Source organism: Ruegeria sp. YTSC002 (genome assembly GCF_059609845.1).
This window is the reverse complement of record NZ_JBXWML010000004.1, coordinates 1-112,621: the sequence shown is the minus strand read 5'-3', so window position 1 is coordinate 112,621 and position 112,621 is coordinate 1. Positions and strand designations below refer to the sequence as shown.

At 57.6% G+C, this 112,621-nt stretch carries 105 protein-coding genes and 4 tRNA genes (1 of these 109 cut by a window edge); 54 read left to right on the top strand and 55 right to left on the bottom strand.

From position 1 onward, the window contains the following. The 3 genes in view from AC2FFD_RS10140 to AC2FFD_RS10130 are tightly spaced (at most 3 nt apart) and all read left to right on the top strand, a layout consistent with a single transcriptional unit that may run on beyond the window. Positions 1-1,112: the 3' portion of a CHAD domain-containing protein gene (locus AC2FFD_RS10140; protein WP_496872987.1), read on the top strand. 409 nt of this gene lie to the left of the window's left edge; the window shows 1,112 of its 1,521 coding nt (coding positions 410-1,521); the start codon falls outside the window, past its left edge; its stop codon occupies positions 1,110-1,112. A 3-nt stretch (positions 1,113-1,115) separates the two neighbouring features. After that, complete coding sequence (locus AC2FFD_RS10135) at positions 1,116-1,871, top strand: ParA family protein (protein ID WP_496872986.1); 756 nt, start codon at positions 1,116-1,118, stop codon at positions 1,869-1,871. Next, positions 1,868-2,335 (top strand): CYTH domain-containing protein, encoded by a 468-nt coding sequence (locus AC2FFD_RS10130; protein ID WP_257600581.1) that lies wholly within the window; start codon positions 1,868-1,870, stop codon positions 2,333-2,335. Before AC2FFD_RS10135 ends, AC2FFD_RS10130 begins: the two co-directional genes overlap by 4 nt. On the opposite strand, the gene AC2FFD_RS10125 is transcribed toward AC2FFD_RS10130, so the two are convergent. From AC2FFD_RS10125 to AC2FFD_RS10085, 9 genes are all read right to left on the bottom strand, one after another. Beyond that, positions 2,332-3,645: an ATP-binding protein gene (locus AC2FFD_RS10125; protein ID WP_496872985.1), complete on the bottom strand. Its 1,314-nt coding sequence runs from the start codon at positions 3,643-3,645 to the stop codon at positions 2,332-2,334. The genes AC2FFD_RS10130 and AC2FFD_RS10125 overlap by 4 nt on opposite strands. A gap of 49 nt (positions 3,646-3,694) precedes the next feature. Next, a complete protein-coding gene (locus AC2FFD_RS10120; protein ID WP_152457754.1) occupies positions 3,695-4,375 on the bottom strand; it encodes a response regulator transcription factor in 681 nt (226 codons plus the stop codon). Between the two features lie 180 nt (positions 4,376-4,555). After that, complete coding sequence (locus tag AC2FFD_RS10115) at positions 4,556-5,992, bottom strand: DegQ family serine endoprotease (RefSeq protein ID WP_496872984.1); 1,437 nt, start codon at positions 5,990-5,992, stop codon at positions 4,556-4,558. Positions 5,993-6,741: 749 nt separating this feature from the next. Continuing rightward, positions 6,742-7,341, bottom strand: coding sequence for a nucleotidyltransferase family protein (locus AC2FFD_RS10110; protein WP_496872983.1), 600 nt, complete (start codon positions 7,339-7,341; stop codon positions 6,742-6,744). A 31-nt stretch (positions 7,342-7,372) separates the two neighbouring features. Beyond that, positions 7,373-9,790, bottom strand: coding sequence for a GcvT family protein (locus tag AC2FFD_RS10105; protein ID WP_496872982.1), 2,418 nt, complete (start codon positions 9,788-9,790; stop codon positions 7,373-7,375). Positions 9,791-10,202: 412 nt separating this feature from the next. Next, positions 10,203-11,510, bottom strand: coding sequence for an HlyC/CorC family transporter (locus AC2FFD_RS10100; RefSeq protein WP_170344609.1), 1,308 nt, complete (start codon positions 11,508-11,510; stop codon positions 10,203-10,205). 63 nt (positions 11,511-11,573) lie between these two features. Beyond that, positions 11,574-12,530, bottom strand: coding sequence for a site-specific tyrosine recombinase XerD (locus AC2FFD_RS10095; protein ID WP_496872981.1), 957 nt, complete (start codon positions 12,528-12,530; stop codon positions 11,574-11,576). A gap of 2 nt (positions 12,531-12,532) precedes the next feature. Beyond that, entirely contained in the window at positions 12,533-14,053 is a 1,521-nt protein-coding gene (locus AC2FFD_RS10090; protein WP_496872980.1) for a hypothetical protein, read from the bottom strand. Beyond that, the gene (locus AC2FFD_RS10085; protein ID WP_257600588.1) at positions 14,043-14,192 is read right to left on the bottom strand and encodes a hypothetical protein; all 150 of its coding nucleotides are present in this window, start codon (positions 14,190-14,192) and stop codon (positions 14,043-14,045) included. The genes AC2FFD_RS10090 and AC2FFD_RS10085 overlap by 11 nt, the downstream gene beginning before the upstream one ends. 79 nt (positions 14,193-14,271) lie before the next feature. Between AC2FFD_RS10085 and AC2FFD_RS10080 the strand changes: the two genes are divergently transcribed. Together AC2FFD_RS10080 and aroB are read left to right on the top strand one after the other, a co-directional pair. Beyond that, on the top strand, positions 14,272-14,859 hold the full coding sequence (locus tag AC2FFD_RS10080) for a shikimate kinase (protein ID WP_170344605.1): 588 nt from the start codon (positions 14,272-14,274) through the stop codon (positions 14,857-14,859). Beyond that, complete coding sequence (gene aroB, locus AC2FFD_RS10075; protein WP_480684466.1) at positions 14,860-15,972, top strand: 3-dehydroquinate synthase; 1,113 nt, start codon at positions 14,860-14,862, stop codon at positions 15,970-15,972. Between the two features lie 9 nt (positions 15,973-15,981). Here the strand turns inward: aroB and AC2FFD_RS10070 are convergent, their stop codons facing one another. Beyond that, positions 15,982-17,052 (bottom strand): site-2 protease family protein, encoded by a 1,071-nt coding sequence (locus AC2FFD_RS10070; protein ID WP_480684465.1) that lies wholly within the window; start codon positions 17,050-17,052, stop codon positions 15,982-15,984. An 18-nt stretch (positions 17,053-17,070) separates the two neighbouring features. Beyond that, positions 17,071-17,565, bottom strand: a complete 495-nt coding sequence (gene ssb / locus AC2FFD_RS10065; RefSeq protein WP_496872979.1) for a single-stranded DNA-binding protein — start codon at positions 17,563-17,565, stop codon at positions 17,071-17,073. A 203-nt stretch (positions 17,566-17,768) separates the two neighbouring features. Here ssb and AC2FFD_RS10060 point away from each other — a divergent pair, with 203 nt between their 5' ends. From AC2FFD_RS10060 to AC2FFD_RS10050, 3 genes are all read left to right on the top strand, one after another. Continuing rightward, on the top strand, positions 17,769-18,347 hold the full coding sequence (locus AC2FFD_RS10060) for a lytic transglycosylase domain-containing protein (protein WP_257600591.1): 579 nt from the start codon (positions 17,769-17,771) through the stop codon (positions 18,345-18,347). Between the two features lie 97 nt (positions 18,348-18,444). Continuing rightward, positions 18,445-19,407, top strand: a complete 963-nt coding sequence (locus AC2FFD_RS10055; protein ID WP_496872978.1) for a LuxR C-terminal-related transcriptional regulator — start codon at positions 18,445-18,447, stop codon at positions 19,405-19,407. Positions 19,408-19,537: 130 nt separating this feature from the next. Continuing rightward, entirely contained in the window at positions 19,538-20,524 is a 987-nt protein-coding gene (locus AC2FFD_RS10050; RefSeq protein ID WP_496872977.1) for an MBL fold metallo-hydrolase, read from the top strand. 115 nt (positions 20,525-20,639) lie between these two features. Here AC2FFD_RS10050 and AC2FFD_RS10045 read toward each other — a convergent pair whose 3' ends face one another. The 5 genes from AC2FFD_RS10045 to miaA form a co-directional block, all read right to left on the bottom strand. Beyond that, on the bottom strand, positions 20,640-22,727 hold the full coding sequence (locus AC2FFD_RS10045) for a dipeptide ABC transporter ATP-binding protein (protein ID WP_425078147.1): 2,088 nt from the start codon (positions 22,725-22,727) through the stop codon (positions 20,640-20,642). Between the two features lie 93 nt (positions 22,728-22,820). Then, complete coding sequence (locus AC2FFD_RS10040) at positions 22,821-24,284, bottom strand: ABC transporter permease (protein ID WP_496872976.1); 1,464 nt, start codon at positions 24,282-24,284, stop codon at positions 22,821-22,823. A gap of 13 nt (positions 24,285-24,297) precedes the next feature. Further along, the gene (locus tag AC2FFD_RS10035; protein ID WP_480684460.1) at positions 24,298-25,344 is read right to left on the bottom strand and encodes an ABC transporter permease; all 1,047 of its coding nucleotides are present in this window, start codon (positions 25,342-25,344) and stop codon (positions 24,298-24,300) included. 136 nt (positions 25,345-25,480) lie between these two features. After that, positions 25,481-27,145, bottom strand: a complete 1,665-nt coding sequence (locus AC2FFD_RS10030) for an ABC transporter substrate-binding protein (protein ID WP_496872975.1) — start codon at positions 27,143-27,145, stop codon at positions 25,481-25,483. Between the two features lie 354 nt (positions 27,146-27,499). Further along, entirely contained in the window at positions 27,500-28,393 is an 894-nt protein-coding gene (gene miaA, locus AC2FFD_RS10025) for a tRNA (adenosine(37)-N6)-dimethylallyltransferase MiaA (protein ID WP_496872974.1), read from the bottom strand. 97 nt (positions 28,394-28,490) lie between these two features. Here miaA and pyrH point away from each other — a divergent pair, with 97 nt between their 5' ends. From pyrH to AC2FFD_RS09980, 9 genes are all read left to right on the top strand, one after another. Beyond that, positions 28,491-29,243, top strand: a complete 753-nt coding sequence (pyrH, locus tag AC2FFD_RS10020) for a UMP kinase (protein WP_496872973.1) — start codon at positions 28,491-28,493, stop codon at positions 29,241-29,243. A gap of 264 nt (positions 29,244-29,507) precedes the next feature. Then, positions 29,508-30,734 carry an aminotransferase class V-fold PLP-dependent enzyme gene (locus AC2FFD_RS10015; RefSeq protein WP_496872972.1) on the top strand — a complete coding sequence of 409 codons (1,227 nt, stop codon included), beginning with the start codon at positions 29,508-29,510 and terminating at the stop codon, positions 30,732-30,734. 52 nt (positions 30,735-30,786) lie between these two features. Next, complete coding sequence (locus AC2FFD_RS10010; protein ID WP_496872971.1) at positions 30,787-32,208, top strand: cryptochrome/photolyase family protein; 1,422 nt, start codon at positions 30,787-30,789, stop codon at positions 32,206-32,208. Positions 32,209-32,277: 69 nt separating this feature from the next. Next, positions 32,278-33,486, top strand: a complete 1,209-nt coding sequence (locus AC2FFD_RS10005) for a class I SAM-dependent methyltransferase (protein WP_496872970.1) — start codon at positions 32,278-32,280, stop codon at positions 33,484-33,486. Between the two features lie 15 nt (positions 33,487-33,501). Continuing rightward, entirely contained in the window at positions 33,502-33,942 is a 441-nt protein-coding gene (locus tag AC2FFD_RS10000) for a TrgA family protein (RefSeq protein ID WP_257600602.1), read from the top strand. Between the two features lie 27 nt (positions 33,943-33,969). Further along, the gene (locus tag AC2FFD_RS09995; protein ID WP_496872969.1) at positions 33,970-35,085 is read left to right on the top strand and encodes an NUDIX domain-containing protein; all 1,116 of its coding nucleotides are present in this window, start codon (positions 33,970-33,972) and stop codon (positions 35,083-35,085) included. A gap of 68 nt (positions 35,086-35,153) precedes the next feature. Next, positions 35,154-36,188 (top strand): cysteine synthase A, encoded by a 1,035-nt coding sequence (locus AC2FFD_RS09990; protein WP_171632905.1) that lies wholly within the window; start codon positions 35,154-35,156, stop codon positions 36,186-36,188. Then, positions 36,188-38,614 (top strand): DUF3772 domain-containing protein, encoded by a 2,427-nt coding sequence (locus tag AC2FFD_RS09985; RefSeq protein ID WP_496872968.1) that lies wholly within the window; start codon positions 36,188-36,190, stop codon positions 38,612-38,614. The genes AC2FFD_RS09990 and AC2FFD_RS09985 overlap by 1 nt, the downstream gene beginning before the upstream one ends. Before the next feature lie 134 nt (positions 38,615-38,748). Next, positions 38,749-38,838: transfer RNA gene (locus AC2FFD_RS09980), tRNA-Ser, on the top strand. Positions 38,839-39,207: 369 nt separating this feature from the next. Here the strand turns inward: AC2FFD_RS09980 and AC2FFD_RS09975 are convergent. From AC2FFD_RS09975 to AC2FFD_RS09955, 5 genes are read right to left on the bottom strand one after another with little or no spacing between them, the layout of a single operon-like run. Further along, positions 39,208-40,686, bottom strand: a complete 1,479-nt coding sequence (locus tag AC2FFD_RS09975) for an aldehyde dehydrogenase (protein WP_496873097.1) — start codon at positions 40,684-40,686, stop codon at positions 39,208-39,210. 9 nt (positions 40,687-40,695) lie between these two features. After that, complete coding sequence (locus AC2FFD_RS09970; RefSeq protein WP_496872967.1) at positions 40,696-41,730, bottom strand: LLM class flavin-dependent oxidoreductase; 1,035 nt, start codon at positions 41,728-41,730, stop codon at positions 40,696-40,698. A gap of 3 nt (positions 41,731-41,733) precedes the next feature. Next, the gene (locus AC2FFD_RS09965) at positions 41,734-42,651 is read right to left on the bottom strand and encodes a flavin reductase family protein (RefSeq protein WP_496872966.1); all 918 of its coding nucleotides are present in this window, start codon (positions 42,649-42,651) and stop codon (positions 41,734-41,736) included. Continuing rightward, the gene (locus tag AC2FFD_RS09960; protein ID WP_496872965.1) at positions 42,648-43,436 is read right to left on the bottom strand and encodes an alpha/beta fold hydrolase; all 789 of its coding nucleotides are present in this window, start codon (positions 43,434-43,436) and stop codon (positions 42,648-42,650) included. The genes AC2FFD_RS09965 and AC2FFD_RS09960 overlap by 4 nt, the downstream gene beginning before the upstream one ends. Beyond that, positions 43,408-44,007, bottom strand: coding sequence for an amino acid synthesis family protein (locus AC2FFD_RS09955; RefSeq protein ID WP_496872964.1), 600 nt, complete (start codon positions 44,005-44,007; stop codon positions 43,408-43,410). Before AC2FFD_RS09955 ends, AC2FFD_RS09960 begins: the two co-directional genes overlap by 29 nt. A gap of 106 nt (positions 44,008-44,113) precedes the next feature. On the opposite strand from AC2FFD_RS09955, the gene AC2FFD_RS09950 reads away from it, so the two are divergent. Continuing rightward, the gene (locus tag AC2FFD_RS09950; protein ID WP_425078160.1) at positions 44,114-44,956 is read left to right on the top strand and encodes a LysR family transcriptional regulator; all 843 of its coding nucleotides are present in this window, start codon (positions 44,114-44,116) and stop codon (positions 44,954-44,956) included. Between the two features lie 33 nt (positions 44,957-44,989). Here AC2FFD_RS09950 and AC2FFD_RS09945 read toward each other — a convergent pair whose 3' ends face one another. Next, positions 44,990-46,174: a M24 family metallopeptidase gene (locus AC2FFD_RS09945; RefSeq protein WP_425078161.1), complete on the bottom strand. Its 1,185-nt coding sequence runs from the start codon at positions 46,172-46,174 to the stop codon at positions 44,990-44,992. A 194-nt stretch (positions 46,175-46,368) separates the two neighbouring features. Between AC2FFD_RS09945 and AC2FFD_RS09940 the strand changes: the two genes are divergently transcribed. The 7 genes from AC2FFD_RS09940 to AC2FFD_RS09910 all read left to right on the top strand — a co-directional run bounded on the left by AC2FFD_RS09940 (position 46,369) and on the right by AC2FFD_RS09910 (position 54,599). Beyond that, positions 46,369-47,514, top strand: a complete 1,146-nt coding sequence (locus AC2FFD_RS09940) for a M24 family metallopeptidase (protein ID WP_496872963.1) — start codon at positions 46,369-46,371, stop codon at positions 47,512-47,514. Continuing rightward, positions 47,511-48,221, top strand: a complete 711-nt coding sequence (locus AC2FFD_RS09935) for a maleate cis-trans isomerase family protein (protein ID WP_480684439.1) — start codon at positions 47,511-47,513, stop codon at positions 48,219-48,221. The genes AC2FFD_RS09940 and AC2FFD_RS09935 overlap by 4 nt, the downstream gene beginning before the upstream one ends. 137 nt (positions 48,222-48,358) lie before the next feature. Next, complete coding sequence (locus tag AC2FFD_RS09930; protein ID WP_171204650.1) at positions 48,359-49,459, top strand: ABC transporter ATP-binding protein; 1,101 nt, start codon at positions 48,359-48,361, stop codon at positions 49,457-49,459. 103 nt (positions 49,460-49,562) lie between these two features. Beyond that, complete coding sequence (locus AC2FFD_RS09925; RefSeq protein WP_171204651.1) at positions 49,563-50,654, top strand: extracellular solute-binding protein; 1,092 nt, start codon at positions 49,563-49,565, stop codon at positions 50,652-50,654. A gap of 70 nt (positions 50,655-50,724) precedes the next feature. Next, positions 50,725-51,999, top strand: coding sequence for an ABC transporter permease (locus AC2FFD_RS09920; RefSeq protein ID WP_171204652.1), 1,275 nt, complete (start codon positions 50,725-50,727; stop codon positions 51,997-51,999). A 5-nt stretch (positions 52,000-52,004) separates the two neighbouring features. Continuing rightward, the gene (locus AC2FFD_RS09915) at positions 52,005-53,216 is read left to right on the top strand and encodes an ABC transporter permease (protein ID WP_257600611.1); all 1,212 of its coding nucleotides are present in this window, start codon (positions 52,005-52,007) and stop codon (positions 53,214-53,216) included. 162 nt (positions 53,217-53,378) lie between these two features. Continuing rightward, a complete protein-coding gene (locus AC2FFD_RS09910) occupies positions 53,379-54,599 on the top strand; it encodes an aminopeptidase P family protein (protein WP_496872962.1) in 1,221 nt (406 codons plus the stop codon). A gap of 34 nt (positions 54,600-54,633) precedes the next feature. Here AC2FFD_RS09910 and speB read toward each other — a convergent pair whose 3' ends face one another. After that, a complete protein-coding gene (speB, locus tag AC2FFD_RS09905) occupies positions 54,634-55,608 on the bottom strand; it encodes an agmatinase (RefSeq protein WP_170344750.1) in 975 nt (324 codons plus the stop codon). Positions 55,609-56,011: 403 nt separating this feature from the next. Between speB and AC2FFD_RS09900 the strand changes: the two genes are divergently transcribed. Both AC2FFD_RS09900 and AC2FFD_RS09895 read left to right on the top strand, forming a co-directional pair. After that, positions 56,012-56,380: a group I truncated hemoglobin gene (locus AC2FFD_RS09900; RefSeq protein WP_170344571.1), complete on the top strand. Its 369-nt coding sequence runs from the start codon at positions 56,012-56,014 to the stop codon at positions 56,378-56,380. Beyond that, on the top strand, positions 56,377-57,435 hold the full coding sequence (locus tag AC2FFD_RS09895) for an adenylate/guanylate cyclase domain-containing protein (protein ID WP_257600613.1): 1,059 nt from the start codon (positions 56,377-56,379) through the stop codon (positions 57,433-57,435). The genes AC2FFD_RS09900 and AC2FFD_RS09895 overlap by 4 nt, the downstream gene beginning before the upstream one ends. A gap of 5 nt (positions 57,436-57,440) precedes the next feature. Here the strand turns inward: AC2FFD_RS09895 and AC2FFD_RS09890 are convergent, their stop codons facing one another. From AC2FFD_RS09890 to guaA, 9 genes are all read right to left on the bottom strand, one after another. Continuing rightward, the gene (locus AC2FFD_RS09890; protein WP_170344749.1) at positions 57,441-58,055 is read right to left on the bottom strand and encodes a TetR/AcrR family transcriptional regulator; all 615 of its coding nucleotides are present in this window, start codon (positions 58,053-58,055) and stop codon (positions 57,441-57,443) included. Positions 58,056-58,168: 113 nt separating this feature from the next. Further along, positions 58,169-59,038: a polyphosphate kinase 2 gene (gene ppk2 / locus AC2FFD_RS09885; protein WP_496872961.1), complete on the bottom strand. Its 870-nt coding sequence runs from the start codon at positions 59,036-59,038 to the stop codon at positions 58,169-58,171. 49 nt (positions 59,039-59,087) lie between these two features. Further along, a complete protein-coding gene (locus AC2FFD_RS09880; RefSeq protein ID WP_496872960.1) occupies positions 59,088-60,041 on the bottom strand; it encodes an alpha/beta fold hydrolase in 954 nt (317 codons plus the stop codon). Continuing rightward, on the bottom strand, positions 60,031-60,948 hold the full coding sequence (metA, locus tag AC2FFD_RS09875; protein ID WP_496872959.1) for a homoserine O-acetyltransferase MetA: 918 nt from the start codon (positions 60,946-60,948) through the stop codon (positions 60,031-60,033). Before metA ends, AC2FFD_RS09880 begins: the two co-directional genes overlap by 11 nt. Positions 60,949-60,984: 36 nt before the next feature. Further along, positions 60,985-61,857, bottom strand: a complete 873-nt coding sequence (locus AC2FFD_RS09870; RefSeq protein ID WP_496872958.1) for an ATPase — start codon at positions 61,855-61,857, stop codon at positions 60,985-60,987. Positions 61,858-61,905: 48 nt separating this feature from the next. After that, positions 61,906-62,802, bottom strand: coding sequence for a DMT family transporter (locus AC2FFD_RS09865; protein ID WP_496872957.1), 897 nt, complete (start codon positions 62,800-62,802; stop codon positions 61,906-61,908). 101 nt (positions 62,803-62,903) lie between these two features. Then, a complete protein-coding gene (locus AC2FFD_RS09860; RefSeq protein WP_170344558.1) occupies positions 62,904-64,067 on the bottom strand; it encodes an OmpP1/FadL family transporter in 1,164 nt (387 codons plus the stop codon). Positions 64,068-64,193: 126 nt separating this feature from the next. Continuing rightward, positions 64,194-65,099, bottom strand: a complete 906-nt coding sequence (locus AC2FFD_RS09855; protein WP_368040341.1) for a DMT family transporter — start codon at positions 65,097-65,099, stop codon at positions 64,194-64,196. A 204-nt stretch (positions 65,100-65,303) separates the two neighbouring features. Continuing rightward, positions 65,304-66,863 (bottom strand): glutamine-hydrolyzing GMP synthase, encoded by a 1,560-nt coding sequence (gene guaA / locus AC2FFD_RS09850; RefSeq protein WP_496872956.1) that lies wholly within the window; start codon positions 66,861-66,863, stop codon positions 65,304-65,306. A gap of 93 nt (positions 66,864-66,956) precedes the next feature. Between guaA and AC2FFD_RS09845 the strand changes: the two genes are divergently transcribed. Continuing rightward, positions 66,957-67,406, top strand: a complete 450-nt coding sequence (locus AC2FFD_RS09845) for a GNAT family N-acetyltransferase (RefSeq protein WP_496872955.1) — start codon at positions 66,957-66,959, stop codon at positions 67,404-67,406. Positions 67,407-67,529: 123 nt separating this feature from the next. Next, complete coding sequence (locus AC2FFD_RS09840; RefSeq protein ID WP_496872954.1) at positions 67,530-69,074, top strand: trimethylamine methyltransferase family protein; 1,545 nt, start codon at positions 67,530-67,532, stop codon at positions 69,072-69,074. Here the strand turns inward: AC2FFD_RS09840 and AC2FFD_RS09835 are convergent, their stop codons facing one another. Beyond that, positions 69,075-69,374, bottom strand: a complete 300-nt coding sequence (locus tag AC2FFD_RS09835; protein WP_224855542.1) for a DUF6477 family protein — start codon at positions 69,372-69,374, stop codon at positions 69,075-69,077. 240 nt (positions 69,375-69,614) lie between these two features. On the opposite strand from AC2FFD_RS09835, the gene AC2FFD_RS09830 reads away from it, so the two are divergent. Then, complete coding sequence (locus AC2FFD_RS09830; RefSeq protein ID WP_170344552.1) at positions 69,615-70,694, top strand: DUF6456 domain-containing protein; 1,080 nt, start codon at positions 69,615-69,617, stop codon at positions 70,692-70,694. Positions 70,695-70,742: 48 nt separating this feature from the next. Here the strand turns inward: AC2FFD_RS09830 and AC2FFD_RS09825 are convergent, their stop codons facing one another. Next, positions 70,743-71,291 (bottom strand): peroxiredoxin, encoded by a 549-nt coding sequence (locus AC2FFD_RS09825; RefSeq protein ID WP_171116196.1) that lies wholly within the window; start codon positions 71,289-71,291, stop codon positions 70,743-70,745. Between the two features lie 263 nt (positions 71,292-71,554). Here AC2FFD_RS09825 and lipA point away from each other — a divergent pair, with 263 nt between their 5' ends. Both lipA and AC2FFD_RS09815 read left to right on the top strand, forming a co-directional pair. Beyond that, positions 71,555-72,505, top strand: a complete 951-nt coding sequence (lipA, locus tag AC2FFD_RS09820; RefSeq protein ID WP_496872953.1) for a lipoyl synthase — start codon at positions 71,555-71,557, stop codon at positions 72,503-72,505. Further along, entirely contained in the window at positions 72,502-73,653 is a 1,152-nt protein-coding gene (locus AC2FFD_RS09815) for an amidohydrolase (RefSeq protein WP_496872952.1), read from the top strand. Before lipA ends, AC2FFD_RS09815 begins: the two co-directional genes overlap by 4 nt. A gap of 11 nt (positions 73,654-73,664) precedes the next feature. Here AC2FFD_RS09815 and AC2FFD_RS09810 read toward each other — a convergent pair whose 3' ends face one another. Together AC2FFD_RS09810 and hpt are read right to left on the bottom strand one after the other, a co-directional pair. Further along, a complete protein-coding gene (locus tag AC2FFD_RS09810; protein ID WP_496872951.1) occupies positions 73,665-74,021 on the bottom strand; it encodes a hypothetical protein in 357 nt (118 codons plus the stop codon). Positions 74,022-74,140: 119 nt separating this feature from the next. Further along, positions 74,141-74,683: a hypoxanthine phosphoribosyltransferase gene (hpt, locus tag AC2FFD_RS09805; protein ID WP_170344548.1), complete on the bottom strand. Its 543-nt coding sequence runs from the start codon at positions 74,681-74,683 to the stop codon at positions 74,141-74,143. A gap of 72 nt (positions 74,684-74,755) precedes the next feature. Here hpt and AC2FFD_RS09800 point away from each other — a divergent pair, with 72 nt between their 5' ends. Continuing rightward, positions 74,756-75,202: a type II toxin-antitoxin system RatA family toxin gene (locus tag AC2FFD_RS09800; protein WP_496873096.1), complete on the top strand. Its 447-nt coding sequence runs from the start codon at positions 74,756-74,758 to the stop codon at positions 75,200-75,202. Between the two features lie 37 nt (positions 75,203-75,239). Then, positions 75,240-76,532 (top strand): MmgE/PrpD family protein, encoded by a 1,293-nt coding sequence (locus AC2FFD_RS09795; RefSeq protein WP_496872950.1) that lies wholly within the window; start codon positions 75,240-75,242, stop codon positions 76,530-76,532. Here AC2FFD_RS09795 and pyrC read toward each other — a convergent pair. After that, a complete protein-coding gene (pyrC, locus tag AC2FFD_RS09790) occupies positions 76,529-77,566 on the bottom strand; it encodes a dihydroorotase (protein WP_496872949.1) in 1,038 nt (345 codons plus the stop codon). The two genes, AC2FFD_RS09795 and pyrC, sit on opposite strands and share 4 nt — an antisense overlap. A 162-nt stretch (positions 77,567-77,728) precedes the next feature. Here pyrC and AC2FFD_RS09785 point away from each other — a divergent pair, with 162 nt between their 5' ends. Together AC2FFD_RS09785 and AC2FFD_RS09780 are read left to right on the top strand one after the other, a co-directional pair. Next, a complete protein-coding gene (locus tag AC2FFD_RS09785) occupies positions 77,729-78,637 on the top strand; it encodes an AAA family ATPase (RefSeq protein ID WP_496872948.1) in 909 nt (302 codons plus the stop codon). A gap of 58 nt (positions 78,638-78,695) precedes the next feature. After that, a complete protein-coding gene (locus AC2FFD_RS09780) occupies positions 78,696-79,955 on the top strand; it encodes a vWA domain-containing protein (RefSeq protein WP_496873095.1) in 1,260 nt (419 codons plus the stop codon). Between the two features lie 4 nt (positions 79,956-79,959). Here AC2FFD_RS09780 and AC2FFD_RS09775 read toward each other — a convergent pair whose 3' ends face one another. Beyond that, on the bottom strand, positions 79,960-80,460 hold the full coding sequence (locus AC2FFD_RS09775) for a hypothetical protein (RefSeq protein ID WP_171613864.1): 501 nt from the start codon (positions 80,458-80,460) through the stop codon (positions 79,960-79,962). Positions 80,461-80,689: 229 nt separating this feature from the next. Here AC2FFD_RS09775 and AC2FFD_RS09770 point away from each other — a divergent pair, with 229 nt between their 5' ends. Both AC2FFD_RS09770 and AC2FFD_RS09765 read left to right on the top strand, forming a co-directional pair. After that, on the top strand, positions 80,690-81,658 hold the full coding sequence (locus AC2FFD_RS09770) for an XdhC family protein (protein WP_171613866.1): 969 nt from the start codon (positions 80,690-80,692) through the stop codon (positions 81,656-81,658). Next, on the top strand, positions 81,655-82,656 hold the full coding sequence (locus AC2FFD_RS09765) for a molybdopterin-binding protein (protein ID WP_257600631.1): 1,002 nt from the start codon (positions 81,655-81,657) through the stop codon (positions 82,654-82,656). The genes AC2FFD_RS09770 and AC2FFD_RS09765 overlap by 4 nt, the downstream gene beginning before the upstream one ends. A gap of 65 nt (positions 82,657-82,721) precedes the next feature. Here AC2FFD_RS09765 and AC2FFD_RS09760 read toward each other — a convergent pair whose 3' ends face one another. After that, positions 82,722-83,621: a MurR/RpiR family transcriptional regulator gene (locus AC2FFD_RS09760; protein ID WP_496872947.1), complete on the bottom strand. Its 900-nt coding sequence runs from the start codon at positions 83,619-83,621 to the stop codon at positions 82,722-82,724. Between the two features lie 88 nt (positions 83,622-83,709). Here AC2FFD_RS09760 and AC2FFD_RS09755 point away from each other — a divergent pair, with 88 nt between their 5' ends. Genes AC2FFD_RS09755 through AC2FFD_RS09745 form a run of 3 tightly spaced genes read left to right on the top strand, consistent with a single transcriptional unit; the run spans position 83,710 to position 86,264 of the window. Beyond that, complete coding sequence (locus AC2FFD_RS09755) at positions 83,710-84,483, top strand: beta-keto acid cleavage family enzyme (protein ID WP_257600633.1); 774 nt, start codon at positions 83,710-83,712, stop codon at positions 84,481-84,483. Further along, complete coding sequence (locus AC2FFD_RS09750) at positions 84,480-85,796, top strand: aspartate aminotransferase family protein (RefSeq protein WP_496872946.1); 1,317 nt, start codon at positions 84,480-84,482, stop codon at positions 85,794-85,796. The genes AC2FFD_RS09755 and AC2FFD_RS09750 overlap by 4 nt, the downstream gene beginning before the upstream one ends. A gap of 54 nt (positions 85,797-85,850) precedes the next feature. After that, positions 85,851-86,264, top strand: coding sequence for a hypothetical protein (locus AC2FFD_RS09745; RefSeq protein ID WP_496872945.1), 414 nt, complete (start codon positions 85,851-85,853; stop codon positions 86,262-86,264). A 53-nt stretch (positions 86,265-86,317) separates the two neighbouring features. Here the strand turns inward: AC2FFD_RS09745 and infC are convergent, their stop codons facing one another. From infC to cobA, 7 genes are all read right to left on the bottom strand, one after another. Then, the gene (gene infC, locus AC2FFD_RS09740) at positions 86,318-86,779 is read right to left on the bottom strand and encodes a translation initiation factor IF-3 (protein ID WP_438826499.1); all 462 of its coding nucleotides are present in this window, start codon (positions 86,777-86,779) and stop codon (positions 86,318-86,320) included. A gap of 245 nt (positions 86,780-87,024) precedes the next feature. Continuing rightward, positions 87,025-87,858, bottom strand: coding sequence for a ferredoxin--NADP reductase (locus tag AC2FFD_RS09735; RefSeq protein ID WP_171639581.1), 834 nt, complete (start codon positions 87,856-87,858; stop codon positions 87,025-87,027). A gap of 109 nt (positions 87,859-87,967) precedes the next feature. Then, positions 87,968-88,375 carry a DUF934 domain-containing protein gene (locus AC2FFD_RS09730; protein WP_170344527.1) on the bottom strand — a complete coding sequence of 136 codons (408 nt, stop codon included), beginning with the start codon at positions 88,373-88,375 and terminating at the stop codon, positions 87,968-87,970. Beyond that, on the bottom strand, positions 88,372-89,133 hold the full coding sequence (locus tag AC2FFD_RS09725) for a phosphoadenylyl-sulfate reductase (protein ID WP_496872944.1): 762 nt from the start codon (positions 89,131-89,133) through the stop codon (positions 88,372-88,374). The genes AC2FFD_RS09730 and AC2FFD_RS09725 overlap by 4 nt, the downstream gene beginning before the upstream one ends. Then, positions 89,123-90,787 (bottom strand): nitrite/sulfite reductase, encoded by a 1,665-nt coding sequence (locus tag AC2FFD_RS09720; RefSeq protein ID WP_171168362.1) that lies wholly within the window; start codon positions 90,785-90,787, stop codon positions 89,123-89,125. The genes AC2FFD_RS09725 and AC2FFD_RS09720 overlap by 11 nt, the downstream gene beginning before the upstream one ends. A gap of 65 nt (positions 90,788-90,852) precedes the next feature. Further along, positions 90,853-91,167 (bottom strand): DUF2849 domain-containing protein, encoded by a 315-nt coding sequence (locus AC2FFD_RS09715; protein ID WP_171328572.1) that lies wholly within the window; start codon positions 91,165-91,167, stop codon positions 90,853-90,855. Then, complete coding sequence (cobA, locus tag AC2FFD_RS09710; protein WP_496872943.1) at positions 91,167-91,943, bottom strand: uroporphyrinogen-III C-methyltransferase; 777 nt, start codon at positions 91,941-91,943, stop codon at positions 91,167-91,169. The genes AC2FFD_RS09715 and cobA overlap by 1 nt, the downstream gene beginning before the upstream one ends. 144 nt (positions 91,944-92,087) lie before the next feature. On the opposite strand from cobA, the gene AC2FFD_RS09705 reads away from it, so the two are divergent. Beyond that, entirely contained in the window at positions 92,088-92,570 is a 483-nt protein-coding gene (locus tag AC2FFD_RS09705) for an Lrp/AsnC family transcriptional regulator (protein ID WP_170344518.1), read from the top strand. A gap of 135 nt (positions 92,571-92,705) precedes the next feature. Here the strand turns inward: AC2FFD_RS09705 and AC2FFD_RS09700 are convergent, their stop codons facing one another. Beyond that, on the bottom strand, positions 92,706-93,887 hold the full coding sequence (locus tag AC2FFD_RS09700; RefSeq protein ID WP_496872942.1) for a cytochrome P450: 1,182 nt from the start codon (positions 93,885-93,887) through the stop codon (positions 92,706-92,708). Here AC2FFD_RS09700 and AC2FFD_RS09695 point away from each other — a divergent pair. From AC2FFD_RS09695 to AC2FFD_RS09675, 5 genes are all read left to right on the top strand, one after another. Beyond that, positions 93,886-95,667, top strand: a complete 1,782-nt coding sequence (locus AC2FFD_RS09695; RefSeq protein WP_496872941.1) for a sensor histidine kinase — start codon at positions 93,886-93,888, stop codon at positions 95,665-95,667. The genes AC2FFD_RS09700 and AC2FFD_RS09695 overlap by 2 nt on opposite strands. After that, complete coding sequence (locus AC2FFD_RS09690) at positions 95,664-96,893, top strand: sigma-54-dependent transcriptional regulator (protein WP_425078187.1); 1,230 nt, start codon at positions 95,664-95,666, stop codon at positions 96,891-96,893. The genes AC2FFD_RS09695 and AC2FFD_RS09690 overlap by 4 nt, the downstream gene beginning before the upstream one ends. A 362-nt stretch (positions 96,894-97,255) precedes the next feature. Further along, a complete protein-coding gene (locus AC2FFD_RS09685; protein WP_496872940.1) occupies positions 97,256-98,257 on the top strand; it encodes a DctP family TRAP transporter solute-binding subunit in 1,002 nt (333 codons plus the stop codon). A gap of 111 nt (positions 98,258-98,368) precedes the next feature. Continuing rightward, entirely contained in the window at positions 98,369-99,046 is a 678-nt protein-coding gene (locus tag AC2FFD_RS09680) for a TRAP transporter small permease (RefSeq protein WP_152457843.1), read from the top strand. After that, on the top strand, positions 99,046-100,422 hold the full coding sequence (locus AC2FFD_RS09675; protein WP_170344513.1) for a TRAP transporter large permease: 1,377 nt from the start codon (positions 99,046-99,048) through the stop codon (positions 100,420-100,422). Before AC2FFD_RS09680 ends, AC2FFD_RS09675 begins: the two co-directional genes overlap by 1 nt. 42 nt (positions 100,423-100,464) lie before the next feature. Here the strand turns inward: AC2FFD_RS09675 and AC2FFD_RS09670 are convergent, their stop codons facing one another. From AC2FFD_RS09670 to AC2FFD_RS09660, 3 genes are all read right to left on the bottom strand, one after another. Beyond that, complete coding sequence (locus AC2FFD_RS09670; protein WP_170344512.1) at positions 100,465-101,271, bottom strand: hypothetical protein; 807 nt, start codon at positions 101,269-101,271, stop codon at positions 100,465-100,467. 64 nt (positions 101,272-101,335) lie between these two features. Then, positions 101,336-102,085 carry a triose-phosphate isomerase gene (tpiA, locus tag AC2FFD_RS09665; protein ID WP_496872939.1) on the bottom strand — a complete coding sequence of 250 codons (750 nt, stop codon included), beginning with the start codon at positions 102,083-102,085 and terminating at the stop codon, positions 101,336-101,338. A 148-nt stretch (positions 102,086-102,233) separates the two neighbouring features. Beyond that, positions 102,234-102,599, bottom strand: a complete 366-nt coding sequence (locus AC2FFD_RS09660) for a HesB/IscA family protein (RefSeq protein WP_170344510.1) — start codon at positions 102,597-102,599, stop codon at positions 102,234-102,236. Between the two features lie 172 nt (positions 102,600-102,771). Here AC2FFD_RS09660 and AC2FFD_RS09655 point away from each other — a divergent pair, with 172 nt between their 5' ends. Continuing rightward, complete coding sequence (locus AC2FFD_RS09655; protein ID WP_496872938.1) at positions 102,772-103,158, top strand: hypothetical protein; 387 nt, start codon at positions 102,772-102,774, stop codon at positions 103,156-103,158. Between the two features lie 227 nt (positions 103,159-103,385). Here AC2FFD_RS09655 and AC2FFD_RS09650 read toward each other — a convergent pair whose 3' ends face one another. The 3 genes from AC2FFD_RS09650 to AC2FFD_RS09640 all read right to left on the bottom strand — a co-directional run bounded on the left by AC2FFD_RS09650 (position 103,386) and on the right by AC2FFD_RS09640 (position 105,011). Further along, positions 103,386-103,748, bottom strand: a complete 363-nt coding sequence (locus tag AC2FFD_RS09650) for an SUF system Fe-S cluster assembly protein (RefSeq protein ID WP_152457849.1) — start codon at positions 103,746-103,748, stop codon at positions 103,386-103,388. A 94-nt stretch (positions 103,749-103,842) separates the two neighbouring features. Further along, positions 103,843-104,121 carry an NfeD family protein gene (locus AC2FFD_RS09645; RefSeq protein WP_170344509.1) on the bottom strand — a complete coding sequence of 93 codons (279 nt, stop codon included), beginning with the start codon at positions 104,119-104,121 and terminating at the stop codon, positions 103,843-103,845. Continuing rightward, positions 104,121-105,011, bottom strand: a complete 891-nt coding sequence (locus AC2FFD_RS09640) for an SPFH domain-containing protein (RefSeq protein WP_170344508.1) — start codon at positions 105,009-105,011, stop codon at positions 104,121-104,123. The genes AC2FFD_RS09645 and AC2FFD_RS09640 overlap by 1 nt, the downstream gene beginning before the upstream one ends. A 175-nt stretch (positions 105,012-105,186) precedes the next feature. Here AC2FFD_RS09640 and AC2FFD_RS09635 point away from each other — a divergent pair, with 175 nt between their 5' ends. The 4 genes from AC2FFD_RS09635 to lon all read left to right on the top strand — a co-directional run bounded on the left by AC2FFD_RS09635 (position 105,187) and on the right by lon (position 110,424). Next, entirely contained in the window at positions 105,187-106,098 is a 912-nt protein-coding gene (locus tag AC2FFD_RS09635; RefSeq protein ID WP_496872937.1) for a nucleoside hydrolase, read from the top strand. A 63-nt stretch (positions 106,099-106,161) separates the two neighbouring features. After that, positions 106,162-107,292 (top strand): tRNA guanosine(34) transglycosylase Tgt, encoded by a 1,131-nt coding sequence (gene tgt, locus AC2FFD_RS09630; protein ID WP_496872936.1) that lies wholly within the window; start codon positions 106,162-106,164, stop codon positions 107,290-107,292. A gap of 92 nt (positions 107,293-107,384) precedes the next feature. Then, positions 107,385-107,792 carry a DUF6636 domain-containing protein gene (locus tag AC2FFD_RS09625; RefSeq protein ID WP_496872935.1) on the top strand — a complete coding sequence of 136 codons (408 nt, stop codon included), beginning with the start codon at positions 107,385-107,387 and terminating at the stop codon, positions 107,790-107,792. A gap of 223 nt (positions 107,793-108,015) precedes the next feature. After that, entirely contained in the window at positions 108,016-110,424 is a 2,409-nt protein-coding gene (lon, locus tag AC2FFD_RS09620) for an endopeptidase La (protein ID WP_496872934.1), read from the top strand. 45 nt (positions 110,425-110,469) lie between these two features. On the opposite strand, the gene AC2FFD_RS09615 is transcribed toward lon, so the two are convergent. Together AC2FFD_RS09615 and AC2FFD_RS09610 are read right to left on the bottom strand one after the other, a co-directional pair. Further along, positions 110,470-112,056 (bottom strand): APC family permease, encoded by a 1,587-nt coding sequence (locus AC2FFD_RS09615; RefSeq protein ID WP_496872933.1) that lies wholly within the window; start codon positions 112,054-112,056, stop codon positions 110,470-110,472. A 112-nt stretch (positions 112,057-112,168) separates the two neighbouring features. Next, positions 112,169-112,243 (bottom strand) — tRNA-Val (locus tag AC2FFD_RS09610). A 180-nt stretch (positions 112,244-112,423) separates the two neighbouring features. Between AC2FFD_RS09610 and AC2FFD_RS09605 the strand changes: the two genes are divergently transcribed. Together AC2FFD_RS09605 and AC2FFD_RS09600 are read left to right on the top strand one after the other, a co-directional pair. Continuing rightward, positions 112,424-112,500, top strand: a tRNA-Asp gene (locus AC2FFD_RS09605). A gap of 44 nt (positions 112,501-112,544) precedes the next feature. Next, a tRNA-Asp gene (locus AC2FFD_RS09600) sits at positions 112,545-112,621 on the top strand.

Here is a 112,621-nt window from a genome sequence, read left to right as displayed (position 1 = left end):
TGTCTTCGCGGACGGGTCAGGCAGCAATCGTTCAGCTTCAGCGGCTGCGGGGGTATGAGAAAGAATTCCAAAAGGTGAACACCGCGATTTCCACCGCGTGCGAGGGGCAGGCGGGTGTCGAAGCGTTTTACGCCGGGCTTTTCCCGGGCATGGCTGCCTATCGCGCCAAGCCAGAAATCCAGTTGGGAAAAGCTGAGCCATCCATTCAGGTCGCGGCAGATATCATTCAAACCTATCTGAAAGTTGCCCGGCAAAACGAAGAAGGAATTATCGCCGATATCGACACGGAATTTCTGCATGATTACCGGGTGTCTCTGCGGAAGGTCCGATCCGTGATCAGCCTGTTCAATGGCGTTTTTTCAGACGCGCAGACAGTGCAATTGAAACGTGTCTTTTCCGATCTCATGGACGCCACCGGGCGCATGCGTGATCTGGATGTCTATCTTCTGGAAAAAGATAAATACTTCAGTCTGGTACCGCCCAGTCTTCACGCGGGCCTGCAAGAGATGTTCGACCTTTTCGAGGAGGAGCGCGCCAAGGAGCTGTCACGTTTGTCCCGCCGGTTGCGCAGTGACGAATACAACGCCCGTATGTCCGATCTGACGGCGATGTTCAACGGAACGGATCGCCTGACGCCCGGATCTAACGCGAAACGGGCAGCACATGAATATGCGTGCGCATTGATCTGGAAACGGTATCGAAAAGTCTGCAAAACCGCACGCGGTATCACCGACGAGACGCCGGACGAAACCGTGCATGACCTTCGTATTGATTGCAAGAAGCTGCGCTATCTGATGGAGATATTTGGGCCTCTGTTCGATGAAAAGAGCTTCAAGAACATCATCAAGCCATTGAAAAAGCTACAGGACAATCTGGGCGTGTTCAACGACTGCTCTGTTCAGCAAAAGTCCTTGTTGGCTTTTGTCGCGCAGCACAGCGACACGCGGGGTCATGTGGATGCGCGGATGGCTCTGGCCGTGGGGGGATTGATTGCGGTTCTGGATCAACGCCAAAAGGCCGAGCGGAGCCGCGTGATTGCCAGCTTTCAGAAATTCGACGGGCCGGAAACCCGGCACTTGTTCCGGACCTTGTTTCACCGACAAAAGGAGTGAGGAATGAAGATCATTGCCTGTTACAGCAACAAGGGCGGTGTCGGCAAGACCGCAACTTCGGTGAACCTTGCTTATTCCTATGCGCAGGCGGAGCAACAGGTGCTGTTGTGTGATCTCGACCCCCAGGGCGCATCGGGGTTCTACTTTCGGGTGAAGCCTTCGAAAAAGCTGACGGATGCGCGGTTTTTCGAAGATGTGGGACGGTTTACCAAGGCAATCCGGGCCAGCGATTTCGAAGGGCTGGACGTTCTTCCGGCGAACCTGACCTTCCGCGACTTCGACGTGTTCCTGTCGCGGATGCGAAACAAACGTTCGCGGCTGAAAAAAGCTTTGATTGCCGCGGGCAGCGACTATGGCGTGATCATTCTGGATTGCCCGCCCAATTTTTCGACCCTGTCCGAGAATATCTTCAAAGCTGCCGATGAAATCGTCGTGCCGGTCATTCCGACGCCCCTGTCCGAGCGGAGTTTCGATCAGCTGGTGAGTTTTTTTGAACAACACAAGCTGCGCAAGAAAAAACTGCGGGCCTTTTTTTCGATGGTGCAACACCGGAAGGTTTTGCATCAGGAAACCATGAAGGCGATGCGCAAGCTGTATCCAAAACGCTTTTTGCAGACGGTGGTTCCTTTCGCTGCGGATATCGAAAAGATGGGTCAGTATCGTGCCCCGGTCTGTACCTATGCCGGGCGCAGTGCGTCTTGTGCGTCTTACAGGGCGCTGTTTGAAGAGCTGGAAAACGGAGTGATTTCGAACCAATGAGCAAGGAAATCGAGCGCAAATTTCTGGTTTCAAACCTGCCGGACCTGAGCAAAGCGAAAAAAGCCGTTGTAAGACAGGGTTATCTGACCGCGCCCGACGATTCCACCGAGCTGCGGCTGAGGCAAAAAAACGATGCGTATTTCCTGACCTTGAAAGGGGTTGGTGGCCTGGTCCGGGTAGAGCGCGAGGCCGAGATCACCGCGGATCAGTTCGAAACCTTCTGGCCGGAAACGGAAGGGCGCAGGGTTGAAAAAGAGCGCTACACCGGCCATTTGCCCGATGGTCTGTTGTTCGAGCTGGACGTTTTTTCTGGCGATCTGGCGCCGTTGCGTCTGGTCGAGGTGGAGTTCACTTCGGAGGAGCAGGCCAAAGGATACGTGCCACCGGATTGGTTCGGCGCGGATGTCACCGCCGACACGCGTTACAAGAACAAGACCATGGCGATACACGGTGTTCCGGATTAACGCTGTTGTGCCAGATTGATCGTGGTTTCCAGCCCGGGATCGCAGTTCCGGGCGGCAAATTTTCCACCGTGCATATGTGAAATTGCGGCCACCAGAGCCAGGCCCAAACCCGCATTGCGTTCCGTCCGCGCGGGGTCAAGTGTCACGAAGGGAAGCTGAAGGCGATCCAGTTCTTCGGGCGGAACGCCGGGGCCACGATCCCTGACGCTCAGTTGGGTGAAACCGTCGCGAGAACCGATCGAGATCGTGATCGCAGTACGTTCCGGCGCGTAGCGCATTGCGTTTTCCAACAGATTGGAAAGAGCTTGCGACAGAAGCGGCCGGTGCCCCTGAATGACAGGGGCGGAACCCCTGACTTCAAGTTGCACACCTTGATCGGCGGCGACCGGCTCATAAAGCTCGACAACATCGCCAACAAGTTGCTGCAAATCTATGGTTTCGAATTGCTCGCGCCCCAGACCGGCCTCGGCCCGCGAGATTTCAGTGAGTTGCCCCAGCACGCGCAGGACGTGATCAATTTCACCCGTCGCCCGTGCAATGTCGATCTCGCGATCCAGATCGCTTTTGCCAGGTTCAGAGAGGGCCTCGACCCTTTGCCGCAGACGAGACAAAGGTGAACGAAGATCATGTGCAATCGAATTCGAGGTGGTACGAAGGTTGCTGATCAATTCCTCGATCCGGTCAAGCATGTTGTTCAATGTGCCCGAAACCTGATCGAATTCGTCCCCGGTTCCGCGCAGCGGCATCCGCTTTGACAGATCGCCTGAAACGATATTCTCAGCCGTGCTGGCAATATCCGAAAGGCGCGAGAATACCAACCGTGTGAACAACCATCCGGTGATGACGCTGAGAACCAATGCAATCCCAAGCGCCAGGGCAACCGAGCGAAACAGAACCCTGTCGAATTGCTGGCGTGACGTAGCATCCCGCCCAACCAGAAGGCGCTCACCGCCCGGCAGGCGGATCGATGCGGCTGAGACGGACACGAACTGATCATTGTCTGCCCGGCGCAATTCCAAGTCTACCCAACCGCTTCCGGCGGCAATGTTCACCGGCCAGGACTTGAGATTGCCCGCAAGTTTGAGGCCCAACCGATCTGTCAAAAGATAGAGCGCGTCCCGCTCTGGGGCACTTGGCAAACGGCGCTCAATTGCAGTGATCAACCCAATCAGCCCGCGTCTTTCGTATTCATCTGCAAGCCCCGTCAACTCTGCTGATACGACCGAGCGGGTCTCGGCCTCGATGCTTCGGTTGGCGGTCACATAGACGAACGCGAGCACCGATGCCGTCAGAATCGTGCTCAGAATCATGCTGGTCGCGACCAGCCTTGTTCTTGAATTGTTTAACGAAAGCCGCAGGTTATCCATCGGACATCATGTAACCTGCTCCGCGGACCGTTTCAATCAACGGGGCATCGCCGCCTTCGTCCAGCTGACGCCGCAACTTCGAGATATGCACGTCGACGACGTTGGTGTTCGGGTCAAAATGATAATCCCAAACGCCTTCAAGCAACATGGTGCGCGATACCACACGGTTTTTGCGGCGCAGGAAAAACTCGAGAATCTGAAACTCACGCGGTGTCAGGGTGATCTCGTGCCCATCGCGTGTGACCTTGCGGGTCAACAAATCCATCTGAAGGTCTTTGCAGGTCAAAGTCGGCGTCTCTTCGGATTCCTGAGGGCGACGCAACAGGGCTTCGATTCTGGCGTGCAGTTCCTGAAACGAAAAAGGCTTGACCAGGTAATCGTCAGCGCCCGAGCGCAGCCCTTTGACCCTTTCGTCCACGGCGCTCATCGCCGTCAGCATCAAAACCGGGGTTTTCAAACCGGCGGCCCGCATGGACTTGATCAGCGACAGCCCGTCCAGACCGGGCAGCATCCTGTCAAGAACAATGGCGTCGAACCCACCATCCGTGGCATGGTACAACCCCTCACGACCGTCAGCCGCGGTTTCGACCACATACCCTTCTTCGCCAAAACCTTTGGCGATGAAGTCCCTGGTGTCAGCATCATCTTCGACGATCAACAGACGGCGGCTCATGCTCGGGCTCCTTTCTTCTGATATCTAATCACAAATTTTAACTAAAGCATATGGTTAGAAGAAGTTCTTGCCGGGTGCTGGGCCGGCACCCGGCAAGCCCGGCGGATAGTGGACAACTCTGATCCGCCGGGTGAGGCGTGCGCCGAAAATCCCCATCAAGCGGCGCACGCATGTTCAGGGTCAGGCCAGTTCGACCGCGACGAAGATCTGGCTGCCGCCACGGTTGATCAGCACCAGGGCAGGATCGGTTTTCTCACTGTCCAGCGCCGCCTTCAGCGCGTCCGGAGTAACAGTGTCCTGATTGCCGAGCTTGACGATCACATCGCCGCGCTTCAGGCCGGCCTTTGCCGCGGGGCTGTCGGGCTTCAGGTCGGTGACGACGACGCCCTCGACAGTTTCAGCAACACCGGTTTCTGCCCGAACCGCTTCGGTCAGGGGGGCCACGGTCACACCCAGCGTCGTGCCTGCAACTTCTGCCTCGACCGGTTTGTCTGCCTCGGCCGATGCGGCCTGATGCTGGCCAACCGTCAAGGTCACCGTTTCCATCTTGCCGTCACGCAACACGGTCAGAGTGCTGTCGGTGCCGACCTTGGTCGTGCCCACAAGGATGGGAAGATCACCACTGGAGTCTACGGCATCGTCGTTGAAGGTCAGGATCACGTCTCCCTGCTTCAGGGCACCATCTGCCGGGCTGCCTGCAACCACGTCAGAGACCAGCGCGCCCGAGGAAGCCTCGATTCCCAACGCGGCCGCAAGTTGCGGGCTTACGTTCTGGATCGACACGCCCAGCCAACCGCGGCTCACCTGTCCGTCATCCCGCAGATCGGTTGCGATGTGTTCAACGATGTTCGACGTGACGGCAAATCCAAGCCCCACAGAACCACCGCTGGGTGAATAGATGGCCGAGTTCACGCCAACCACTTCGCCTTCCATGTTGAACAGGGGGCCGCCCGAGTTGCCCTTGTTGATTGCCGCATCCGTCTGGATGAACTCTGCATAGGGTCCTTCCGAGATGTTGCGGCCCTTTGCCGAAACGATGCCTGTGGTCACGGTCGAGCTCAGGCCGAAGGGATTGCCGATGGCGACCACGTCTTCGCCCACGCGGATTGCGTCACTGTCGCCAAGTTCCACGGCTTGCAGGTCAGTCCCCGCGTCGATTTTCAGAACCGCGATATCCGTCAGCGGATCCGTTCCGACCACTTCGGCGTCTAAGGTGCGATCATCGCTGAGGCGCACGGTCACGGTCGAGGCATTGTCGACGACATGGTGATTGGTGATGATGTATCCGGCCTCATCCAGAACAAATCCCGAGCCCAGGCCCTGGGACGGGCCACGTTGCGGCATGTTGAACCCTTCCGGGCCGCCGAAGCGTTTGAAGAATTCACCAAAAGGGTGCCCATCGAAGTCAAAGTTCTGACCCTGGGCCGGGGTCGGCGCTGCGTCGTGTTCGGCGATGATGGTCACGACCGACGGTGAAACGGTCTCAACCAGATCAGCCAATGCCTCGTCCGCCATCGACGGCATGGCCGTCGTTGCCAGAAGGGCCGCGCCGAGCGCGCTGGCACCTGCCCAGTTGGATGTGCGGGGAAGTAGAAGCGAGGATTTGCGGATGCTCATTTGTGTCTCCTGTTATCATCACGCAGTTGCGGCTGCGCGTTGAGACAACAGATGCCTGCTCAGAATTGGCGTTTCCTGACTGATCAATTAATAAATCTTAATTTTGCCACAAAGTCGGTGTTGTGTTGCGGTCGACGTTGATCGGGATTCGCGGATTTTCACCGATCCGAACCAGGGCGAATCGGAGGATTGTTGCTAAAAACGGCGTCAAACTTTCAAAAACATTGAATTTGTTTTGTTTTGTTGACAATCATCCCTCCGAATGATGGGAAAAAGGTCTGCTCTTCCAATGGTTGTGGGTGGGTTTGGTCGAGACATGGCTTGACACAAAAAAAATGTTGTTGATTGCGGATAATGGCAAATAAGTTTGCGCTTAATCCCGAATCGCTACCGCTTGTGAAAACAGTCGATCGCCTTAAGGTTGATTTCAGTTTGGCGCGATGTTGCGTAAAAGCCATTTGCAGAAGACCCAAATTAACCCTTCCTTCCAATTTTACGTTGTTTCAAACGATCGGATAGGTGAGGATGAAGGTGCCCAAGTGAGGGGAGCCAAAAGCGCTAGGGGGCGCTGGAGGCTAACTCGATCACCATAAGTGATAACGGCGTGTTAACGAGGGGGTCTTGTTTAGGTTTGGCTGTTTGAGAGCCGGGGTGTTTCTGAAAGCACACTGGCCGCGCTTTGGAGATTGAGCAAAGTGGTAGTCCTGTTTTGGGCACCGGCCCGGTCGACAAGACCGGGCCGTGTTTGTTCAGAGGGCATGTTTTCTGTGCCAGTCCTTCCAGTCATCCGGGGTATCCAGATCCAACAGCGCGTTTCGGCCGGGCAGGGGATGCAGATAAACACTGTCTTGATACTTTCGCACGATCTCCTGGGCACCGTCGTCCCCTTGCAACTGTGACAGTTGATCAAAAAGGGATCTGTCAAACACCACCGGATGACCGGGCTTTCCATCCTCGGTTGTGCCACGCCAGATCAGGTTGTCGGGATGGGTTTGTCGCGCTTTCAGGATTGTTGCCAGGTCAGCTTCCGTAAGATCGGGCAGATCGGCCAGCAAAACCATGGCGGCGGGTGCATCCGGCGGCAGTTTTTGGATCGCGGCGCGCAAACTGGCGTTCATGCCTTCTGCCGCATCCCGGACCGGAACGATTTGAACATCCATGCCATCAAGCGCGCCATATCTTGGATTTGGTTCAGGGGGCAGGGCGACGATCACAGGTCCCACGGCGCAGGCCACGCTTGCCGAGCGGGCGACCAATGGGATGCCGTTGATCGGCTGCATCAATTTGTCGATGTCGCCCATGCGGCTGGATTGGCCCGCCGCCAGAAGGATAATGGGTGTTTCAGTCATTTCAGTACAATGCCGTCGGCCCGCGCCCGAGTCATCCCCTCATTCGGGCGCCGTCTGCGTCAAACAAGGGTGTCGAGATGACCTTTGCCTTGCGCATCTGGCCCAATATTTCGATCTTTGCTTCAAGCCCATCTGTTGCGCGTTCGGGTGGCAGAAAACCGAAGGCGACGGATCTGCGGGCATAATGCGAATAACCGCCCGAGGTGCAAAAACCCACGACCTTGCCGTCGAGCCAGATCGGTTCATAGGCGTTCACGTCGGCATCGAGTGCGTCAACCTCGAAGACCACCAGCCTGCGCGAAGGGCCTGTCGCACGTTCGGCCTCGGCGGCGGGGCGGCCGATGAAGTCGGCGCTTTTGCCAAAAGCGATGAAGCGATCCAGCCCGGTTTCGGCCGCCGTGTAGTCGGGTGAGAATTCGCGCATCCACGAGCCGAAGAACTTGTCCAGCCGCAGGCTCATCATCGCGCGCATGCCGAAGGGTGTGATGCCATGCGGCTGGCCGGCCAGCCACAGGGTCCACCATAGCTGCCTCTGGGCCATCGGATCGCAGTAGATCTCGAACCCCAGATCGCCGGTATAGCTGACCCGCTGCACGATGCAGTCGGTCATGCCCACGACCATGCGCCGCACCTCCATGAAGCGCATGTCGCTGATATCGGCGCGGGTGCAGGCGGCCAGAACCTCGCGAGCCTTGGGGCCGGCAATCTGGAATCCGTTGCGTTTGTCGCTGATATTCTCGACGGTTACGCCGTCTTGCTGATGCTGCCGGAACCAGCGCATGTGGAAATTCTGCGCCCCGTATGAGGCGGTGAGCTGGAACTCGTCCTCGCCCAGACATGACACGGTGAAATCCCCGATCAGCTTGCCCTTGGGCGACAGCATCGGCGTCAGCGACAGGCGGCCCGGGGCGGGGATGCGCCCGGCCATGATCCGATCCAGCCAGTCGCGGGCGCGAGGACCGGTGATCAGGTATTTGCCGAAATTGTGCACCTCGTTGATGCCGACGCCCCCGCGCACGGCACGTACCTCGCGGCCCGTTGCCTCGAACGCGTCCGAGCGGCGGAAGGACGGGGTTTCATAGGTTGGCTCGCCATCCTGCGCGAAGTAATTGGCGACCTCGAGCCCGTATTGCTGGCCCCAGACCGCGCCCAGATCGGAAAAGATGTCATACATCGGCGTGGTGCGGTTGGGGCGTGCTGCGGGCAGCTCCTCGTTCGGGTAGGCGACGCTGAACCGTTTCTGATAGTTCTCGATCACTTTGGGGCGGGTATAGCCGGGGGTGATCCAGTCGCCGTAGCGGGCCACGTCCATGGCAAAGACGTCGCGTTCGGGCTCGCCCTCGATCATCCATTGCGCCAGCGTCAGGCCGACCCCGCCGCCCTGGCTGAACCCGGCCATCACGCCGCAGGCCGACCAGTAGTTGCGCACGCCCGGCACCGGCCCGACCAGCGGGTTGCCGTCAGGCGCAAAGGTGAAGGGGCCGTGGATCACCGACTTCACGCCCGCTTCGGCCAGAACCGGGAAGCGGCGATAGGCGAACTCGATACTGTCGGTGATCTTGTCGAAATCATCCGGCAACAGCTCGTGCCCGAACTCCCATGGCGTACCGTCCACGGCCCAGGGTTTGCAGGGCTGTTCGTAGAAGCCGATGCACAACCCGCGCCCCTCTTGCCGCAAATAGCTTTCGCCAGCCGGGTCCATTACATGCGGATGCTCGCCACCCGCATCGATGATCGCCTCGATCTGAGGGATATTGTCGGTGACGAGGTATTGATGCTCCATTGGGTGCAGAGGGAAGTAGATGCCTGCCATTGCGCCCACCTCGCGCGCCCAGAGGCCGCCGGCGTTGACGATATGCTCGGCGTGGATGGTGCCCTTGTCGGTGACCACGTCCCAGGTGCCGTCGGGGCGCTGGTTGGTTTCACGCACCATGCAGTGGGTTTCGATCGTGGCACCGCCCATCCGCGCGGCCTTGGCATAGGCGTGGGTCGTGCCCGAGGGGTCGAGGTGCCCGTCCAGCGGATCATACAGCGCGCCGATGATGCCGTCGGTGTTGGTGATGGGGGCGATCTTCCTGATCTCGTCGGGGCCGACGATCTCGGTCTCCAGCCCCATGAAGCGGTGCTTGGCGCGTTCGGCCAGCAGCATGTCGAACCGGTCCTGATTGTCGGCCAGGGTGATGCCGCCCACATGGTGCAGCCCGCAGGACATGCCGGTGATCTCTTCCAGCTCCTTGTAGAGCCGGATGGTGTAGCCTTGCAGCGCGGCCATGTTGGTGTCGCCGTTCAGCGTGTGAAACCCGCCCGCAGCATGCCAGGTCGATCCGCTGGTCAGTTCGGACCGTTCCAGCAGCATCACGTCCGACCAGCCCAGCTTGGTGAGGTGATAGAGCACCGAACAGCCGACGACGCCGCCTCCGATGACGGCAACCTGACAGGTGGTTTTCACAGTGTTCCTCCCTATGGTTTTGGAAAAACTGTCGAGCCGATGGGGATATTACTCGTCTGTTAGCGACAACAAGTGTCGCATGTCACGTATTGCACGAGCTTTGGATTTGCAGTGCCTTCTCGCACAGCCAAAGTGCGTCGAAACCTGTAATCGAGCGAAAGAAAACGGCGGCCTTCGTCTTGTTCAGTGCGGCATCGCCCAGTGGTTTTCGGCCTTGAAGGCCGCTTTTCCACTTTACTGCACAGCTGAAACAAAGCCGGGGTGATCAAACTGGCCCGTCACGCCCATCTCAGTGCTTGGGTCGAACTGTACGATGACCGGAAAATCCGCGCCCGGTTCAGCGCCATTGGGTCGTTCAGTTGACGGCAGGCGCTTTGGCAGTGCTCGGAACGTTTCGGAAAAATCGCAGGCGTTACAGGGGGCGCACTTTCAATCCGGTGATGCGGTTGCCTTCACGCGCCGTGACCTCGAACCGGAAACCGTGGAACGAAAACACCTGACCGACGTCAGGGATCATCTGTGCCTCGTGAATCACCAGGCCGGCAAGCGTGTTCGCCTCGTCATCCGGCAGAGACCAGTCCAGTGCCCTGTTGGCATCCCGGATCGTCATGGAACCTTCGACCAGATACTGGCCATCTTCGGTGCGTATTACAGGCACCTCTTCGTCTATGTCGAACTCATCGGCGATCTCGCCCACGATTTCTTCAAGAATATCTTCAAGCGTGATCAGGCCCCGCAGTGACCCGTATTCATCCACAACCAATGCAAAATGGCTGTGCATGCGCAGGAATTCCCGCATCTGGTCGTCCAAGGTCGTGGTCTCGGGCACAAAGTAAGGGGCGTTTGCCACCTTTCCGATGTCAAAGCTTGCCAAACGGTCGGTCCCGCCGTCGCTGCTGCCTGCCTGCGCATACATGGCGCGAAAGAGGTCCTTGGCGTGGACAACACCCACAATGTTTTCCGGCTCGTCCCGGAACACAGGCAGGCGGGTGTGCGGGCTTTGCAGACATTGTTTCAGGATCGCCTCGGGGGCAGCATTGGCGTCGATCATCTCGATATTCGAGCGGTGCAGCATGATCTCTTCCACCGTCCGGTCGCCCAGATCCAGCGCACCCAAGATGCGGTCGCGGTCTTCTTTTTCGACCACGCCTTCGGAATGACCAAGTTGCAGAGCGCCGGCAATCTCTTCGCGCACGGCCAGAATGTTGCTGTCGGGATCGATCTGCACGCCGAACAGACGCAACACACCGCGCACCAGCAGCCGCACCGCGGCCACAATGGGTGAAAACACCGTCACGACGACGCTGATAATCGGCGCGACAGCCGCCGCGGCCTTTTCGGAATTGGTGATGGCGTAGGTCTTTGGCAGCACTTCGGCAAAGATCAGCACCAGCAGAGTCATGACCAGTGTCGCCAATGCCACGCCGCTTTCGCCGAACAGCCGGGTGAACAAGGCCGTCGCCAGCGAGGCCGCCAGGATGTTGACAAGGTTGTTGCCCAGAAGAACCGATCCGATCAGGCGTTCATTGTCATCGGTGATTTCTAGCGCCTTTTTCGCCCCGCGTGATCCTTTGTCGGCCTGAGCCCTCAGTTTTCCGCGAGAAGAGGCTGTGAGCGCTGTTTCCGAACCCGAAAAAAAGCCGGACAAAACGAGCAACAAGAGGATCGCACCTGACGTAAACCAGAATGTGCTGTCGATCAGAGAAGGTGAGGGTTCCATTGGTCCTTGGTGGGTTAGGGTGATGCATCCGTTATGGGGATGCCGCCCCGCTGGATCAAGGGCTTAGCCCCGGTCTTCGTCAGGGTCTTTGCTCAGCGGGTGGTGTTGCAACACCAGTTCAGTCAGCCGTTCATCCAGAACATGAGTATAAATCTCGGTCGTTGCGACGTCGGCGTGGCCCAACAAAGTCTGGATCGAACGCAGGTCAGCGCCGTTGGCCAGCAGATGCGTGGCAAAGGCGTGACGCAGGGTATGCGGGGTGACTTTCTCGGGAGAAACACCACCCTGAACGGCCAGTTCCTTGACCAGCAGAAAGAACCTGTGCCGCGTCAGGTGGCCGGACTTGCCGCGCGACGGGAACAGAAAGCGGGATCTTTGACCGCCTTTCTCGACGGTCTGGTCTTCGGCTTCGTCCCGTACGGTCAACCAGGCGGCCAAAGCATCCCGCGCCGGTGGGGACAGGGGCACCATGCGTTCCTTGCCACCTTTACCCAGCACCAACAGCATGCGCGGATCGCCACGGGCCGAGGAAACGGGCAGGGACACAAGTTCGGTCACGCGCATCCCGGTGGCATAGAGAACTTCCATCAAACAGGTATTGCGAATGCGATCGGCCTTGCTGCGCCCGGTTTGTCGGGCGGCTTCAAGAAGACGGTCGACTTCGGGCACGTCCAGCGTTTTGGGCAATCGCTTCTGCCGTCCCGGACCTTTGATCTGGATGGCGGGGTTCGTCTCGTTCCAGCCTTCCTCGAACGCAAATCGGTAGAGCTGTTTGATGGCTGACAATCGCCGCGCGCGGGTAGAGCGCGACAAGCCCTCTGCCTCGCAGTCGATCAGGTAGGCTTCGATCTGATCACGATCTGCCTGATTGAATCCGGATCCCCTGTGCCCCAACCAGGACGCAAAGTCCTTAAGGTCGCGCCCATAGGCCAGCAACGTGTTTGTCGCCGCGCCAAGTTCCGCGGCCTGTGCCTGTAGAAAGGTCGAAATCCAAAGTTCGTTTGTCGCCGGGATAGCCATCTTCAACGCTCTTGCAGGATCAACAGGCTCAGCGCGGCGCGCCGCGCGGTGTCTTCCAGGCCCACGCGTCGGAAGGTTGCGATTGCTGCGGTCAGATCCACCAGATTGCCCCGTGCACCATGCGCAAACAGCTGCATGGCTTCCAGTATGGCTTCACCAAGCTGACCGTTGTCCAGCAAGGCGTCAATGTCGTTGGGTGCGGGCGCCGCCCATTCGAACCCCTGAGAAACCGCATCCGCCAACGGAGAAGGAGAAACCGCCCGCCCCGGATCGCCCTGTGCCAGCGCCGCAAGAAACAGGGTATCGATCGAGTTGTCCGGCGCGGATAGTGCTGCCTGTTCGTACAGGTCAGACAACATCAGAATGCGCCAGCGCAGGTTTTCAGTTGCCGGCACCGACAGCGAAACCTTCGACAGACGCTCGGCGAACAATTCGGCGAAGGGTACTTCAAGCCCAACGCTGCGCATCTGCTGCCAGACCGGAGGCAATGTTTTTCCAATGGCTTCAGCGTTTCGCGTATCCAATGCACTTTCAAATCGTTGGATGGCTGCGACCCGGTCCCAAACTGCGCCGGACGCAGCCGGGGACCGCTCGGTATAAAGTCCAAGCAATTGATTGGGCGTCAAAGCGCCAATGCGTGTAAGCCGTTCGGCGGCTTCGATCTGTGCTTTCCATCCGGCCACATCCCGAAGATCCGCGTTGGCGAAAGCTCGTGGCAACGAGGCGGACGGAAGCCGTTCTCCGATCGCTTCGAACAGTCGGAAACTCAATGGATCAGGGTTTTCAGGTTGGGGCAGATAAGCCGCGCCTTCATAGAGTTCAGGGCTTAGAAAACGATCCAGAACCGCCAGTTCTTCCGGTGGCAGGATGTCCAGGGCATGCGCGGCTTCAAGCGTCAGCGCGGCCGATGCCCAATCTCCGCGCCGGGCTTTGCAGAACACTTGCGCGGCGTAGTCCTTTGACAGGTGCGGTTCGGCGATAAGGGCGGTGCAGCTGCGATCCTCATCGCCGGTCAGCAGCGTTGCGTCAAACCAGCGCTGAAACCGATCCTGTGTATCGGTCGGCCCGGCCAGTTGAACCAGCGATTGCACGGGATCAGCCGCGCCCAGTTGCATCAGACGGTCCAGCCGCGCCAGCAGCATGACCTCTTGCGCATCAGGACCCGCCGGTGCGCGGGTTTCCGACAGAAGCAATGTAAACAACAGGCGTTGCATGGCCGGGTTGTCGCGAACGGGCGTCTTCGCGATCAGCTCCGCCAGCCGGTTCGCATCGCTGCCTTGCCACAAATCCACGGGCAACCCGGTGACGGATGATGCGACCAGGCCCAAAGGCTGCGACAACGCTTCAAGCGGCGTGACCTCAATTTCGGGCAATCCGCCGTTCTGTGCCACCGGCGGTTCCAGCAATACGGTTCCGGGCAGGTTTTGCGGCGGATCCGCAAGCCACTCGATCGCGGATAACGGGGTCTGCGCATGTGCCGATCCCGCCAGAAAGACCGCCAACAGCGCCTGTTTAGTCGACATCCAATACGACCGGTTCGCGGATTTCACTTTGAGGCGCAGAAAAATCCGCACCAAAGAATGGGCCAATATAGGCGTAGGCGACCAGCCCAATGAAGACCAGGCAAAGAACATATATCAGGAATTTGATCAGTCGGCCCATGGCGCCACGCTGCCTCAATTTTTGATTTTGGCCAAGTTATAACTGGCATTTTTCCCAAGATCACGTCATTCACGTTTAAATGAGCGAAATTAAGCATAACACACATTCGACAGACACACAGGGCGGCTTTGATCTGCACAAAACCGTGGTTCTGGTGGGTATGATGGGGGCTGGCAAGACCGCGGTGGGGCGCGCATTGGCTGCCCGGCTGGGTGTTCCGTTTCTGGACAGCGATGCCGAGATAGAATCAGCCGCCAACATGACGATTCCTGAAATCTTTGAACGTGACGGCGAACCTTTCTTTCGCGCCAAGGAATCGCAGGTCATCAGGCGCTTGCTGGATGAACAAAAAGGCATCCTCTCGACGGGGGGTGGGGCGTTTCTCCAGCCGGAAAACCGTCGCATCATCGCCGAAAAGGGCGCTGCCGTCTGGCTGCGCGCGGACCTGAATGTTCTGTGGAACCGTGTGCGCCACAAAGACACCCGTCCTCTGCTGCGCACGGCCGATCCGTATGCGACATTGAAAGCCCTCTATGAGGCCCGCGTGCCGGTTTATGCTCAGGCCGATCTGGCTGTGGATTCGGATGGTGAGACCTCGATCGAAAATATGGCAGGCCGCGTTGTCGACGCCCTGATGACACGCCCTGATGTTTTGGAACTCAAATAAATGCACCAAACAGTACATGTAGACCTGGATGACCGTTCGTATGATGTTGAAATCGGTCCGGATCTTCTGACGCGGGCGGGGGGCTGGATATCTCCACTTCTGGCCCGGCCAAAAGTCGCGGTTCTGACCGATGAAAACGTGGCCGGTCTGCATCTCGAGGCGCTGCGCGCCGGGCTGAATGCCGCGGGGATCGAGATGACCGCGCTGGCGCTGCCCGCCGGAGAGGCAACCAAAAGCTGGCCGCATTTCGAGCGCGCCGTCGAGTGGTTGCTCGCTGAAAAAGTCGAACGCCGGGATGTTGTCGTGGCCTTGGGCGGCGGCGTCATCGGAGACCTGGCAGGCTTTGCCGCGGCGGTTTTGCGGCGTGGTGTTCGTTTTGTGCAGATTCCAACGTCCTTGCTGGCGCAAGTGGACAGCTCGGTTGGTGGAAAGACCGGCATCAACGCGCCGCAGGGCAAAAACCTGATCGGCGCGTTTCATCAACCGTCTCTGGTTCTGGCCGACACCTCTGTCCTTGGGACCATGACCCAGCGAGATTTTTTGTCCGGGTATGGCGAAGTCGTGAAATACGGTTTGCTTGGCGACGCGAAATTCTTTGATTGGCTAGAGGCGAACGGGCCAAGCATTTCCTCGGGTGACATGGCGGCCCGCGTGCGCGCGGTAACGCGTTCAGTGCAAATGAAAGCCGATATCGTCGCGCGGGATGAAACCGAACAAGGCGACCGGGCTCTTCTCAATCTGGGACACACGTTCTGCCACGCTCTGGAGGCCGCAACAGGCTATTCCGACCGTCTTCTGCATGGTGAAGGTGTGGCAATAGGCTGTGCGCTGGCGTTTGAACTGTCGTCTCGGCTGGGTCTGTGTTCACAAGAGGATCCAAGCCGGGTGCGCGCGCATTTGCGTGCGATGGGGATGAAAACGGATCTGGCCGATATTCCGGGCGAATTGCCAAGTGCCGACACGCTGGTGGATCTGATGGGACAAGACAAGAAAGTCGTGGACGGTCAGCTTCGGTTTATTCTGGCGCGTGGGATCGGACAGGCGTTCGTGACGTCAGATGTGCCGAAAGATGCGGTTCTTTCGGTTCTGTCAGATGCGCTTGCCACGGCTTGACCTGAAAGCCTAGCGCCCCTGAATGACCATCAGTTCACCGATGTTCTCGCGCGTGATGTAACCGATCATGCGACCACCCCGAGTGACCACAGCGATGGCCGGAGCGCCGTTGTGCAGATGTTCCAACACGGTCTCGAGGCCGGTGGTAAGCGAAACTGCGGGGACATCGGCATTCATGATCGAGGTGGCAGGTGCCGATCTGGGCTGATCGCCTGCGAGCGCGGCAAACAGTCGATCTCGGGTCACAAAACCAAGCAGAGACTGATCCGTATCCAACACAGGGAACTCGTGCTGCGTGGTGTGAATTACGGCTTGTGCTGCCGTGCTCAACGTATCGTTGGGGGAGAGCGCGTGAAACTCGGTGATCATCGCATCCCGGGCCAGAACCCGGCGTGCCGCAGATCGCAGGGCGACGTCCTGGCTTTCGGCGTTGGCGGCGATGAACACGAACACGGCGATGAGCACCAGAAACGGGTTGCCTGAGCTCAGCCCCAAAAACCCCAGACCCACCGCAACGATCTGACCTCCGACCGCAGCCACACGTGTTGCTTTGACGCGATCCATGCGCAGGCACAGAAGGGCGCGGAACACGCGCCCTCCGTCCATGGGGAAGGCCGGGATCATGTTGAATACGGCCAGCAGAAGGTTGATGTAGGCCAACCTGTTCAGAAACCCGATGCCCGGTGAATCGATCTGGGAAAGCGTCTCGATCGGCAGTCCAGCACCAAAGGCGACCAGAATGACCCAGATCACGATGTTCACCGCCGGACCTGCAAGTGCCACCAAGACTTCTTGCAAAGGCTTTTCCGGCATCCTTTCAAGCCGGGCCAACCCACCGATCGGCAACAATGTTATGTCTGGGGTCTTGATTCCATACCGCCGCGCCATGAGGGCATGACCGAACTCATGGGCGACCACACAGGCAAACAAGGCCAGAACAAACAACAGGTTGTCTATGGCGGCCGGCAGGCCACCGGCGGAATAGGCCGCAAAGCCCACCCAGGCCAGAAGCAGAAAAAACGTGACATGGACTCTCAGTTCGGACCCGAGCAATCGGCCGAGAGAAAAGGACCATGTCATGTCGTGTCTCCGAATTGCCTAGAACGGAATCTCGTCGTCGTCGATTCCGCCCGATGCCGGTGCCGGTGCCGGGGAACTGGACGGACCACCGTAAGGGTCTCCGTACCCGCTGCCACCGGCCTGGCCGCCGCCGTAACCACCGCCGCTGCCGCCGCCTTCACCGCGGCTGTCGAGCAAGGTCAATTCACCGCGGTAGGGGCGCAGAACAACCTCGGTTGTATAGCGGTCTTGCCCGGACTGATCCTGCCATTTGCGGGTTTCCAGCTGACCTTCGATATAAACCTTGCTGCCTTTGCGCAGATATTGCTCTGCAATACGGGCCAGCGGTTCCGAGAAGATGGCGACCGAATGCCATTCCGTTCGTTCTCGGCGTTCGCCCGTGTTGCGGTCTTTCCAGGTCTCTGACGTGGCAATGCGCAGATTGCATACCTTTCCGCCGTTCTGGAACGACCGGACCTCGGGGTCGCGGCCAAGATTACCTACCAGAATGACCTTGTTGACTGAACCCGCCATGAAAATCCTCGTTCTGTTTTCGCGTATGTGCGCCGAATCTGGCGCGACTTGTTCCGTGAGACCCTATACGGCCTGCATCATGGTTGAAAACAGTAGATACAACAGTGTTGGACAAGAGTCTTACTTTGGTCTTTACCAAGCTTTCATTTTTTGTGGGAATACCTATAATCCGACTGGTTTCTTATCGAGCAGGATAGGCATTGATGCGTTCTTGGGTTGCTGGGTTTTCTGTAGTCTGCCTTGTGCTGGCCGTTTTGCCTGTGCAGGCGCAAACGCTGTCTACCAAAAGCCGCAAGGATATCTTCCTCAAGCAGTCCAAGATTCTGGATACCCGTGCGGCGACGCAGTATCGCGATTCCGCGCGGTTGAAACCCAAGACATCCCGTGCGCAGACCAGCAAGCGATATACAGGAAAGTATCGCGGCCAGTATCTGGACCTGGCGAAACAGGCTGCCCGCCTTCACAACATTCCCGAAGACTTGTTCCTGCGCCTTGTGCAGCAGGAAAGCGGATGGAACCCGCAGGCGAAGTCTCACAAAGGTGCTCTGGGATTGGCGCAATTGATGCCTCAGACCGCTGAGCTTTTGGGGGTCAACCCGCATGACCCCAAGCAGAACCTCGAGGGTGGGGCCAGATACCTGTCCTGGCAGTATCGCAAGTTCAAATCCTGGCCATTGGCCTTGGCCGCCTACAATGCCGGCCCAAAAGCGGTGGAAAAGCATGGCGGCATACCGCCGTACAAGGAAACCCAGAACTACGTGAAGGTCATCTGGGGCGGTTAAGCCCGATGCCGCGGCGCAGAACGTCCGGTTCTTGATCCGACGCAACCAGTCCAACTAACCTGCAAGGGTATCCTCCAGTAACTGGTGAGGCCGCCTCATGCCTGCTGACCACCCTGAGATCCCGCAAGAAACGCTGGCCAACTGGCAGCAACTGGTTGATCTGGTCGCAGAGCTGGCGGATGTGCCTGCAAGCCTGATCATGAAAACCGACGCGCCGGATCATGCGGTGCTGATCACCTCGGATCATCCCGAAAACCCATATCCGGTCGGCTTGAGTTTCCAGTTGAACCCCAAGCTGTATTGTCAGGGCGTCTTGCAGCGGGACGGAGAATTGGTGGTCAAAGATGCTGCATGCGATCCGGTTTGGGCCGACAATGACGATCTGGAACACGGGATGACATTTTACATCGGCCTGCCGCTGAAATGGCCCGATGGATCGGTATTCGGAACGATTTGTGTTCTGGATCGCAAGCAGAACCGCCGTGCCTTGTTGTTCCGCGAAGGGCTGGCGCAGTTCGCACGCATGGTCGAGTCGGATTTGGCTTTGTTGCAAGAGGTTTACCTGCGCCGCGCGCTGGAAGAAAAGCTCAACGAAACACTGGCGCAGCTTGAAACCCGTGTCGCGGATCGTACCCGCGAGTTGCAGGAAACCAACACGGCGCTGCGCGTCCTGCTGTCCAGTCTGGATGATGATCGCAAAAGCCGCGATCACGAAATAGTCGAACAGGTGCGCGGCCGGGTTTTGCCATATCTCGAAAAGGTCCGGGCGCAGCTTGCCGGGGACGAAGCGCAGTATGTCTATCTTGAACTGGCCGAGAAAAACCTGAACGAGCTCACGTCTGCACTGTCGGACAAACTGACAGATGCATTTGCAGTGATGACCCCGACCGAGATCGAGATTGCACAGATGGTCATGTTTGGAAAAACGACCAAGGACATTGCCAAGGCCCTGTCGCGGGAAACATCGACAATTGATTTTCACCGCAACAACATCCGCCGCAAGCTGGGGCTCGAAGGGCGCAGCCAGAACCTGCGCAGTCATTTGCTCTCGATTTCGTGAATGCGGAATATGGGGTTTTCCCCCACATTCCGCCCCCATTTTTTCGGTCTGAGCCAATATGATTTGGCTTGTTACCTTTGGCTGGGACGCGCGGAAAAACTGCGCGGGTCCAACAGAGAGGTACACGAAAATGGATCGCAAAGATCTGAAACCAACCATCCTGAACGGGGACAAGGATCATCTGGCGCCGGGTCTGTCGCGCCGGTCTTTCTTCATGGCGGCAGGCGCTGCCGGGGTCGGCGCGACCGCTTCTGTGCTGGGCGCAAGATCGGCCCAGGCGCAATCTCAGGCGTGGCTACAGCCGGGCAACAACAACCATGTGATCGATCTGCAAGGCGCAACGGGTCAGGCCAGCACCGGGACGGTTGGCATCGACTATTATGGTCATTGTGCGATCAAGATCACCTCGCCCAACGGGGCAACAGTGCTGTTTGATCCCTGGCGCGATGATCCGTCGGGCGCGTGGGGTCTTTGGTTCCGCAACGAATTCCCGCAAATCCCGGTGGACATCACCCTGTCGACCCATGCCCATTTCGATCACGATGCGATTGAACGCCCAAGCTCGACCATGGTGCTGGATCGGATGGTCGGCAATTTCGAGTTTGCTGACATCAAGATCACCGGCTTTGCCGACAAGCACGCCTGTGTCGCGCCGGGTTGGTATGACTGGACCAATGCGCTGGCCGAGTTCGGCGTGGAAGCCTGCCCGCCGAACAACGTGGGCCACATGGATATGGTCGTCTATCTGGTCGAGACCGGCGGCATTCGAACGCTGATCTGGGGCGACAACCGCCACAACCCGCCGCAGGAGTTCTGGGACGCAATCGGTCAGGTGGATGTTCTGACCCTGCCGGTGGATGGCTCGGAACATATTCTCAGCTTCGATCAGGGCAACGACATCGTGTCCAAGCTCCAGCCCAAGGTGATCATCCCCACACATTACCTGAATGAGATCACGTCCTACACGCTGACCACTCTGCAATCTGCCGATGACTGGGTGAAGGGGCAGCAGAGCTACAGGATGCTCGACAGCGCCAGCCTTCAGCTTGAAGCCGGTGACATTGCCGGCATGAACCAGGAGTTCATGCATTTCGGCAACAACGTTTTGACCGGCTGACGAATTACCGGGTCACCACTCACGCCACTCCCAAGCGCCGTCTGTCTCCCCACAAATCACGGCGCCAAAAAAGGGCCGGTTACTGACCGGCCCTTTCCAAGGTTCAGAAACGGGTTTACTCCGCCGCGACTTTTATCACCGGCTCCATCCGGGCCAGAATATCCTCGGCCAGGTGACATTTCACCTGATGCCCATCTGCCAGCGTCTGCACCGGCGGCACATGCGATTCACACCGTCCGTCAGGCACTTCGGACTTCCAGCGGCACCGCGTCTGGAACGGGCAACCCGGTGGCGGGTTCATCGCCGAAGGAATATCACCATCCAGAACGATGTGCTGTTTCTCGACCGAGGTATCCGCAATCGGAACCGCGCTCAGCAACGCTTCGGTGTAAGGGTGATAGGGCGGGGCAAAAACCTGATCCGTAGTGCCCAATTCCACAACATGGCCCAGATACATCACCATGACCCGGTCGCTCAGGTAACGCACGATAGACAGGTCGTGGCTGATGAACAGCAGCGTGGTTTTGTGCTCTCGCTGAATCTCCATCAACAGATCCGTCACGGCGGCCTGAACCGACACATCCAGCGCCGAGACGGGTTCGTCCGCCACAACGATACGTGCATCGCCGGCAAAGGCGCGTGCGATACCTACGCGCTGTTTCTGACCACCCGACAGCTGTCGCGGCATTCTGTCCGCAAAGGCGCGCGGCAGCTTCACCAGATCAAGCAGTTCCAGCATCCGCTTCTTGCGCTCGGCCTCAGAGTTTCCGACACCGAAGATTTCCAGCGCCCGTATGATCTGACGGCCAACGGTCATCGACGGGTTCAGCGTGTCGAACGGGTTCTGGAAAACCATCTGAACTTCGCCGATCGTCTTGGCATCGCGTTCTTCGATGGGCACCTGTTCGATGTTGCGGTTGTCCAGAAGGATCTGCCCGTCCGTGGCCGTCTCCAACCCCATGAGAACCTTGGCGAAGGTGGACTTGCCGCAGCCGGATTCCCCAACGATGGCCAGTGTCTCGGATTCGTGCGCCTCGAAGCTGAGCGTTTCGTTGGCCTTCACAACCTTCTTCTCACCACCGCCAAACAAGGCATTTGCCGCAACCTCGTAATACTTCTTGAGATTGTCTATTTTCAGAACCGTTCGGCCGATGTCGCCTTTTTCTTTCTGATCGGCCAGCGCAAGTGGGGCGTTCCAGTCGATTTCCTGGAATTTAAGGCACCGGGTGTGGTGCCGGTCATTGCCGGGCACCGCCTCCATCAGGATGTCTTTCGCGTCACACCGACCCTCTTCGAAATAGTCGCAGCGCGGTCCGAAGTTGCAGCCCGGAGGCCGCTCGTGGGGCAATGGGAAGTTCCCCGGAATGGCCACCAATGGACGCGAATTCTTGTCAGCGCCCGGCAGCGGGATCGAACGGAACAGCGCCTGTGTGTAAGGGTGCTGCATCTCGTCGAACACATCCTTGATCGAGCCGCGCTCGACCGCTTCACCCGAATACATCACGCACAGACGGTCGCAGGTTTCCAGAACCAGCCCGAGGTTGTGCGAGATAAACAACATCGAAGTGCCGTATTTCTTGCCCAGATCCTTGACCAGTTCGACCACAGCGGCCTCGACCGTCACGTCCAAAGCGGTTGTCGGCTCATCCAGGATCAACAGCGCCGGTTTCGACATCAGCGCCATCGCAATCACGATGCGCTGCTGCTGACCGCCCGACAACTGGTGCGGAAACGAATTCAACATGCGCTCGGGGTCCGGCAGGCGAACGTCCGTCACCACTTCCAGCGCGCGCGAATAAGCCTCTTCCTGACTTACACCCTCGTGGATCATCGGCACTTCCATCAACTGTTTGCCGATCTTCATCGCCGGGTTCAGCGAGGCCATGGGCTCCTGATAGATCATCGCGATTTCATTGCCGCGAATGTCGCGCAACTCCTCGCTCGACATCTTTGCCAGATCGCGGCCCTTGAACTTGATCGTGCCTCCGACGACGCGGCCGTTCTTGCCAAGATCCTGCATGACGCCCAGCGCCACGGTCGATTTACCGCAACCGGATTCACCAACCAGCCCCACTGCTTCGCCGGGCTCTACGCTGACCGAGAAATCCATCACGGCGGGGATTTCCCGCAGGCGGGTAAAGAACGAGATGGACAGCTTGTCGATCTCCAGGATCGGGCCGTCATAATCCGCCATTTTGCTCATTTTGCTTACTCCTCACCAAATGCGGGGGTCCCCTTCATCTGGCCAAAAATATCCCGGGGGGTCCGGGGGGCTGGCCCCCCGGCCTCGATCACATCAGTCCTTCAGGCTTTCCTCGCGAAGTCCGTCAGCCAGCAGGTTCAGACCAAGAACCAGCGACAGCAGGGCAAAGGCAGGAGGAAGGGCAGGGTGCAGGTAGATCGACAGCAGCTTGCGCCCCTCGTTGATCGTGGATCCCCAGTCCGGGCTTTCCGGCGGAAGGCCCAGTCCGAAGAAGCCCAAAGTCCCCAGAAGAATGGTGGTGTAACCGATGCGCAGACAGAAATCGACGATCAGAGGGCCACGGGCGTTTGGCAGGATTTCCCAAAGCATGATGTACCACGGCCCTTCGCCGCGTGTCTGGGCTGCAGCCACGTAATCGCGGGTTTTGATGTCCAGCGCCAGGCCGCGCACGATACGGAAGACCGTGGGCGAGTTGACGAAGACCACCGAGACGAACACCACCAGAATACCGCCGGGGATATCGAACAGGTCCAGATAGGTCGGCAGACCCCAGATCCGGTAGGCGTCGGTATTGATGATGTAGCCACCGGTCGAAATCAGCGACAGATACAGCCAGATCGCAACACCCAGAACACCGATAAGCAATGGCGTGCGGAAATTCGGGCGCGTGTAATAGCGCGAATTCAGCAATACGCCGATGAACAGGATCGGGAACACGAACAGCACGGCCGCCATGTAGTTCGGCACCCCGGTCGCCACGATTTCCGGCGTCACCAGCAGGTAGAACAGCAGGATCACCGGGAAGGCGAGGATCAGGTTGGCGAGGAAGGACAGGAACGTATCAAAACGGCCCCCATAGTAACCGGCGGGCAGCCCTAACGTAATGCCGACCATGAAGGCGAACATCGTTGCCAGCGGTGCAATCTGCACCACAACCCAGGCCCCCTTGACCATCCGGCTGAATACGTCGCGCGCCAGATTGTCGCCGCCCAGAAGATACCAGGCATACTCGCCGTCCTCCAGATTCGGCAGAGGCGTTCCCGGCACTTTGTTCTTCATGCCAGAGATCTGTGTCAGCGGGTCATGGGTCACGATCAGATCAAGGGCGCCGAAGATGCCGGTAAAGACCCAGAACATCACAAGGCCAAAGCCGATCATTCCGATGGGACTGTCATACAGTTTGCCGTACAACCCCAACCGTCTCTTGAAGGCGATCGACATGGCGAACATGATGATCAGCGCGACCCATACAGGCAGGAATTGCTGGGAAATGGCGCCGATGATCCCTGCACCTGTGCCCATCAGGATGCCCAGCACCAGATAAGCCACGGCCAGTCCCACGCTGGCAAGAAAACTGTAATACAGCGCAAGCTGGATCAATCCACGGACGCCGCCGCCGGAACTGACGGATCCATCCGGGTTCACGACAATCTGCTGTTCAGGCAAAAAGATACTGGCGATGATCCAGACCAGGATCGACAGGAAAAGTGCTGCCAGTGCGATCATCAGCAGCGGGTTCAGGAAGGCGATAGAGCCGGTCCAGGTTAGTGGTTCCATAATCTCACCCTCCTTATGAAATGCGAATGCGCGGGTTGAGGTAGACGTAGCCGATATCCGAGATCAGCTGCGTTATCAGAACCACAAAGACCGACACGACCGAAATCGCCAGCAGAAGCTGGATGTCGTTGTTGCCAGCGGCCTGAACCAGCGCCCAGCCGAAACCCTTGTAGTTGAACAGGGTTTCAACAATCACCACGCCGTTCAGCAGCCACGGGAACTGCAACATGATAACCGTGAACGGCGCGATCAACGCGTTGCGCAAGGCGTGTTTCATGACGATGTTCGGGAACGAGACACCCTTCAGCCGTGCGGTTCGGATGTATTGCGCCGTCATCACTTCGGTCATCGAAGCGCGGGTCATCCGGGCGATGTAACCCATACCGTACAGCGCAATGGTCAGAACCGGCAGGAAGAAGTTCTCGAATGTCGGGTTCTCCATCGCTTGCGTCGCGGTTCCTTTGAACCATTTCAGCCCCACGGTGGACGAGGTGAAGATCGCGATGAAGATAACGCCCGATACGTATTCCGGCGTTGCTGTCGTGATGATTGAGAAGGTCGACAACGATCGATCCAGGGCTGATCCCTCTCGCATACCGGCCAGAACACCAACGATCAGTGCAGAAGGAACCATCAGGACCAAAACCCAGAACATCAGGTAACCTGTGTTGCCCAGACGCTTGCCAACAATGGTTCCGACTTCGTCCTTGAATACGGTCGAATATCCCCAATCGCCCTGAAGAACACCGCAATATCTTGCCGTGTCCTCTGCCGTCGAACCGGGTCTCGTGCAGGTTCCCACAAACTGGCCGTCTTCAAGCGTTTTCTGAAAACCTGGCATCACGCCCAGCCATTGGCCGTATTTTACGAGTGTTGGCTGTAGGTAACCGCGGTTTTCCAACCAGGCTTCGACCTGCTCATCCGACATACGCTGGTTGCCCTGCGTTTTCGCCAGCTTTTCAAGGTTCGGGTATAGGTTGGTCAGGAAAAAGACGACGAATGTCAGACATAATGCCGTAAGCAGCATCACTCCGAACCGTCGTAGGATGAATAGTCCCATGGTGGCCCCTGTTGTTCAGGTATTCCGCAGATCATTGGACCATTTTCTGGCCTCGGACGTCCGACCCTGCGTCGGCAAGTCTGCGGCTGGAAAGGGGCGCCCGTGTCAGGCGCCCCTTGTGTGTCATTGGCAGTGCTTAGGCAGCCCAGCCCCACTTGTAGTGATGGTGTTCGAAGGTCACATGCATGTCGGTTCCAACAAGACCCTCTTTCATGTGACGATAGAGCGAGCGCCAATAGGGCTGAATGGTAACCCCGTCTTCCTGCAACAGGGCTTCGCCACGTGCCATGACCTCACGACGCTTGTCCGCATCGGCAATGGCCAGAGCCTCTTCCAGAAGAGCGTCGAACTCGGGGCTGGCATAGCCAAACTCGTTCCAGGCTTCGCCCGAACGATAGGCAAGCGCCCAGACCTGCACACCCAGCGGACGCGGGTTCCAGTTGGTCGAGCTGAACGGGTACTTGGCCCAGTCGTTCCAGAAGGTATTGCCCGGCAGAACGGTCCGCTTGACCTTGATTCCGGCATCGCGCAGCTGCGCGGCAACGGCATCTGTGGTGTTGCGACGCCAGTCATCGTCGATCGAGATGATCTCGTGCTCGAAATCTCCAAAACCGGCTTCGTCCATAAGCGCCTTGGCTGCCGCGGGATCAACTTTTTGCGGCGGAAGCTCGGCATATTCCGGATGCAGCGGCGCCACGTGGTGGTTTTCCGCCGGGGCTCCGCGACCGCCATAGCCCAGTTCCAGACAAACGGAATTGTCTACGGCCATCTGAAGGGCCTGCCGGACACGTTTGTCCGCATAAGGTTTCTGCCCGTCGATCTCGGCCAGCTGGTTGGGGCGAATAACGATGGTCGCGGCGGTTACCACTTCTGACTTCACATAGCCCAGCCCGTCCATCACGTCGATGAATTCACCCACCGATTCATACAGCATGTCGACTTCGTCGGATTCCAACGCTGCCAACCAGGCAGAAGGGTCGGTTCCGTAGTCGATGTACTCGATACGGTCCAAGGCAGGGCGGCCGTACACTTCTTCGCCCCACCAGGTGTGATCCGGGTTGCGAACCAGAACGGCTTTAACGCCAACCTCAAGTTCGTCCATCAGATATGGGCCGGTTCCCACATTGTTCAGCAGGTCAGTCTCGCTGAACGAGCTGTGAACAATCGCGCCGGGATAATCGGCCATGCCGGGAATAAGCGTGATATCCGGCTTTGGCAGGTTCAGTTTGACCGTGGTTGCGTCGACGACTTCGATGACACCCTCACCGGCCTGACCGGTATCCGCGTCAATCAGAGTTGCAAAGCGGCCCGCCATCGAGTTGGTTTCCGAGCTCTTGTCGCACCAGCGCGCAATGTTGCGGGCAACGTCGTCAGCCGTGAAATCGTCGCCGTTGTTCCACTTGACGCCCGGACGGACATTCAGAGTGTATTCGGTTGCGTCATCGTTGACTTCCCAGCTTTCCAGCAGCATGCCACGGAACGATCCGTCCGAGTTGTACTCGACCAGATATTCCAGCGTGCCGCGCGTCACGTTTGCGATCTGCGACCAGTCATAGGTTCTGGGATCTTTGAGGGCGCGGACTTCCTGCTGCACACGCAGCGTGCCGCCTTCCTGCTTTGCTGTTTCGGCCAAAGCAGGTGTCGGCAATCCGATCATGCCATAGGCCGCTGCGGCAGTAACCCCAAGACTGGTTGCGCGCGTCATGAATTCCCTTCGGCTTAGCTTGCCGTCGCGGTATTCCTGAGCGTGCATCGCTGCCGCCCAGTGCACCTTGTCTTCGGTGGATACGGTATTCGTCATGGATGTCTCCCTGTGACACTGATTTTGTTGATTGATTATGGCTCTACGCGACCCGGTTTCTTACGGTCGCCAGAGTGAAGGATTTTGTTTTTTGGACTCTGTTCATCCCCATGTCGTTATTCGGCACCAGATTTCTGATAAGGTCAATGTTCGAAATCGTCATAAGTAGTACAAAAACGACATTCGCGATCTGTTGAAGTCGTTGAGACGCATTTCTTCAGGCCGTCCAAAACGATGCCGACTTCTCCATTCTTTTCCCGGTTTGTTAAGGGAAACCGCAGCAAATCATTAAGTTCTCTTAAGCTTTGAGACTTGGCGGGCGCCTTGTTCGTGCAACGTCAGGCGTGCCGGGTATCACACAGAGGGATCGACGTGATTCCAGGCCTTCATACGGGCGCGGAACCAGGTGCGCTGACGCTTGGCGAATTGCCGTGTCGCAATGGTTGCGCGCTCTCGCGCCTGATCCAAAGTCATCGTGCCGTCCAGATATGCCCTGAGTTCCGGCACGCCTATGGCCTTGCAGGCCGGAAGGGTGGGATCGAACCGGTCCTGCATGGCGCGCACTTCCTCGATCGCGCCCTGTTCCAGCATCTGGTCAAAGCGGCGTTCTATCCTGTTCAGCAGCCACGTTTTATCAACGTCAAAAACGATCGGTAGGGTCTCGTTCAGCCGAAGTTCCGGTGGCGGCGTTTCGGCCTGCCAGGACAACAGGCTGCGACCTGTGGCGCGCTGCACTTCCCAGGCGCGTTGCACGCGGGCACGGTTCTGCGTGTCCAGCTTTGCAAGCGTCTCGCCATCGACCCCCTCCAGAAGGTCTGCCATGGGCATCTGATCCGCCTCGGCCCGAACCGCCTGTGGAGTCGCTGGAATTTGCGCCATGCCTTCGGTCAGGGCCGAAAAATACAGGCCCGTCCCACCGACAATGATCGGGCGCTGGTGCCCTTTCAGCAGAGGCAGGACCTCGCGCAGCCAATGGCCAGTGGAATAATCCTGATCATAGGCGACATGTCCGTACAGCAGATGTGGCGCGCGGGCTTCTTCCTGGGCGGATGGCCTGGCCGAGATGACGCGCCAGCAGTCATAAACCTGACTTGCATCCGCGTTGACGATAACCCCGCCGTGCCGTTCGGCGATCTCCAGCGCCAACGCTGATTTTCCCGATGCCGTCGGCCCCGCAATCAGAACCGGCCTGTCGTCCGGAACAGGAGGCAGTTGCCGAAAAAACAGGTCTGTTGATCGCCGGGTCATGCGCGGTTGCCTCTATCCTCACCAACCGCATTGAACCTGCGGAGCTTTTGCTTCATTTTGCGCCGGAAATTAACCCCGTGCCAGCCCGGAGCGCAACATGAGCCTTTCCCCTTCTTCTGAAACAGCCGAGACCCCGAAAACAACGTACAAACGGGTCATGTTGAAAATCTCAGGTGAGGCGTTGATGGGGGATCAGGGATTCGGTCTGCACCCGCCAACCGTTCAACGCATCGCGCAAGAAGTGAAATCGGTTCACGATCTGGGCGTCGAGATATGCATGGTCATCGGCGGCGGCAACATTTTTCGGGGCCTGAGCGGTTCAGCCCAGGGCATGGAGCGGACCACGGCCGATTACATGGGCATGTTGGCCACGGTGATGAACGCGCTGGGGATGCAATCTGCACTGGAAGAGATCGGAGTGTTCACCCGCGTGATCTCGGCCATTCGCATGGACGAGGTGTGCGAACCCTATATCCGCCGCCGGGCTGTTCGGCACCTCGAAAAAAAGCGGGTCTGTATTTTCGCCGCCGGTACTGGCAACCCGTATTTCACGACAGACACCGCAGCCACCCTGCGCGCCAACGAAATGGCGTGCGAGGCGATCTTCATGGGCAAGAACGGAGTGGATGGGGTGTATGACAAAGACCCTGCGGAACATGCTGACGCCGTGCGGTATGATACCGTGACCTATGATGACGTGTTGGCCAAACGGTTGCGTGTCATGGATGCTTCGGCCATCGCACTGGCGCGCGACAACAATCTGCCCCTGATCGTCTTCGGACTTGATGAGCCCGGCGGCTTCCGCGGAATTCTCGCGGGCGAGGGGATCTATACCAAGGTTCAGGGGTGAGGTCTGCGTAAGCGCCCGACAGCTCTGCAAGCTTTCAAAGCCCCGGCATCGCGCCGGGGCTTTTGCGTTTTGCTTTCGCTTGACGGTTGTGGGCGGCCCTGTCTAAGTATCGGTGTCCTTCCAAGGCGAAGGGCTGCCCCGTGTTTCGTCGGCCAAAGGCCCAAGCACAGGCTGGGCTGGAAGACCTGCCATGATTTCTGAGGTGTCCGGAAACATGCGCGGGCATCTCATTGATCTGACTGCACAACTAAGGAGCAATGAGGCATGAGCTCTCTGGATATCGATTTCGTTCGGGCGCAATTCCCGGCCTTTTCCGAACCCAGCCTTCAGGGCCAGGCGTTTTTCGAGAACGCGGGTGGGTCTTACACCTGCAAACCGGTGATCGACCGGCTGACGCGGTTCTACACGCAGCGCAAGGTGCAGCCTTACGCCCCATATGAGGCCAGCCGCCTTGCGGGCGCCGAAATGGACGAAGCGCGTGCGCGCATGGCCGCCATTCTGGGCGTAGACACGGATGAGCTGAGTTTTGGCCCCTCAACCACCCAGAACACCTATGTCCTGGCGCAGGCGTTCCGGCAATGGATGAAGCCCGGCGAGGCGATCGTCGTGACCAATCAGGATCACGAAGCCAACTCTGGTCCGTGGCGTCGTCTGGCTGAGGCCGGGATAGAGGTGAGGGAATGGCAGATTGATCCGGAAACCGGGTCGCTGAACCCTCAGGATCTTGAAAACATGCTGGACGAAAAAGTGCGTCTGGTCTGTTTCCCGCATTGCTCTAATGTGGTTGGTGAGATCAATCCGGTCACCGAGATCACTGCCATTGCGCATGCGGCGGGTGCGTTTGTCTGCGTTGATGGCGTATCCTACGCCCCGCACGGATTTCCGAATGTTGGCGATTTGGGGCCGGATATCTATTTGTTTTCTGCGTACAAGACCTATGGCCCGCATCAGGGGTGCATGGTCATCCGCCGCACATTGGGAGAGCTGTTGCCCAACCAGGCGCATTATTTCAACGGCGATGTCCTGTATAAACGATTTACCCCCGCTGGCCCCGATCACGCGCAGATTGCGGCCAGTGCAGGTATGGCGGACTATGTTGAGATGCTTTGCGCCCACCACGGCGGGCCCGACACGGGTGCGGCAGAACAGGGCGTATTTGCCCACGATCTGATGCGTTCGCACGAAGTGTCGTTGCTGCAACCGGTTCTGGATGCGGTAAAGGATCGAAACGCGGTGCGTCTGATCGGTCCTTCCGACGCCAGCCGGCGCGCACCCACCGTTGCGCTTTCGTTGAACCGTCCGGCTGAACCGGTTGCGGCGGAACTGGCGCAATATGGTGTCATGGCAGGTGGCGGAGATTTCTATGCGGTGCGCCCCTTGCGGGCGATGGGCGTTGATCCGGCGCAAGGTGTTTTGCGTGTCAGCTTCACCCATTACACCACACAGCAGGAAATTGATCAGCTTCTAGAGGCTCTTGAGCGCGTTTTGTGATCCACTACCCTTGAGGGTGCGTAGAACCTAAAAAACTCAAGGGCGGATTGTGGTGCAAGAGCAGGCTCCGATCGTTATGTGGTTTCGACGGGATTTACGACTGTCGGATCACCCCGCGTTGACCGCGGCGGTCGAAAGTGGCCGTCCGGTTATACCGCTTTTTATCCATGACGATATTGTCGACCAGATGAGGGCCGCGCCAAAGTGGCGTTTGGGCTTGGGGTTGGAGGCATTCAAAGCGTCACTGGCCAATATGGGCAGTCGATTGATCCTCCGACGCGGTGATGCGCTTGAACAATTGCAGCAGGTCATGGCCGAGACCGGCGCAACCTCAGTCTTCTGGTCTCGCGCTTACGATCCTGCCTCGATTGAACGCGACAAGAAGATCAAGTCTGTACTTGCAAAAAAAGGCGTGACTGCAAAGTCATTTTCCGGGCATCTGCTTTTTGAACCCTGGACTGTTGCTACCAAATCGGGTCATCCGTTTCGGGTTTTCACACCCATGTGGCGTGCGGTTCAGGGTCGGGAAGTACAACTTCCTGACGCGCCAGTTACTGCGCTTAAGGTACCTGTGTCGTGGCCTGCTTCTGACGGCTTGAGCGATTGTCGGTTGGGGGGTGCAATGAACAGGGGGGCGAGGGTCGTGCGCCCTCATGTGCAACCTGGCGAGCGGGCCGCTCTGGATCATCTGGAAGAGTTTCTCGACCGGATCGTTCAATACTCCGATCTTCGGGACAGGCTTGATCAGGATGGGACCTCCAACCTGTCAGAGTACCTCTCTTTGGGTGAGATCGGGCCACGCACCGTCTGGCACGTGATCCAGCGGGCCGCGTTGACCGGAACACGGGGAACCGACGCCTTTTTGCGCCAACTTGTCTGGCGTGAATTCGCTTATCATCTCATGTTCCACACGCCCCAACTGGTGACATCCAACTGGAAGCCAGAATGGGACAGTTTTCCGTGGAATACAGATCCTGACCATCCCGAGGTCATCGCCTGGCGGCAGGCCAGAACCGGAATCCCCGTTGTCGATGCCGGGCTGCGGCAAATGTATGTGACGGGTCGGATGCACAACCGGGCGCGGATGATCGTCGCAAGCTATCTGACCAAGCATCTGATGACTCATTGGAAAATAGGGATGGAGTGGTTCGAGGATTGCCTGATCGACTGGGATCCGGCCTGCAACGCGATGGGCTGGCAGTGGGTCGCTGGCTCGGGGCCCGATGCATCCCCGTTTTTCCGGATTTTCAATCCACAGACACAAGCAGAGAAATTCGATCCAGACGGGGTGTTTGTGCGCCACTGGATCACTGAAGGCCAAGCCGAACCCGGCAAAACCGCCCTGTCTTATTTTGATGCCGTCCCGCGATCATGGGGTCTGCGCCCGGATGCGGATTACCCCAAGCCGATCGTCGGATTGTCCGAAGGTCGGACCCGCGCCTTACGCGCATATGAAAGCCGAAAACCCCACTAAGGAACTGAAAACTTGCCAGAAACAATTTCGCCGCCTAGCTTTGTACACGTACCGCAGAGGGGAGAGCGGATGATCCTGACGACGACCGAAGGGCAGAAAAACCTGCCCAGATATTTCGCCCAAGTCTTCAAAATGTTGAACCGGATGGATTCCGGACGACTGGATATCAAACTGCCCGATGGTCGCACGTTTCGCGCAGAAGCCGCAAAAGCCGGACCGGTTGCGCAGGTCGATATTCACGACGAAGATGTCTTTGCGCGCCTGATCCGCGAAGGCGAACTGGGTTTTTCCGATGCGTATCTGGACGGGCATTGGAGTACGCCTGATCTGCGGTCTTTCATGGATCTTGTGCATCTTGGAACCGAGACTGTTTATGACGGGTTTACGGGCCAATTTCTTGTTCAGGCCTATGAAAGGCTGCGGTTCTGGCTGCACCGAAACAACAGGGCGCAAGCCAAGAAGAACATCTCGTATCACTATGATCTGGGTAATGATTTTTACAGCTCGTGGCTGGACGAGACGATGACCTATTCCAGTGCGATATTTGAAACCGGGCAGGAAAGCCTCGAGAATGCGCAGACAGCCAAATACGCCAGTCTTGTGGATGAGATGGGTGCAAAACCGGGGGATCATGTTCTGGAGATCGGATGTGGCTGGGGCGGTTTCGCGGAATATGCCGCAAAGGAACGGGGTTTGCGTGTCACCGGCCTGACCATCAGTCAGGAGCAATTCAAGTACGCCAAGGAACGTATTGAAAAGGCAGGATTATCAGATCGAGTCGAGTTCAAGCTGCAAGACTATCGGGATGAACGCGGGGTCTATGACGGCATAGCGTCCATCGAGATGTTTGAGGCGGTGGGTCAAAAATACTGGCCGGTCTATTTCGAAACCGTTCGTGAACGGTTGAAGCCTGGCGCTCAGGCGACCTTGCAAATCATAACGGTGGGTGATCACCGCTGGGATTTTTACAAGAACGGCGTTGATTTCATTCAGAAATACATCTTTCCGGGCGGGATGCTGCCGTCACCGACTATCTTGCGTCAGCAGATAGATCAGGCCGGATTGCAGGTTGTACGCTCGAAAGAATTCGGGAAAAGCTATGACCTGACCCTGCGACGCTGGTATGAAACGTTCAACGACAAATGGGATCAGATCTCGGACATGGGGTTTGATGAGCGTTTCCGCCGCATGTGGAATTATTATTTGACTGCATGCGGTGCGGCCTTTGACACGGGCAATTGCGATGTGACACAGATCACAATAGCAAAACCAAGTTAACCCACGGACCGTCATATGCCCACTGCCTCGCGTCTCGTCGCCGCTGTTTGTCTCATCGTGCTGGCCTTTCTTGTTTCAAGCATGGTTATCGAAAACGGCGAAGAGGGTAAGGACTATGGTTACTTCACCTATGTGAACATGGCTCTTGGTGCGATCTGTGGTTGGAAAATCATGGGCAAGCGCGCCGGGCGCGGCTGGACCGCGGGCATAAACAATGGCCTGACCGGCGTTGCCTCGCTGATATTCTGGGCACTGTTCGTGCAGGGGTGCTACCGCATGTTCGATCTTGCGATGCGCAATCGATATGGCGGACCGTTCGAAGCTGTGATGGCCATCTTTTCGATTGGTATCGATTATGGCAAGCAACTGATCTATCCCGAAATTCTGGTTACGCTTGCTATTGGCGCCGTTGTCGCCGGGCTGGCCACGGAACAGGCCAGCCGCAAATGGCGCTGAACCGTTTCGTCACAAGAGAGATTGAATTTGTCTGATTTGTTCTTCTATGGAACGCTGCGGTACCTGCCGCTGTTGCAGCGTGTCTTGGGCCGTCCGCTGAGCGAAATCACGTTTCATACTGCCAAGCTGCGCGACCACGCGGTTCACGCGGTTCAGGGGCAGGATTTCCCTATGATCCTGTCTGCTGAAGGTGCCGTAGCCGAAGGGTTGCTGGTGCAGGGCTTGTCATCCGATGATCTGGCCAGGCTGGCCTATTACGAAGGATCCTTCGACTATGACCTGAAATCGTTGAAGGTCATTCTGGAGGATGGGGGCGAAGTACAGGCGCAGGTCTTTTTCCCGACACCGGGCGCATGGCAACCCGGTGAGTTGTGGTCGTTGCAGGGCTGGGCGGACAAATTGGGCGAGGTTACGGCGCTCGCCGCCGAAGAAGAAATGGCCTATTTCGGTAAAGTCGATCCCAAAACCATGGCGCGCAGCGTGCGTGCCATTCAAACCCGTGCCTGGGCTAAGATCATGGCCGGGCAACGGCGAACCGGCGACCCGCGGAACATAGCAGAAGACGTGATCGTGCACCGTCACGAACGCGTTTACGTCGACTATTTCGGGATGGAGGAAATCGATCTTCAGTTCCGACAGCATGACGGCAGCATGGGCCCCGTGCTGCACCGGGGCGGTTTGATGCAGGGCAGCGCCGTGTCGGTTCTGCCCTATGACCCGATCCGTGACACCGTGCTTTTGGTCGAGCAGTTCAGACCGCCGGTGTTTTTGATCAACGATCCAGAGCCCTGGCTTTGGGAGGCAGTTGCCGGGATGATCGACCCCGGCGAAACGCCTGAACAGACGGCGCATCGCGAGGCCATGGAGGAAGCAGGAGTTAGATTTGACAGGCTGGAATATGCGGGCGGCGCGTATTCCTCCAGCGGGTCGTCTACGGGTTTCATGTATCTTTATGTCGGACTTGGCAACTTGACCCAGACAACCATCACCGGTGGCTTGGACACAGAGGGTGAAGATATCCGCAGCCGGATTCTGCCGTTCGACGAGTTTATCGATATGACGGACCGCCATCTTTTCAAGGATTTGCAACTGGTGTCCCTTGCGTACTGGCTGGCCCGCCATCGGGATCGTTTGCGCGCGTGACTATCTCGCTTGTGGTCGCGGCAGTGCGGCTGTAAATCTTCGAAGATACCAAATGACAAGGGGCGACCATGCGCATTGCACGAGATCTTGCTGACGCAGTAGGAAAAACACCGTTGATCCGGCTGCGCCGCATCAGCGAAGAGACTGGATGCGAGATTCTTGGCAAAGCCGAGTTCATGAACCCGGGTCAGTCGGTAAAGGATCGTGCTGCTCTTTTTATCATCAAAGATGCCATCGCACGCGGGGATCTGAAACCGGGCGGTACCATCGTGGAAGGCACTGCCGGCAATACTGGTATTGGTCTGGCTCTGGTCGGTGCGTCGATGGGATTCAAAACGGTTATCGTTATCCCCGAGACCCAGTCGGAAGAAAAGAAGGATATGCTGCGTCTGGCTGGCGCTCAGTTGGTTCAGGTGCCAGCAGCCCCGTATCGCAACCCCAACAATTTCGTGCATTATTCCCGCCGTCTGGCCGAGGAACTGGCGCAGACAGAACCCAATGGCGCCATCTGGGCCAACCAGTTCGACAATGTGGCAAACCGACAGGCACATGTGGAAACCACGGGGCCCGAGATCTGGGAACAGACAGGCGGCAAGGTTGACGGGTTCGTCAGCGCGGTCGGGTCGGGTGGGACATTGGCAGGCGTGGCCCAGGTTTTGCAGCCCAAGGGCGTCAAAATCGGTCTTGCCGATCCCATGGGGGCTGGCCTGTATTCGTATTACACGACGGGTGAGATCGCGATGGAAGGTGGGTCGATCGCCGAAGGCATCGGGCAGGTGCGTATCACCAAGAACCTGGAAGGGTTTACACCGGATTTTTCTTATCAGATCACCGATAACGAAGCGCTGCCCTACATCTTTGATCTTCTGCGTGAGGAAGGTCTTGTCATGGGCGGCTCAACCGCGATCAACATGGCAGGGGCGGTGCGCCTGGCCAAGGAAATGGGGCCAGGTCATACCATCGTGACCATCCTGTGCGATTACGGCACTCGGTATCAATCAAAGCTGTTCAACCCCGAGTTCCTGCGAGAAAAAGAGCTTCCGGTTCCGGATTGGATGACCGAGGCACCACGCAGCATTCCCGGCGTATTCGAGGACGTGTGATGCTTGGACAGGTCCGCCTGTTTCTGACCCTGCTGTTCCTGAGTTTCGTCGGCTTTTCGAATAGCGCTGTCGCGCAACTGACGGATCGTCAAAGCGAGTATTACCAAGGTTGGATCAAAACGGCGAGCCGGGCCGAAGCCGTGATCGAGGCGAACCGGGCATCCGACGCTGCGCTAGAGAATTTACGTTCGGAAATAAGCAGATACAGGGAAGACTTCAATCGGGCTCGTGGGGCAAATACCGACCGGATCACAACGCTTGAAAGTCAGCTAAAGGCGTTGGGCCCCAAACCCGAAGGGGACGCGACCGAACCCGAAGACATAGCCAAGCTTCGCGCGCATTTGGAAGAACAGCTCAACAGTCTGCGTGTGCCGCGCATCATCTCCGAAGAAGCCTACAGTCGAGCAAATGGGCTGATCAGCGAAATTGATCAGATCATTCGCGCGCGGCAGAAAAAAGAGTTCTTCGAACAGGGCCCGTCGCCGATCAACCCGGCGTATTGGGGGCCGGCATGGGTGGATGTCAAAGAGGCCATTCAAAGCCTGGCAAACGAAACGATCACTAACTTTCGTTCAGATGTCGTACGCGAACAAATTCGCGCGCGCGGGCTCGCGATCTTCATACTTCTGATCATTTCAGCCGTGTTGCTGATCTTTGGCAAACGGTGGTCCGAAATTGGAGGCGACTACCTGAGGTTGCTCGGCGGGGCCGGGACGGGGGTCTGGTCGTTCGTAATCTCACTACTGCGCATTCTGTTGCCATGGATCGGTGTGGTGGCCGTGGTCACGGCGATCAGTCTCACCGGCGTTCCGGGGTTGCGGGGCAGCCTTTTGCTTCAGAATGTTCCTTATTGGGCAGCGATCGTGTTTTTCTATGACTGGATTGGTCGCCAGGTTTACGTGATCGGCGCGTCGCAAGGGTTCAAGCGTCTGTCCGCGGCACGCATCACCGAACTGCGCGTGTATATCGATCTGCTCGCCCTGATGCTGGTTCTGCACGAATTGGCGTTGCTGTTCGAACGGATCGAGAACATCTCCGACGCGACCCGTGCCGTGGTTAGTTTCCCGATCATTGTCGCTACGGCTTTGTTGTTGTTGCGAATACGCCAGATTCGAACAACGGACGGGCCACCGGATCAGGCTGCCCCGACCCGTTCCGCGGGGTTCAGCCAATTGGTCGAATTCCTGCGCCGGGCTTTGTTCCTGTTGGGGATCGTGTCTCCTTTGTTGGCAATTTTCGGATTCACCAATGCGGCCGAAGCCATCGTGTTTCCTGCGGTCAAGACATTGGTGCTGATCGGGGCCTTGGTCATCCTGCAACGGTTCATCAGTCAGATTTACGGCTGGGTCACCGGGCAGGGCGAAGCCGCGGGGGATTCGCTTTTTTCCGTACTGGTCGGGTTTGCATTGGCCATCTTGGCGCTGCCAATTCTGGCGATCTATTGGGGTGCGCGGGAAACTGATCTACTGGAAGCATGGTCGCGCCTGCTGCTTGGGTTTGATATCGGCGGGGTAACGATCTCGCCCAGCAACTTTCTGACCTTTGTTGCCGTGTTTGCAATCGGTTATACGCTGACGCGTCTGTTGCAAAGCGGGTTGCGCAATTCGCTTCTGCCGAAAACCAGCATAGACCCCGGTGGGCAAAACGCGATTGTCGCGGGTTCGGGATACGTTGGCATATTCCTTGCCGCGTTGGTGGCAATCATGGTGGCCGGTTTTGATCTGTCGTCGCTGGCGATTGTCGCCGGAGCGCTGTCCGTCGGCATCGGCTTTGGTTTGCAGACAATCGTGTCGAACTTCGTTTCAGGCATCATCCTTTTGGTCGAGCGTCCGATTTCCAAGGGGGATTGGATCGATGTGAATGGCATGATGGGATATGTGCGGGACATTTCCGTTCGCTCGACCCGGATCGAGACGTTCGACAGGACGGATGTCATCGTTCCGAACTCTGACCTGATCAGCGGTGTTGTAACAAACTATACCCGCGGCAACACGATCGGGCGGGTGATCGTTCCGGTGGGTGTTGCATACGGAACTGACACGCGGCTGGTGGAAACCATTCTGGGCGAAATCGCCAACAACCATCCGATGGTTTTGGCCAACCCGGCGCCAAGCGTTGTGTTCCAGGGGTTCGGAGCAGACTCTTTGGACTTTGAAATACGGGCGATCCTGCGGGACGTGAACTGGGTTCTGTCGGTGAAATCCGACATGAACCATGAAATCAACCGCAGATTCTCGGAGGCGGGGATCGAGATCCCGTTCGCACAACGTGATGTCTGGTTGCGAAATCCCGAAACCCTGCGGGCCTCTGACCCAAGCAAGCAGGACGCTTCCATATCTGAGCAGGATGAGCCACGCAAAGTCGCAGAAGCTCCGGCGGATTTGACCGAGGCGGATATGGACTCGGATTCGGGTGATGAGGTTTGAGCGACCAGATCCCAGCATGCGTCGGCCTCTTGTCATCCCTCTGTGGGTGTACAGAATTATTTAAGCCATTCCCCTGAATTCGCAGAATTGGGGCCTTGCAAATCCGATTGCATTCGTCCAAATATCGCCGGCACGGAGAGGTGGCCGAGTGGTCGAAGGCGCACGCCTGGAAAGTGTGTAGGCGGGAAACCGTCTCCAGGGTTCGAATCCCTGTCTCTCCGCCATTCCAAAGTGAATCAGGGAACTGCTGAGCGCTCGACTTGTCGAGCAACCACTGCCGTTTCTATCCTAGCTCACCGCCCCATTATGCGTACCAGGTCATCGCCGACTTCGATGGCGTCCATGAAGCGCCGGAGATAACCCCGTTTGTATCTTTGGACTGTCTCTCCTGCATTGGCGGGAATGCGTATGCCGTATTTGGAACCCATCATAAGATGGTCTGTTCGAATGGGCTTAAGATCGCCGTACGGGTGCTTCGAAACCCGCCCCGAAATCACAAGTCCTTGCATCATAACGAGCTGGGCTCAGAGAGCTTGGTGCGACGGACAAGCGCAAGACCTGCGCTTTCAAAAGGACACTGAAACAAACTCTTGTCAGCGTATGATGAACGGGTTCGACATTGGCTGTTCTGACGTATTCAGCCAGACGGTTTTGGTCCTTGTGTAATCGTGAATGGCCTCGATTCCCGCTTCCCTGCCATAGCCGGATTGATTGTAGCCACCAAACGGAGCAATCGGGGACACTGCGCGGTATGTGTTGATCCAACAAATTCCCGATTTCAGGCGGGATGAAACCCGATGGGCGCGGGCGACATTTTCAGTGAAAACGCCGGACCCAAGCCCGAACTGCGAGTCGTTGGCCAATGTGATCGCTTCCTCTTCCGTATCGAATGGCAGCAGAGACATCACGGGGCCGAACATTTCGACCTTCAGCGTCTCTGTCTCTGCGCTCGTGCATTCCACCAGCGTAGGGGCCATGAAGTTGCCCGGCCGGTCCAGAGGTTTCCCCCCGAAGCGGACGCGTGCGCCTTGTTCTGTGGCTTTCGCCAAAGTCGCCTGAATTCTTTCCACCTGATCAGTGGTGCAGAGCGGGCCAATATGGGTGGCCGTTTCCAATGGATCTCCGATTGCGATGCCCTTCATCTTCTCTTCGATCTTGTCAACAAGCGCTTCCAGTACCGGGCGATGTATCAATCCGCGCGAGCCGGCCACGCAGCTTTGACCCGAGGCGCCGAAATTTCCCGCAATCAAGCCATTGGCGGCGCCATCCAGATTGGCATCATCAAAAACGATGATCGGGGATTTCCCGCCCAGTTCCAATGTGGTCACCGCAAAGTTTTCAGCCGAATTGCGCACGACATGGCGCGCTGTTTCCGGGCCGCCGGTGAATGCGATCCGGTCCACGTCCGGGTGCCGGGTAAGCGGGATGGCGCAGTTTTCGGCATCCCCCGTAATGACAGAGACGACACCTGGCGGAAAGCCAGCTTCATCGATCAGCCGTGCGAATTCCAGCATCGGAGCGGGCGCAATTTCAGAGGCCTTCAGCACGACCGAACAGCCTGCCGCCATCGCGGGGCCAAGCTTGGTTGCGGTCAGGAACATCTGTGCGTTCCAGGGGACGATAGCGACCACCACACCAATCGGTTCGCACTTGGTGAAGACGTGCATGTCCGGTTTGTCGATCGGAAGAACCGCTCCTTCGATCTTGTCCGCGAGACCCGCATAATATCGATAATAGTCACCGACATAGGCTGTCTGGCTTGCGGTTTCGGCAAGCAGCTTGCCGCTGTCTGTGGTCTCAAGCTGGCCCAGGTGACTGGCGTTTTCCTCGATCAGTTCCGCAAGTTTGAACAACAGTTTGCCGCGTGCGGTTTGCGTCATGTCGCGCCACGCGGGATCATCAAGTGACCGACGCGCCGCGGACACGGCGCGGTTCACGTCTTCGGGTGCGGCACAGGCGAAACTGGACCAATCTTGGCCCGTCGCCGGGTTTTGCGAATGCATCACTTGCCCGTGTGCCCCTTCGGTCCACGCGCCGTCGATATAAAGCTGGAAATGTGGTTTCTGATGCATCATCGATCCTCACTGAAACTTTGGCATGACGTCGTCGATGAAACGGGCCAGCGATGCGCGTTTGCGTTCGAAACTCATACCGCTGTCTATCCAGAACGAATACTCATCATAGCCCAGATCTTCATAACGTTTCAGACGTTCCGTGACACCCTCTGCGGTTCCGATAGTCAGATCGCGCGCCAGGTTTTCCGGGGCCATCATCGTATTGGCCGCCATCTCTTCGTCGGTCAGCTTCTGGATCAAGCCCTGCCGGACCGGCCGCTTGTTTTGAAACCAGGCCCCGAAGTAGTTGTAGAAGCAAGACAATTCCCGAGCGGCCCGATCCAGATCAGCATCGTCATTGCCAACATAGGTGTGGTGCAGAAGCATGATCTTGGGGCGCGGCCCCTCATGGTTTGCGCAGGCATCCTCAAAGCGGCCCATCAGCGTTTCAATCTCGTGCATGCCCTGCCAAAGCGGTGTGACCTGAATGTTAAAGCCGTTCTGCACACCGAATTCATGACTGTTCGGATCCCGCGCCGCGATCCAGATGGGCGGCCCTCCGGGTTGCACCGGCTTGGGGGCCGAGGTGGTGGCAGGGAACTTGAAGAACTCTCCATCATGGGCACAGTCACCTTCCCACAGCCGGGGCAAAAGCGGCGCGATTTCTCGCATGCGCTGGCCAGCATCCCATGCATCCATTCCCGGCATCATCCGTTCATATTCATACGAATAGGCGCCGCGGGCGATGCCCAGCTCGATACGGCCGCCTGTCATCAGGTCCGCCGCAGCCGTTTCGCCGGCCAGTTTGATCGGATGCCAGAACGGTGCAACCACTGTACCGGTGCCAAGCCGCACATTCTTGGTGTGATGTGCGATATCTACCAAAGACATCAGAGGGTTGGGCGCGATCGTAAAGTCCATCCCGTGGTGCTCACCGGTCCAGACGGCACGCATTCCCGCCTCATCGGCCATTTTACACAGCGCGATGAATTCTTCATACAGCTTCTCATGGGGTTGATCGGGGCTCAGCCGTTCCATGTGTGCAAAAAGGGAAAACTCCATCCATCAGGTCCTTTCAGAAAAGCTGTGCACGTCGCCCTGCTGCGCGCTGCCCAGATACAGTGAGAAGTCGCGGGTTCGGCTTTCCAGCGCAAAACGAGAAATCATGGTGGTGATTGGCGTCGTCGTGTAGGAAAGGGCCGCCAGGTCTTCAATCGCGACGGCCTCAAGCTTGCCGTGTTTGGGAAGGTCCGGTGCATTGCCCAATACGTAGACATGATGCGCTGTGGCATCGTCATAGACCGAGTAGACGACGCCGAGATTTGCGTCGATGCCACGATCATGCAGATCCTGCCGAAGGCTGTCCCGCAACTGTCGCCGGTCGGACAATGTGACCTGCGGCGGCCTGAAACCGGCATCCGTTTTTTCTAGCAGCACGCGGCCTTCGTGTTCGATGATTGCGCCACAGACGATCCGGCGCCCCGTCGGTTCAAGCGCGCCGCGTTCCAGACCAAGGCTGAAGTACCGCCCGTTCGCGTAGCCCAGCGCCGGACGGTCGTTGTGGGAATAGGCTTCGACCTGTCCGATCAAAACGCAATGGTCTCCTGCCTCGACCACCCGATGGGTCCGGCAGGAAAATGTCGCAACCGCGCCGGTGATCAACGGGATCTCGCGCGCGTCAAGGCTGTGGTCGGTTTTGGCGAACCGATCACCTTTGAAGCCGGCGAAGGTGTTGGACACATCCTCTTGCCCCTCGGCCAGAACACTCACCGTGAAATGGGTGCAGGCCGAGAATTCGCCGTATGAAGACAAGTTCTTGCCAGGGCAGACGATCAGCAGCGGCGGGTCGAGCGAAACCGAAGTGAAGGAATTCGCCGTGAAGCCCAGGGCCATGCCAGAGGCGCTGCGCGTGGTAACGACGGTCACGCCGGTCATGAATTTGCCAAATGCCCGCCGGAGGTCGCGGGGGTCGAGTTCGGTCATGATTGCACCTCGCTTTGAAAGCTGGAGATGGCGGCGTTGATCTGACTTGCATGTGTCATCGGCATCATATGGGCCGCCCCATCGATGATCAGGGCGCGTCCGTTCGGGGTGATTTCGGCCATTCTACGCGACATGTGTGGGGTGGAGTTCGGCTCCTGACTGCCGGTTATGAACAGCGCGGGGCAGCCAAGTTTCTCCAACGCGCCGCGCCGCGGATTTTGGCTTTGGGCAAAAACCGTATAGGCCAGCTTGTAAGCCGCCGGATCCATGGCCGTCAGCCATTCGCGGCAGGCATCACGTTCAGGCGAACCGATGTCACCAAACCACCGGCGCAGCGTGCTGGTTGGATCAACCGGTGTTTCACCATCCAGTCCCGCAGCACGTTCCTGAACGGCCTGCGCTGCCTTTGCACTGCGTTCAAAAACGGCATTCATTGCCACGACGCCGCAAATCCGATCTGGCGACTTGGCGGCAAGGTCCAACGCGATCATCGCGCCCATCGAGTGGCCGACTACAAGGACCGGACCGTTTAGATTGCCCAGCAAGTTGTGTGCAGCATCACTGTATTCCGACAGTTCCGTGCCGATAAAGCCAAGCGGACTTTCCCCGTGACCGGGCATGTCCGGCGCTGTCAGGCGCGCTTCAGAGGCCAACCCGTCCAACTGCGCGCTCCAGGCTTCGGCCCGCAGGCCAACCCCGTGAAGCAACAGGATGTCCGGACCTGCGCCAGTTTGGATCGCGGCCAGCCCGCCGATTTCAGACCGCGGCCGGGTTGTCCACGTCATGGCCCAAATCCTTGAGATCCTGATACCGGTCGCCGATGCGGTGATGCGGTCTGCCCGAGGTTGCGGCCCCCAATACAACGACAATTTCATCGTCGCGTGGTGCGTCCGGGATCGAGAAGTGTACGGTCAGGTAGTGAGAACGCCGCCCGGCATCGTTTTTGTCCATCAATGGAACCATGATCGGCGCATTCGCGGGGCCGCGCGTGTTTGTGAAAGCCAGATAGGATTTCGCGCTGACCGCCTGCCGGTAGTGGTTGCCGAAGCGAAGGGTATGAATAATGCCCGAGGCGTGCTCGACCTCGCCATTCAGCCCGACGACGGCTGCCTTGCCATAGGCTTCGATCGCGTCACCACTGCCGGCCAACGCAATCATGCGGTCCGTCATCATCTTTCCCAGTACGGGGCCGTAGGCGTGGATTTCCGGTTTTAGGTCTTCGACATATCGACCCGCCCAGGGATTGGTAATCACTGCGGCCACGGCAAACATGCGCCATGGGATTTCCGCAGGGCGAAATCCCTCGACAAGAACTTCCTCGTCGTAGGTAACAATCTTGCGTATTTCCGGCTTCATCACACCTCTCCTGTCGCGCTGGGAGAAGGTAGAAACGGGTGTGGTTTTTGACAAATGATTGAATTATGTGCTTTCGCATTAGAAAGATTAATGGCTAACTTGATCAATGGGAAAATCACTTCCACCGCTGACCTGGTTCCGATCCTTCGAGGCAGCAGCCCGGACCCTGAGTTTTACTGCGGCTGCCGAGGAAATCGGCCTGACCCAATCGGCCGTCAGTCAGCAGGTGAAATCCCTTGAGATGCGTCTGGGGACAGCACTTTTTGTAAGGCATCCGCGCAGTCTGGCCCTGACGGATGCCGGGCGAAAACTGTTGCCCGAAGTCGGCAGCGCGCTTGAGGCGCTTGCCGCCGCCGCCGGAAGGGCCGACGCAAGCGCACCAGGAGATGTCCTGACGGTGGCCACATCTGTCAGCGTCGCGCAATGGGTCATCGCCCCAAACCTCGCGGACTTCACCGCACGCAATCCAGAGATCAGCGTGCGGCTGCTCAGTGCAATCTGGCCTGACGATTTTCACGCGTCGCAGGCTGATGTTCAGGTCAGGTTCGGGTCAGAGAAACAAGTGGGCAGGGGGGCCGAGCGCCTGAGACCTGACAGGCTTGTCGCTGTCAAGGCGCCGACGCTTGCCGGGGATCCGTTTGACCTTCCCCTGATAGAAGCAGTCGGCACGTCCAGTGGATGGAAGACGTGGCTCGACAAGCAGGGCGTGCAGCGGCAGCCTGCTGTTTTCGTCGATACGTTCGGCATGGCGCTTCATTTGGCCGTTCATGGCAGCGGGGTTGCCCTGATCAGCGAGTTTCTGGCGAAACATGCGATGGCAACCGGTCTTGTCGAAAGCGCACATGACAGCACTGTCGAATGCAACGAAGGGTATTATCTTTCCGCCGATGCCAGCAATCCGGCGGCCGCATTGTTTCGTGACTGGTTGCTTGAACAGATACGGGTTTGATCCGGCGCGGGCCTGCAATCGTTCGTGCACCTGTCAGGGCTTGACGAATATTTTGCGTGGTCGTTTGCACAGACACTCGGCCGGACCGTTTTCCTTGATCAGGATGGTCTCGGTGATCGCAAGCCCCCAATCATCCATCCATAGCCCGGGCATAAAGTGAAATGTCATGCCAGCTTCGAGGATGGTATTGTCTTCGTCCCGCAACGAGATCGTGCGCTCGCCCCAGTCCGGAGGATAGCTGAGGCCGACAGGATAGCCGCAGCGGGCACCGCGTTCGATCCCCGCACGTTCCAGCGGTGCCGCCAGCGCTTTGGCGATATCTTTTGCGCGATTGCCGGGGCGCGCAGCCTCCAGACCCGCTTCCAACCCCTCGACCAAGGCCGCCTCGGCCCTTCTAAGATGATCAGGCGGTTGACCCAGAAATACCGACCGGCAGAACGGAGCATGATATCGGCGATAGCAGCCGGAGAGTTCGAAGAAGGTGCATTCACCCGATTTGAACACATCTCCATTCCAGGTCAGATGCGGCGCGGCGGCGTCTGAGCCGGACGGCAAAAGTGGTACGATGGCCGCGTAATCCCCCCAGTCATCCCCGACGCCCGTTATCGCGTCATGGTATATCTGTGCGACCAGCTCGTTCTTGCGCAGGCCGGGTTCAACGCGTTCAAGCACGCCGTCAGTCACAAACTCTGAAATTCGGGCCGCCTTGCGCATCAGGGCGATTTCTTCGTCGGATTTCACGACCCGTTGCCAGTTGACCAAGGCCGTTGCATCCATCAGCGTCGCCTCGGGCAGTTCCGTTGTCAGTGTAATATGGGCTTTGGCCGAGTAATAATAATTGTCCAGCTCCACCCCAATTCGGCTCTGGCCGTGTCCACAGTCCGCAATAAGCTGGGCCAGATCCTGCATAGGATGCCGCGTGGTCGACTGCACAAAGTGATCGGCGTATCCGAAAACCCGATCGTCCCCCATCCACACCGTGCGCAGCGCACCGTTTGCATCCTGCCGGCGCCCCCACCAGATCGGGTCCGCGTCAAGAAAGATCAAGACACCCTGGTGAACGTAAAAAGACCAGCCCTCATACCCGGTGAGCCATCCGATGTTCGAAGGGTCTTCGACAAAAAGGCAGTCAATTCCTTTTGCGGCCATCGCCTTTCGGGTCTTGGCAAGACGACGATCATATTCCGCCCGGCTGAAGGCTGGATCAGAGTGGGTCATTGGCGCCTCCGGTCAACAATAGACTTTGGTTGACAGAACCCTACCGATCCGCTCACGTCAACGAGCGATAATTCGGGGGGCTGCATGAAAACCGATATCAATTCACATCGAACGGGCCGAAAGACCGGGCCATTCAGGCTGCGACGTTTCAACGGTTCAGCCCGCATGCGACGCATCACCGCTGAGGTCGCCGGATGAGAGGGTTCGAGCCAGCAGAATTTGCCGCGCGTACCGAACGCGCACAGGTGTTGATGAATGCCGCGGGCCTGTCGGCGCTGCTGCTGACCACGGAAACCGATGTGCGCTACTTTACCGGATACCTGACCAGATTCTGGGAAAGCCCGACCCGCCCTTGGTTCCTGATCCTGCCTGCGGCTGGCAAACCGGTCGCGGTCATCCCCTCGATCGGCGCCTCATTGATGGGGCAAACCTGGATCGACGACATCCGAACGTGGAGCTCACCCGACCTTCAGGATGACGGCGTCTCGCTTTTGACGGATGCCCTGACGGAACTGACGCCCGCCAAAGGCCGTATCGGAATGCCGGATGGGCACGAGACGCACGCGCGTATGCCGCTGTCGGACATTGAACGCCTGCGAAACAGTATCGGTTCGCGTTGCATCACCGGAGATCAGGGTATTTTGCGCCAGCTTCGCATGGTCAAATCCGGTGCAGAAATCACCAAGATCGAAACTGCATGCGCCATAGCTGGTCGCGCGTTCGCGCGCGTTCCCGAGATTGCACGGGTCGGCGTGCCTTTGGATGAAGTATTTCGCGGTTTCCAGATACTGTGTCTGGAAGAGGGTGCCGACTGGGTGCCGTATCTCGCAGGTGGGGCAGAGCAGGGCGGTTATTCTGACGTGATTTCGCCGGCGTCTTCGTCCCCCTTGAAAGATGGCGATGTACTGATGCTTGATACCGGCTTGGTCTGGGATGGTTACTTCAGTGACTTCGATCGCAACTGGTCGGTTGGCCCAGCAAGTCCCGACGTGAAATCTGCTTATGCCAGGCTGATAGACGCGTCAGATGCTGCATTCGAAATCGCCCGGCCCGGCGCAACGGCCGCAGAGTTGTTTCATGCCATGAACACGGTGCTGACCAAGGCATCCGAAGGCACGGATGCCGGTCGGCTGGGGCACGGGTTGGGCATGTCTTTGACTGAATGGCCGTCCCTCATCCCGACGGACAAGACCGTTCTTGAGCCTGGCATGGTGCTGACCCTGGAGCCTGGTATTGCGGTTGGTGACAAGATATTGGTTCACGAAGAAAACATCGTCGTAACAGACAAAGCCCCGCGCTTTATCAGCCCGCGTATCGGGCCGGAGATGATCGAGCTATGACCTACGTGCCTTACACGCTTGACGAAGACGACCCGCAAACCCCGCCGCTTGGATTGATCGTACTTCAGGTCGACGAGACGATTGAGCCGGAATTCAGCGCGTATTTCTCGGACCGGAAAAACCCGTTGTTTGTAACACGGATACCCAGCGGCATCGAAGTGACACCAGAAAGCCTGGCCGAGATGGAAGAGGCCCTGCCGGCAGCGGCAAGATTGTTGCCCAGCGCGCGTCCTTTCCGGGTGGTGGGTTATGGCTGCACGTCGGCAAGTTCGGTCATTGGATCAGAGCGTGTGGAGGAACTTGTCAAACAGTCGTGCAATACAAAAGAGGTAACAAACCCTTTGCGCGCGGCCACGGCCTGTGCCGCGGATCTTGGGGTGTCGAAGTTTGCGCTTCTGTCGCCTTATGTCGAAGAGGTCAACGCACCGCTGCGAGCCGCGTTTTCGGAAAACGGGATAACCATGGATGTTTTCGGGACATTCGGGCAGGCCGAAGAGGCAAAGGTTGCTCGGATTTCGGTGCAGTCCGTGATCGAAGCCGCGACGAAACTGGGATCTGATCCATCGGTGGAAGCGGTTTTCCTCAGCTGTACCAATCTGCGCACGATTGAAGCCATCCCCGAGATTCGCAAGCGGATTGGCAAGCCTGTTCTTTCAAGTAATCAAAGCCTTGCATGGCATATGTGCCGCCTCAATCTTGCTGAGTGAAGCAGCAAATATGACATGAAAATTCGTAATTGCGTCATCTATTGTTGCCAAGTGCCCACTGCATGGTCTTAACTGCTGACTACAGATCAATGAAATCCGCAACTCTCGGATAATCATTTGACGCAACAGGGGGTCTTGTGACCGACACAAATACCGATGCCGCGTTTGTTGAGTTTCAGCGCGTACAAAAATCTTATGATGGCGAGAATCTCGTTGTCAAAGATCTCAACCTTGCAATGCCAAAAGGCGAATTTCTGACCATGCTCGGGCCGTCCGGGTCTGGAAAGACAACCTGCCTGATGATGCTTGCCGGATTCGAAACCGCGACCCATGGCGAAATTCTTCTTGATGGGAAACCCATCAATAATATCCCGCCGCACAAGCGCGGGATTGGCATGGTTTTCCAGAACTATGCCCTGTTTCCGCATATGACTGTGGCCGAAAACCTTTCCTTCCCCTTGGAAGTCCGCAAATTGGGCAAGTCTGAACGGGATGAAAAGGTACAACGTGCTCTGGACATGGTTCAGATGGGTGCGTTTGGTGGGCGACGCCCGGCTCAGTTGTCTGGCGGTCAACAACAGCGAATAGCCTTGGCGCGCGCTTTGGTTTTTGAACCCGAACTGGTGTTGATGGACGAACCTCTGGGCGCTTTGGACAAACAACTGCGTGAGCATATGCAGTTCGAAATCACGCGTCTCGCGCATGAGCTGGGGATTACCACGGTCTATGTAACGCATGACCAGACCGAAGCATTGACCATGTCGGATCGTGTGGCCGTGTTCGACGATGGCCGCATTCAGCAGCTTGCACCGCCCGATCAGCTCTATGAAGAACCGGAAAACAGCTTCGTTGCGCAGTTCATCGGGGAAAACAACACAATGGAAGGCGTCATCAAGACGATCGATGGCGATACATGCCTCGTCCAGCTGGATGATGGCTCGGAAATTGACGCTGTTCCGATCAATGTTCGCGAACCCGGCGAACGGACAAAAGTATCGATCCGGCCCGAGCGGGTAGAATTCAACAAGGATCGCCTGCACGCCGATGCACATACGCTGAAGGCAACCGTCAAGGAATTCATTTACATGGGTGACGTGTTCCGTTTCCGCATGTCCGTTGCCGGAAATGATGAGTTCATCGTCAAGACCCGGAACGCGCCAGACGCAATCCGCCTGTCCCCGGGGCAGGAGATCGAGATCGGCTGGCTGGCTCAGGACTGTCGTGCGCTCGACGCATAGGCCAAGTCGCGCGGAACAAGCGCGACCTCACTGAGGGACCGGCTGGTGAAAACCCGTGCATCAGCCGACCACACACATAAACGGGAAAAACTGGGAGCAATTCATGAAGACAACCAAAACATTGTTGACAGCAGCGGCACTTGGGGCAGTTGCTGGCGGTGCATTCGCAGAGGAAATGACGATCGTTTCCTGGGGCGGCGCTTATTCCAAATCGCAGCTTAAGGCGTATCACGAGCCCTATTCGGAAAAGACAGGTGTCACCATCCTGAATGATGACAGCTCGGCCGAAGCAGTTGCGAAACTGCGCGCGATGAACGAAGCCGGCAACATCACCTGGGATGTGGTTGATGTTGTGGCCGCAGACGCAATTCGTCTGTGTGACGAAGGTCTTGCGCTGGAAATCGACTTTGACACCCAGCTTGCGCCGGCGCCGGATGGCACACCTGCCTCCGAAGATTTCGGCGACCTTTTGGTCAGCGACTGTTTTATCCCGCAGATCGTGTATTCAACCACCTTCGGGTACCGCACCGATCTGGTCGGAGACACTCCGCCCAGCGATGTCTGCGCCGTATTTGACCTGGAAGCCTATCCGGGCAAGCGTTCGCTTGAAAAGCGTGCGATCAACAACATGGAATGGGCCCTGTTGTGCGATGGCGTCGCAAAGGACGATGTCTATGACGTTCTGGCCACTCCGGAAGGACAGGATCAGGCGCTTGCCAAGCTCGACACGATCAAAGACAGCGTAGTCTGGTGGTCCGCTGGTGCGGATACACCGCAACTTCTGGCTGATGGCGAGATCGTCATGGGTTCGACCTATAACGGTCGTCTGTTCAGCGTGATCGAAGAGCAGAAGCAGCCCGTTGCCATGTTGTGGGACGCGCAAATCTTTGACCTGGACGGTTGGATCATCCCTGCTGGTCTGAGCGAAGAGCGTCAGCAGCGCGCGCTGGACTATATCATGTTCGCGACCGATACCCAGCGTCTGGCGGATCAGGCCAAGTACATCTCGTACGGTCCGGCCCGTGCATCGTCGGCTCCGCTGGTGGGTAAGCATGCCGAATTGGGTATCGATATGGCGCCCCATATGCCAACCGATCCGGAAAACGCCAAGAACACGTTCCTTTACAACTACGAGTTCTGGGCGGATTACCGCGACGACATCGAAGCCAAGTTCCAAGCTTGGTTGGCGCAATAAGCGCGCGTTTTCATGAAAAAGTCGAGGGCGGCGCGCCGCCCTCAGACTCAAGCAGAGCCAAGGGGCACAGATGACTGACGCAAGCCAAAATGCAGGGCCGATGCTGGCAGCGGACGGAACGCCGCTCAAGCAATCGCTGGCACGTTCACTGCGGCGGCAGAAATTGCGGGCGTTGATGCTCGTCGCTCCGCTTCTGCTGTTCGTCATGTTTTCCTTCATCGTGCCGATTGCGTCGATGCTGTTTCGTTCGGTGGAAAACAGCATGGTGTCGGAAACCCTTCCACTTACTGTGGAAGCTTTGAAGGGTTGGGATGCTCAAAGCGGCGAGCTTCCGGATGAAGCGGTTTACGATGCTTTCGTCCGCGATATGGTCGTTGCGGTCGAAAACAAAGAACACACTCGCCTTGGTTCGCGTCTGAACTATGAAGAAACAGGTATGTCTTCGCTGTTCCGCAAATCCGGGCGTCAGATCAAAAAACTGGATCCTGAAACGGATGGGCCTTTCAAGGAAAAGTTGATCGAGATTCACGAAGGATGGGGAGATCCGCAAACCTGGCGCGTGATCAAGACCCACTCACCGGCGATTACCAATGGCTACTTCCTGAATGCCGTCGATATGCGCAGAACCCCGGAAGGCGCGCAGGCCCAACCCGAAGACAAGCGGATCCTGATCAAGCTTTTCGGACGTACTCTGTTCATGTCGCTCGTGATAACGGGCGCTTGTATCCTGCTTGCTTACCCTGTCAGTTATCTGTTGGCGACACTTCCGATGCGGGTGTCGAACCTGTTGATGATACTGGTCCTTTTGCCCTTCTGGACGTCTCTTCTGGTGCGAACGTCCGCCTGGAAGGTCATGTTGCAACAACAGGGGGTAATTAATGATACCCTCGTTTGGCTGGGTCTGGTCGCTGATGATGCCCGGTTGATCATAATCAACAACCAGATCGGCACCATCATCGCGATGACGCATATCCTTTTGCCGTTCATGATCCTGCCAATGTATTCGGTGATGCAGACCATTCCGCCGTCTTATACGCGTGCGGCCAAATCCATGGGCGCGACGAACTGGACGACATTCTGGCGTATCTACTTCCCGCAATCCGTTCCCGGGATCGGGGCCGGTTCGATCCTCGTGTTCATTCTGGCAATTGGGTACTACATCACGCCCGAGATCGTGGGCGGCACCAAGGGTGTCTTCATCTCGAACCGAATCGCCTATCACATTTCGTCCTCACTTAACTGGGGGCTGGCCGCGGCCTTGGGTACGATCCTTCTGGCGGTCGTGCTGCTGCTCTACTGGGTCTACGACAAGATCGTGGGCATCGATAACGTAAAGTTGGGATAATCAAGATGGCCGCACTGACACCGATATCCCGCAAACCCATGTCCATGGTTCTGCCCAGTGTCGCACTTGCCGGGGCATTTGCCGGTATTTTCGTCGGGGCCGGAAATGGTTCGGTCCTTCTGGGCATACTGGCCGGAGCCGTCCTGATCGCGGGGCTGGCTTGGGTCTACATAAACATCGTGAAGAACGAAAACCTCGCACGCTGGATCAATATCATCGGATTCGGTGTCGTGGGTTTCATAGTGGCCGGGCTGATGGGTGGTGTATTGGGGCTGCTCGGCGGTTGGTTTTTTGCCTGGTTTATCTTCTGGTTGTATGAGGGGCGGTATCGGCGCAAGTTGCTGCCATACCTCACGGCACAACAGGTTTTCTATCACTACCTGTTTCGCGTGATCTGTGGTGCGATCTTCGTCTTCCTGATCACACCGATCCTTGTGGTGTTGCCGCTGTCTTTCAACGCAGAGGATTTCTTTACATTCACCCCCGAGATGCTGCGGCTGGATCCGGAAGGCTATTCGCTGAAGCATTACCGAGATTTCTTCACCAACAACGAATGGCAGCGCAGCTTCAAGAACTCGCTGATCATCGCGCCGATTGCGACGGTTATTTCGGTAACGTTGGGAACGCTGGCCGCCATTGGGCTCAGCCAGTCTCACGTTCCCGGGCGCCGTGCGATCATGGGGATCCTGATATCGCCGATGATTGTTCCGCTGATCATCTCGGCGACGGGCATGTTCTTTTTCTACAGTGATATCGGGCGCTTCCTCGAAGGTACGCTGGGCATGAACAAGAACTTCGTAGGCTATCTGAAAGTCATCCTGGCCCACGCGGTTCTGGGTATTCCCTTTGTGATCATTACCGTGACGGCGACCCTGGTGGGCTTTGATCGATCTCTGACCCGGGCGGCGGCCAATATGGGCGCGGGACCGGTGCGAACCTTCTTCAAGATTCAGATGCCGTTGATCCTGCCGGGTGTGATATCTGGCGGTCTCTTTGCCTTTATCACATCATTCGACGAAGTGGTCGTGGTGCTGTTTGTAGGCTCTGCCAGCCAAAAGACGTTGCCGTGGCAGATGTTCACCGGCCTGCGGGAGCAGATCAGTCCAACCATTCTTGCGGTTGCGACAATCCTTGTGGTCCTGTCCATTGCTCTGCTGACGACGGTCGAACTGTTGCGGCGTCGATCCGAACGTCTGCGGGGTCTTTCGCCTGCTTGACGCAGCAAACCGTCTGATCTAACGATTCACCTGTTCATCTCCGCTGCGATGGCGTCGCGGCGACTACGGAGGTGATCGGCTCTCGGACCCCGAGACCGCCTGTCCTGAACGCCGGGACATGTGGCCGGGAAATGCACGCCCGGCATAGATGAGAGACCAAGGATGACTGACATTTCTAACCGCCCTCAGTTCTTCACCTGCCACAATGGTGAAAAGGCCCCGTTGCCGTTCAGCAAATCCGAGTATGACCGCCGTCTTGGCAAACTGCGCGCCATCATGGCCCAGCGGGATATCCCGGTGGTGCTGCTGACGTCGATGCAGAATATCGCCTATTATTCAGGCTTTCTGTATTGTGCGTTCGGGCGCCCCTATGGCTGCGTTGTGACCCAGGACAGTTGCACCACCGTGTCCGCCAATATTGATGCCGGGCAACCCTGGCGCCGGTCGGTTGAAGACAACGTGATTTATACCGACTGGAAGCGCGACAACTACTGGCGTGCAGTTGCGATCCTGATCGACAATGCAAAACGGATCGGCATCGAAGGCGACCACATGACGCTTGCGGCGCGCGACACGGCGCTGAACATGCTGGGTGAGCCTGAGTTGGTTGACATCGCGGCCGACACCATGGCCGCGCGGATGATCAAATCCGCTGAAGAAATCGAATTGATCAAAGGCGGTGCCCGTACTGCCGATGTGGGTGGTGCTGCGATCCATGCCGCAATCCGCGAAGGCGCAACCGAAATCGAAATTGCGATGGCCGGCCGAGACGCGATGGAAGTGGAAATCGCGCGGGCCTACCCGGAAGCCGAATACCGTGACACCTGGGTTTGGTTTCAATCGGGTTTGAACACCGACGGCGCCCATAATCCGGTCACCAAACGCGCGTTGCAAAAAGGCGATATCCTGTCACTGAATACCTTTCCGATGATTTCCGGCTATTACACCGCCCTGGAACGGACCCTGTTCCTGGGCGAGCCGGACGCCGACAGTCTGCGCCTGTGGAAGGCCAATGTGGCCGCGCATGAACTTGGCCTGAGCCTGATCAAACCCGGTGCCACCTGTTCCGGTATCACCGCCGAGATCAACCGGTTCTTTGCCGACGAAGGCCTGCTGCAATATCGGTCCTTCGGCTATGGCCACTCGTTTGGTGTTCTGAGCCACTATTATGGTCGCGAGGCCGGTCTGGAACTCCGCGAAGACATCGACACAGTGCTGGAACCCGGCATGGTGGTCTCGATCGAGCCGATGCTGTGGATCCCTGAAGGCCAGCCCGGTGCGGGCGGCTACAGGGAACACGATATTCTGGTTGTGGGTGAAGACGGAGCCGAAAACATCACCGGATTCCCCTACGGACCGGGGCACAACATTATCGGCGCCTGATGCTTTGGGGTGGAGCTTTGGCTCCACCCGCTTATCACGTGCGCCGAGCTCGTTCGTGAAATATGAAACCCAGAAAATTCAGCAGAAGCTGCGCTGCCAGAATCTGAGTGCTTTCGGTGGGATCGTAGGCAGGAGCCACCTCGACAAGATCGATGCCGACCACGTCACCTCTTTTCGCCAGCCCCTGAAGAATCTCCAGAACGTCATAGTACAGAAACCCTCCGTGGCTGGGAGTTCCCGTTCCTGGTGCGATCGAGGGACAGAACGCATCGATATCAATAGTCACGTAGTACCGTTTTCCCTCGGGTATGCGGTCAAGAACAGCCTGTGTTCCCAATCTGCGAACCTGCCGTACCGACAGGATATCCGATCCGCGCGCACGCGCGTCGTCATACCCTTCCTTGGACGTGGACGAAACGTTCCGAATACCCAACTGGGTCATCCCCGAAACATAGTCTTTTTCTATCGCGCGGCGCATGGGGTTTCCGTGCCCGCTGGTGACGCCATGACGTTCATCGACAAAGTCCAAATGCGCATCGATTTGAACGACATGTATCGGTCCGTTTTCGGCGCAGTTGCTTTCAAATGCGGAAATGCAGGGGATGTTTACCGAGTGATCACCGCCAATCACCAGCGGAAGTGCCCCGGCCTCCAGGATCTTTCGCACACCAAAGGCTATGTTCTCGTGGCTCGCCTCGGTCTTGGTGTGGACAATATCCGCATCCCCCAGGTCGACGATCCGAACCGAGCTATCCAGATAGGTTGCGTCATCCTCATGATCATAGGCGCCGGCATGGCCAAAACTGAAAAGGGTCGATGCCTCTCGAACGGCCCGAGGACCAAAACGGGCGCCGGGGCGCCACTGCGTTCCAAAGTCGAACGGCGCGCCGAGCACGCAAACATCGGCCTCAATTCCGTCCCAGTTTTCGACATATGGAGATTTCGCGAAGGTCGATATTCCGACGAAAGGAAGATTCAGGCGCCCGGACGCATATCCATGTTCCTGCATTTTTGGTCCTTTCGATGGTTGTGCCACATCTTCTGCATGTGAACATGAGGACACGCCGTATTGAAACTAAATTCTCTTTGATGGCGGGTTGCTGAGGGTATCAGAGGAAGCTTTCTTCCAGAAGGGCGGGCTGGCTTGCATTCAAAACTGACCCGGCCCAGCCCATCAGAGCGCTTCAAGATCAGTCAAAAGACAATCCCGCTGATGGTTTGCCTTTCCTTCGTTTCCCATCCCCAAAGAACGTATGAAAGCTTTGTTTCGGTCTCAGTGATGCTCTGGCAGGTTTTCCTGTGCGGAAAGACGGTTTTTGATCCTTCCCGGCCAGAAGATCATAAGCGTTAACAAAAATATCGATTTGATATAGAGTTGTGGGGTTATTGATTGGTAACGCGCGGGTAGTCGTGTGGCACAGACACTTTATGAGAAATATGGCGGTTTCAAAACGATCAGCCGGGTCGTGATGACCTTCTATGAAATGGCGCTGGATTCGGATGAGATCGGCCATCATTTCGAAGACATTGATATGCCGCGTTTGATCGACCATCAAACCAAGTTCGTCTCGTCCTTGATTGGCGGGCCCGCATCTTTCAGTGATGACAGGATCGAAGCAGTTCATCGGCATTTGAACATTTCGCACAATGAATTCGACGTCATGGCCGAGCTGTTTGGCGACGCGCTCAGCCAGCATGGTATGTCGGACGGCGACATCAAAACTGCGCTGAACGCGATCGAGGGAAAACGTTCTATCATCGTCGCCCGGAATGCGGCATGAGCATTCTTGCAATAAACGAACAATTGCTGCGTGCGATCGGAGTGGGCGTCGCCGTGGTGCGCGCATCCGACCTGCAATTCGTGTTTTACAACGGGCCTTTCACGGAATGGTTCGGTACTCCTGAAAAGGGCAGCGCCTTGAGCGACGTTCTGTCGGATCTCGACCCCAAGGAACTGGAGGATGTAAAGCAGTCCGGCCTTCGGTACTCGGTCGAATTGCAGATCAAACCAAAGCGAAGGACACTGATCTTTGCGGTCACGGTCTCGCTGGCCAGCGGATTGTCCGAACAGGTGTTGATCGTTGAATGTCAGAACATCACCCGCATTCGCGAGTTGGAAAGCATGATCGACAGCTATTCCACCATGGTCGAGCGAAATACCCGAGAGCTTGAGCGCGAAAAGGAGAGGGTGGAACGGCTGTTGCTGAACCTGATGCCACGAGCGGTGTATGAAGAGTTCAAGACGTTCGGCGTTGTCACACCGCAGCTGTATCAGCAGGTTTCGGTGGTGATGCTGGATTTTGTCGGGTTCACGGATTTTGCGGCCAAGACCGACCCGACAGTCACCTTGAGTGAGTTGAACGACATCTTCACGGCCTTTGACCGGATCGTCGAACAATTCGGGTGTGAGCGGATCAAGACGATTGGCGATGCCTATCTGGCCGTGTCGGGCATGCCCGATCCCACACCGGATCATGCGACCGCCGTGGCGCATTGTGCGGTAAGGTTCCTGCGCTATCTTGAACGCCGCAACGAAAGCCATCCGCATAAGTGGCAGGCCCGGATCGGATTGGGGATGGGGGCGGCGGTCGGATCGGTCGTGGGCATTCAGAAATATGTCTATGACGTGTTTGGCCCTGCAGTGAACATCGCATCCCGGTTGCAGGTCTTTGCCAACCCCATGAACATCGTGGCCCCGGAAGAGATGAAATATGCCCTGATCGACGAGTTTCAGGTCTCGGAGCTTGGGTGCGTTGATATCAAGGGGATGGGTGAGATGGATCTGATCAACGTGACATCGGGCTTGAGTATGCCGCAGGGCAGTCGTTCGTTCTGACCGCGTCACTCATCCTGGGGGATCAAACCCAGACCGCGCAGGTAGATGCCGATACCGCTTTCCAGCAAATCTTCGGGGGGAAAAGGCGAAGTTGCGCCGGTGTTTCGGGCATATAGCTCGACGACTCCGTGGCTCATCGCCCAGATATGGGCGCTGAACATCGACGCGGGCGGGCGCTTTTCCGGCGGAATATGCTGGGACAGGTCCGCGGCCGCTTTTTCAAGAACGGACTTCGCCCGGTTGGCGGCCAGGGACAATTCGGGCGTGCGGTTCAGGGATATTCCACTTTCGAACATGGCGATGTAATGCCCGGGATTTTTGCGCGCAAAGGCCAGGTAAGCACGCCCCGTTGCTTCAAAAGCCGCAAGGGCTGAAGGCTGTCCCTCGTCATAGGCGTACTGCATCAGGTCTGCGAACATTTCAAACCCCTGCCGTGCGGCTTCGGCGATCAGGTCCTCGCGCCCTTGAAAATGACGGTAGACGGCGGCAGGCGTGACACCGGCAGTTTTTGCGGCCTCGGACAACGTGAAACCGGTTGGGCCCTTGTCTTCGATCAGGGACAAGGCTGCCTCGATCAGGGCTTGCTTCAGGTTTCCGTGGTGATAACCGCGTTTCGTCATCCCGGCCTCAGGTGCATTGATTGGGTGTTGGAAGACAAGGACATAGACCACCGATGCATTGCCGTCCAATACATGCTCGTGATGGCATCAACAGGGCAGGGCAGAGCAGCATTTTATGCCTCCCACACGTCCGGGCCACCGCAGATATGGGCATCAACCTCGCCGATACTCTTCTTGTCCTTCTCATCATAATCCAAGGCATGCAGAACCGTTCGGATGGCCGCAAGGCGTGCGCGTTTTTTGTCGTCAGAACGGACAATTGTCCACGGGCAGGCATCAGAATGCGATCGGGTCAGGGTTTCCGAGATCGACTGCGTGTATTCGTCCCATTTGCTCAGCCCGGCCACGTCGATCGCGCTGAGCTTCCATTGCTTCAAAGGGTCGTTTTCGCGCGCCAGAAAACGGTTCAGTTGTTCTGCACGACCGACATTGAGCCAGAATTTGAAAAAATGGATGCCGTCATTCACCAGGCCCGTTTCAAGTGGCAGGACCTGACGAAAGAACCGCTCACGCTGTTCCTGTGTGCAGAAACCAAAGACATTCTCGACGACGCCTCGGTTGTACCAACTGCGATCAAAGAACACGATCTCTCCTGCGGCGGGCAGATGCGGGATGTAGCGCTGGAAATACCATTGGCTGCGTTCGGCGTCTGACGGCTTGCTGAGAGCCACATTGCGCGCGCCGCGGGGGTTCAGGTTTTCGCGAAACCGCTTGATGGTGCCACCTTTGCCCGCGGCATCGCGGCCTTCGAATATGATGGCAACAAGTTGATCGGTTTCCTTGACCCAGGATTGCATTTTGACCAATTCAATCTGAAGCAGGTCCATCTGCTCATCATAATCCTTGGTCTTCATTTTTTCGGAATACGGGTAGGTCGGGTTCAAGATATCGCCCTTTTTCGCGTTTTGAATCTCTTCCCGTACAGATTTGGGCGCGTCTTTCCGAAAATACTTCTCGATTGAGCCTTTTCCTGACCGGGCCATATGTCACCTCGCGATAAAATCCATATCTGACTATGGATTAGAGCGTGGGCTAACGCAAACCCGCGCGCTGCGCCGCGCGATCTATCGCGGCGGCAACTTCGGGTGCTGCGACCACCTGCGGCATATGACCGATACCCGGTAACTCGATCAACTCGGCCCCGGGGATTTGTTCGATCAGACGTTCAGAATGCCATTCAAGACCAACGGTGTCGTCGGCCGTTCCGTGAATGATCTCGGTCGGAACGGAGATCTCGCCATATCTGGGTTGCAGACGGGTAACTTCGTCCAGCAGGTTGGCGCGTTGCTTGGCATTTGCATGCATCGAACCACGCCGGATCGTCAGCCCGGGCCCGAAATGTTCGGCATAGCCTTCGGGTGCCGTTTGCGGTGCAAAAACTTTGTCCAACGCCTGCGTGACGTACCATTCGGGCACGAAAGAGCTGATCAGGGGCAAGGCCAGCACATTGCCCGCCGTGGTTGACGCAAGCCGGTTGAACCCATCCAAAGGTGTTTCCCATGGGATAGCGGCCGGAGCGATCAGAACCAGAGCCGAGATATTCTCGGGTCGGGTCACGGCCCAGGCCAGCGAGACCGATCCGCCATAGCTCTGCCCGGCCACGATGGGTTTTTCCGCACCAAGCTGAGCCGCCGCCCGTTGCAGGATATCCGCCTGTTCAATGAGGGTTTCGCCATCCGGATTGAAGCTTTCGGAATAGCCCAGGCCCGGTCGGTCAAAAACGATCACACGGTATGACCTGGCCAGAATGGGGGCCAGCGCGAAGGTCATGTCACGCGTGTTCCCGCTGGATCCATGGATCAGAACAACATCGGGACCGTCCCCCATGACCACGGCGTGCACGGCGATGCCGCCCACATCCAGAATCCGACCCTCGGGGGGGAAAGCCGCCTCGGCCAGCGCTTCGTTCCGGGCGCTGCGCCAGGTTGTCAGTATGACAAGGCCCAGAACGGCCAAGCCAAGGGATATCAGAACTTTAGTGGCCAATTTTCGTTATGTCGAAAGGCGTGGTCTGATAGATTTCGTTGATCCAGTTTCCGTACAGCAGATGTGCGTGACTGCGCCACCGGTTCTGCGGCGTTTTGGATGGATCATCGTCGGGATAGTAGTTGATAGGTACGTTGACAGGCGTGCCGTTGCTGACGTCCCGATCATATTCCTGTTTCAGCGTGTCGCTGTCATATTCGAAGTGATTGAAGATATACAGCGCGCGATGGCCGGGATCTTCGACCAGACAGGGGCCGACATCGTCGCTGCCCAACAGGGTTTTCAAACCGGGTGCACGATCAATTTCATCCTGTTTCATTTCCGTCCATCGGCTGACCGGAATAACGCAGTCATCCGAGAAACCGCGCAGGAACGGAGACGCCGGATCCAGGTTGCGATGCCGGAAACACCCAAAGGCTTTTGCGTCCAGCATGTGCTTTTTGACGCCGTGAAAATGGTTGATCATCGCCATCCCGCCCCAGCACACACCAAAAGTGGAATGTACGTTGGTTTGGGTCCAGTCGAAGATCTCGCAGATTTCATCCCAATAAGTGACATCACCAAATTCCAGATGCTCGATCGGGGCACCGGTGATGATCAGGCCGTCGAACTTCTGATCCTTGATCTCCTGAAACGGGCGATAGAACTCGGACATATGCTCGGCGGCGGTGTTCTTGGTCCGGTGTTCGGTCATGCGGATCAAAGACAGATCGATCTGCAACGGGGTTGCCCCGATCAGACGCGCGAACTGGTTTTCGGTCTGGATTTTCTTGGGCATCAGGTTCAGCAAACCGATGCGCAGCGGGCGGATGTCCTGACGCATTGCCTGATCTTCGTCCATGACCATGACGCCCTCTTTGGTCAGGACGTCAAAAGCAGGCAGTTCCGATGGGATTTTGATGGGCATATGTCAGGCTTCTAAGAGATCAGTGAAAACTGATAGTTAGGCGTTATGGCGCGTGGTCTCAAGGGTGTGTTCGATCAACTCATCGAAATCCGCCGCATCGCGGATTTGTCCGATGTCGTTGGCGGCAATCGTCACGCCCCAGTTGTTCGCCATGGCTTCATAGCGCGGCTGGCGATGCGCCAAGGCCTGCGCATAGGTCCAACGGACGAAATCATCGGGATCCACATCTGCTTCCGAACAGCCTTGCAGATCCAAATAATCCGTCCAGGCCTTGGTCAGAAACTCGGCCTGATAGGACATCGGCTTTGGGGCTTTGTCAAAACGGCGTACAAGCTCTGCCGTGTGTTCCTCATCCCCCTTCAGCCAGATCATCAGGGTATGTTGCGAAAGCTCGGACAGTACCCGATCGTTCGGATCGTCGGGGTCCACCCATTCGCAGATCGATCCACCGGTGTCGCAGATGAAATGGGGGTATTTGTACAGACGCTCGGCCCGGTCGATGAAATACTCGGTATCCAGCAGAGCGTGTATTTCGGCCAGTCGAAACTGTTCCTGCCTGCGGCGGTATTCCGGCATTTCCAACCCGCCAAGGTCAGGGTTGCCCGGTTTGCCCAGATAGGCTGCGACCGGGGTCAGGTTTGCGAACGAGATATTGGAGCCGATATAAATCGAATCCGACAACAACAGGTCACGCAAGAACGGGACTTTCATCGCCTCGGCCTTTGCATTGTCGGTAATGTATTCGCCCATGTACCGGGTGCCGATGCGATAATCGATCGAGTAGTGAAACCAGTTCCCTGAGTCCCGAAGAATGTTCGAGACATATGTCTTGCCCAGACCGGACATGCCAAAGAACAGCACCTTCTTGCGGCGTGCCGTGCGCCAGTCTTCGGCTGAGTTGTAGATCATCTTGTGCCGTCCCTTTTTTGCCTTTGCTAAATCGGGCAGCGCACGGCGTCAATCACGGCGGCCAGCTCGGTTCAATACCAGAAGACCCATGGCAAGGATGACAAAGCCGAAATAGGCATTCGACGGCAGCGCTTCGTTCCGCACAATCGCGCCAAGCACGATGGCGACAGGAGGGATGACAAGCGTCACCAGCATCAGGTTGCCGCTGCCCGCCATCGCCAGCACGCGATAGTACAAAAGGTATGCCCCCGCTGTTGCCACAATGGCGTAATAGCCAATCGCAGCCCAGGTGATAGCGGGCAGAGCAAGCGTTGGCGCCCCGTCCGTCATGAGCGCCAGCGGCAGGATCAGCAGGGTCGAACCCGTCAGCATTCCCGCTGCCGCGACGACGGGGTGAAGGCCAGACAGATGATACCGCGCCCATGCCGCGGCAAAAGCATACGAGAGCGTTCCGGCCAACACGGCAAGCTGGGCTGTGTTTTGCAGGCTGAAAGACGTGAAGGTCTGTATTCCGATGATGATCGAGACACCGAGAAAACCCAAAAAAACGCCGATCACCCGGGCTTGTGTCAAACGTTCATCCTTGAAAAACAGCGCCGCAACCAGAACACCAAAGATGGCCGTGGTTGCGTTCAGAATGGCCGTAAGCCCCGAGTCGATGTAAAGCTGACCCCATGCCATCAAGCTGAACGGGATGACATTGTTCAGCAACCCCATGATCAGAAATGCACCCCAGATGCGGGCTGAGCGGGGTAGGGATAGTCCCTTTGCCCAGGCCACCAGCCAAAGCACCAGCATCGCCCAGAACGTGCGGTGCAAAACCGATGTCATAACGGGAATGGAATCCAGGGCGATCCGGATGGCCACAAAGGACGCGCCCCAGATGACGGCCAGAAGAAGAAGTTCGACCCAGGCGCGCCGAGAAAGGTGTTTTTGCGTGTTCATGGCCGCACAATTCCATTCATTCGACAGATATACGACCCGAAACCTGCGCATAAAAAAGGCCCCGCTGAAACAGCGGAGCCTTGAGATTAGTCACCTTTGGATTAGTTCAGCGCGTATGTAATCTGGAAGCCAACGCTCCAGGCGCTGTTGCCAGTGAATGTTCCGCGCGCATTCGGGCCTGCGCCATTGGCTGTCGCGTCACCGATGTCGGTGTAACGAACACCGCCGGAAATCTTGGCATTCTCCAGCGAGTACGTTCCGCCCAGACCAACGCTCCAGAACCCGTCGGTCGGGCCGAGGTTTGATACTGGCGTGCCCTGGGAAGTCTCGTAGCCCAACGTCACAGCGCCGCTGAACTCTTCCGAGAATTGATATCCCAAGCCCAACGAATAGGTGAAGGTCGCATCGGCGTAGTCAACAAGGTTGCTGGTCGGCGGGTAGTTTGGCGGATTGTACACCAGCTGTGGCCAGTCGACCCAACGGATGGAACCAAACAACAGCGTTTTGGGTGCGACGCCTGTCTGGAAATCCAGGTTGATCGACTGGGGTGTCTCAATTTCGCTGTTTGTGTTGAAGGTGGCCACGGTTCCTGGCGGAATTGGCGGGACCGGTGGTGGGTTCAGAGTTTCTGTTTGCGACAGATCGTGGCTGATCTTGGAGTTGTATGTCAGTGCCACACGTGCCGCGATTTCCGGTTTCTCCCATGCAACCCCGATAACGTAGCCGAATGCTGTGTCGGTATTGGTGTCAACCTGGTATCCGGCTGCAAGCGGGACGGTTACCGAAGCCTTCACACGCTGCGCACGAATACCGCCGATTGCGCTGAACCCGCCATCGAATTTGTAGCGCAGCAATGCGGTGATTGCGTCCGTGTCCGCTGTGGCCCTCAGAGTGTCGGTGCGACCACCCGGAATAGGGTTGATCGAAAGAGGGTAGGTGTTTGCGTATTCAATGTCTGCCCCAAAGGGCTGGTCATACATGATCGCGAAATCGAGTTTTTCGGTCAGTGACGTTTTGTAGCCCAGATGCGGAGTGAAAAAGTCGTTCGCAACCTCACCGGAATCGACCGGTTGCCCAATGTTTGGTCCGGCCAAAGCTGGCATGGTGCCCGTTACGCTGGGGTTGGTGTATCCCAACCGAAACTGTACCACTGATCCTTCTTCGAAGATCAGGTTGATGCCCTGACCGCTTCGATCCAGTCCGCCTGCGTATCCTGCCGTCGCTCCAGCACACAAAGCGCAGGTCGCGAGTAGTGTTTTTTTCATTCTGTCCTCCCTAACAATCCCTGGCGGGCTTCAATGGCGTCTGGCTGAGTGTGACGAACGCCGATCCCGTGTATGATGAGCAATACTCTCTTTTTGGTTACTTTAAGGTCAACTGGTGACGGTGCGTTACGTATTGCGACTAGTGTTTTCAACTGTTGCTAAACTGTTACGGCTTTCAGACCAGATATTCAGGAAAATTCCCGAAAAGATGACCGCCGCACCGATCAGAACCCAATGGTCAATGGGTTCGTGGTACAGGATCATTCCGACCACCGCGATCGTAGGAAGTCTTGCAAAATCAAATGGGATCACGACTGTCGCCGGGGCAATAGCCAATGCATTGGTTATACAGAAATGGGCCAGCAACCCTGCCAGCCCGACCAGAACCAAAAACGGAACGGTTTGCGCCGTAGGCAAGGCAATCTGCCCATCAAAACCGGCCGCGACGGCCCCAAGCACCGCTTGCATGGAAGTAAGCCAGAAAACGATGCATCCGATGCTGGCAAAGCGTGTGAGCTTTTTGGTCGTGATCGTTGTAAATGCAAAGAAAACCGCAGATGCGGCTGCGGTTGCAAGGCCGGGACTCAACGGTGCCGCACCCGGGCGCGTGACAATCAGAACGCCCGCAAAACCGATAAGCGCTGCTGTTATCTTGAGGGTCGTCAGACGTTCATTCAGCAGCAGCGGCGACAGCAGGATCACCCAAAGCGGCTGTGTGAATTCCAATGCGAACACCTGCGCCAAAGGCGCAACAGCGACCGCATAGAACCAGAGGTTCTGCCCCGTGAAATGCAAGGTGTTTCGCAAAGCGTGCAACCCCAGGCGTTGCGTGGAAACCTGAACCCAACCGCCTGTGGCCGTGAGTACGAGGGCGACAACAAGAAACCCGACGAGGCTCCGGTACATCATGATCTCGAACGTGTCGTGCACGAGGCTCAGTTCGCGACCGGCAACCGCCATCGAGGAGAAGGACGCAATGGCTCCGGTCATCCACAAGGCGGCCTTGAAGGTGTTTTTTTGTGTCTGATTCACGTGCCGCACCCCGACCTGGCCGCGCGGTCACGTCCCCGGTATCAGGGCCTTCGCTACGCGATCAAAAAGATTGAATTCGTTGAATCATTGAAACGCTTATGAAGCGTCAGGTTCAAGGTCGTGCCCGATATTTTCAGGCACGGCTTGGGAAGAATTCCTGGAATCGGGTCGTTTTGGCGTCGAACGCAGGTGCGTTTTGCCCGATCATTCCCACTCGATGGTTCCGGGTGGTTTCGAGGTGATGTCATATGTGCATCGGTTGATGCCCTTGACCTCGTTGATGATCCGGGTTGCCGTTTCACCAAGGAACTCATGGCTGAACGGGTAGTAATCCGCCGTCATCCCGTCGACCGATGTGACGGCGCGCAACGCACAGGCGTAGTCATAGGTGCGCCCGTCGCCCATCACGCCGACGGTGCGTACGGGAAGGATGGCGACGAAAGCCTGCCAGATGTCGTCATAAAGCCCGTGTTTGCGGATCTGATCGATGTAGATCGCGTCGGCCTCGCGCAGAATCTCCAGCTTTTCGCGGGTGATCTCGCCTGGGCAGCGAATGGCCAGGCCCGGTCCGGGGAAGGGGTGGCGCCCGATGAAGCTCTGCGGCAGACCAAGCTCGCGACCCAAGGCACGTACCTCGTCCTTGAACAATTCACGCAGCGGTTCGACCAGTTTCAGGCCCATCTTTTCCGGCAGGCCACCCACGTTGTGGTGGGACTTGATCGTTACAGAAGGCCCGCCCGAGAACGACACCGATTCGATCACATCAGGATAGAGAGTGCCCTGAGCCAGGAATTCGGCGCCGTCGATGGTATCGGCGTGTTTCTGGAACACGTCGATGAACAGTTTTCCGATGATCTTGCGCTTGGTCTCGGGATCGCTCTGACCTTCCAGTTCGCCAAGGAACAGCTCGGATTCGTCGGCGTGGATCAACTGAATGTTGTAGTTGTCCCGGAACATGCCAACGACTTCTTCGGCCTCATTCTTGCGCAGCAGCCCGTGATCGACAAACACGCAGGTCAGCTGATCCCCGATTGCTTCGTGAATAAGGATCGCGGCAACCGAGCTGTCAACGCCGCCGGACAATCCGCAAATGACCTTTTTGTCTCCGACTTGTTCGCGGATCTTGCGGATCATCTCTTCGCGATAGGCGCCCATGGTCCAGTCACCCTTGAACCCGGCCAGCTTGACGAAGCTTTCATACAGTTTCGCGCCCTTTGGCGTATGGTGTACCTCGGGGTGAAACTGCACGGCATAGAAATGCCGCGATGGATCAGCCGTGATCGCATAAGGTGCGTTGGGCGAGGTTCCGAAAACCTCGAACCCCGGTGCGATTTCACTGACATGGTCGCCGTGGCTCATCCAGACTTGTTCATCGCCGTCCGCGAACCAGCCTTCCAGGATATCCAGTTTGTCTTTGGGTGTAACAAAGGCGCGACCAAACTCGGCTGTGCCATGGCCGCTTTCGACCTTGCCGCCAAGCTGATGCATCATCACCTGCTGTCCATAGCAGATGCCCAGGATCGGAACGCCAAAATCAAAAATCTCTTGCGGAACACGGGGCGAGCCCTCGCGCGTCACGCTGTCCGGGCCGCCCGAGAAAATCACAGCGCGTGGCGCCATTTCCCGCACGAAATCCATCGTGACATTCTGGTAAGGGTGAATTTCACAATAGACATTCAACTCGCGCAGGCGGCGGGCGATAAGCTGCGTAACCTGGCTGCCGAAGTCGATGATCAGAAGGCGGTCGTGGGATGTCTGGGTCATAACCGGCTCATAAGTTGCAAGCCTTGCATGTGCAAGCGGTATGGCGTCATTTGGTGCAAAAGCTGAGTCAATCCGGCGGAAAGATCAGGTGCCATGTCAAAGATCGAGTTCAGAACGGCTGCTGTGGTGGATGCAGACGAGGTAACGCGTTGTCTGGGAAGTGCCTATGCAGATGCGATGAGCCGGATCGAGGATCTGCCGGACGTTACTGCCGGAATCGCGGATGATATCAAGACCCACCGCGTCATGCTTGCGATATCCGGTGGTATAGTCGGGGTCATCGTTTTTGACCAAGTTGACGACGCAATCATGGTGTTCAACCTTGCGGTTGCGCCCGAAGCCCAAGGGCAGGGGGTTGCGCGGCGATTGATGCAGTTTGCCGAAGAAGAAGCACAGGCGCGGAATCTATCCAAGTTGAAGTTGCGAACTCATAAAATGATGAAAGACACGATTGCGATGTATCGGCACATGGGCTGGAAAGTGACGGATCAGGCGGGCAGCGGCCTTACCATGGAGAAAGCGTTGGTGGTCGCTCCTGACTGACCGGTTGCTTCTTGGTGGGGCGGCAATGTCGCTTTTCCCCCCAGAGCGCCGCAATCCCTATGCTTGAGTTCCGGCAAACCTGTATCAAAACGCTCAATCTAACCAATCAGACGGGATTTTCTCATGGCAGAGGCAAACACCCGGCGCAGGGCGAGAGGTGGCGGTGGCGCTGCCCGCCGTGCCGAGCGTACCGCAGTTCGTATCGAGACTGCGAAATACATCGAACGCAACATTCCGAATTTCGAGATCCTCAACGAAGAGGCGCTTGAGATTATCGAAAACAACGCTGAAACCGTGCTGGAAGAAATCGGCGTCAACTTTGTCGACAACCCGGCCGCGCTGGAACGTTGGCGCGACGCAGGCGCGGATATTGACGGTGAGCGTGTGCGCATTCCGCGAGGTCTGGCCCGTGAACTGATCAAGACAGCCCCCAGCCAGTTTACCCAGCACGCCCGCAACCCCGAAAAATCGGTTGTGATCGGTGGCCGCAACATGGTTCTGGCTCCGGTCTACGGTCCTCCGTTCGTACGTGATGCGCAGGGTGGACGCCGCTATGCAACCATGGACGATTTCAACAAGTTCGTGAAACTTGCCTATATGTCCAAGTGGTTGCACCACTCGGGCGGTACGGTGTGTGAGCCGACCGACATTCCGGTGAACAAGCGCCATCTGGACATGCTGAAGGCGCATATGACCCTGTCGGATAAACCTTTCATGGGCTCTGTGACCGATCCCAGCCGGGCACAGGATTCGGTTGAAATGTGCGAAATCCTGTTCGGCAAGGATTTCGTGCAGGAAAACACAGTGATGACTTCGCTGACCAACATCAACTCGCCGTTGACATTCGACGATGTGATGATGGGCTCTCTGGAAGTTTATGCGCGCAACAATCAGGCCTGCATCATCTCGCCCTTTATCGTGGGCGGTGCAATGGCGCCGGTCTCGGTGGCCGGTACTTTGACGCAGGTTCTGGCCGAGGTCATGGCCGGCGTTGCCTACAGCCAGATCATCCGTCCGGGTGCCCCCGCGATTTTCGGTGCATTCGTGACATCGATCGATATGAACTCGGGTGCGCCGACCTTCGGCACACCAGAAGCCGCGCATATCACGTATGGTGCAGGTCAGCTGGCGCGTCGTCTGAACCTGCCATACCGGTCGGCCGGGTCGTTCTGCGGCTCGAAACTGCCGGATGCGCAGGCAGCGTATGAAACAGCGAATTCGCTGAACATGGGTCTGCTGTCGGGCGTGAACTTCATGCTGCATTCCTGCGGCTGGCTGGAAGGCGGTCTGGTCGCCGATTTCGAGAAGTTCGTCATGGATGCGGATCAGTTGGGAGTGCTGCATTCGCTGGCCAAGGGCGTTGCATATGATGAAAACGCGCAGGCCATGGATGCGATCCGCGAAGTCGGGCCGGGTGGTCACTATCTCGGTTGTGCCCACACGCAGGCCAACTTCAAGGAATCCTTCTGGAAATCCGAAGTGCTGGATTACAAGCCATATGAAACCTGGCAGGAAGAAGGCGCGCGTGACACACGGGCTTTGGCGACGGCACGGGTTGAACATTTGCTGGCCAATTATCAGCAACCCCAGATTGACCCGGATATCGCAGCGGCGCTGGAAGCCTATATCGCCGAGAAAAAGGCCTCCATGCCGGATGCATTCGGTTGATCATTGAAGAACCGAGGCGCGGCTGGCCTGATACAGCTGCGCCTCACCCAACAGCGCAATAAGAAGATCCAGATGCCGCACCAATGAATAGGCGGCATCATCTTCTTTTCGCAGTTCATTTACCTCTCTTTCCATCTCGAGCAAACGCAGAAGCGCCTGACCTGAACCGGGCAGCGACCCGTATCCCAGGATGCGTTGCAGATGCCTGTCCCGATTGTAATCCCGCGCCCCGAATCTGGCAGCACGCGCCAACATGCGTGGGCGGCGGAGGGTTGCGATCATTGTCATCAGGTCCTGCATGTCATGTGTCCCTTTTCAGAAAATTGATGGGTCCTGTTTGACACAACCTAAGCGGGTGTTGCCTTAGTCAGAGTCTCCCCGAACGATGGTTTCACGACTGTTTATCTTTTTGAATCAAATCTGGTTCTTGCCTTGTGTGGTTAACGAACGAGTAACGAATGGACCTCTAGTTAGATTTGGTTAACCCACATTCCGAGGGCGAAAAGTGGCAGTTTGTTTTGTCGACGAGGGCAAATAATTATGGAAAACAACATGGCTTTCACCATTCCGGCATGGGTTCCAGAAGGGGCGCAAAGATACCTTGCTCATACCGAGACCGGTCGCTCGATCCGCGATATCGCGCGATCAGCCGGGTGCCATGCGTCAACTATCCTCAGGCAAATTCGACGCATCGAAATGCGCCGCGACGATCCACTGGTGGATGCGGCCTTGCAATCGCTTGCAGAGACACATTTTTCAGCTTCGGATTGCGCCGACGGTCCGGCAAGCGGGTCAGAAAACGCGGCTGAAGAAGAGTTTGAAAATGAGGCATTGCGTGTGTTGCGCCGCCTGAGCGAGACGGGTTCGGTCCTTGCCGTGGCCGAGGAAATGGACAAGGCGGTCGTCGTACGCGACACCGGCAATGCTGGGGCAACAAGAACCGCGGTCGTAGAGTGCAGGATCGCGCAGGCCTTGGCCTTGAAAGACTGGATAACCTGCGACAATCCCGGTCGTATTTCGCGTTATCGGATTTCCGCAGCCGGGCGAACGGCGCTAAGTCATCTGATCGCCAAGGCAGAAAACAAGGCGCGTGCCGGGACTGACTTTGGTTTTGCCGAAGCTCAAACTCCCTTTCAGGGCAGGTCTTCAGGCGGGTCCGCCGAGCGGGTCAAGCGCATTCGGTACAGTGCCGCGGAAAGCCCGTTGATTGCATTGTCGCGCAGACGGGATCGTGACGGAAAACCGTTTCTGGATGAATCCCTTGTCAGCGCCGGCGAGCGCTTGCGCGAAGATTTCGAGCTGGCACAGATCGGGCCTCAGGTTTCACAGAACTGGGATCGTTTTCTGACGACAGGTGGTCGAAGCAGCTTTGACAGTGAAAGCCATGGAGGAAAGGGGGTTTCTGATGCGAAGGACCGCGTTGCTCGCGCCTTGTCCGACCTGGGGCCGGGGCTGAGTGATGTTGCGTTGCGATGCTGTTGCTATCTGGAAGGGTTGGAGCTGGCGGAAAAGCGAATGGGTTGGTCAGCACGGTCCGGAAAGATCGTCCTGCGGATCGCCTTGCAACGGCTGAAACGGCATTATCAGGAACAGGCGGAACGAGACCGGATGATCGGCTGAACAGAAAAAAGGCCCGGTGTATACGGGCCTTTTCTTTGGATTCGCGGCTTAGGCCATTTCAGGTTCTGCCGACGCCTTCAGGTGCTTCATCAGGTTTTCCGGCGAGGACACGCCATAGGGGTCTTCCGGGCAGTTATCCATCAGCCCCGGCTCTTCGAACCACGCCTCGACAACGCCATCATTGACGATGGCCGCGTAGCGCCACGAACGCATTCCGAAACCCAGATTGTCCTTTTCGACCAACATGCCCATTTTCCGGGTGAACTCCCCCGATCCGTCGGGGATGACTTTTACGTTCTTCAGGTTCTGATCCTGGGCCCATTTGTTCATCACGAAGCTGTCGTTGACGGACATGCAGTAAATCTCGTCGATCCCCATGGCCTTGAAATCGGCATAGCCGTTCTCAAATCCAGGCAGCTGATAAGTCGAACAGGTCGGGGTGAACGCACCCGGCAATGAGAACAGGATCACGCGCTTACCGGCGAAATAGTCGGCTGTCGTCTTGTCTTCCCAACGGAATGGGTTTGGTCCTTCGATGGAATCGTCGCGGACACGGGTGTGAAAGGTCACGTCGGGCAGTTTTGCGCCGGTTTTCATAGTCAAACTCCTGTGATTCACATATGATTTTGGTGTGAGTTAAAACAGTTCCAAACCGCATTCAATCGCGTAAACGCTGGGATGGCGAATAAGGCCAACCTCTTGCTAAATATCGGATTTAAATCGCAAATACGAATATGCGCATGATGCCCTTCTGCGCTTGCGAGGATGCAACGCATAGCGGCTATGCGCCGCTGGTGTAACACCGCGCTTCTGTCTATGTTATGAGCGACAAGAGTTGACCCAAAGTCAGGAAAACGACCGTGCGAGATCTGAAGATCCCCGAACAGCGCCATCCGGAAAAAGCCCACCGTCCGGACAATGCACAGCCCAAGAAACCAAGTTGGATCAGGGTCAAGGCACCTGGCGGCAAAGGCTATGCGGATACGCGGCGGATCATGCGCGACAACAATCTGGTTACGGTCTGCGAAGAAGCAGGGTGCCCCAACGTAGGGGAATGCTGGAGCCAGGGTCATGCCACCATGATGATCATGGGCGAGATTTGTACGCGCGGCTGTACTTTCTGCAACATTGCAACCGGTCGCCCCGACGACCTTGACGCGTTTGAGCCCGGTCGCGTGGCCCATGCGGTGGAAAAACTTGGCCTGAACCACGTGGTGATCACCTCGGTGGACCGTGACGATCTGCAAGACGGTGGGGCCGAGCATTTTGCGCAGACCATTCGTGCGGTGCGTCATCGGTCTCCGAAAACCACGATTGAGATTCTGACGCCTGACTTCCTGAAATGTGATGAGGATGTCCTTGAGATTGTGGTCGAAGCGAAACCGGATGTGTTCAACCACAATCTGGAAACGGTGCCAGGTCTCTACCCCGAAGTGCGCCCGGGTGCGCGATACTTCCATTCCCTGCGCCTGCTACAGCGCGTGAAAGAGCTTGATCCGTCGATCTTCACCAAATCGGGCATCATGGTCGGGTTGGGTGAAAACGAACAGCAAGTGCGTCAGGTCATGGACGACATGCGCGCGGCGGATATCGATTTCCTGACCATCGGCCAGTACCTGCAACCGACCCCGAAACATCACGGAGTGGATCGGTTCGTAAGCCCGGAAGAGTTCGCATCTTACGAAAAGGCGGCCTATGGCAAGGGGTTCCTGATGGTATCCGCGACACCTCTGACCCGGTCTTCATACCATGCGGGCGACGATTTCGCCCGGCTTCGCGCGGCCCGGCAAGCAAAGCTACAGCAAGCGTGACGCCAGAGCGGATCGCGCAGCTCATCCGCCTGCGCCACGAGTTTCATCAACAGCCAGAGCTTTCGGGGCAGGAGGAGAATACCGCAGCGCGGGTTGCGGATCTTTTGCGCCAAGCGGATGCGGACAGGGTTCTGTGCGGCATCGGCGGGCACGGTGTTGCCGCCGTTTACGACAGCGGTGTTCCCGGCCCCACAGTTGGAATTCGATGCGAACTGGATGGGCTGCCAATTCAGGAACTCTCGGATCTGGCTTATGCGTCTCAGATTGCAGGCAAAGGGCATCTGTGCGGCCATGATGGCCACATGGCGATGGTCCTCGGGGTGGCAGAAGCGTTGAAGGACCAGCGCCCGAAGTCCGGCCGCGTGGTTCTGATTTTCCAACCCGCCGAAGAAACCGGACATGGTGCGATTGCTTGCCGGGCCGATCCTCAGTTCGCTGAGGTTTCGCCTGACATCGTGCTGTCTCTGCATAATTTGCCGGGGCTGGAGCTGGGCGCCGTAGAACTGTGTGAAGGTCCCGCGAACTGTGCCTCGCGCGGGATGCAAATCGTTCTGACAGGCAAGACCTCACACGCAGCCGCCCCCCAGGACGGCGTGTCACCGGCAGGTGCTTTGTCCACGTTGATGCCGGCATTGGCCAACCTGGGGGCGGGCGGTGACTTGGATGACACCTACGCTTTGACCACGGTCACCCATGCCACTCTGGGCGAGCGGACAGTTGGCGTCGCACCGGGGCAGGCCGAGTTATGGGTGACCCTGCGCACGGTTTCGGACGCGCGGATGGAGAGCCTGATGGCCGAGGCGGAAACTCTGGTCAGAAAGACGGCGAAGGTCGAAGGGCTGGCGGTGGAAATCAGATATCACGAGGTGTTCGAAGCCTGCGTCAATGACCGAAAAGCCGTTGCTGTTTTGGCAAAGGCCTGTGCCAAACAGGGCGTCGCGTGCAGGCTGGTCGATCAACCACAGCGCTTTTCCGAAGACTTCGGCCAGTTTGGCAAAGGCGCGCAGGCGGCCATGTTCTGGTTGGGGGCGGGGCAGGACCATCCGCAACTGCACAACCCGGATTACGATTTCCCGGATGCGCTTATTCCGATTGGAACCGGGATTTTCCTGAGCGCGATTGATGTCGTGCTTCGCAAAACCTGCTAGTCTCGATCCACTTACTTGACCAGATCACCAACGATTCCAACGGCTTCTATAACTGTCTTCGTATCGTCAGATATAGAGAGAATTTCATCATCTACCCGGATATAGCGCTGGCCGGGGCCCAACGGCTTAAGCTTCCAGTTGCCGAGGTCGTCAATGTAGTCGAAACTCAGATCATCGGGCAACTTCTGGCCACGCGTATATCTTTTGATTTGACCGGGCGGAACAGCTTTGCCGTTTGACTTGATAGATTTCTCTACCTTGTTTTTATTGGCACCTTGCCCTTTGCCCTTGTTGTCTTTTGCAGCACCAGAACTTGCAAGTGCCACGATCGCCGTAACGACAGCAGCTGTCGCGACTACACGCTTCATCCATAGTCCTCCCAAGCTGATAGGAAGGGTAAGGGGGGCAATGATGCCTGTCTATTGTTATTCGGTTTTTTGAATTTGGGGCGCTGGGTCGACACTCAAGTTGCCCGACAATAGTACATTTAGTTGTCGGTAAACCGAACCTTGCCGATAAACGGCAGGTTGCGGTTGCGCTGCGCGTAGTCGATCCCGTAACCCACGACGAATTCATCCGGAATTTCAAAGCCAATCCAGTCTGACCGGAAATCAACTTCGCGACGGCTGGGTTTGTCGAGCAGGGCAATCGACTTGAGCCGTTTCGGCTTGCGGCTTTGAAGCAACTTGGTGACATGGTTCAGCGTGTGTCCGGTGTCGACGATATCTTCGACCACCAGCACGTCGCGGCCTTCGATCGCGCCGCGCAAGTCCTTGAGAATGCGCACTTCCCGGCTGCTCTCCATCGAATCGCCGTAAGAGGACGCCTCAAGGAAATCTACTTCGATCGGCAGGTCCAGTTCCCGCACCAGGTCGGCGATGAAGACGAAACTGCCGCGCAGCAATCCTACGACGACAAGCTTGTCCGTATCGCCGAACTCATCCGTTATCTCGCGGCATAACTCCTCGATTCGGGCGGCGATGGCCTTGGCCGAGATCATCTCATCTATCACATATGCGCGGTTAGTCATCGCAGCCCCCTTGATCTTTGGCGCGCAACATACGACATGACGCGCCATTGTCACCTGCAAATACCGGACATCATGCCAATCCATTCGGAAACCCGCCACCTGCCATACACAGCCCAGCAGATGTATGATCTTGTTGCGGATGTGGGCAATTACCCCAAGTTTCTGCCCTGGTGCGCCGCGGCCCGGATCCGCAAGACCTATGCGGTTGGTGAGGCCGAGGTGATGGAGGCCGATCTGGTCATCTCGTTCAAAGTGTTCCGCGAACGGTTCGGCAGCCGGGTGACCCTGTTTTCCGATCAGAAAAAGATCGATACCGAGTATCTGGACGGGCCTTTCAAATACATGAAATCCGACTGGCAGTTCGAGGACGCGCCCGATGGGGGCTGCAACATCTCGTTCCATGTGGATTTCGAGTTCAAGAACGCCATCCTGCAAGGGATCATCGGCGTTGTGTTCAACGAAGCCATGCAGCGGATCGTCCGCGCCTTCGAGGCGCGTGCGAAAGAACTCTACGGCTAGGCCTTTACCCTGCAAGGGCGCACGCTAGACTGCGCCCATGACGGATTTCACGGCAGCATTGGCCACCTTCGCGGCGGGCCCGGTTTCAACGACGGCTCAGGCGCGGATTGTCACGTCGCTGTCCGTTCTGGATTGGATGGCAGTTGGTCGTGCTGGGGCGTCCGAGCCGGTGTCCTGTATAGTTCGCGATATGGTCCTGGCCGAGGGCGGGAACGCTCAGGCCCACCTGTTCGGAGGGGGCGCGGCCCCATTGCGCGGCGCGGCTTTGGTGAATGGAACCATATCCCACGCGCTGGATTACGATGACACGCATTTCGCGCATATCGGGCATCCGTCAGTCGCCATTCTGCCTGCGGCCCTTGCCGTGGCCGAGTGGGATGACCGCATTCTGGTCGATCTTCTCGAAGCCGCGCTGGTCGGTATGGAAACGTCAATCCGTGTCGGCCTGTGGCTGGGCAGGGGGCATTATCAGGCCGGGTTTCACCAGACAGCGACATCCGGTGCATTCGGGGCCGCTGTTGCCGTGGGGCGGTTGCTAGGATTGGATGAAACCCAGATGCGCTCCGTATTGGGTTTGACGGCAACGCGCGCGGCCGGGCTCAAGGCCCAGTTCGGAACCATGGGCAAGCCTTACAATGCCGGGCTAGCCGCTTCGGCCGGGGTCGAGGCGGCTGTGCTTGTTCAGCGTGGATTTCAGCCCAACGCCGACGCGTTGGGAGGCACGTATGGATTTGGCGCGACCCATCAGGGTGCAGCGGATCAAGGCGCGCTGGAGGGTTTGGGCGATGAATGGTTGTTCGAAACGGTAAGCCACAAGTTCCACGCCTGTTGTCACGGCCTGCACGCGGCGTTGGAAGCGGCGCGCGCGCTGGACATCGCGGAACCCGAAGTGGCCGAGATCAAAATCAAAACCCATCCCCGTTGGATGAGTGTGTGCAATCAGCTGTCGCCCACAACCGGGCTGGGGGCCAAGTTCTCTTACCGGACGGTCATCGCGATGCAGGCGCTGGGGTACGATACGGCTTTGCCGGGCAGCTACACCGACAAGGTCTGCGCGGACCCGCGCATAACGTCTCTGCAAGACCGCATCACGGTCGAAGCGGATGAAAGCCTGTCGGAAACGCAGGCGCATCTGGCCTTGCTGCGTCGTGACGGTATTCGCCGCGAGGCAACGCATGACCTGATGACCCCAATGTCGCTGTCTGACCGCGAGGATCGTGTGCGCGCCAAAGCGTCTAAGCTGATCGGAGCGGATGAGGCGGACGCGATCTGGTCGATGCTGCGCACCGGCGGTCGCGCCCGTGATCTGGCCGAACGTATGGCGGGTTAAGCCACGCGCCAGTGCAGCGGAAAGCCCGGGTCGAACACAGTGACAGGTCCATCGCCCGTGTCGATCTTTGACGGGTATGCAACCGGCTCGCCCTTGGTCAGGGTGATCTTTTCCTCGTTCACGGGCAGGCGGTAAAAGCCCGGCCCGTTCAGCGAGACGAACGCCTCGAGCTTGTCCAGCGCACCTTCGCGGTCGAACATCTCGGCCACCAGAGACATGGTATTCGTCGCGGTGAAACACCCCGCGCAGCCGCAGGCCATTTCCTTGTTGGCATCCGTGTGCGGAGCGCTGTCCGTGCCCAGGAAGAACCGCGCGTCACCCGACGTGGCGGCCGCCAGCAGGGCCAGGCGGTGTTCCTCGCGCTTGGCGACCGGCAGGCAATAGTAATGCGGTTTGATCCCGCCCACCAGAATATGGTTGCGGTTGATGATCAGGTGGTGCGCGGTGATCGTCGCGCCCAGATCCGCCTCGTTGGCTTTGACATAGTCCACGCCATTGGACGTGGTAATATGTTCCATCACCACGCGCAGGCCCGGCGTCGACTTGCGGATCGGGTCCAGAACGCGGTCGATGAACACGGCCTCGCGGTCAAAGATGTCGATCTCGGCGTCGGTCACTTCACCATGAACACACATGGGCAGGCCGATCTCGGCCATTTTCTCCAGTACGGGGCGCACTTTGTCAAAGTCACGCACGCCCGAGGCCGAATTGGTCGTGGCCCCCGCCGGGTACAGCTTGACCGCTTTAATCAGCCCGCTGGCATGGGCGGCCGCGACGTCCTGCGCATCTGTATCCTCGGTCAGGTACAGGGTCATCAGTGGCTCGAACGTCATGCCGTCGGGCAGGGCGGTCAGGATTCTGTCGCGGTAAGCGGCGGCCTGATCCCCGCGCACAACGGGCGGCACGAGGTTCGGCATTATGATTGCACGGGCGAAATGACGTGCAGTTTCGGGCAGAACGGCCTGCAACATGGCGCCATCGCGCAGATGCAGATGCCAATCGTCGGGGCGGCGGATCGTGAGGGTATCAGTCATGGCCTTCCGCTAGCATAGCTGCCCCGAAAGACCAACCAGCCCGGAACGAGTTGCCGAAAAAACTTGTCAACCAACCGGAACGTCGTAGCTCTGACAGGGGCTAGGGCCTTGACGCAATGGCGCTTGCGTGACCTGTTTGTCCGCGAAGTAGAGAGGAATTCCATGACGCAGCCAAATTCCATCGATACCGTGCAGCAGATGCTGGGACGTCAGGGCTATGTCTGCGGACGGGCCCTTGCCACGGTTGTGTTCCTGTCGCTCAAGCTTGGACGCCCGTTGTTTCTGGAAGGCGAGGCCGGAGTTGGCAAAACGGAAATCGCCAAGGCGCTGGCATCCGGTCTGAACCGCCGTTTGATCCGGTTGCAGTGCTACGAAGGTCTGGACGCATCCTCGGCCGTTTACGAATGGAACTTTCCGGCACAGATGGTTGCGATCCGAACAGCCGAGGCTTCGGGCGGGGCCGACCGGGGCGCGTTGCAGGCGGAACTGTTTTCGGATGAATACCTGATCGAACGCCCGCTGCTTCAGGCGATGCGCCCGGACGAAAACGGTGCACCGGTTCTGTTGATTGACGAACTGGACCGGACCGATGAACCGTTCGAAGCCTTTCTGCTGGAGGCCCTCAGTGATTTTCAGGTCACGATCCCTGAACTGGGCACTGTTGCAGCACCCGAACCACCCATTGTGATTGTCACGTCGAACCGGACGCGGGAAGTGCACGATGCCCTCAAGCGTCGCTGCCTGTATCACTGGGTCGATTATCCCGATTTCGAACGCGAGATCGAAATTCTGCACGCGCGCGCGCCCGAGGCCGCCGATGCGCTCAGCCGCGAAGTCGTGGCTTTCGTTCAGCGTCTGCGCACCGAGGATCTGTTCAAGAAGCCCGGCGTGGCCGAAACCATTGACTGGGCCAAATGTCTGCTGGCGCTGGACGTGATGAACCTCAGCCCCGAGGTGATCGGTGACACGCTGGGGGCGATCCTGAAATATCAGGACGACATTCAAAAACTTCAGGGGTCCGAGGCCAAACGCATCCTCGACGAGGCCAAGGCCACGCTCGAACCGGTCTGATGTTTCATCTTTTTCCAAATACTCCGGGGGCATGGGGGCAGAGCCCCCATTACGTCTGATGGCCGAGCAAATCCCGCTGGATATTCCCGACAACCCGAAGCTGGCGCAGAACATCACCCATTTTGCCCGCGCGCTGCGGAAGGCGGGGCTGCCGATTGGTCCGGGGCGCGTGATCGATGCAATTCGCGCGGTACAAGCTGCGGGTTTCACCCAGAAACGGGATTTCTACTGGACGCTGCACGCCTGTTTCGTGAACCGCCCCGAACATCGCACGGTGTTTGCACAGGTCTTCCGAATGTACTGGCGCGACCCGCGATATATGGAACACATGATGGCCATGATGCTTCCTGCCATTCGGGGCGTGCAGGAGGATCGCAAGGCGGATGCTGGCGAAAAACGCGCGGCTGAGGCCCTTCTGGACGGTGTCGAACAGGACGCGCCCGAACAGCCGGTGCAAGACGAAGGCGAAACCGAAATCGAGATTGATGCAACGCAGACGGCATCGTCCGAGGAGCGTCTTCGCAATCTGGACTTCGAACAGATGAGCACCGCCGAAATCGCGCAAGCCAAGCGCGTTCTGGCGCGGTTGACCCTGCCGGTCAAACCGATTGAATCGCGCCGCGGACAGGCCAGTCATCTGGGGCACCGTATCGACCGCGCCCGCACCTTGCGCGCAGCCATGCGGCAAGGGGGCGAATTGCGCGATATCGCCCGGCTAGAGCCCAAACCGCGGTGGCCAAACCTTGTGGCCCTGTGCGACATCTCAGGTTCAATGAGCCAGTACAGCCGTGCCATCCTGCATTTCTTGCACACGGTCTCGAACGCCAAGGGGGCAGGTTGGGCCAAGGTTCATGCCTTCACTTTCGGCACACGCCTGACCAATATTACCCGCCACCTGCATCATCGGGACGTTGACGCAGCGCTTGCAGCTGCCGGGGCCGAGGCGCAGGATTGGGAAGGGGGCACACGCATCGGCGAGTGTCTGCATCAGTTCAACAGAGACTGGTCAAGACGTGTCATGGGGCAGGGGGCTGTTGTTCTGCTGATCACCGACGGTTTGGAGCGGGGTGACCCGGAGAGCCTCGAGAAAGAGATCGAGCGGCTGCACCTGTCCTCAAAACGCCTGATCTGGCTGAATCCGTTGCTGCGCTGGGACGGGTTTGCCCCCAAGGCCCAGGGGGTGGCGGCCATGCTGCCCCATGTCGACAGTTTCAGGGCAGGGCATTCCATAGCCTCGCTCGAAGATCTGGCTTCCGTGATCTCGCAACCCGATGACCAGGGGCAGAAAGCACGGCTGTTGGCCGCGCTTTCCGAATAGTTGCCTATGACAACTGTTCTTCGTTGCACTTACGCGCCATCTCCATGGCTTTGTACGTGCCGGTCAGATCGACGGTAAATGCATAGGATGTCTCGGGAAACACGATCATGACCTTTTTCTTGGCCAGATCATCCGCGAATTGTGGGCTGTCTGACAGGACATAGCCACCGGAATAGCCCTTGGTGATATTGCCTTTCATGCCTGTGGCTTCACCCAGATAGATGTTGTCCCCGATCAGGATGGCCACTTCTTGCGTCTCGCCACGTTTGATGTCGGTCTCGGCTTTGGTGAACACCCCCACATATCCCACGCCGCGATCTTCGGTCAGGCCCATCTGAACGACGTTTTCCGCATCGTCCACGGCCTCGATCAGGCAGGACTTCTTTTCGTTGTCGATGAAGACTTTCCAGCCTTCTACTTCTCCGTAGCGTTCGAATGTGTCAGCCCACGCTGCGGTTGAAGTCAAAAGGCCAACCACTGCGCCCAGTGCAAGAAAGTGTTTCAACTGCTTGTCTCCGAAAAAATGTGTTTGATACGCGGCTCGGTCGCTTGGCCGGCTGCCCGCGCAGGCTAAAACCCGTGGCACTAACAATCAATGCTGTGATTTCTTGAATGCAGTTCAGGCCTTAGCTTCTGCTCGCTGGGTTCAATATAGACGTTTTGACAGGGGCGTCGCGCTTTTCATCACGCCAATCCTGCTTATGTTGGGAAACAGACGACGTCTGGAGGTTCTGATGGAGCGATTCGACAACAGCCCGGAAACGGCACTGAAGTGGCACCGCGATGGCAGCGGCGCCGCCCTTGCCACGGTTGTCGAAACCTGGGGCAGCGCGCCGCGTCGGGTTGGTTCCCAGCTGGTGATCGGCGGCGATGGCCGGATCGAAGGCTCGGTGTCGGGCGGCTGTGTCGAAGGCGCGGTGATCGTCGAAGCGCTTGAGGCCATTGACGAAGGCGAAGCCCGCTTGCTGGAATTCGGGGTGAGCGACGAAGATGCCTTTGCGGTCGGGCTGGCTTGTGGTGGAACCATTCGCGTCCTCGTCGAACCCGTTGGAAAGGTTCTGCCCGAACCGATGCTGGCGGAACTGGTTGCAGCCCGCGCAAGGCGCGAACCCATCGCTTATGAAGTCAATACCGATACCGGGCACAGAGCCTTGCGCCGAAACGCCTATGCCGAACGGCTGCGCATGGATCGATCAGGTTTTGAAGAAGATGGCCGGACCTTTGTGGCCGTTCACAACCCGCCGCTGCGATTGATCATTGTCGGTGCGGTTCACATCGCGCAGGCGCTGGTGCCGATGGCGCGAATTGCCGGGTATGATCCGACCATTATCGACCCGCGCGACGCATTTGCCTCCAACGCCCGTTTCCCGGGGGAAACGATCCTCACGGATTGGCCGGATGAGGCCGTTGCAAAACTCGGGCTGGATGCGCGCACCGCAATTGTCCTGCTGACGCATGATCCAAAGCTGGATGATCCGGCATTGCAAGCTGCACTGGATGCGGATGTGTTCTATATCGGTGCATTGGGATCGACACGCACCCATTCCAAACGCGTCGAACGTATGAAGGCGGCGGGTTTCAGTGATAAGCAAATCTCGAGGATTCATGGGCCAATCGGGTTGGATATCGGGGCTGCCGGCCCATCCGAGATTGCCGTTGCAGTTCTGGCGCAGATGACGGCCGTTCTACGAGGCAGGGCATGAGGTTTGGTCCGGTAGCAGTCTCCGAAGCGAAAGGTGCCATTCTAGCCCATTCGGTGACGGCTGACGGGCAAAAGCTGCGCAAGGGGCTGTCACTGCGGGCAGAGCATGTGGCGCAGTTGACGCAGGCGGACATCCGCGAAGTGATCGTTGCCCGCCTTGAACCCGGCGATTGCCACGAAGACGAGGCCGCACGTCATTTGGCCGCAGCTCTTGCGCCAGATGCGGCGTCGGCCAATCTGCGCGTGACCGATGCGTTCACCGGCCGGGTCAACCTGTTGGCGGACGGGCCGGGCGTGGCGGTTCTGGATGTGGATGCGCTTGAAATGTTCAATCGGGTCAACCCGATGATTACGGTTGCGACGGTTCCGCAATACCAGCAGATGGGCCCGAAGGGCATGGTCGCTACCATCAAGGTTATCTCGTATGCCGTGCCAGAGGCTGATGTTCGGCGGGCCGCCAATCTGGCGCAAGGGGCCGTGCGTCTGGCAAGACCCGTTCACAAGACGGCAGGTTTGATCGTTACGGATATCCCCGGAGGCCCCCCCAATGACAAGGGGATCGCCGCCATTCGCGGACGGACCGAAGCCCTGGGTCTGGATTTGTGTGATGTGCAGATCGTGCCGCATCGCGTGGATGCGCTGGCCAAGGCGGTTTCCAGAACGACCGGTGATTTGCTGATGATCCTGACCGGTTCCGCGACCTCGGATCCGGACGATGTTGCACCTTCTGCTGTTCGGCTTGCCGGCGGGCAGGTGGATCGGTTCGGGATGCCGGTTGATCCGGGGAACCTGCTGTTTCTGGGTTCGATGCAGGATCGACCGGTGATCGGGTTGCCCGGGTGCGCGCGATCTCCGGCGTTGAACGGGGCGGATTGGGTTCTGTCACGGGTTGCCTGCGGGATCGAAACGACCGGGGCAGATATTGCCGGAATGGGTGTCGGAGGATTGCTGAAGGAAATCCCGACCAGACCTCAGCCGCGCGCCAAACGAAAAGAATGATCCGCCGCTGATCCTGAGCAGAGCTGAATTCTGAGGTTGACGCCAGAGGCTTCGACGGATCCGGCCTATGGTTTTCTGAGCTTTGGCAATACGCCGGGTCGCCAATAAGCTCCGGTATCTTCCCGCGCCTTCTGATAGGCATCCACTCTTTCTCTGGCGGTCTCTCCGCCGGCGTCAAACAGATGCCCCAGCAGACATTCAAGAACGGCCATTGCCCCCGAAAAACTGGAAAACGGGTGCAAGGTTCGTGTGCTGACAGGCAGGACGACATCCGGTTCCACCCCCGGCGCGATAACCTCGCTATCCGACAATAGGATGATGCGCATCGAACGGTCCCGAGCATACCGCATCGCCTGAATCGTGTCGGCGGAATAGGGGTGAACCGTGATGGCGAACAGACAATCCTCGGCGGTGGCTTCGACCAGATCGTCGATGGCCGAACCCATGTGGCGGGGCACCAGCTGAAGCCCGGGATGGGCCATGCGTCCGGCGTAGTGAAAGTAATAGGCCAGCGCATGGCTGGATCGTGTGGCCGTCACATAACAGCGGCGCGCCGACCTGATGTGCGCGACGGCCTGTTCCGTCAAATGGGGGGCCATGAGGCGCAGCGATCTGGACACGACGTTTATTTCGTTCTGCGCAAATCGTGCCTGCGCCGCACCAGACTGCCCTTGTTCCTTTAGGTGTTCCAGCCAGTCCTGCCCAAACCTGTCCTCACCGTCGGTTGTCAGAGCGCTTCGAAATGGGCGTCGAAAAGCGTCAAAGCTGTCATACCCCATGCGTTGCGCCAGCCGGATCAGAACGTTCGTGCTGATGCCGATGCGATCGGTGGTGGTTCGGATCGAATTCAGCGCAAACTCGGCGGGATGATCGATGATGTACTTTACAGCGACCTGCATTTGCGCAGGCATTTCATCGATCTCGCGGCGCATTTGCGTAACGATGGCAGTTAGAGCGCGGGTCATGCGACAAGCAAAACATATGTTTTCCAGTTGGTAAATTGAAAACGAAACTTGAGATCATTAGCTGAGGACAGACGAACACGAGGGCGCAATGACCGAGAGCACAGTGAAAACCACCGGGCAGCCATATATACTGGTTGCTCCGAACGGGGCCCGGCGGGGCCGCGCGGATCACCCGGGCTTGCCAGTCACGACGGATCAGATCGTCGCAACGGCGCGGGGCTGTCACGAGGCTGGTGCGAATGGCATACACCTGCATGTACGGGATGCCGACGGACACCACACGTTGGATGCCGGATTGTATCGCGAAACAATAGCGGAACTGAAAAGGGTGGTGCCGGGCATGGATGTTCAGATCACCACCGAGGCAGCAGGCGTGTTCGACGTATCGTCGCAGTTTGAATGTCTGCAACGGGTCCGGCCTGAATGGGCCTCGATTTCAGTCCGGGAAATCGCGCGGGCCCTTGATCTTGCGCCTCGGGTCTATGCGCTATGTGCGGCTCAGGGCACGCGGGTTCAGCATATTCTCTACGATTCAGAAGATGTGAAGCTGCTGGAAGACTGGCAGTCAAAAGGTATCGTCCAGACGGACCAGACAGACCGGTTGCTTGTGTTGGGGCGCTACAGTCAGAATCAGCAATCCGTGCCAACGGATCTGGATGCGTTTCCGTCCAGCCCGGCCAATTGGATGGTGTGCGCTTTTGGGACGCAGGAACATGACTGTCTGGTCGAAACCGCACGGCGCGGCGGCGATCTGCGTGTTGGATTCGAAAACAGCCTGACGGCACCGGATGGCACGCTCTGGGCTGACAACGCGGCCTCGGTCGCGGCTTTGGTTGAAACACTTGGAAGGACCGGAACATGAGCCATGTTTTCCCACGCCACACCAAATCTGAACTTCCCGTCGCGGCGGGTGGCGACGGCGCTTACCTGATCGATGCCGACGGCAAGCGATATCTGGATTGCGGCGATGCGGCCGTGTCCTGTCTGGGGCATTCCAATCCGGCAGTGATCCGGGCCGTGCAACAGCAGGTGGAACAGATCGCATTTGCCCATACCGGGTTCATGACCTCGGAACCGGCCGAGGCATTGGCGGATCTGCTGATCCAACACGCGCCGGGGGATCTGGACCGGGTGTATTTCGTCTCGGGCGGGTCCGAGGCGACCGAAGCGGCCATCAAATTGGCGCGCCAGTATTTTCTGGAAATCGGGCAGCCCGAGCGCCGCCACGTGATCGCGCGCAAGCAAAGCTACCATGGCAACACCCTGGGGGCCTTGTCTGCCGGGGGAAATGCCTGGAGACGGGCTCAATTCGCGCCGATGCTGATCGAAATGACCCATATCTCGGCCTGCTATGAATATGCCGAGAAGCCCTTGGATGAGAGCAGCTTTGACTATGGTCAGCGCGTCGCCAACGAGCTGGAGGCGGAAATTCTGCGCCTTGGCCCCGAAACGGTTATGGCCTTCATGGCCGAGCCGGTTGTCGGCGCTACGCTTGGCGCGGTTCCGGCGGTTGAGGGGTATTTCAAACGCATCCGGGAAATCTGCGACCAATATGGCGTGCTGCTGATTCTGGATGAGGTGATGTGTGGCATGGGGCGCACCGGTCATTTGTTCGCCTGTGATCACGACGGTGTTGCACCGGATATTCTGTGCATCGCCAAAGGGTTGGGCGCAGGGTATCAACCGATCGGGGCGATGCTGTGCACCGATAAGATTTTCGGTGCGATTCGGGATGGGTCAGGGTTTTTCCAACATGGGCACACCTATATCGGCCATCCTGTCGCCACGGCTGCGGCTCTTGCGGTGGTCCGTGAACTGACAGAGGGTGATTTACCGGCGCGCGCCGGACGCATGGGCAGCAAACTGCAATCCGCCCTGGAGGCCGCGTTTGGACAGCACCCGAATGTGGGCGATTTGCGTGGCCGTGGTCTGTTCCGGGGTGTGGAACTGGTGGCGTATCGCGAGACGAAGACCCCCTTTGATCCATCCCTGGGCATTGCCGGAAAGATAAAGAAGGCAGCACTTGCCGAAGGGTTGATCTGTTATCCCATGGCGGGCACCCGGGATGGCCGGAACGGAGACCATATCCTGCTCGCGCCGCCTTTCATCATAGAAGAGGACCAGGTAGGCGAACTTGTCAGCAAACTGGAACGCTCTTTTTCAGCCGTTCTCTGACAATACCGTGAGCACCCTGTTTGCCTGCGACACGTTTGCTATGTGTCGTGGGCAATGGATCTGGAAAAGGCGACGTCCATGGTGCTGGATATCTGGCGCAGTTTCCGAGCGCTCCCTTCCTGGGTGCAGATCTGGGTGGCCGTTGTTTTGGTGCCGGTAAACCTTCTTCCGTTGGCATTTCTGGATCAGCCACAGGGGTACCTGATTGCATTGCTTGCAGTTTCAGGCATGGCGCTGAACGTACCGATCATGGTGGCTGCCCGCGAGATGAGCGGTGCGATGGCCTTGCCGCACATTCTGTGCTGGGTGCCACTGGTCATCATCGTGACGCTTCTGTTGTTTTCCGAAGACCCCCTGAGCCCAGCCTTTGCCGGCTTTCTCCGGGTGCTTCTGATCGTCGATATCACCTCGCTGGTGTTCGATTTCCGGGACGCGGCCCGTTGGTTGAAAAGCAGGAAGGCGACTTAAAAAAGCCCCTTCAAAGGCGAAGGGGCTTTGTTCGTTTCGGTATTTGGGCCGGGTTATTTCTGCGGAAGGGGGCCGATCATCATGATCATCTGACGGCCTTCCATTTTCGGCATGTTTTCGATCTTACCCAGTTCTTTGACGTCCTCAGCGACACGCTCCAGCAATTCGCGGCCCAGGTTCTGGTGTGCCATTTCGCGGCCACGAAAACGCAGGGTGACTTTCACCTTGTCGCCGTTTTCCAGAAACTTGAAGACGTTGCGCATCTTCACGTCATAGTCATGCGTGTCAGTGTTGGGTCGGAACTTGACCTCTTTCACCTCGATGATCTTTTGCTTCTTGCGGGCTTCGGCTTCGCGTTTCTGCGTTTCATATTTGAATTTGCCGAAGTCCATGATCTTGCAGACCGGTGGGTTCGCATTGGGTGAAATTTCGACCAGATCAAGACCGGCATCGGCGGCCATCTGCATGGCTTTGGCGGGATGAACCACCCCGACATTTTCACCTTCGGCACCAATCAGGCGGATTTCGGGGGCACGGATCTTGTCATTGACGCGCGGGCCGGTGTCACGTTGTGGCGGCGCGTTGTGAGGTCTGCGGGCTATGGGTTCATTCCTTTGATAATTGCAGAATTTCGAGCCCGGAATTTAAACCGGGCCGAGCCGCACTTCAAGCGTCATAAACACCGGCAGTTGCGAAAAAACAGTGTTTTGTCCGGTGTTTTTTGCGTTCGGGGCCACAAAGCTCTGAACGCAGCCTGCCTTTAGCCGACAAAGGCTTTTTCAATCACGAACTCCTTGGGTTCGGAATTCGCGCCTTCGCGCAGACCGAAACCCTCAAGGATTTCCTTGATGTCCAGATTGAATGCCAACGAACCGCAGACCATGGCGCGGTCGGTTTCGGGCTTGATTCCGCCTTCGATGCCCAGATCCCTGAACACGGTACCATCCTTCAGCAGGTCGGTGATCCGACCCATCTTGGGGCTCTCTTCGCGCGTGGTCGTCGGGTAATAGCGGATCTTGTCAGCGAAGCCTTCGCCAATCAGTTCGGCCAGCATTTCATCCTGACGGATGCTGTCGATCAATTGGCGGCCATATTCCAGTTCAGCCACTTCGCGGCAAGTGTGGGTGATGATGACCTCGTCATAATCTTCATATGTTTGCGGTTCACGCAGCAGCGAAGCAAACGGGGCAAAGCCGGTGCCGGTTGCAAAGAACCACAAACGCTTGCCGGGCAGCAGGGCGTCATGCACCAATGTTCCAACCGGCTTGGGGCGCAGGATGATCTGGTCACCGGGCTTGATATGCTGGAGCTTCGACGTCAGCGGGCCGTTCTGAACCTTGATCGAATAGAACTCCAGCTCATCGTCCCACGAAGGCGAGGCGATTGAATAGGCGCGCAGCAATGGCTTGCCATTGTCGCCCAGCAGACCAATCATCACGAACTCGCCCGAGCGAAAACGCAGCGAGGCGGGGCGCGTCACCTTGAAAGAGAACAGGCTGTCGGTCCAATGCTTGACCTCGGTTACGGTTTGCGCGTCCGGCAGGACGGGGGCCTTCACGGCAGTTGCTTCGCTCACGGGCTTCATCTCTGTCATCGTTTACCTGCCGGTCTGCTAAACCGACATCTCCGTTTAATCATTGATCCAGGTCAGGAAAAGGGGACAGATTGCCCCCTTTGTGTCACAAGCCGGCGATGTGCGGCTTTTAACCGCGCAAACGAGCCTGATAGTTGTTCTCTTTCCAGTTGGCCCGGGAAAGCCACTGATCTTCGGGCTGGCGGTCTGCCAGGTCTCCGTCAATCTCAACTTCGTCAAAGCCGCTGCGACGCGCCATGGCGTATTGGTCTGCCAGAACATGACCCTTGGCGCGCAAGCGTCCCGTATAGCCCTTCAGGCGCAGGGTGCGGGCGATGGTAAAGCCGCGACCGTCGGCAAAGGATGGAAAATCCACCCGGACCAACCTGGCACTGCCCAAACGGTCAAAAAGCTCATCCGGGTCCGTGTCCGAGCTGACGTCCAGCGCAACCACGTCATTTGCGGCATCGTCCAGAGTGACAAAGCCGTCGGTCCAGTCATCGGGCGAAAAGCCCTCATCCGTTACGATTACGTTCATGTTTTCTCTCCGATGCGCATCATCTTGCCATCGACAAAATGTATGCCGCATTCTTCCTTGTTCTGATCGCGCCAGCGTCCGGCGCGGGGGTCTTCGCCTTCTTTGACCGGCGAGGTGCAGGGCGCACAGCCGATCGATGGGTATCCCTTGGCCACCAGCGGATGCCGGGGCAGGTTGTTTTCTTCCATATAGGCGCGCACATCGTCCGGCGCCCAATGGGCCAGCGGATTGACCTTGATCCGGCCCGTGCCATCTTCGACCTCGAAGAACTCGAGCGCGGCGCGCGTACCGGACTGGAACCGTTTTCGCCCGGTAATCCAGCCGCAATAGCCTGTCAGGGCGTGCTGCAACGGAAAGGTTTTGCGCAGATTGCAGCACGCATCCGTATCCCGCAGGCGCAGCGCTCCATAGGGGTCGTCGCGCCGAATGTCTTCGTCATCCGCCCGAATGATCTTGATGTTCCTGAGCCCCAGGCGCTCGCTGACTTCCTGTTGGTATTCCAGCGTTTCGGTAAACAGCAGTTGGGTATCCACGAACAACACCGGTGTCATCTTGTCGACCACCGCAGCCATATGCAGCAGCACCACCGATTCCGCACCGAAGCTTGAGACCAGAGCAAGTTCGTCGATCTCTTCAAGGGCGCCATGCATCACGTCATGGGCGCTGTGGTGACGGAACCGGGCATTCAATGCGTTGACCTTCTCGGTCAGGTCGCTGCGGTCTTTGCCCAGTTCCGTTTGGATCAGGTCAAGCGGCATTCGCCCGAGCCTCGGGGTAGAGGGCGGCCTTGAACGGCTCCATGCCGACGCGGCGATAGGTCATCAGAAAGGTCTCTTCAGCACTCTCGCGCAGATCCAGGTAGGTGTCGACGATGCGTTCCACGGCCGGCACGATCTCATCATAGGCAAAGCCCGGACCGGTGCGGTCGCCGATCGCGGCCGTCTCGGTGGCGTCACCACCCAGGGTGATCTGGTAATTTTCGACGCCTGCACGATCCAGACCCAGGATGCCGATATGGCCCACATGGTGGTGGCCACAGGCGTTGATGCAGCCCGAGATCTTGATCTTCAGGTGCCCGATGTCATGCTCCAGCTTCAAATCCTCAAAGCGGGCCGCGATTTCCTGAGCAACCGGGATCGAACGGGCCGTCGCCAGCGCGCAGTAATCCATGCCGGGGCAGGCAATGATGTCGCTGATCAGGCCGATATTGGCGGTGGCCAGTTCGTGTTCCTTCAGCTTCGCATGAATGGCAGGCAGGTCCGATTTGTGGACATGCGGCAGGATCACGTTCTGCTCATGGCTGATACGCAGCTCGTCATAGGCGAACTCTTCGGCCAGATCGGCCATCACGCGCATCTGCTCGGCGGTCGCATCACCCGGCGTTGCCCCGTGCTTCTTGATCGAGATCGTGACGATCGCGTGGTCCGCCTGCTTGTGCGGCGCGATGTTGGTATCGACCCACGACCGGAAAACCGGATCGTTGGTATAGGCGCTTTCAAACGACGCAACCGAACCTTGACGGAAAGCCGGAGGCGCAAAATGGCCTTTGATCTCATCCAGAAGCGCCATGTCGGCGCCCTTGAACTGTGGGCGAACCTGCAAGAAACGCGCGTTCACCTTGGCGCGGATGGCGTCGATGCCGTGTTCATGCACGGTGATCTTGATGCGCGCCTTGTACTTGTTGTCGCGGCGACCGATCTGGTTCCAGACCGACACGGTGGCTTCCAGATAGGCCAGCAGATCATCGAATGCGACGAATTCGGACAGTTCCTTGCCGATCATGGGCGTCCGGCCCAGGCCGCCACCGACGATGACGCGCGCGCCCAGAACGCCGTCACGTTCGACCAGTTGCAGGCCGATGTCATGCGCTTTGATCACGGCGCGGTCGTTTTCCGAACCGGTAATCGCGATCTTGAACTTGCGCGGCATGAACTGGAATTCAGGGTGGTCGGTCGACCACTGGCGCAGAAGCTCAGCATAGGGGCGCGGGTCGGCGACCTCATCCGCTGCGGCACCGGCGAAATGGTCGGCGGTCACGTTGCGGATGGTGTTGCCCGAGGTCTGGATGGCATGCATGCCGACCTCGGCCAGTGCGTCCAGCATGTCCGGCACATCTTTCAGTTTCGGCCAGTTGTACTGGATGTTCTGACGGGTGGTGAAATGGCCATAGCCCTTGTCCCACTTTTCAGCCAGCAGGGCCAATTGGCGCATCTGGGCGCTGTTCAGCGTGCCGTAGGGAATGGCCACCCGCAGCATGTATGCGTGCAGTTGCAGATACAGGCCGTTCATCAGGCGCAGCGGCTTGAATTCGTCTTCGGTCAGCGAGCCGTCGATGCGGCGCTCGACCTGAGCACGGAACTGCGCGTTACGCTCTGCCAGAAAATCTTTGTCAAACTCGGAGTAGCGATACATGTCTAGCTGTCCTTGGTTGCAGCCCCGAACCCGGGGCCTTGAAGGGGAGAGAGAAGGGCCAGAGGTCAGGCCCGGGGCTGCGGGGAAGCTTCCTGTTTGCCGTGGGCATAGTTGGACGGACCAGTGCGGCGGAAGTCTTCCCGGAAATGGGTGGGCTCGGGGCCGTTTTCGCCAGCAACGGCATCGGCCAGATAGGCGCCCACGATTTTGTTTGCCTGACGCGCGGCATCCAGCAGGCGAACCTGCGCATGTGCCTCGTCGGTGATCAGTTCTGCTTCGCTCAGGTCACGGGACCAGCGGTCATCTTCGGTCAGATAAATCACGTCGCCTTCGAGCAAGTCATTTGCAGTGACGACTTTGGGGGTAAAAGCGCGGGCCATCAGGCAAGCTCCTTGTTGAATTCGGTTACAGCCTGCGCCGCTTGGCGCGGGGCAAGGCCATAGAAAGTCAGGGCCGGTCCATCCATTTCGGCGGCGGCCAGATCGGTGGGCAACTGGTCCAAAGTGGTGGCCAAAATCCGTTGGTCGGGGCGCGATGCATTCTCGACCAGGGTAATGGGCGTGGCGCGATCGGCGCCGTGCATGATCAGACGGCCCTGAATGAACCGAGCGGATTTCTTGCCCATGTAGATCGCTGCCACGGAACCGGCCTGAGCCAAAGCGTTCCAATCGTGATCCGCGAATCCTTGCATGTCGTGCCCGGTCAAAAACCGCACCGATGAGTTGCGCCCGCGGCGGGTCAGGCTTTGGCCGATGCCAGCCACTGCGGCAGAGGCCGCCGTGATGCCGGGAATGATCTGCCAGGGTATACCGGCCGCATCGACGGCCTCGATTTCTTCGTCCAGACGACCAAAGACCGTGGGATCACCCGATTTTAGCCGCACCACGCGGTTGCCATTCAGGGCGTATTCAACCAGAAGCGCGTCGATATCACTTTGCTTCCACGAGGGGCCGAACCCGGCCTTGCCGACATCTACCAAAACGGCCTTTTGAGCGGCCATGTCCAGCACGGGTTTGCTGATGAGGCGATCGTGCAGCACCACATCCGCCTGCTCAAACGCAGTCAGCGCCTTGAGCGTCAGCAACTCGGGGTCACCGGGTCCTGCGCCGACAAAGTCGACATGGCCTATGGGGTTGAGTGTGTGAAAATCCTGCATCGGATCGTCTCGGGTGTTGTTTGACTTGATCCTCAATATAGGAAATATTCCCACCAAAGCGCCATATCGCGGTTGAAATAAGGACAAATGTTCCAAAATACGGGAAAACCGGAACAGGGGCATCGAAACAGAAGGAAAATTGGAATGTCGGTGCGGATAGACGACACGGATCGAAAAATTCTGGCCGAGCTGCAACGCGATGCGGGCCAATCATTGGACGAAATTGCGGCTCGGGTCGGCAGTTCAAAGACGCCTGTCTGGAATCGCATTCGCAAGCTCAAAGGGGCGGGAATCATCGGCCAGCAAACGGTTCTGCTGGATGCCGAGGCACTTGGGTTTGAAGCCACCTTTTTTGTTTTGATCCGCACCTCGGAACATGAGGCGGATTGGCAACGTAAATTCCTGAAAGCATTGAAGGATCACCCCGAAGTGCAAGAGGCGCACCGGTTGGCGGGTGATATCGACTATATTCTGAAGGTCCGGGTCAAGAACGCACGTGCCTATGATCAGTTCTACCAGTCGCTCATTTCGGAGGTGCGCGTGCACAACGTCACGGCGTTGTTGTCTATGGAAGAGATCAAATCCACGACGATGCTGCCGCTGAATGCGTTGGCCAAAGGGGCTTAGAAACCGAGGCTCTGCCGCCTCCACCCGTTCCGCGCGCGTCTTTCGGGGTGTTTTGAGCCAGATGAGTTGATGGGGGGGCATCCGGCCGGATTCATAAGCGCCAGAGGCATCGGCAGTCTGCGCGAGTTGGAATGGTCAAGTTCTGACCAACAGCTGATTCAACCCGTGAAAGTGATAGCTGTCCGAATAATGCGGTTGTGCAGCCAGTTGCAGGTCTGGACAGCTTTCGAACAGGATCGGCAAAGCGATACGCATTTCCAGACGCGCCAGAGGTGCCCCCACACAGAAATGAATTCCGCCCCCAAAGCTTGTGTTGACTTCAATCGGACGGCGCGGCTGAAACATGTTCGGTTCAGCCCAGACAGCCGGGTCTCGGTTGGCCGCGCCAAGCAACAGTGCCACTTGATCGCCGCGTTTGAATGAATGGCCGAACAGGTCGACGTCCTCATAGGCGTAACGCGTGAACATGTGCAGAGGCGGGTCATAGCGCAGGATCTCTTCGATGGTTGCGTTGAGTCCATCCGGTGCCAGGACGTCGGGGCCGGCACCAGTCTGCAACAGGGTTTTCACCCCGTTCCCCAGTGAATGCACGGTAGCCTCGTGGCCTGCGTTAAGCAGCAAGATGCAGGTGGCAACCAGTTCGTCCAGTGACAGTTTCTGGCCTTCTTCTTCGGCGCTTATCAACCGGGTTATCAGATCGTCCCGTGGATCATTGCGCCGCAACGCTATGTATTCCTTCAGGAATTCGGTGAACTCCCGTGATGATTTGGCGGCCCTGTCTTCTGTGTCCTGCGTGCGGTTGGCCTGATACATGGCAACCATATCGTGTGACCACTGTAACAGGTCGGGCGCCATAGCTTCAGGGACGCCCAGAAGCCGGCAGATCGTGATCACCGGCACCTGAGTGCAATAGGCTTCCAACAGATCGAACGACTTATGAGGGAAGCCTTTGATCAGGTCGTGGCAAAGGTCTTCGATGGACGGTTGCAGCGCAGAAATCGCCCGTGACGTGAAGGCGCGCATCACCAATGATCGAAGGCGTGTGTGCCTGGGTGGTTCTGCTTCAAGCAGTGAATGGGCCTCGATGGCCAGCCAGGGCGCCAGGTGGGCTGGACCTTGCTCTGCCAGTTCGGGCGGAACCTCGCGGCCAAATCTGCGGTCCCGAAACAGGGCGCGAACCGCGCGGTATGAAACCGCGGCGACCATATCGTAGTCCTGCCAATAGAACAGATCGCCTGCGCGTCGCGCCTTGTCGTAGAACGGGTAGGGGTTTTGGACGAAACCCGGGTCTGTCGGCGATTGCGAAAAAGACTTCATGCGCCGCACACTTGCCATGCGGCGCGTTGAATGCAAGACCCTGTCTATGCACAGGGTTTGGTTCATTTCCGGTTTTTTGCTCGCCGTCGGGCTATTGTCGGGGTTTGTCTGGTCTTATGGCTATCGACAGGCCCTGTCTCAGTTGAGCGAGAAGGCAGAGGCCGATCTTGAGCTGGCGGCTGACCGGCTGAGCACGCAGATGCAGGTGTACCAGGAACTTGCCGTGCTGATGGCGACACATCCCGTTTTGCATGAACTGGAAACACAGGCCGACAGACGCCAGGCTCGGGAAATGCTGCTGGACGTTGCAGACAAGACTGCCGCCGTAAACATGATGTATCTGGATAAGAACGGGCAGGTTTTGGTGTCGGCGCAGCCGGTGTCCCAGCGCAACATGGCCGGGCACCCAGCTTTCCGCCGCGCGATGCAGGGCGCCCTGGGCAGTGCGCATGAGGTTGTGCCCGCGGGCGATGACCGGATCTATTCCTACGCCGCCCCCGCTTTTGGTCCGTCTGGCCAGATCGAAGGCGCGCTGATGGTTGTTGCTGATGTTCAGGACGTTGAACAGACGTGGCGCGGCAGTACCGAAGCGGTTTTCTTTGTCGATTCCGATGGTGTTGTATTCATTTCCAACAGATCCGACCTGTTGTTCTGGCGCCGGGCGGACGGTGAGGCGGGATTGATGCCGCCAGATGGCGCGACCGTTGATTTTTCTTCAAAACAGGTCGGCAGGCACGAGTTGTGGCATTTGAACTGGGGGCGTTACCTGCCACGCGATGCGCTGCATCTGACCCTTGATTTGCCGGTTATCGACATGACTGCCGAGGTTCTGGTGGATGTGGCACCGGCCCTTCAGCTTGCCAGGCTACAGGCGGCGGCCGTCGCGGCGATCTGTCTGGCCTTCGGGGCAATGCTCTTTCTTGCGATGGAGCGGCGGCGGGCACTGGCTGAAGCGAATACCGTTCTGGAAAGCCGCGTGGCCAAACGTACCCATGACCTGACGGTTGCAAATGCCAGCTTGCGCAAGGAAGTGACGGAACGAGAAGAAGCCGAGGCGGCGCTGCGGCGGGCCCAGGCGGACCTGGTTCAGGCGGGGAAGCTCAGCGCTTTGGGGCAAATGTCGGCGGGGATCAGTCATGAACTGAACCAGCCGCTTATGGCCATACGGCAATTTGCGGATAACGGCTCAGCGTTCATGACGCGGGGAAAACCTGAAATGGCCGCCGAGAATCTGGGCCGGATCTCGGAAATGGCGGCGCGGATGGCGCGGATCATCAAGAACCTTCGCGCCTTTGCCCGCAACGAAAGCGAACCAATGGGGCGTGTTGACCTGATACAGGTTCTCAACACCGCTGTTGAACTGACAGAGGCCCGCCTGCGAGACGACGATGTAACCCTGAACTGGACCCCCCCGAATGGCGCTGTGTATGTTTGGGGGGGTGAAGTACGTTTGGTGCAGGTATTCGTGAATCTGATCAACAATGCGGCGGATGCAATGCTGGGGCGACCAAAACGGATTATAACGATAACGCTGCGAAAAGGTGCCCGGCTGAGTGTTTCCCTACAGGACACAGGCCCCGGCATTGAAGACCCCGATCGGATGTTCGAGCCCTTCTATTCGACGAAAAGCGTTGGATCGTCGGAAGGTTTGGGGCTGGGGCTTTCGATTTCATACGGGCTGGTTCAAAGTTTCGGTGGTGATATTCGGGGCGCGAACACTGAGGATGGGGCCATGTTCACCGTCGAACTGGAACCTTGCGACAAGGAAGAGGCCGCATGATGCGCAGGGTTTTGTTGGTCGATGATGATGCAGCCGTACGCGAGGCCCTGTCTCAGACTCTGGAATTGGCGGACTATCTGCCAACGACTGCGGGGTCTTTTGTGGCGGCCAAGGATCACATCAGTCGCGATTTTCCCGGTGTCATCATCTCGGATATCCGCATGCCGGGGCGGGACGGATTCCATCTTTTGTCATATGCCCGAGAGGTCGATCCGGATCTTCCCGTGGTTCTTCTGACGGGTGAGGGCGATATTCCCATGGCCGTCGATGCCATGGGAAAGGGTGCGTTCGATTTTCTGGAAAAGCCATGTGCCGCGTCCGACCTTCTGGAGGTGCTTGAACGCGCCTTTGCATCCCGTTCGCAGGTATTGGAGCAAAGGGCGGCGAAATCCGAGCTGGAACGAGGAGACCCGGCCGCGCGTTTGTTGTTCGGTCTGTCGCCGCAGGCCGAGGCCCTGCGCGAGCGGGTTCGGACCGTCGCTCCGACAGGTGCCGAAGTTCTTGTGACGGGACCGCCAGGCAGCGGCATCTCGAAGGTCGCCGAGGTCGTGCATCTGATGTCGCCAGCAGGGCAGGGCCCGTTTGTCAAACGCACGGCCTCCAGCCTCAGCCCCGACGACCTGGCCAAAAGCTGCGAGGATGCGGCAGGTGGGTCATTGTTTCTGGACGAAGTCTCGGCCATGCCCCATGCCACGCAATTTGCGGCTTTGGAGATCATCGAGCAGGGGCCGGGCGGGCGTATCATTGCGGGAACGACCGCTGATCTGTCGGCGCTGAGTTCCGAAGGCCGGTTCAATGCTGACCTGTTTTACAGGCTGGATGTCATGCGGGTGCGTATTCCATCGCTGGCAGAACGTCCTGACGACATTCCGGTGATCTTCCGCCATTACGTTGCACAGGCCGCGGAACAGGCGGGGATCGTGGCGCCGGACATCTCGTCCGAGCATCTGGCGTCGCTTATGGCCAGCGACTGGCCGGGGAATGCGCGATCCTTGATGTCAGCCGCGATGCGCTTCGTGCTGGGAATGCCGGAAGAAGTCGCGCAGGCAACAGACCTGGGCCTCAGCGAACAGATGGCGCGGGTGGAGCGGTCGCTGCTCATCGCGGCGCTGGGTCGTCACAACGGCAAGGCATCAGATGCGGCGAAGGCGTTGAAACTCCCGCGCAAGACATTTTACGACAAACTGGCACGGTATCAGATTCGGGCCGAAGATTATCGGCGGTAACGGCCGGGCTCCCGCCACCTTTTTCCGCATTAACACGCGTCTAAAGCTGTTGGGCCGGGCAGCCCGCAGATGCGGGCTGCGGATTCGCCTCGGTTGATTCGGGGGGTTTGATTCGCAGGGTGTGCGGATTTTCGCACAAACTGGTAAATTGCTGTGCGGAATCTCGCACTCGGGGTTTTGAGTGCGTCGACGGTGCATTGCAAAGTGCTTTTTAAGCTCTTGAAACAAAATAGCTAAATAGAAAATCGAGGGGCAAAAAACAAAACGTTGAGTGGATTGTGCCGATTCGTTTCACTTCGCTGCATCTGATACCGAATTGGTGTCGAAGAACAGTTTCAAGGAAGTCTGGGAGGAAAAGACAGATGAAATTCCTGACAACAGCCGCAACCGCTCTGGCGCTGACAGTCACAGCCACCGCAGGCATGGCAGCCTGTGACGATGGTGAAATCGTCGTCAAGTTCGCGCATGTGACCAACACTGACAAGCACCCCAAGGGCATCGCCGCATCGCTGCTGGAACAGCGCGTCAATGATGAGATGAACGGCGTGATGTGCATGGAAGTCTATCCGAACTCGACCCTGTACAACGACGACAAGGTACTGGAAGCGATGTTGCAGGGCGACGTTCAGCTGGCCGCACCTTCGCTGTCGAAATTCGAAAAGTTCACCAAGCAGTTCCGCCTGTTTGACCTGCCGTTCATGTTCAAGAACATCGACGCAGTTGATGCATTCCAGGCTTCGGCTGATGGTCAGGCGATGAAGGACAGCATGCAGCGCCGTGGCCTTCAGGGGCTGGCCTTCTGGCACAACGGCATGAAGCAGATGTCGGCCAACAAGCCGCTGGTCGATCCGTCGGATGCAAACGGCCTGAAATTCCGCGTGCAGTCTTCGGACGTTCTGGTGGCACAGATGGAGGCCATTGGAGGCAGCCCGCAGAAAATGGCGTTCTCGGAAGTCTACGGCGCGCTGCAACAGGGGGTTGTGGATGGGCAGGAAAACACCTGGTCGAACATCTATGGCAAGAAGTTCTTCGAGGTGCAGGACGGCATCACCGAGACCAACCACGGCATCATCGACTATCTGGTCGTAACCTCTGTGGACTGGCTGGACAGCCTGGATCCGGACGTGCGTGACCAGTTCCTGACCATTCTGGCCGAAGTGACCGAGACGCGGAACAAAGAAGCCTTTGCAGTGAACGAAGCAGCCAAAGCTTCGATCATTGAAGCAGGTGGTGTCATCCGCGAGTTGACCCCGGAACAGCGTCAGGCATGGGTTGATGCGATGAAGCCGGTCTGGGAACAGTTCGCTGGTGACGTGGGTCAGGACAAGATCGACGCCGCACAGGCAATCAACGCCGGATTCTGATCCGGATAAGGCCGCGCGTCCGGGGACTGGGGAGTTATCGACGCGCAGGCCGGGCGGGCTGACGAAGCCCGTCCCAACCCTTCTCATCAATTAAAATGTGGGGACAGAGAGATGTCTGGTGCGAATTCCGGCCAAGGCGGGCTGGTCGACCATATCGAAGAAACCCTGATCGCGTGCCTGTTGGGCCTGATGACGGTCGTGACATTTGCCAACGTGATCGCGCGGTTTGTTTTCAATTCCAATATCCTGTGGGCGCTTGAATTGACGGTGTTCACTTTTGGCTGGCTGGTGCTGCTTGGCGCTTCTTATGCGGTCAAGAAACACTCTCATCTGGGTGTTGACGCGATTCTGAACATGCTGGCCCCGGCGCCGCGTCGCATTCTCGCGCTGATCGCCGTGGGGTGCTGTCTGGTGTTTTCGCTACTGTTGCTGAAAGGCGCCTACGATTACTGGGCCGTCTTCGCGGATCTGCCGCCGACATCCGGACGCTGGTTCCCGACGGGGTTCAATTTCGACGCCCGCAGCCAGAGTTTCTACGAAGTGGACGATATCCCAATGGTCGCTCCGCTGCGGTTTCTGGAAGACCTGATCAACTATGGCGAAGGGTACGAGAAGCTGCCCAAGGTTGTGCCATACCTGGTGCTGCCGGTGTCGATGTTGCTGCTGGTGATCCGGTTCGCCCAGGTTGCCGTTCAGATCTGGCGTGGTGAAACAGACCGCCTTGTTGCCAGCCACGAAGTCGAGGACGAGATCGAAGAAGTCCGCGCTCAGCAGGGAGAGCATAACTAATGGACGTCGTACTTCTTTTCTCGATGGTCATTGGCCTGTTGCTGATCGGTGTTCCGATTGCAGTTGCGCTTGGCCTCAGCTCGACTCTGTTCCTGCTGATCTACTCCGACAGTTCGCTCGCATCTGTGGCGGGCACTCTGTTCGAGGCTTTTGAAGGGCACTTTACCCTGCTGGCGATCCCGTTCTTCATTCTGGCCTCGTCCTTCATGACGACCGGCGGTGTGGCGCGGCGGATCATCCGGTTCTCGATTGCCTGTGTCGGGCATTTGCCAGGCGGTCTGGCGATTGCCGGTGTGTTTGCCTGTATGCTGTTCGCAGCACTGTCCGGGTCGTCCCCGGCGACCGTGGTCGCCATCGGCTCGATCGTCATCGCAGGGATGCGTCAGGTGGGTTACTCCAAGGAGTTCGCCGCCGGTGTGATCTGTAACGCGGGTACGTTGGGCATTCTGATTCCGCCATCCATCGTGATGGTCGTGTATGCCGCAGCCGTTGAGGTCTCGGTTGGGCGCATGTTCCTTGCAGGGGTCATCCCCGGTCTGATGGCCGGTTTGATGCTGATGATCACCATCTACGTCATGGCCAAGGTCAAGAACCTGCCCAAGGGTGAATGGAAAGGCTGGGGAGAGGTCTTTGCCTCGGCCCGTGAAGCCGGTTGGGGTCTTTTCCTGATCGTCATCATTCTGGGTGGTATCTATGGTGGTATCTTCACCCCGACCGAAGCCGCCGCAGTCGCCGCGGTCTATGCGTTCTTCATTGCCAGCTTTGTGTACAAGGACATGGGCCCGCTGAGCACGGAAGAAGGCTCACGGAACCTACCGCTGCTGAAAAAGCCCTATGCGCTGATCACGGCGTTCTTTCATCCGGACACCAAGCATACGCTGTTCGAGGCGGGCAAGCTGACGGTCACCCTGCTGTTTGTCATCGCCAACGCGCTGATCCTCAAGCATGTTCTGACCGACGAGCAAGTACCGCAGCATATTGCCGAGGCGATGCTGTCGGCGGGTCTTGGCCCGGTCGCTTTCCTGATCGTGGTGAACGTGATCCTGCTGATCGGCGGTCAGTTCATGGAACCGTCTGGCCTGCTGGTCATCGTGGCGCCCCTGGTATTCCCGATCGCTATCGAGCTGGGCATCGACCCGATCCATCTGGGTATCATCATGGTGGTCAATATGGAGATCGGGATGATCACGCCTCCGGTCGGTCTGAACCTGTTCGTGACTTCGGGCGTTGCGGGTATGCCGATGATGAGCGTTGTGAAGGCGGCGCTGCCGTTCCTGGCCGTGCTGTTCGTCTTCCTGATCATGGTGACGTATATTCCGTGGATTTCGACCTTCCTGCCCAACACGTTCATGGGCCCCGAGATCATAACGAACTAGCAGGAAAAACCCGTTCCGAACCGGCGCGCCGGTTCGGAACCCTCAGGTCGGGTGGCCGTATTTCGCCAGATAGTCCCTGACCCACCGGATGCCTCCGTACGCCCGCCGCCGGCGCGCGCCCCAGGATCCGATGTCGTCATTGACAAGTTCGTGCGGATTGGGCCGTCCGTTGAAGATCACGATCTTGGGGCGTCGCGGCAGTTTCCGGTATGGCTTGTAGATCAGGCCGAACGGCCAGTACGGCACCAGGTGAATCAGGCCGGTGCACCAGTTCTTGGGGAAACACCGGCGTTTGTAGGCCTGGGCCGAGATATAGTCCTGGTCGTTTTCGTATTTCGGCAAATGGATGTCACCGTCAAAGGCGTCGAACAGGTGGAACTGCTCCGACGGGAAAAAGGCCACCACGGAGGAATTGCCACGGGTGACCTTGTTCATCAGCCACGGCACAAGGTCCCAGACGCCAGCCGGAATCATCCGCCAGACGAAGCCCCGGAACTTGGGCATAAGATACAGCCCGCCCTTGTCCAGCGTAATCTGGAACAGCGGATCGAGATTACCGGTGATCAGCAGGTCGAGGTCCAGGAACAGTGCCGCATCGTATTGGCCGACGATCCGGCGGTCGAACATCTGAAGCTTGGGCCATTTTCCATGCGCCCACAGCGGGCGGTCCAGCTGGGGAAAGGCAAAGGGCTGCTGTTTGATGCCGGGTTCGAGCCCCGTGAAATCATCGGAAATACAGATGAAATCATGTTCAAGCGACAGGTTGTCCTGAACCGCCCTGTACAGCAGGTTCACGTATTCGGGGCCATAGGCATCGCCCCATTTCATGCAGATGACACAGACTTTCATTGTTTCCGGTCCCAGGTTTCGGGTGATCGTACGGCCAGGCCGCATTCAAGTGGCAGTAGATGGGTCAGGCCTGTTCGAGCGCCGAGATGATGCCCGAGAAATCACGGGCCTTCAGACTGGCCCCGCCGACCAGCGCACCGTCCACGTTCGACACGCCGAAAATTTCGGCCGCATTGCCGGGTTTCACAGAACCGCCATAAAGCAGGCGGACGGAACGGCCCACACCTTCGCCAAAGCGGCGCTCCAGTCGGGCGCGCATGAAGTCGTGAACTTCCCCGATTTCTTCCAGGGTGGGAACTTTGCCGGTGCCAATTGCCCAGATCGGTTCATACGCGACGATCAGGTTCTCGCCGGTCGACTGATCCGGGATCGACCCGGACATCTGGCCGCCGATGATGTCGAGCGTATTGGCCGCTTCGCGCTGCTCAAGGCTTTCGCCGACGCAGATGATCGCTTTCAGCCCGGCATCCATCGCTGCGCGCGCCTTGGCCCGCACATCCTCGTCATGTTCTCCGTGGTCCACACGGCGTTCGGAATGGCCCAGGATGACCGATGTTGCACCGGCATCCACCAGCATATCCGCACTGATATCTCCGGTATGCGCGCCTGATTTTTCGGCATGACAGTCCTGACCACCGACAGAGATGGCAGTGCCCTGAACGGCAATTGATGCGCGGCTGAGCAATGTGGCCGGCGGGCAAATCAGGATATCTACCGATGCCGCCGGGTGGATCTGAGACAGTGCCTTCAACTCGGTCAGCTCAGCGCCGGTCCCATTCATTTTCCAGTTCCCAGCCGCCAGTTTCTGCCGCATTTCGGTATCTCCCTGATCATCCGATGATTTTGGGATGCGGATAGCATTGTCAGGACCATCTTACAATTCTGCTCGCAGGTTGATCCCGGGCGGAAAAATCGAAGATCGGTCCGCATGCGACGTTCAATTGAAAGGTAATGAGGCGGGCTTAGCCTTGTTGGGCGATGTTTTCATCGAACTTGATCGATTCTCCGCAGCCGCAGGCATCGACGACGTTCGGGTTCTTGAATTTGAAGCCGGCTTCCAACAACGACACTTCGTAATCGATCTCGGTTCCGAACAGGAACATCTGGGCCATGGGCGCAATCATGATGCGCGCGCCATCCTGTTCGACGACTTCATCATGAGGATCTGCCTGATCGACATATTCCATGGTGTATTCCATGCCTGCACAGCCGCCTTTTTTGACGCCGATGCGCAAACCAGCGTGACCGCCTGATTTCATCAGGCGGGTAATCTGCTCTGCGGCTTTGGGCGTCATGGTCACAGCCTGTTTGCCGGGGATGCCGAACATGTAAGTCTCCGTTGTCGCGCGTTACACCCAATCTAGGGTCCAAGGCTCTTATGCTCAAGGCAATGAAGCGCAAAGAATCCGAATTCGCTGTAAAGCTCTGGTGTGTCCGCGCAGCCGATCCGCAAACTTGCTTTGATGCACGATGCAGGAGTAGCATTGGCCCAATGGATTGATGACCCTTCATTTGGGCGCTCGTGCAGAAAGAAAGAGAAATAAAATGAATAAGTTAACTGTCGATATTAAGGCATCAACGCTCATGATGGCACTGGTTTCCATGACCGCCTGTGTGGTGTCTGTCGAGGCTTTGGCAGCCACGGGATCAGAACGGCATCCGGTGAATTGCGCAACGGCGGAAGGGGATCTGCGTGCGATTGCATCGGAAAAGAAACATGCGGAAGACAAACAATTGGAAAGCATTGCTGCCATAACTCCTGCCGGTGCTCTGTTGGGGCTGGTCACGGGGACCGAGCAAAAAAGGCTGCAAATGCTGTCAGGTGACTACATCAAGCAACTGGACGCCAGAGCGGCAGAGATCAAGGAAACCTGCAAACTGAATTGATCGCCGTTGTCGGAACGGCAAATGAAAAAAGGACCGTTCTCGGGCAAGAACGGCCCATGTTCTTGAGCTGGGACGCGGGGGGCGGTCATGGCATACCCAGCCGATGGCACAGCAAACGCGAATGCCACCGTCAGATGTTATCCGTCAGGAATGTGACAGGGACTGCATGATAAGGTGACGAAAATGCCAAAGTTTCGTGACAGTTGGCTGGGGCCTGTGCCGGATGGCTACATAAAGCCCAATTCTAGGCGCGCCTCATCTGACATCATCTCCATGCCCCAGGGCGGTTCCCAGGTCAGTTCGACATCAACTTCCTTGACGCCCGCAACAGGCTCAATGGCCTCGACAATCCAGCCGGGCATGTCGCCCGCGACCGGACATCCGGGTGCTGTCAGGGTCATGATGACCTTCACTGCGTTGTCCGGAGAAATGTCGATCGTATAGATCAGGCCCAGGTCATAGATGTTGACCGGAATTTCCGGATCGTAAACCGTGCGGCACGCTTCGACGACAGCCTCGTAAAGCGGGTGTTCAATCGTTGACGGCGCAATCAGCGGGGTGCCTTCAAACTGTTCGCTCGGGTGGGTCATCTTTGCCTCGGGTCAGTTGCCTGAGTGATTATATAGGGAATACCTGCAACAGCGTCCAGTGGGGGAGTGACGCTCGGGTGAGCGTCACTGTGTCTTAGTCGTTGATGTCATGCGTGAAGGTTTTGACCTGACCATGCGGCAAGGCAAACAGCCTGCGCAGGACAAGCCATGCGATCAACGAAAGAACTGCGAAGATCAGCGCGAGAACATGCAACGATACTGTCATGCCGGGGATGACCAGGATTAGACCGGTAATCGCGGCCCCGATCGCAAAGCCCAGAAAGATGAACCCGGGCAGAACGATTTCCAGGATCCCCAGAGCCAGCGCGGCCGCCAGCCAGATCCACCAGGTCAGCCAAAAGGGATCAGCCATCATCTACCTCCTTTGAGCATTTTGAACGCGTCACCAAAGGCTTCGAGTGCATTGGCAGGCACAACTATGGTCTGCTTGCCGGAACCGTTGCCCAGTGCATTAAGGGCCTCAACCTGCTTCAGCGCAACCTGATACTGTGCCGCTTCTATGCCATTGTCCTGAATTGCCTTGGCAACAACGCCGGTCGCATAAGCTTCGGCCTCGGCCTGAATGCGGCGGGCCTTGGCTGTTTGCTCGGCGGCATACAACTCGGCATCGGCCTGTAGCTCGACCGAGCGTTTCAGACCTTCGGCCTCGGTCACCTGCGCGCGGCGGGCGCGTTCTGCGTTCAGCTGTTGCAGCATGGCATCGCGGGTGGCCTGATCCAGATTCACATCCAGAATCTCGGCACGGGTCACTTCGATTCCCCAATCATCCACTGCGGTTTCAACGCTTTCCTGAATGCGTGAAATCAGTTGCGATCGGTTCGATTGTACTTCGTCGAGATCCATCTTGCCAATCTCGGCCCGGACAATGCCAGCAACGGTGGTTGCAATCGCACCATCAACATCGCGGATTCGATAGACTGTCTTTTCCGGCTCGAGAATGCGGTAAAAGACTGAGGTGTCGATCTGCACAAGAACGTTGTCCTTGGTGATCGCGTCTTGCGTCGCGTTCGGCAACTGGCGTTCAAGGATCGAGATCTTGTGGCGGGCAACGTCCAGAAACGGAACAATGAAATTGATGCCGGGGCCAAGCACCGAATGCAGTCTTCCAAACCGTTCAACCACATATTTTTCCGATTGCGGAACGATCTTAATGCCCTTGAAAATAACGATGACCACCAGCACGGCGGCCAGCAGGTAAATGATGTTTGACGAAAGCAGTCCGATGATCTGATCTTCGGTCATTCTGTCCTCTTTTTATTGTGTACTATGGTATACATATGGGAATTGAGTCGCGGGTTTTCAACTCTGGTATGGAGGGAAAACCGCCAGATGCAAACGCCTCACTATGGGAATTCAGCATTGAGCTGAACTGCTGTGACTGCTTTGCATCCCGGCTTGTTTGCGGTATCGGGCGGGGATGAAATTGATTATCGATACGGATCCCGGCATCGACGATGCCATGGCGATCGCCTATGCCGCCGCTGCGTCTGAATTTGACCTGATCGGCCTGACCACGGTGTTCGGCAATACACATGTTCAACAATCCAGCCGCAATGCCCGTTTCCTGCTGGACAAGCTGGGCTTGGACCTTCCTGTGGCAGAAGGCGCGCCTTTCCCGCTGGGGGCTGACATGCACGTCCCCTCGGACCATGTCCACGGCCCTGAAGGGTTTGGCGATCTGATCGAAATTCCCCAGATCGGACGGAACCATGATCTTCCTGCCGCAGAGTTTCTGGCCGAGATGGCCCGGATGCACAAAAAGGAATTGGTCGTGTGTGCGGTCGGACCACTGACCAACATTGCCAACGCCATGCGATTGGACCCGGAGTTTGCCGGTAATCTTGGCCGGTTGGTGATCATGGGCGGTGCCGTCTACTGCAAGGGCAACGTTACCGACCATGCAGAAGCCAACATCTATCACGATGCGGTTGCCGCGGATGAGGTCTTTTCCGCACCGCCCGAGACCGTGCTGGTTGGTTTGGACGTTACCCTGAAAACGCTGTACGAGACCGCAGATTTCGAAGCCTTGGCGCTAAAATCGCCCGGCATGGGGTCTTTTCTGCGCGATATCTCTCGTTTTTACCTGAAATTCTATAAAGAAATCGGCGGATTGGAAGGGTGCGGGCTGCATGATTCAACCGCCGTGATCGCCTGTTCGCACGGGGCCATGTTCGACATGGTCGAAACCGGGCTGCGTGTCGTGACGGAAGGCGACCGGATAGGTGCGACGCAACCTGACTCGGATCGTCCTTTGGTTCGTGTGTGTCGCGATGTGGATGGGGCAGGGGTCGTGCGTCTGTTTACCGAACGTGTTGCGTCCTTGCCCTGACGGGTTGCAAAGACCGATCGGATCGGGCAAATCCTGCCCGGTTCGGCGATCCGAGGCGATGACATGACCCAGCAATTCTCTTTCAAGCTCAAGGCCACAGACGGCAAGGCCCGTACCGGTGTTATCAACACACCGCGTGGCGAAGTGCGTACACCTGCCTTCATGCCAGTTGGTACCGCGGCGACGGTCAAGGCGATGATGCCCGAAAGCGTCCGGGCCACAGGGGCCGATATTCTGCTGGGCAACACCTATCATCTTATGCTGCGTCCCACGGCCGAACGGATTGATCGTCTGGGCGGGTTGCACAAATTCATGAACTGGGACCGTCCCATTCTGACGGACTCGGGGGGATTTCAGGTCATGTCGCTTGCCGGTTTGCGCAAGCTGACCGAAAAGGGTGTGACCTTCAAATCCCATATCGATGGGTCGAATCACGAGCTGACGCCGGAACGGTCAATGGAGATTCAACGCCTTCTTGGTTCCGATATCGTGATGTGCTTCGACGAATGCCCTGCATTGCCTGCAAATCGCGACCGGATCGCCGAATCCATGCGTTTGTCGATGCGTTGGGCCGAGCGGTCCCGTGACGCATTCGGGGATCGCCTGGGGCATGCTCTGTTCGGTATCATGCAGGGTGGTCTTGAGCAGGACCTGCGGGAAGAAAGCGCCGAGGCGTTGAAGAGCATCGGCTTTGAAGGCTACGCCGTTGGCGGTCTGGCGGTGGGCGAGGGGCAGGAGGCCATGTTCGACTGTCTCGATTATGCGCCTGGTTTCCTGCCCATGGACAAGCCGCGTTACCTGATGGGCGTTGGCAAACCGGATGACATAGTCGGAGCAGTGGCGCGCGGGATCGACATGATGGATTGCGTCTTGCCCTCCCGCTCGGGTCGGACCGGTCAGGTGTTCACCCGCTATGGCGTGGTGAACATCAAGAACGCGCGCCATGCGGACGATCCGCGCCCGCTGGATGAAAACTGTTCGTGCCCGGCCTGCGCGAATTACTCACGCGCCTACCTGCACCATGTGTTCCGCGCCAACGAGATGATCTCGGGTATGTTGCTGACCTGGCACAACCTTCATTACTTTCAGGAAATCATGCAGGGGATGCGGGACGCGATCGCTGAGGGCACCTTTGATGCGTGGCAGGCCGCGTTCCATGCGCAACGCGCGCAGGGCGATATCGAGCCCCTGTAACCTGCCCATTCGGGTGACATTTGCGTGGTTTTCCGGTATTCTGAAACAACTTTGTTCAAAGTTGTTTTTGTTTGTGGCCCGGAGAGTTTTTCATGTTTCGCCTTTTCCTCGGCGCAGTTGTTTTTTGCGCCACCCCTGCAATTTCAGACGTCTGGACTTTTGAAACCCCATCCGAAAACATTCAGTGTTCAGTGGGAGAAAGCGCGGATTCATCGGACATCCAGTGCACGATTATTGAGAAATACGGCCCGCCTGCGATGCCGCGCCCCGCGAACTGTCGAACTGACTGGGGGCATGATTTCCTGATGTTCGATACCGGCCCAGTGGAAATGCTGTGCCAGCCGCTGAACCGGAACCGGGACGGATTTGACCGTGCGGAATACGGTTTCACCGGTCGGTTCGGAGGATTCACCTGCGCCTCTTCCACGAAAGGTCTGGAATGTCGCAACCGGGACGGCCACGGGTTTTTTCTGTCTCGGGCGGTGCAGCGGGTGTTCTGACCCTGGAATTGCGCATTGCATATGCATGTCACACGAAATTCGGTGGATATGTCCCCGGGACATCTTGCAGTCCCGAAAACCTCGGTTCATGCTGCGACGCATTACATGGCGGTAAGGTTGAAAAAGGGCGATGAGGCCCCACCTTTATCGTCCAAGACAGGAGATGGCCGGATGTTGCCTCGATGAGGGACAAGCGCCATCTTGCCAACGATAAGGATAGAGCATGCAAGAGCCTCTGAACTCCTCATACCCCGTTCTGCCGCTGCGCGATATTGTGGTGTTCCCGCATATGATCGTGCCGCTCTTCGTGGGCCGAGACAAATCCGTCCGCGCGCTGGAAGAGGTGATGCAGGACGACAAGCAAATTCTGTTGTCCAGCCAGATTGATCCGGGCGTCGATGACCCGGATGAGGACGGTATTTACCGGTCCGGCGTCCTGGCCAATGTGCTGCAACTGCTGAAACTGCCCGACGGCACCGTCAAAGTGCTTGTCGAAGGACAGGCGCGCGTGCAGATCACCGAGTTTCTTGAAAACGATGAGTTTTTCGAAGCGCGGGCGGAATATCTGACCGAGATTCCGGGTGACGTCACCACGACTGAAGCCCTGTTGCGCACCGTCGCGGACGAGTTCGAACGCTATGCCAAGGTGCGCAAGAACATCCCTGAAGAAGCGCTGACGGCTGTGGGTGAAACCACCGAGCCGGCAAAACTGGCCGACCTTGTGTCGGGCCATCTGGGCATCGAGGTCGAACAAAAGCAGGATCTGCTGGAAACACTCAGCGTCAGCGAGCGGCTTGAAAAAGTCTATGGTCTGATGCAGGGCGAAATGTCGGTCTTGCAGGTTGAGAAAAAGATCAAGACCCGCGTCAAAACCCAGATGGAGAAGACGCAGCGCGAGTATTATTTGAATGAGCAGATGAAGGCCATTCAGAAAGAGCTTGGCGATGGTGAGGACGGCGCGAATGAGATCGCCGAACTGGAAGCCAAGATTGCCGAGACCAAGCTGTCGAAGGAAGCGCGCGAGAAGGCCGAAGGCGAGCTGAAGAAGCTCAAGAACATGTCGCCCATGTCGGCCGAAGCAACCGTGGTGCGCAATTATCTGGATTGGATTCTGTCTTTGCCGTGGGGCACCAAATCCCGCGTCAAAAAGGACTTGGCGCGCGCGCAGGACATTCTGGACGCCGATCACTATGGCCTTGAGAAGGTCAAGGAGCGGATCGTTGAATATCTGGCCGTTCAGCAGCGTTCGAGAAAGCTGAAAGGCCCGATCATGTGCCTCGTGGGCCCTCCGGGCGTGGGTAAGACCTCGCTTGGTAAGTCCGTTGCGCGGGCGACCGGGCGCGAATTCATTCGTATCAGCTTGGGTGGTGTGCGCGACGAATCCGAGATCCGCGGCCACCGCCGAACCTATATCGGCTCGATGCCCGGCAAGATCATTCAGGCGCTTAAAAAGGCGAAAACCACGAACCCGCTCATTCTGCTCGATGAGATCGACAAGATGGGGCAGGACTTCCGTGGTGATCCGGCTTCGGCGATGCTGGAAGTGTTGGACCCGGAACAAAACAGCACGTTCATGGATCACTACCTTGAGGTCGAATATGACCTGTCCAATGTGATGTTCCTGACCACGTCCAACAGCTACAACATGCCAGGGCCACTGCTGGACCGGATGGAGATCATTCCTCTGGCCGGCTATACCGAGGATGAAAAGCGCGAGATCGCCAAGCAACACCTGATCGCCAAACAGGTCAAAAACCACGGTCTGAAAGACAAGGAATTTGAACTGACCGACGAGGCGCTGACCGCGATCATCCGGTTCTACACCCGCGAAGCCGGCGTGCGGAACCTCGAGCGTGAAATCGCCAAAGTGGCACGGAAGGCGCTGACCAAGATCATCAAGAAAGAGACGGAATCCGTTACGGTCACGCCTGAGAACCTCGATGAGTTCCTGGGTGTGCCGAAATTCCGTTACGGTCTGGCCGAGCAGGACGATCAGGTCGGTGTCGTGACCGGTTTGGCCTGGACCTCGGTCGGGGGCGATCTGCTGCATATCGAGGCGCTGAAGCTGCCCGGTAAGGGTCGGATGAAGACAACCGGCAAGCTGGGTGATGTGATGAAAGAATCCATCGATGCGGCATCGTCTTATGTGCGGTCGATTTCTCCGAAGATCGGAGTGAAGCCGCCGCAGTTCGACAAGATCGACATCCACGTGCACGTGCCCGATGGCGCAACGCCCAAGGATGGTCCGTCGGCTGGTCTGGCGATGGTGACTTCGATTGTCTCGGTTCTGACAGGTATTCCTGTTCGTAAGGACATCGCCATGACGGGCGAGGTCTCGTTGCGCGGGAACGCAATGCCAATTGGCGGCTTGAAAGAGAAACTGCTGGCTGCGTTGCGCGGCGGTATCAAGACGGTCCTGATCCCGGAAGAAAACGAAAAGGACCTGGCGGATATTCCGGACAATGTGAAGGAAGGCTTGAAGATCATCCCGGTCAAGCACGTCTCGGAGGTTCTTGAGCATTCTCTGGTTCGTACACCGGAACCGGTTGAATGGGACGAAGCCGCCGAGGAGGCCGCCGCCGCAGCAGCAGCCTCGTCAGAGGCGACGGGACCCTCGGCCACGGCACATTAAGCAGATTGAGCGAATGAAAAAGGCGGGGCGAATGCTCTGCCTTTTTTACAATCCAATGACCGGTTGCTTTGGATCAAGTATTTCTTCTTCCGCTATGTATTCCTTGAACTTTTTAGGTGGCAGAGCCGAACGAACGGCAAGTACGAATATGATCGACGAAAACAGGATGCAAAGCAGAAGGTCCCACCCAAACGGGATCTGCTTCAACGATCCGGCTCCGAATTGCCCAAGGAATGAGATCAACCCAAGACCTGAGAAATAAGGCACAAGCCACAGGGCCTCGGTAACGTCCATTTCGTCCAAACGTCCCCGGAACCGGATCAGCAACAGAATACTGCCGACAATCAGCGCGATGCCAAGCCGCCAGACCGTGTCCCATCCGCTCCAATAGACGATCAGCGTGGCGATGGCGAAAGCGGACAGCGCGACAAGACGCACGGCCGGTATTCGGATCGATCTGGGATGATCTGGCAACAGGTTTCTCAGGCAAACCACGGCTATTGGCCCGACGGCAAATGACAAAACGATGGCTGCACCGTTCAGGGCAATGACGGTGGTAAAGGGTACTGTCAGCAGGAAAACCGTTCCGATCAGAAAGTTCAGCGCCAGCGCCCACAGCGGAACCCCGAATGACGACAATGTCTGCAACCGTCTGGGCAGGAAACCGTTTTTTGAAAGGGCGAGGGCGATACGGGCGTTCGACCCGGTTGCGACCAGCCCGTTGCCAAAGGGGCCTATCACGGATCCGACATTCAGCAGGCTCAGAAACCAGACCAGCCCGACAGACATGATGATGGCGTCCAGTGGTCCTTCGCCCCCAAAGCTCAACTGCGCCCATCCTTTGGACAGCATGGATGGGTCCAGCGCACCGATGAAGGCCACTTGCAGACCAAGGTAGATGAAGGCGCAAAGAACAATCGACAACACCAATGCGGCCGGAATCGCGAACTTTGGATTTCGAACTTCGCCAGCCATATCAACCACATGGCGAAAGCCAATGAATGAAAAAATAACGCCCCCGGTTGAAACGGCGGCCATGATACCCTGCGCGCCGTAGGGCGCAAACCCTTCCGGTTGCGTGAAGTTCTCGTTGTTGAACCGGCTTGCGACAAGAACAACGGACAGGACAACAGGGATGGCGATCTTGGCCCAGGTCAGCGCTGCATTGACGCGCGTGAAGAACTTGACCCCAAGCGCATTCACCGCGACGAACAGCAGCATGAAAACCAGCGCGACGAAAACACCCGCCCCGGTCAAGCCACCTGTCTCGGCCGTATGCAACCAAGGCGCATACGGCGCCAGGTATTTCAGCATGGCTTCGACTTCGATGGGTGCTGTGGTGTTGTAGCCGATCCAGGCAGTCCATCCCATGGCCATCGAAACGATGTTGCCATGCGAAAAATGTGGCACGCGCGCGATCCCTCCGGGAATGGGCAGCATGGCGGAAATCTCTGCGAAGGTGATGGCCAATATGAACATGGCAACCGCGCCGATTATCCACGAGATCGTGGCCGCAGGCCCGGCATGCTGAACCGCCAGAAGGGGGCCGAACAACCAGCCCGAACCGATGATTCCTCCGACTGAGATGAAGGTCAGTCCCAGCAGGCCGATGTCGCGCTTCAACCCCGTCATGGTGATCTCAGCCTTTGCGTGTGGCCTGTTGTCGGGCCAAATAGGGCACGATAGCCGCCGAACGCGTGACATGGCAAGCCCGCTGGTTCCAAGCGAAAATCCGAAAAGGGGGTGGTGGGTGATAAGAGATTTGAACTCCTGACATCTTCGATGTGAACGAAGCGCTCTACCACTGAGCTAATCACCCATGACACGCGGTAATATCTTCCCCGGGGGTGCGCTGCAAGCGAAATTGAACAATTCGCGAGGGCAAAAAACAGCGGGCAAACAAAAAACTGGATTCTGACAAAAAACTGCAAAACGCCGCTTGACGCTGCCCGACCGTGGCCATAATACACCCAAACGTTCAGCAATGAACATGCAGCGGGCGGTTGTAGCTCAGTTGGTTAGAGTACCGGCCTGTCACGCCGGGGGTCGCGGGTTCGAGCCCCGTCAACCGCGCCATCGCTGCCAACCTTGGTCCAGGATAAAGGCCATGAAATAGATGCGCGGTTGTAGCTCAGTTGGTTAGAGTACCGGCCTGTCACGCCGGGGGTCGCGGGTTCGAGCCCCGTCAACCGCGCCA

What these genes read in the sequence shown, in the direction of transcription:
- AC2FFD_RS09625 (WP_496872935.1), top strand. Translation starts at nt 107,385, where the DNA reads ATGTTTCGCCTTTTCCTCGGCGCAGTTGTTTTTTGCGCCACCCCTGCA.
- ssb (WP_496872979.1), bottom strand. Translation starts at nt 17,565, where the DNA reads ATGGCGGGTTCAGTCAACAAGGTCATTCTGGTAGGTAATCTTGGCCGC.
- AC2FFD_RS09645 (WP_170344509.1), bottom strand. Translation starts at nt 104,121, where the DNA reads ATGGCTGATCCCTTTTGGCTGACCTGGTGGATCTGGCTGGCGGCCGCG.
- AC2FFD_RS09810 (WP_496872951.1), bottom strand. Translation starts at nt 74,021, where the DNA reads ATGAAGCGTGTAGTCGCGACAGCTGCTGTCGTTACGGCGATCGTGGCA.
- AC2FFD_RS09785 (WP_496872948.1), top strand. Translation starts at nt 77,729, where the DNA reads ATGACGCAGCCAAATTCCATCGATACCGTGCAGCAGATGCTGGGACGT.
- AC2FFD_RS09660 (WP_170344510.1), bottom strand. Translation starts at nt 102,599, where the DNA reads ATGTTCGGCATCCCCGGCAAACAGGCTGTGACCATGACGCCCAAAGCC.
- AC2FFD_RS09770 (WP_171613866.1), top strand. Translation starts at nt 80,690, where the DNA reads ATGGAGCGATTCGACAACAGCCCGGAAACGGCACTGAAGTGGCACCGC.
- AC2FFD_RS09615 (WP_496872933.1), bottom strand. Translation starts at nt 112,056, where the DNA reads ATGACGGGGTTGAAGCGCGACATCGGCCTGCTGGGACTGACCTTCATC.
- AC2FFD_RS09925 (WP_171204651.1), top strand. Translation starts at nt 49,563, where the DNA reads ATGAAGACAACCAAAACATTGTTGACAGCAGCGGCACTTGGGGCAGTT.
- AC2FFD_RS09915 (WP_257600611.1), top strand. Translation starts at nt 52,005, where the DNA reads ATGGCCGCACTGACACCGATATCCCGCAAACCCATGTCCATGGTTCTG.
- AC2FFD_RS09755 (WP_257600633.1), top strand. Translation starts at nt 83,710, where the DNA reads ATGACCGAGAGCACAGTGAAAACCACCGGGCAGCCATATATACTGGTT.
- AC2FFD_RS09975 (WP_496873097.1), bottom strand. Translation starts at nt 40,686, where the DNA reads ATGCATCAGAAACCACATTTCCAGCTTTATATCGACGGCGCGTGGACC.
- AC2FFD_RS09765 (WP_257600631.1), top strand. Translation starts at nt 81,655, where the DNA reads ATGAGGTTTGGTCCGGTAGCAGTCTCCGAAGCGAAAGGTGCCATTCTA.
- AC2FFD_RS09840 (WP_496872954.1), top strand. Translation starts at nt 67,530, where the DNA reads ATGGCAGAGGCAAACACCCGGCGCAGGGCGAGAGGTGGCGGTGGCGCT.
- AC2FFD_RS09920 (WP_171204652.1), top strand. Translation starts at nt 50,725, where the DNA reads ATGACTGACGCAAGCCAAAATGCAGGGCCGATGCTGGCAGCGGACGGA.
- ppk2 (WP_496872961.1), bottom strand. Translation starts at nt 59,038, where the DNA reads ATGGCCCGGTCAGGAAAAGGCTCAATCGAGAAGTATTTTCGGAAAGAC.
- pyrC (WP_496872949.1), bottom strand. Translation starts at nt 77,566, where the DNA reads ATGACTGATACCCTCACGATCCGCCGCCCCGACGATTGGCATCTGCAT.
- AC2FFD_RS09945 (WP_425078161.1), bottom strand. Translation starts at nt 46,174, where the DNA reads ATGACCCACTCTGATCCAGCCTTCAGCCGGGCGGAATATGATCGTCGT.
- AC2FFD_RS09715 (WP_171328572.1), bottom strand. Translation starts at nt 91,167, where the DNA reads ATGGCCCGCGCTTTTACCCCCAAAGTCGTCACTGCAAATGACTTGCTC.
- AC2FFD_RS09935 (WP_480684439.1), top strand. Translation starts at nt 47,511, where the DNA reads ATGACCTACGTGCCTTACACGCTTGACGAAGACGACCCGCAAACCCCG.
- AC2FFD_RS09745 (WP_496872945.1), top strand. Translation starts at nt 85,851, where the DNA reads ATGGATCTGGAAAAGGCGACGTCCATGGTGCTGGATATCTGGCGCAGT.
- metA (WP_496872959.1), bottom strand. Translation starts at nt 60,948, where the DNA reads ATGCCCATCAAAATCCCATCGGAACTGCCTGCTTTTGACGTCCTGACC.
- AC2FFD_RS09950 (WP_425078160.1), top strand. Translation starts at nt 44,114, where the DNA reads ATGGGAAAATCACTTCCACCGCTGACCTGGTTCCGATCCTTCGAGGCA.
- AC2FFD_RS10055 (WP_496872978.1), top strand. Translation starts at nt 18,445, where the DNA reads ATGCCTGCTGACCACCCTGAGATCCCGCAAGAAACGCTGGCCAACTGG.
- AC2FFD_RS09895 (WP_257600613.1), top strand. Translation starts at nt 56,377, where the DNA reads ATGAGCATTCTTGCAATAAACGAACAATTGCTGCGTGCGATCGGAGTG.
- AC2FFD_RS09725 (WP_496872944.1), bottom strand. Translation starts at nt 89,133, where the DNA reads ATGCCGCTTGACCTGATCCAAACGGAACTGGGCAAAGACCGCAGCGAC.
- guaA (WP_496872956.1), bottom strand. Translation starts at nt 66,863, where the DNA reads ATGACCCAGACATCCCACGACCGCCTTCTGATCATCGACTTCGGCAGC.
- AC2FFD_RS10085 (WP_257600588.1), bottom strand. Translation starts at nt 14,192, where the DNA reads ATGGGCCGACTGATCAAATTCCTGATATATGTTCTTTGCCTGGTCTTC.
- AC2FFD_RS10115 (WP_496872984.1), bottom strand. Translation starts at nt 5,992, where the DNA reads ATGAGCATCCGCAAATCCTCGCTTCTACTTCCCCGCACATCCAACTGG.
- AC2FFD_RS09965 (WP_496872966.1), bottom strand. Translation starts at nt 42,651, where the DNA reads ATGACCGAACTCGACCCCCGCGACCTCCGGCGGGCATTTGGCAAATTC.
- AC2FFD_RS09835 (WP_224855542.1), bottom strand. Translation starts at nt 69,374, where the DNA reads ATGCAGGACCTGATGACAATGATCGCAACCCTCCGCCGCCCACGCATG.
- AC2FFD_RS10110 (WP_496872983.1), bottom strand. Translation starts at nt 7,341, where the DNA reads ATGACTGAAACACCCATTATCCTTCTGGCGGCGGGCCAATCCAGCCGC.
- pyrH (WP_496872973.1), top strand. Translation starts at nt 28,491, where the DNA reads ATGAGCCTTTCCCCTTCTTCTGAAACAGCCGAGACCCCGAAAACAACG.
- AC2FFD_RS10135 (WP_496872986.1), top strand. Translation starts at nt 1,116, where the DNA reads ATGAAGATCATTGCCTGTTACAGCAACAAGGGCGGTGTCGGCAAGACC.
- AC2FFD_RS09890 (WP_170344749.1), bottom strand. Translation starts at nt 58,055, where the DNA reads ATGACGAAACGCGGTTATCACCACGGAAACCTGAAGCAAGCCCTGATC.
- AC2FFD_RS09680 (WP_152457843.1), top strand. Translation starts at nt 98,369, where the DNA reads ATGTCTGGTGCGAATTCCGGCCAAGGCGGGCTGGTCGACCATATCGAA.
- AC2FFD_RS09635 (WP_496872937.1), top strand. Translation starts at nt 105,187, where the DNA reads ATGAAATTGATTATCGATACGGATCCCGGCATCGACGATGCCATGGCG.
- AC2FFD_RS10090 (WP_496872980.1), bottom strand. Translation starts at nt 14,053, where the DNA reads ATGTCGACTAAACAGGCGCTGTTGGCGGTCTTTCTGGCGGGATCGGCA.
- AC2FFD_RS10015 (WP_496872972.1), top strand. Translation starts at nt 29,508, where the DNA reads ATGAGCTCTCTGGATATCGATTTCGTTCGGGCGCAATTCCCGGCCTTT.
- AC2FFD_RS10130 (WP_257600581.1), top strand. Translation starts at nt 1,868, where the DNA reads ATGAGCAAGGAAATCGAGCGCAAATTTCTGGTTTCAAACCTGCCGGAC.
- AC2FFD_RS09940 (WP_496872963.1), top strand. Translation starts at nt 46,369, where the DNA reads ATGAGAGGGTTCGAGCCAGCAGAATTTGCCGCGCGTACCGAACGCGCA.
- AC2FFD_RS10030 (WP_496872975.1), bottom strand. Translation starts at nt 27,145, where the DNA reads ATGACGAATACCGTATCCACCGAAGACAAGGTGCACTGGGCGGCAGCG.
- AC2FFD_RS09780 (WP_496873095.1), top strand. Translation starts at nt 78,696, where the DNA reads ATGGCCGAGCAAATCCCGCTGGATATTCCCGACAACCCGAAGCTGGCG.
- AC2FFD_RS10080 (WP_170344605.1), top strand. Translation starts at nt 14,272, where the DNA reads ATGAGCGAAATTAAGCATAACACACATTCGACAGACACACAGGGCGGC.
- AC2FFD_RS09830 (WP_170344552.1), top strand. Translation starts at nt 69,615, where the DNA reads ATGGAAAACAACATGGCTTTCACCATTCCGGCATGGGTTCCAGAAGGG.
- AC2FFD_RS09910 (WP_496872962.1), top strand. Translation starts at nt 53,379, where the DNA reads ATGACTGACATTTCTAACCGCCCTCAGTTCTTCACCTGCCACAATGGT.
- AC2FFD_RS09760 (WP_496872947.1), bottom strand. Translation starts at nt 83,621, where the DNA reads ATGACCCGCGCTCTAACTGCCATCGTTACGCAAATGCGCCGCGAGATC.
- AC2FFD_RS09860 (WP_170344558.1), bottom strand. Translation starts at nt 64,067, where the DNA reads ATGAAAAAAACACTACTCGCGACCTGCGCTTTGTGTGCTGGAGCGACG.
- aroB (WP_480684466.1), top strand. Translation starts at nt 14,860, where the DNA reads ATGCACCAAACAGTACATGTAGACCTGGATGACCGTTCGTATGATGTT.
- AC2FFD_RS09735 (WP_171639581.1), bottom strand. Translation starts at nt 87,858, where the DNA reads ATGACAGAGATGAAGCCCGTGAGCGAAGCAACTGCCGTGAAGGCCCCC.
- AC2FFD_RS09865 (WP_496872957.1), bottom strand. Translation starts at nt 62,802, where the DNA reads ATGAACACGCAAAAACACCTTTCTCGGCGCGCCTGGGTCGAACTTCTT.
- AC2FFD_RS09670 (WP_170344512.1), bottom strand. Translation starts at nt 101,271, where the DNA reads ATGAAAGTCTGTGTCATCTGCATGAAATGGGGCGATGCCTATGGCCCC.
- AC2FFD_RS09990 (WP_171632905.1), top strand. Translation starts at nt 35,154, where the DNA reads ATGCGCATTGCACGAGATCTTGCTGACGCAGTAGGAAAAACACCGTTG.
- miaA (WP_496872974.1), bottom strand. Translation starts at nt 28,393, where the DNA reads ATGACCCGGCGATCAACAGACCTGTTTTTTCGGCAACTGCCTCCTGTT.
- AC2FFD_RS09795 (WP_496872950.1), top strand. Translation starts at nt 75,240, where the DNA reads ATGACGGATTTCACGGCAGCATTGGCCACCTTCGCGGCGGGCCCGGTT.
- AC2FFD_RS10125 (WP_496872985.1), bottom strand. Translation starts at nt 3,645, where the DNA reads ATGATTCTGAGCACGATTCTGACGGCATCGGTGCTCGCGTTCGTCTAT.
- AC2FFD_RS09655 (WP_496872938.1), top strand. Translation starts at nt 102,772, where the DNA reads ATGACCCTTCATTTGGGCGCTCGTGCAGAAAGAAAGAGAAATAAAATG.
- hpt (WP_170344548.1), bottom strand. Translation starts at nt 74,683, where the DNA reads ATGACTAACCGCGCATATGTGATAGATGAGATGATCTCGGCCAAGGCC.
- AC2FFD_RS10005 (WP_496872970.1), top strand. Translation starts at nt 32,278, where the DNA reads ATGATCCTGACGACGACCGAAGGGCAGAAAAACCTGCCCAGATATTTC.
- AC2FFD_RS09800 (WP_496873096.1), top strand. Translation starts at nt 74,756, where the DNA reads ATGCCAATCCATTCGGAAACCCGCCACCTGCCATACACAGCCCAGCAG.
- tpiA (WP_496872939.1), bottom strand. Translation starts at nt 102,085, where the DNA reads ATGCGGCAGAAACTGGCGGCTGGGAACTGGAAAATGAATGGGACCGGC.
- AC2FFD_RS09690 (WP_425078187.1), top strand. Translation starts at nt 95,664, where the DNA reads ATGATGCGCAGGGTTTTGTTGGTCGATGATGATGCAGCCGTACGCGAG.
- AC2FFD_RS10050 (WP_496872977.1), top strand. Translation starts at nt 19,538, where the DNA reads ATGGATCGCAAAGATCTGAAACCAACCATCCTGAACGGGGACAAGGAT.
- speB (WP_170344750.1), bottom strand. Translation starts at nt 55,608, where the DNA reads ATGCAGGAACATGGATATGCGTCCGGGCGCCTGAATCTTCCTTTCGTC.
- AC2FFD_RS09675 (WP_170344513.1), top strand. Translation starts at nt 99,046, where the DNA reads ATGGACGTCGTACTTCTTTTCTCGATGGTCATTGGCCTGTTGCTGATC.
- AC2FFD_RS10040 (WP_496872976.1), bottom strand. Translation starts at nt 24,284, where the DNA reads ATGGAACCACTAACCTGGACCGGCTCTATCGCCTTCCTGAACCCGCTG.
- AC2FFD_RS10000 (WP_257600602.1), top strand. Translation starts at nt 33,502, where the DNA reads ATGCCCACTGCCTCGCGTCTCGTCGCCGCTGTTTGTCTCATCGTGCTG.
- AC2FFD_RS10045 (WP_425078147.1), bottom strand. Translation starts at nt 22,727, where the DNA reads ATGAGCAAAATGGCGGATTATGACGGCCCGATCCTGGAGATCGACAAG.
- AC2FFD_RS09705 (WP_170344518.1), top strand. Translation starts at nt 92,088, where the DNA reads ATGTCGGTGCGGATAGACGACACGGATCGAAAAATTCTGGCCGAGCTG.
- AC2FFD_RS09955 (WP_496872964.1), bottom strand. Translation starts at nt 44,007, where the DNA reads ATGAAGCCGGAAATACGCAAGATTGTTACCTACGACGAGGAAGTTCTT.
- AC2FFD_RS09960 (WP_496872965.1), bottom strand. Translation starts at nt 43,436, where the DNA reads ATGACGTGGACAACCCGGCCGCGGTCTGAAATCGGCGGGCTGGCCGCG.
- AC2FFD_RS10095 (WP_496872981.1), bottom strand. Translation starts at nt 12,530, where the DNA reads ATGGCTATCCCGGCGACAAACGAACTTTGGATTTCGACCTTTCTACAG.
- AC2FFD_RS09700 (WP_496872942.1), bottom strand. Translation starts at nt 93,887, where the DNA reads ATGAAGTCTTTTTCGCAATCGCCGACAGACCCGGGTTTCGTCCAAAAC.
- AC2FFD_RS09695 (WP_496872941.1), top strand. Translation starts at nt 93,886, where the DNA reads ATGCGCCGCACACTTGCCATGCGGCGCGTTGAATGCAAGACCCTGTCT.
- AC2FFD_RS10060 (WP_257600591.1), top strand. Translation starts at nt 17,769, where the DNA reads ATGCGTTCTTGGGTTGCTGGGTTTTCTGTAGTCTGCCTTGTGCTGGCC.
- lon (WP_496872934.1), top strand. Translation starts at nt 108,016, where the DNA reads ATGCAAGAGCCTCTGAACTCCTCATACCCCGTTCTGCCGCTGCGCGAT.
- AC2FFD_RS09870 (WP_496872958.1), bottom strand. Translation starts at nt 61,857, where the DNA reads ATGATCTACAACTCAGCCGAAGACTGGCGCACGGCACGCCGCAAGAAG.
- AC2FFD_RS09845 (WP_496872955.1), top strand. Translation starts at nt 66,957, where the DNA reads ATGTCAAAGATCGAGTTCAGAACGGCTGCTGTGGTGGATGCAGACGAG.
- AC2FFD_RS09970 (WP_496872967.1), bottom strand. Translation starts at nt 41,730, where the DNA reads ATGGAGTTTTCCCTTTTTGCACACATGGAACGGCTGAGCCCCGATCAA.
- AC2FFD_RS10070 (WP_480684465.1), bottom strand. Translation starts at nt 17,052, where the DNA reads ATGACATGGTCCTTTTCTCTCGGCCGATTGCTCGGGTCCGAACTGAGA.
- cobA (WP_496872943.1), bottom strand. Translation starts at nt 91,943, where the DNA reads ATGCAGGATTTTCACACACTCAACCCCATAGGCCATGTCGACTTTGTC.
- AC2FFD_RS09685 (WP_496872940.1), top strand. Translation starts at nt 97,256, where the DNA reads ATGAAATTCCTGACAACAGCCGCAACCGCTCTGGCGCTGACAGTCACA.
- AC2FFD_RS10035 (WP_480684460.1), bottom strand. Translation starts at nt 25,344, where the DNA reads ATGGGACTATTCATCCTACGACGGTTCGGAGTGATGCTGCTTACGGCA.
- AC2FFD_RS09985 (WP_496872968.1), top strand. Translation starts at nt 36,188, where the DNA reads ATGCTTGGACAGGTCCGCCTGTTTCTGACCCTGCTGTTCCTGAGTTTC.
- AC2FFD_RS09750 (WP_496872946.1), top strand. Translation starts at nt 84,480, where the DNA reads ATGAGCCATGTTTTCCCACGCCACACCAAATCTGAACTTCCCGTCGCG.
- AC2FFD_RS09650 (WP_152457849.1), bottom strand. Translation starts at nt 103,748, where the DNA reads ATGACCCACCCGAGCGAACAGTTTGAAGGCACCCCGCTGATTGCGCCG.
- AC2FFD_RS09730 (WP_170344527.1), bottom strand. Translation starts at nt 88,375, where the DNA reads ATGAACGTAATCGTAACGGATGAGGGCTTTTCGCCCGATGACTGGACC.
- AC2FFD_RS09640 (WP_170344508.1), bottom strand. Translation starts at nt 105,011, where the DNA reads ATGACCGAAGATCAGATCATCGGACTGCTTTCGTCAAACATCATTTAC.
- AC2FFD_RS09720 (WP_171168362.1), bottom strand. Translation starts at nt 90,787, where the DNA reads ATGTATCGCTACTCCGAGTTTGACAAAGATTTTCTGGCAGAGCGTAAC.
- AC2FFD_RS10120 (WP_152457754.1), bottom strand. Translation starts at nt 4,375, where the DNA reads ATGAGCCGCCGTCTGTTGATCGTCGAAGATGATGCTGACACCAGGGAC.
- AC2FFD_RS09825 (WP_171116196.1), bottom strand. Translation starts at nt 71,291, where the DNA reads ATGAAAACCGGCGCAAAACTGCCCGACGTGACCTTTCACACCCGTGTC.
- AC2FFD_RS10100 (WP_170344609.1), bottom strand. Translation starts at nt 11,510, where the DNA reads ATGGAACCCTCACCTTCTCTGATCGACAGCACATTCTGGTTTACGTCA.
- tgt (WP_496872936.1), top strand. Translation starts at nt 106,162, where the DNA reads ATGACCCAGCAATTCTCTTTCAAGCTCAAGGCCACAGACGGCAAGGCC.